The 115,343-nt window shown below is 42.4% G+C and carries 116 protein-coding genes and 5 pseudogenes (2 of these 121 only partly in view); 33 read left to right on the top strand and 88 right to left on the bottom strand.

Annotated features, from left to right (window positions below; translation table 11 throughout):
* Positions 1-10 (bottom strand): annotated as a pseudogene (locus AC0YOD_RS08650) (hypothetical protein); its annotated part reaches 308 nt to the left of the window's first position; the annotation flags it as partial.
* A gap of 139 nt (positions 11-149) precedes the next feature.
* On the opposite strand from AC0YOD_RS08650, the gene AC0YOD_RS08645 reads away from it, so the two are divergent.
* Positions 150-389: a hypothetical protein gene (locus AC0YOD_RS08645; protein WP_475798863.1), complete on the top strand. Its 240-nt coding sequence runs from the start codon at positions 150-152 to the stop codon at positions 387-389.
* Between the two features lie 82 nt (positions 390-471).
* On the opposite strand, the pseudogene AC0YOD_RS08640 reads toward AC0YOD_RS08645, so the two are convergent.
* The 3 genes and pseudogenes from AC0YOD_RS08640 to AC0YOD_RS08630 form a co-directional block, all read right to left on the bottom strand.
* Positions 472-1,074: pseudogene (locus AC0YOD_RS08640) on the bottom strand (group II intron maturase-specific domain-containing protein); the annotation flags it as partial.
* A 425-nt stretch (positions 1,075-1,499) separates the two neighbouring features.
* Complete coding sequence (locus tag AC0YOD_RS08635) at positions 1,500-1,703, bottom strand: helix-turn-helix domain-containing protein (RefSeq protein ID WP_113035934.1); 204 nt, start codon at positions 1,701-1,703, stop codon at positions 1,500-1,502.
* The gene (locus AC0YOD_RS08630; RefSeq protein WP_475798862.1) at positions 1,700-2,173 is read right to left on the bottom strand and encodes a DUF2975 domain-containing protein; all 474 of its coding nucleotides are present in this window, start codon (positions 2,171-2,173) and stop codon (positions 1,700-1,702) included. Before AC0YOD_RS08630 ends, AC0YOD_RS08635 begins: the two co-directional genes overlap by 4 nt.
* 376 nt (positions 2,174-2,549) lie before the next feature.
* On the opposite strand from AC0YOD_RS08630, the gene AC0YOD_RS08625 reads away from it, so the two are divergent.
* Positions 2,550-3,029 carry a DUF421 domain-containing protein gene (locus tag AC0YOD_RS08625; protein WP_475799329.1) on the top strand — a complete coding sequence of 160 codons (480 nt, stop codon included), beginning with the start codon at positions 2,550-2,552 and terminating at the stop codon, positions 3,027-3,029.
* On the opposite strand, the gene AC0YOD_RS08620 is transcribed toward AC0YOD_RS08625, so the two are convergent.
* From AC0YOD_RS08620 to AC0YOD_RS08585, 8 genes and pseudogenes are all read right to left on the bottom strand, one after another.
* On the bottom strand, positions 3,022-3,504 hold the full coding sequence (locus AC0YOD_RS08620; RefSeq protein WP_475798861.1) for a ferritin-like domain-containing protein: 483 nt from the start codon (positions 3,502-3,504) through the stop codon (positions 3,022-3,024). The two genes, AC0YOD_RS08625 and AC0YOD_RS08620, sit on opposite strands and share 8 nt — an antisense overlap.
* Before the next feature lie 44 nt (positions 3,505-3,548).
* A complete protein-coding gene (locus AC0YOD_RS08615) occupies positions 3,549-3,755 on the bottom strand; it encodes a hypothetical protein (RefSeq protein ID WP_475798860.1) in 207 nt (68 codons plus the stop codon).
* Between the two features lie 54 nt (positions 3,756-3,809).
* Positions 3,810-4,196, bottom strand: a pseudogene (locus AC0YOD_RS08610) (manganese catalase family protein); the annotation flags it as partial.
* Positions 4,197-4,808: 612 nt separating this feature from the next.
* Positions 4,809-5,066 carry a hypothetical protein gene (locus AC0YOD_RS08605; RefSeq protein ID WP_475798859.1) on the bottom strand — a complete coding sequence of 86 codons (258 nt, stop codon included), beginning with the start codon at positions 5,064-5,066 and terminating at the stop codon, positions 4,809-4,811.
* Position 5,067: 1 nt separating this feature from the next.
* The gene (locus AC0YOD_RS08600; protein ID WP_475798858.1) at positions 5,068-7,677 is read right to left on the bottom strand and encodes an FtsX-like permease family protein; all 2,610 of its coding nucleotides are present in this window, start codon (positions 7,675-7,677) and stop codon (positions 5,068-5,070) included.
* A complete protein-coding gene (locus AC0YOD_RS08595; protein WP_475798857.1) occupies positions 7,674-8,357 on the bottom strand; it encodes an ABC transporter ATP-binding protein in 684 nt (227 codons plus the stop codon). The genes AC0YOD_RS08600 and AC0YOD_RS08595 overlap by 4 nt, the downstream gene beginning before the upstream one ends.
* Positions 8,358-8,449: 92 nt before the next feature.
* Positions 8,450-9,451 carry a sensor histidine kinase gene (locus AC0YOD_RS08590; protein WP_475798856.1) on the bottom strand — a complete coding sequence of 334 codons (1,002 nt, stop codon included), beginning with the start codon at positions 9,449-9,451 and terminating at the stop codon, positions 8,450-8,452.
* A gap of 1 nt (position 9,452) precedes the next feature.
* Positions 9,453-10,136, bottom strand: a complete 684-nt coding sequence (locus tag AC0YOD_RS08585; RefSeq protein WP_475798855.1) for a response regulator transcription factor — start codon at positions 10,134-10,136, stop codon at positions 9,453-9,455.
* Between the two features lie 374 nt (positions 10,137-10,510).
* On the opposite strand from AC0YOD_RS08585, the pseudogene AC0YOD_RS08580 reads away from it, so the two are divergent.
* A pseudogene (locus AC0YOD_RS08580) lies at positions 10,511-10,634 on the top strand (transposase); the annotation flags it as partial.
* Positions 10,635-10,890: 256 nt separating this feature from the next.
* On the opposite strand, the gene AC0YOD_RS08575 reads toward AC0YOD_RS08580, so the two are convergent.
* The 5 genes and pseudogenes from AC0YOD_RS08575 to AC0YOD_RS08555 form a co-directional block, all read right to left on the bottom strand.
* Positions 10,891-11,391 (bottom strand): hypothetical protein, encoded by a 501-nt coding sequence (locus AC0YOD_RS08575; RefSeq protein ID WP_475798854.1) that lies wholly within the window; start codon positions 11,389-11,391, stop codon positions 10,891-10,893.
* Positions 11,392-11,484: 93 nt separating this feature from the next.
* Positions 11,485-11,529, bottom strand: a pseudogene (locus AC0YOD_RS08570) (hypothetical protein); the annotation flags it as partial.
* A 584-nt stretch (positions 11,530-12,113) separates the two neighbouring features.
* Positions 12,114-12,683 carry a manganese catalase family protein gene (locus AC0YOD_RS08565; RefSeq protein WP_475798853.1) on the bottom strand — a complete coding sequence of 190 codons (570 nt, stop codon included), beginning with the start codon at positions 12,681-12,683 and terminating at the stop codon, positions 12,114-12,116.
* A gap of 58 nt (positions 12,684-12,741) precedes the next feature.
* A complete protein-coding gene (locus AC0YOD_RS08560; RefSeq protein WP_475798852.1) occupies positions 12,742-13,005 on the bottom strand; it encodes a spore coat protein CotJB in 264 nt (87 codons plus the stop codon).
* A complete protein-coding gene (locus AC0YOD_RS08555; RefSeq protein WP_475798851.1) occupies positions 13,005-13,232 on the bottom strand; it encodes a spore coat associated protein CotJA in 228 nt (75 codons plus the stop codon). Before AC0YOD_RS08555 ends, AC0YOD_RS08560 begins: the two co-directional genes overlap by 1 nt.
* A 426-nt stretch (positions 13,233-13,658) precedes the next feature.
* On the opposite strand from AC0YOD_RS08555, the gene AC0YOD_RS08550 reads away from it, so the two are divergent.
* Entirely contained in the window at positions 13,659-13,796 is a 138-nt protein-coding gene (locus tag AC0YOD_RS08550) for a hypothetical protein (RefSeq protein ID WP_475798850.1), read from the top strand.
* Positions 13,797-13,996: 200 nt separating this feature from the next.
* Here AC0YOD_RS08550 and AC0YOD_RS08545 read toward each other — a convergent pair whose 3' ends face one another.
* The 6 genes from AC0YOD_RS08545 to AC0YOD_RS08520 form a co-directional block, all read right to left on the bottom strand.
* Positions 13,997-14,446: a DUF1569 domain-containing protein gene (locus AC0YOD_RS08545; protein ID WP_475798849.1), complete on the bottom strand. Its 450-nt coding sequence runs from the start codon at positions 14,444-14,446 to the stop codon at positions 13,997-13,999.
* A gap of 554 nt (positions 14,447-15,000) precedes the next feature.
* Complete coding sequence (locus AC0YOD_RS08540; protein ID WP_475798848.1) at positions 15,001-16,200, bottom strand: serine hydrolase domain-containing protein; 1,200 nt, start codon at positions 16,198-16,200, stop codon at positions 15,001-15,003.
* A 54-nt stretch (positions 16,201-16,254) separates the two neighbouring features.
* A complete protein-coding gene (locus AC0YOD_RS08535; RefSeq protein ID WP_475798847.1) occupies positions 16,255-16,824 on the bottom strand; it encodes a TetR/AcrR family transcriptional regulator in 570 nt (189 codons plus the stop codon).
* 399 nt (positions 16,825-17,223) lie between these two features.
* A complete protein-coding gene (locus AC0YOD_RS08530; protein WP_475799357.1) occupies positions 17,224-17,508 on the bottom strand; it encodes a hypothetical protein in 285 nt (94 codons plus the stop codon).
* 345 nt (positions 17,509-17,853) lie between these two features.
* Positions 17,854-19,344, bottom strand: a complete 1,491-nt coding sequence (araA, locus tag AC0YOD_RS08525; RefSeq protein ID WP_475798846.1) for an L-arabinose isomerase — start codon at positions 19,342-19,344, stop codon at positions 17,854-17,856.
* Between the two features lie 654 nt (positions 19,345-19,998).
* Positions 19,999-20,193 carry a hypothetical protein gene (locus AC0YOD_RS08520; RefSeq protein ID WP_475798845.1) on the bottom strand — a complete coding sequence of 65 codons (195 nt, stop codon included), beginning with the start codon at positions 20,191-20,193 and terminating at the stop codon, positions 19,999-20,001.
* A 187-nt stretch (positions 20,194-20,380) separates the two neighbouring features.
* On the opposite strand from AC0YOD_RS08520, the gene AC0YOD_RS08515 reads away from it, so the two are divergent.
* From AC0YOD_RS08515 to AC0YOD_RS08505, 3 genes are read left to right on the top strand one after another with little or no spacing between them, the layout of a single operon-like run.
* Positions 20,381-21,247, top strand: a complete 867-nt coding sequence (locus AC0YOD_RS08515; protein WP_475799328.1) for a class I SAM-dependent methyltransferase — start codon at positions 20,381-20,383, stop codon at positions 21,245-21,247.
* Positions 21,247-21,957 (top strand): RluA family pseudouridine synthase, encoded by a 711-nt coding sequence (locus tag AC0YOD_RS08510; RefSeq protein ID WP_475798844.1) that lies wholly within the window; start codon positions 21,247-21,249, stop codon positions 21,955-21,957. The genes AC0YOD_RS08515 and AC0YOD_RS08510 overlap by 1 nt, the downstream gene beginning before the upstream one ends.
* A gap of 29 nt (positions 21,958-21,986) precedes the next feature.
* Positions 21,987-23,246, top strand: a complete 1,260-nt coding sequence (locus AC0YOD_RS08505; protein WP_475798843.1) for a CapA family protein — start codon at positions 21,987-21,989, stop codon at positions 23,244-23,246.
* A 33-nt stretch (positions 23,247-23,279) separates the two neighbouring features.
* Here AC0YOD_RS08505 and AC0YOD_RS08500 read toward each other — a convergent pair whose 3' ends face one another.
* On the bottom strand, positions 23,280-23,684 hold the full coding sequence (locus AC0YOD_RS08500) for a MarR family winged helix-turn-helix transcriptional regulator (protein ID WP_475798842.1): 405 nt from the start codon (positions 23,682-23,684) through the stop codon (positions 23,280-23,282).
* Positions 23,685-23,888: 204 nt separating this feature from the next.
* Between AC0YOD_RS08500 and AC0YOD_RS08495 the strand changes: the two genes are divergently transcribed.
* A complete protein-coding gene (locus AC0YOD_RS08495) occupies positions 23,889-24,056 on the top strand; it encodes a hypothetical protein (RefSeq protein WP_475798841.1) in 168 nt (55 codons plus the stop codon).
* On the opposite strand, the gene gyrA is transcribed toward AC0YOD_RS08495, so the two are convergent.
* The 14 genes from gyrA to leuC all read right to left on the bottom strand — a co-directional run bounded on the left by gyrA (position 24,037) and on the right by leuC (position 46,354).
* A complete protein-coding gene (gene gyrA / locus AC0YOD_RS08490; RefSeq protein WP_475798840.1) occupies positions 24,037-26,499 on the bottom strand; it encodes a DNA gyrase subunit A in 2,463 nt (820 codons plus the stop codon). The two genes, AC0YOD_RS08495 and gyrA, sit on opposite strands and share 20 nt — an antisense overlap.
* A gap of 12 nt (positions 26,500-26,511) precedes the next feature.
* The gene (gene parE / locus AC0YOD_RS08485; RefSeq protein WP_475798839.1) at positions 26,512-28,482 is read right to left on the bottom strand and encodes a DNA topoisomerase IV subunit B; all 1,971 of its coding nucleotides are present in this window, start codon (positions 28,480-28,482) and stop codon (positions 26,512-26,514) included.
* A gap of 660 nt (positions 28,483-29,142) precedes the next feature.
* The gene (locus AC0YOD_RS08480) at positions 29,143-29,418 is read right to left on the bottom strand and encodes a YqkE family protein (protein WP_475798838.1); all 276 of its coding nucleotides are present in this window, start codon (positions 29,416-29,418) and stop codon (positions 29,143-29,145) included.
* A gap of 60 nt (positions 29,419-29,478) precedes the next feature.
* Complete coding sequence (gene purT / locus AC0YOD_RS08475; RefSeq protein ID WP_475799327.1) at positions 29,479-30,660, bottom strand: formate-dependent phosphoribosylglycinamide formyltransferase; 1,182 nt, start codon at positions 30,658-30,660, stop codon at positions 29,479-29,481.
* A 132-nt stretch (positions 30,661-30,792) separates the two neighbouring features.
* Entirely contained in the window at positions 30,793-32,616 is a 1,824-nt protein-coding gene (locus AC0YOD_RS08470) for an ABC transporter ATP-binding protein (protein ID WP_475798837.1), read from the bottom strand.
* Entirely contained in the window at positions 32,616-34,403 is a 1,788-nt protein-coding gene (locus AC0YOD_RS08465; RefSeq protein WP_475798836.1) for an ABC transporter ATP-binding protein, read from the bottom strand. Before AC0YOD_RS08465 ends, AC0YOD_RS08470 begins: the two co-directional genes overlap by 1 nt.
* Positions 34,404-34,698: 295 nt before the next feature.
* Positions 34,699-38,475: a dynamin family protein gene (locus AC0YOD_RS08460; protein WP_475798835.1), complete on the bottom strand. Its 3,777-nt coding sequence runs from the start codon at positions 38,473-38,475 to the stop codon at positions 34,699-34,701.
* An 11-nt stretch (positions 38,476-38,486) separates the two neighbouring features.
* Positions 38,487-38,759 carry an NAD/NADP transhydrogenase alpha subunit gene (locus AC0YOD_RS08455; protein ID WP_475798834.1) on the bottom strand — a complete coding sequence of 91 codons (273 nt, stop codon included), beginning with the start codon at positions 38,757-38,759 and terminating at the stop codon, positions 38,487-38,489.
* 5 nt (positions 38,760-38,764) lie between these two features.
* Entirely contained in the window at positions 38,765-39,460 is a 696-nt protein-coding gene (nth, locus tag AC0YOD_RS08450; RefSeq protein ID WP_475798833.1) for an endonuclease III, read from the bottom strand.
* 161 nt (positions 39,461-39,621) lie between these two features.
* Positions 39,622-42,171, bottom strand: a complete 2,550-nt coding sequence (locus AC0YOD_RS08445) for an S-layer homology domain-containing protein (RefSeq protein ID WP_475798832.1) — start codon at positions 42,169-42,171, stop codon at positions 39,622-39,624.
* A gap of 16 nt (positions 42,172-42,187) precedes the next feature.
* A complete protein-coding gene (locus AC0YOD_RS08440; protein WP_475798831.1) occupies positions 42,188-42,736 on the bottom strand; it encodes a GerMN domain-containing protein in 549 nt (182 codons plus the stop codon).
* Between the two features lie 19 nt (positions 42,737-42,755).
* The gene (locus tag AC0YOD_RS08435; RefSeq protein WP_475798830.1) at positions 42,756-44,153 is read right to left on the bottom strand and encodes an N-acetylmuramoyl-L-alanine amidase; all 1,398 of its coding nucleotides are present in this window, start codon (positions 44,151-44,153) and stop codon (positions 42,756-42,758) included.
* Between the two features lie 157 nt (positions 44,154-44,310).
* A complete protein-coding gene (gene leuD, locus AC0YOD_RS08430; protein ID WP_475798829.1) occupies positions 44,311-44,910 on the bottom strand; it encodes a 3-isopropylmalate dehydratase small subunit in 600 nt (199 codons plus the stop codon).
* 28 nt (positions 44,911-44,938) lie between these two features.
* A complete protein-coding gene (gene leuC / locus AC0YOD_RS08425) occupies positions 44,939-46,354 on the bottom strand; it encodes a 3-isopropylmalate dehydratase large subunit (protein ID WP_475798828.1) in 1,416 nt (471 codons plus the stop codon).
* A gap of 162 nt (positions 46,355-46,516) precedes the next feature.
* Here leuC and AC0YOD_RS08420 point away from each other — a divergent pair, with 162 nt between their 5' ends.
* A complete protein-coding gene (locus AC0YOD_RS08420) occupies positions 46,517-47,410 on the top strand; it encodes a LysR family transcriptional regulator (RefSeq protein WP_475798827.1) in 894 nt (297 codons plus the stop codon).
* On the opposite strand, the gene AC0YOD_RS08415 is transcribed toward AC0YOD_RS08420, so the two are convergent.
* Complete coding sequence (locus AC0YOD_RS08415) at positions 47,411-48,214, bottom strand: carbon-nitrogen family hydrolase (protein WP_475798826.1); 804 nt, start codon at positions 48,212-48,214, stop codon at positions 47,411-47,413. It lies immediately after the preceding gene.
* Positions 48,215-48,335: 121 nt separating this feature from the next.
* On the opposite strand from AC0YOD_RS08415, the gene AC0YOD_RS08410 reads away from it, so the two are divergent.
* The 8 genes from AC0YOD_RS08410 to mtnB all read left to right on the top strand — a co-directional run bounded on the left by AC0YOD_RS08410 (position 48,336) and on the right by mtnB (position 56,271).
* Complete coding sequence (locus tag AC0YOD_RS08410) at positions 48,336-48,797, top strand: hypothetical protein (RefSeq protein WP_475798825.1); 462 nt, start codon at positions 48,336-48,338, stop codon at positions 48,795-48,797.
* Positions 48,798-48,880: 83 nt separating this feature from the next.
* The gene (locus tag AC0YOD_RS08405; protein WP_475798824.1) at positions 48,881-50,071 is read left to right on the top strand and encodes an aminotransferase class I/II-fold pyridoxal phosphate-dependent enzyme; all 1,191 of its coding nucleotides are present in this window, start codon (positions 48,881-48,883) and stop codon (positions 50,069-50,071) included.
* Between the two features lie 338 nt (positions 50,072-50,409).
* Complete coding sequence (proB, locus tag AC0YOD_RS08400; protein ID WP_475798823.1) at positions 50,410-51,516, top strand: glutamate 5-kinase; 1,107 nt, start codon at positions 50,410-50,412, stop codon at positions 51,514-51,516.
* Between the two features lie 16 nt (positions 51,517-51,532).
* On the top strand, positions 51,533-52,789 hold the full coding sequence (locus AC0YOD_RS08395; RefSeq protein ID WP_475798822.1) for a glutamate-5-semialdehyde dehydrogenase: 1,257 nt from the start codon (positions 51,533-51,535) through the stop codon (positions 52,787-52,789).
* Positions 52,790-52,842: 53 nt separating this feature from the next.
* A complete protein-coding gene (gene proC, locus AC0YOD_RS08390; RefSeq protein WP_475798821.1) occupies positions 52,843-53,712 on the top strand; it encodes a pyrroline-5-carboxylate reductase in 870 nt (289 codons plus the stop codon).
* Positions 53,709-54,938, top strand: a complete 1,230-nt coding sequence (locus AC0YOD_RS08385; protein ID WP_475798820.1) for a 2,3-diketo-5-methylthiopentyl-1-phosphate enolase — start codon at positions 53,709-53,711, stop codon at positions 54,936-54,938. Before proC ends, AC0YOD_RS08385 begins: the two co-directional genes overlap by 4 nt.
* Positions 54,938-55,621, top strand: coding sequence for a 2-hydroxy-3-keto-5-methylthiopentenyl-1-phosphate phosphatase (locus AC0YOD_RS08380; RefSeq protein ID WP_475798819.1), 684 nt, complete (start codon positions 54,938-54,940; stop codon positions 55,619-55,621). The genes AC0YOD_RS08385 and AC0YOD_RS08380 overlap by 1 nt, the downstream gene beginning before the upstream one ends.
* The gene (gene mtnB / locus AC0YOD_RS08375; protein ID WP_475798818.1) at positions 55,618-56,271 is read left to right on the top strand and encodes a methylthioribulose 1-phosphate dehydratase; all 654 of its coding nucleotides are present in this window, start codon (positions 55,618-55,620) and stop codon (positions 56,269-56,271) included. The genes AC0YOD_RS08380 and mtnB overlap by 4 nt, the downstream gene beginning before the upstream one ends.
* Positions 56,272-56,350: 79 nt before the next feature.
* Here the strand turns inward: mtnB and AC0YOD_RS08370 are convergent, their stop codons facing one another.
* From AC0YOD_RS08370 to AC0YOD_RS08260, 23 genes are all read right to left on the bottom strand, one after another.
* Positions 56,351-56,572, bottom strand: a complete 222-nt coding sequence (locus AC0YOD_RS08370; protein WP_475798817.1) for a DUF7336 domain-containing protein — start codon at positions 56,570-56,572, stop codon at positions 56,351-56,353.
* Positions 56,573-56,721: 149 nt separating this feature from the next.
* Complete coding sequence (locus AC0YOD_RS08365; protein ID WP_475798816.1) at positions 56,722-57,504, bottom strand: alpha/beta fold hydrolase; 783 nt, start codon at positions 57,502-57,504, stop codon at positions 56,722-56,724.
* A gap of 166 nt (positions 57,505-57,670) precedes the next feature.
* Positions 57,671-58,351, bottom strand: coding sequence for a DnaD domain protein (locus AC0YOD_RS08360; protein WP_475798815.1), 681 nt, complete (start codon positions 58,349-58,351; stop codon positions 57,671-57,673).
* A gap of 25 nt (positions 58,352-58,376) precedes the next feature.
* Complete coding sequence (locus AC0YOD_RS08355) at positions 58,377-59,588, bottom strand: acetate kinase (RefSeq protein WP_475798814.1); 1,212 nt, start codon at positions 59,586-59,588, stop codon at positions 58,377-58,379.
* Positions 59,588-60,460 carry a 3-hydroxyacyl-CoA dehydrogenase family protein gene (locus tag AC0YOD_RS08350; protein WP_475798813.1) on the bottom strand — a complete coding sequence of 291 codons (873 nt, stop codon included), beginning with the start codon at positions 60,458-60,460 and terminating at the stop codon, positions 59,588-59,590. Before AC0YOD_RS08350 ends, AC0YOD_RS08355 begins: the two co-directional genes overlap by 1 nt.
* A gap of 140 nt (positions 60,461-60,600) precedes the next feature.
* Positions 60,601-62,094 (bottom strand): AAA family ATPase, encoded by a 1,494-nt coding sequence (locus AC0YOD_RS08345; protein WP_475798812.1) that lies wholly within the window; start codon positions 62,092-62,094, stop codon positions 60,601-60,603.
* Between the two features lies 1 nt (position 62,095).
* On the bottom strand, positions 62,096-62,626 hold the full coding sequence (locus tag AC0YOD_RS08340) for a hypothetical protein (protein WP_475798811.1): 531 nt from the start codon (positions 62,624-62,626) through the stop codon (positions 62,096-62,098).
* A gap of 121 nt (positions 62,627-62,747) precedes the next feature.
* Positions 62,748-63,278, bottom strand: a complete 531-nt coding sequence (locus tag AC0YOD_RS08335; protein ID WP_475798810.1) for a cell wall elongation regulator TseB-like domain-containing protein — start codon at positions 63,276-63,278, stop codon at positions 62,748-62,750.
* The gene (locus AC0YOD_RS08330) at positions 63,278-64,579 is read right to left on the bottom strand and encodes an amidohydrolase (protein WP_475798809.1); all 1,302 of its coding nucleotides are present in this window, start codon (positions 64,577-64,579) and stop codon (positions 63,278-63,280) included. Before AC0YOD_RS08330 ends, AC0YOD_RS08335 begins: the two co-directional genes overlap by 1 nt.
* Complete coding sequence (locus AC0YOD_RS08325) at positions 64,560-65,216, bottom strand: redox-sensing transcriptional repressor Rex (RefSeq protein ID WP_475798808.1); 657 nt, start codon at positions 65,214-65,216, stop codon at positions 64,560-64,562. Before AC0YOD_RS08325 ends, AC0YOD_RS08330 begins: the two co-directional genes overlap by 20 nt.
* On the bottom strand, positions 65,213-68,143 hold the full coding sequence (dinG, locus tag AC0YOD_RS08320; RefSeq protein WP_475798807.1) for an ATP-dependent DNA helicase DinG: 2,931 nt from the start codon (positions 68,141-68,143) through the stop codon (positions 65,213-65,215). Before dinG ends, AC0YOD_RS08325 begins: the two co-directional genes overlap by 4 nt.
* Positions 68,144-68,159: 16 nt before the next feature.
* Complete coding sequence (locus AC0YOD_RS08315; RefSeq protein WP_475798806.1) at positions 68,160-68,876, bottom strand: hypothetical protein; 717 nt, start codon at positions 68,874-68,876, stop codon at positions 68,160-68,162.
* A gap of 119 nt (positions 68,877-68,995) precedes the next feature.
* Entirely contained in the window at positions 68,996-69,379 is a 384-nt protein-coding gene (gene panD, locus AC0YOD_RS08310) for an aspartate 1-decarboxylase (RefSeq protein ID WP_475798805.1), read from the bottom strand.
* Positions 69,306-70,256 carry a pantoate--beta-alanine ligase gene (gene panC, locus AC0YOD_RS08305; protein ID WP_475798804.1) on the bottom strand — a complete coding sequence of 317 codons (951 nt, stop codon included), beginning with the start codon at positions 70,254-70,256 and terminating at the stop codon, positions 69,306-69,308. Before panC ends, panD begins: the two co-directional genes overlap by 74 nt.
* Positions 70,253-71,164 carry a 3-methyl-2-oxobutanoate hydroxymethyltransferase gene (panB, locus tag AC0YOD_RS08300; protein WP_475798803.1) on the bottom strand — a complete coding sequence of 304 codons (912 nt, stop codon included), beginning with the start codon at positions 71,162-71,164 and terminating at the stop codon, positions 70,253-70,255. The genes panC and panB overlap by 4 nt, the downstream gene beginning before the upstream one ends.
* A gap of 255 nt (positions 71,165-71,419) precedes the next feature.
* Positions 71,420-72,394 carry a biotin--[acetyl-CoA-carboxylase] ligase gene (locus tag AC0YOD_RS08295; protein WP_475798802.1) on the bottom strand — a complete coding sequence of 325 codons (975 nt, stop codon included), beginning with the start codon at positions 72,392-72,394 and terminating at the stop codon, positions 71,420-71,422.
* Positions 72,384-73,694 (bottom strand): CCA tRNA nucleotidyltransferase, encoded by a 1,311-nt coding sequence (locus AC0YOD_RS08290; RefSeq protein WP_475798801.1) that lies wholly within the window; start codon positions 73,692-73,694, stop codon positions 72,384-72,386. Before AC0YOD_RS08290 ends, AC0YOD_RS08295 begins: the two co-directional genes overlap by 11 nt.
* A 33-nt stretch (positions 73,695-73,727) precedes the next feature.
* Complete coding sequence (gene bshA / locus AC0YOD_RS08285; protein ID WP_475798800.1) at positions 73,728-74,894, bottom strand: N-acetyl-alpha-D-glucosaminyl L-malate synthase BshA; 1,167 nt, start codon at positions 74,892-74,894, stop codon at positions 73,728-73,730.
* Between the two features lie 71 nt (positions 74,895-74,965).
* The gene (bshB1, locus tag AC0YOD_RS08280) at positions 74,966-75,664 is read right to left on the bottom strand and encodes a bacillithiol biosynthesis deacetylase BshB1 (protein WP_475798799.1); all 699 of its coding nucleotides are present in this window, start codon (positions 75,662-75,664) and stop codon (positions 74,966-74,968) included.
* Positions 75,661-76,083 (bottom strand): methylglyoxal synthase, encoded by a 423-nt coding sequence (locus tag AC0YOD_RS08275; RefSeq protein WP_475798798.1) that lies wholly within the window; start codon positions 76,081-76,083, stop codon positions 75,661-75,663. Before AC0YOD_RS08275 ends, bshB1 begins: the two co-directional genes overlap by 4 nt.
* Positions 76,084-76,113: 30 nt before the next feature.
* The gene (gene dapB / locus AC0YOD_RS08270; RefSeq protein ID WP_475798797.1) at positions 76,114-76,920 is read right to left on the bottom strand and encodes a 4-hydroxy-tetrahydrodipicolinate reductase; all 807 of its coding nucleotides are present in this window, start codon (positions 76,918-76,920) and stop codon (positions 76,114-76,116) included.
* A 5-nt stretch (positions 76,921-76,925) separates the two neighbouring features.
* Positions 76,926-77,453, bottom strand: a complete 528-nt coding sequence (locus AC0YOD_RS08265) for a tetratricopeptide repeat protein (RefSeq protein ID WP_475798796.1) — start codon at positions 77,451-77,453, stop codon at positions 76,926-76,928.
* 72 nt (positions 77,454-77,525) lie between these two features.
* The gene (locus tag AC0YOD_RS08260) at positions 77,526-77,861 is read right to left on the bottom strand and encodes a nucleotide pyrophosphohydrolase (RefSeq protein ID WP_475798795.1); all 336 of its coding nucleotides are present in this window, start codon (positions 77,859-77,861) and stop codon (positions 77,526-77,528) included.
* Positions 77,862-78,037: 176 nt separating this feature from the next.
* Between AC0YOD_RS08260 and AC0YOD_RS08255 the strand changes: the two genes are divergently transcribed.
* Complete coding sequence (locus tag AC0YOD_RS08255) at positions 78,038-78,901, top strand: YitT family protein (RefSeq protein WP_475798794.1); 864 nt, start codon at positions 78,038-78,040, stop codon at positions 78,899-78,901.
* Positions 78,902-78,908: 7 nt separating this feature from the next.
* Here the strand turns inward: AC0YOD_RS08255 and AC0YOD_RS08250 are convergent, their stop codons facing one another.
* From AC0YOD_RS08250 to AC0YOD_RS08185, 14 genes are all read right to left on the bottom strand, one after another.
* Complete coding sequence (locus tag AC0YOD_RS08250) at positions 78,909-79,778, bottom strand: sporulation protein YpjB (RefSeq protein WP_475798793.1); 870 nt, start codon at positions 79,776-79,778, stop codon at positions 78,909-78,911.
* Positions 79,779-79,820: 42 nt separating this feature from the next.
* Positions 79,821-80,453 carry a DUF1405 domain-containing protein gene (locus AC0YOD_RS08245; protein ID WP_475798792.1) on the bottom strand — a complete coding sequence of 211 codons (633 nt, stop codon included), beginning with the start codon at positions 80,451-80,453 and terminating at the stop codon, positions 79,821-79,823.
* Between the two features lie 105 nt (positions 80,454-80,558).
* On the bottom strand, positions 80,559-81,431 hold the full coding sequence (locus tag AC0YOD_RS08240) for a c-type cytochrome (protein WP_475798791.1): 873 nt from the start codon (positions 81,429-81,431) through the stop codon (positions 80,559-80,561).
* Between the two features lie 18 nt (positions 81,432-81,449).
* Positions 81,450-82,121: a menaquinol-cytochrome c reductase cytochrome b subunit gene (qcrB, locus tag AC0YOD_RS08235; RefSeq protein ID WP_102710838.1), complete on the bottom strand. Its 672-nt coding sequence runs from the start codon at positions 82,119-82,121 to the stop codon at positions 81,450-81,452.
* 16 nt (positions 82,122-82,137) lie between these two features.
* Complete coding sequence (locus tag AC0YOD_RS08230; RefSeq protein ID WP_475798790.1) at positions 82,138-82,671, bottom strand: Rieske (2Fe-2S) protein; 534 nt, start codon at positions 82,669-82,671, stop codon at positions 82,138-82,140.
* Between the two features lie 240 nt (positions 82,672-82,911).
* Positions 82,912-83,334: a DUF2487 family protein gene (locus AC0YOD_RS08225; RefSeq protein WP_475798789.1), complete on the bottom strand. Its 423-nt coding sequence runs from the start codon at positions 83,332-83,334 to the stop codon at positions 82,912-82,914.
* A gap of 173 nt (positions 83,335-83,507) precedes the next feature.
* Positions 83,508-83,690, bottom strand: a complete 183-nt coding sequence (locus AC0YOD_RS08220) for an IDEAL domain-containing protein (protein ID WP_475798788.1) — start codon at positions 83,688-83,690, stop codon at positions 83,508-83,510.
* Positions 83,691-83,712: 22 nt separating this feature from the next.
* A complete protein-coding gene (locus AC0YOD_RS08215) occupies positions 83,713-84,195 on the bottom strand; it encodes a gamma carbonic anhydrase family protein (protein WP_475798787.1) in 483 nt (160 codons plus the stop codon).
* A 125-nt stretch (positions 84,196-84,320) separates the two neighbouring features.
* On the bottom strand, positions 84,321-85,496 hold the full coding sequence (locus AC0YOD_RS08210; RefSeq protein ID WP_475798786.1) for a hypothetical protein: 1,176 nt from the start codon (positions 85,494-85,496) through the stop codon (positions 84,321-84,323).
* A gap of 194 nt (positions 85,497-85,690) precedes the next feature.
* On the bottom strand, positions 85,691-86,269 hold the full coding sequence (locus AC0YOD_RS08205) for a histidine phosphatase family protein (protein WP_475798785.1): 579 nt from the start codon (positions 86,267-86,269) through the stop codon (positions 85,691-85,693).
* A gap of 73 nt (positions 86,270-86,342) precedes the next feature.
* A complete protein-coding gene (locus AC0YOD_RS08200; protein ID WP_475798784.1) occupies positions 86,343-86,948 on the bottom strand; it encodes an anti-sigma factor family protein in 606 nt (201 codons plus the stop codon).
* A complete protein-coding gene (locus AC0YOD_RS08195) occupies positions 86,945-87,541 on the bottom strand; it encodes an RNA polymerase sigma factor (protein ID WP_475798783.1) in 597 nt (198 codons plus the stop codon). Before AC0YOD_RS08195 ends, AC0YOD_RS08200 begins: the two co-directional genes overlap by 4 nt.
* 281 nt (positions 87,542-87,822) lie before the next feature.
* Positions 87,823-89,115 carry a UDP-glucose dehydrogenase family protein gene (locus AC0YOD_RS08190; RefSeq protein ID WP_475798782.1) on the bottom strand — a complete coding sequence of 431 codons (1,293 nt, stop codon included), beginning with the start codon at positions 89,113-89,115 and terminating at the stop codon, positions 87,823-87,825.
* Positions 89,112-90,107 carry a sugar phosphate nucleotidyltransferase gene (locus tag AC0YOD_RS08185; RefSeq protein ID WP_475798781.1) on the bottom strand — a complete coding sequence of 332 codons (996 nt, stop codon included), beginning with the start codon at positions 90,105-90,107 and terminating at the stop codon, positions 89,112-89,114. Before AC0YOD_RS08185 ends, AC0YOD_RS08190 begins: the two co-directional genes overlap by 4 nt.
* Before the next feature lie 197 nt (positions 90,108-90,304).
* Between AC0YOD_RS08185 and AC0YOD_RS08180 the strand changes: the two genes are divergently transcribed.
* Genes AC0YOD_RS08180 through AC0YOD_RS08170 form a run of 3 tightly spaced genes read left to right on the top strand, consistent with a single transcriptional unit; the run spans position 90,305 to position 92,770 of the window.
* On the top strand, positions 90,305-91,294 hold the full coding sequence (locus tag AC0YOD_RS08180) for a glycosyltransferase family 4 protein (RefSeq protein WP_475798780.1): 990 nt from the start codon (positions 90,305-90,307) through the stop codon (positions 91,292-91,294).
* 24 nt (positions 91,295-91,318) lie between these two features.
* A complete protein-coding gene (locus tag AC0YOD_RS08175) occupies positions 91,319-92,008 on the top strand; it encodes a glycosyltransferase family A protein (RefSeq protein WP_475798779.1) in 690 nt (229 codons plus the stop codon).
* Positions 92,009-92,014: 6 nt separating this feature from the next.
* Entirely contained in the window at positions 92,015-92,770 is a 756-nt protein-coding gene (locus AC0YOD_RS08170) for a glycosyltransferase family 2 protein (RefSeq protein ID WP_475798778.1), read from the top strand.
* 97 nt (positions 92,771-92,867) lie between these two features.
* Here the strand turns inward: AC0YOD_RS08170 and AC0YOD_RS08165 are convergent, their stop codons facing one another.
* A complete protein-coding gene (locus AC0YOD_RS08165; protein ID WP_475798777.1) occupies positions 92,868-94,547 on the bottom strand; it encodes a ribonuclease J in 1,680 nt (559 codons plus the stop codon).
* Positions 94,548-94,894: 347 nt separating this feature from the next.
* On the opposite strand from AC0YOD_RS08165, the gene AC0YOD_RS08160 reads away from it, so the two are divergent.
* From AC0YOD_RS08160 to AC0YOD_RS08135, 6 genes are all read left to right on the top strand, one after another.
* On the top strand, positions 94,895-95,827 hold the full coding sequence (locus AC0YOD_RS08160) for a sugar-binding transcriptional regulator (RefSeq protein WP_475798776.1): 933 nt from the start codon (positions 94,895-94,897) through the stop codon (positions 95,825-95,827).
* A gap of 187 nt (positions 95,828-96,014) precedes the next feature.
* Complete coding sequence (deoC, locus tag AC0YOD_RS08155; RefSeq protein ID WP_475798775.1) at positions 96,015-96,683, top strand: deoxyribose-phosphate aldolase; 669 nt, start codon at positions 96,015-96,017, stop codon at positions 96,681-96,683.
* Positions 96,684-96,850: 167 nt separating this feature from the next.
* Complete coding sequence (locus AC0YOD_RS08150; protein WP_475798774.1) at positions 96,851-98,032, top strand: NupC/NupG family nucleoside CNT transporter; 1,182 nt, start codon at positions 96,851-96,853, stop codon at positions 98,030-98,032.
* An 18-nt stretch (positions 98,033-98,050) separates the two neighbouring features.
* Positions 98,051-99,241 (top strand): phosphopentomutase, encoded by a 1,191-nt coding sequence (deoB, locus tag AC0YOD_RS08145; RefSeq protein ID WP_475798773.1) that lies wholly within the window; start codon positions 98,051-98,053, stop codon positions 99,239-99,241.
* A 20-nt stretch (positions 99,242-99,261) separates the two neighbouring features.
* On the top strand, positions 99,262-99,969 hold the full coding sequence (gene deoD, locus AC0YOD_RS08140; protein WP_475798772.1) for a purine-nucleoside phosphorylase: 708 nt from the start codon (positions 99,262-99,264) through the stop codon (positions 99,967-99,969).
* 42 nt (positions 99,970-100,011) lie between these two features.
* Positions 100,012-101,313: a pyrimidine-nucleoside phosphorylase gene (locus tag AC0YOD_RS08135; RefSeq protein ID WP_475798771.1), complete on the top strand. Its 1,302-nt coding sequence runs from the start codon at positions 100,012-100,014 to the stop codon at positions 101,311-101,313.
* Positions 101,314-101,531: 218 nt separating this feature from the next.
* Here AC0YOD_RS08135 and AC0YOD_RS08130 read toward each other — a convergent pair whose 3' ends face one another.
* The 3 genes from AC0YOD_RS08130 to AC0YOD_RS08120 all read right to left on the bottom strand — a co-directional run bounded on the left by AC0YOD_RS08130 (position 101,532) and on the right by AC0YOD_RS08120 (position 103,137).
* Entirely contained in the window at positions 101,532-102,380 is an 849-nt protein-coding gene (locus AC0YOD_RS08130) for a DUF72 domain-containing protein (RefSeq protein ID WP_475798770.1), read from the bottom strand.
* A gap of 74 nt (positions 102,381-102,454) precedes the next feature.
* Complete coding sequence (locus AC0YOD_RS08125) at positions 102,455-102,889, bottom strand: hypothetical protein (RefSeq protein ID WP_475798769.1); 435 nt, start codon at positions 102,887-102,889, stop codon at positions 102,455-102,457.
* Positions 102,832-103,137, bottom strand: coding sequence for a hypothetical protein (locus AC0YOD_RS08120; protein ID WP_475798768.1), 306 nt, complete (start codon positions 103,135-103,137; stop codon positions 102,832-102,834). Before AC0YOD_RS08120 ends, AC0YOD_RS08125 begins: the two co-directional genes overlap by 58 nt.
* Before the next feature lie 398 nt (positions 103,138-103,535).
* On the opposite strand from AC0YOD_RS08120, the gene AC0YOD_RS08115 reads away from it, so the two are divergent.
* The 3 genes from AC0YOD_RS08115 (at position 103,536) to AC0YOD_RS08105 (ending at position 105,166) form a co-directional block, all read left to right on the top strand.
* A complete protein-coding gene (locus tag AC0YOD_RS08115) occupies positions 103,536-103,673 on the top strand; it encodes an oxidoreductase (protein WP_475798767.1) in 138 nt (45 codons plus the stop codon).
* Positions 103,674-103,792: 119 nt separating this feature from the next.
* Complete coding sequence (locus AC0YOD_RS08110; RefSeq protein ID WP_475798766.1) at positions 103,793-103,933, top strand: AtaL-like protein; 141 nt, start codon at positions 103,793-103,795, stop codon at positions 103,931-103,933.
* A gap of 378 nt (positions 103,934-104,311) precedes the next feature.
* Entirely contained in the window at positions 104,312-105,166 is an 855-nt protein-coding gene (locus AC0YOD_RS08105) for a manganese catalase family protein (protein WP_475798765.1), read from the top strand.
* A gap of 404 nt (positions 105,167-105,570) precedes the next feature.
* Here AC0YOD_RS08105 and AC0YOD_RS08100 read toward each other — a convergent pair whose 3' ends face one another.
* Both AC0YOD_RS08100 and AC0YOD_RS08095 read right to left on the bottom strand, forming a co-directional pair.
* Complete coding sequence (locus AC0YOD_RS08100; RefSeq protein ID WP_475798764.1) at positions 105,571-106,986, bottom strand: FAD-dependent oxidoreductase; 1,416 nt, start codon at positions 106,984-106,986, stop codon at positions 105,571-105,573.
* A 186-nt stretch (positions 106,987-107,172) separates the two neighbouring features.
* Positions 107,173-107,619 (bottom strand): MarR family winged helix-turn-helix transcriptional regulator, encoded by a 447-nt coding sequence (locus AC0YOD_RS08095; protein WP_475798763.1) that lies wholly within the window; start codon positions 107,617-107,619, stop codon positions 107,173-107,175.
* Between the two features lie 186 nt (positions 107,620-107,805).
* Between AC0YOD_RS08095 and AC0YOD_RS08090 the strand changes: the two genes are divergently transcribed.
* Genes AC0YOD_RS08090 through arsC form a run of 3 tightly spaced genes read left to right on the top strand, consistent with a single transcriptional unit; the run spans position 107,806 to position 109,910 of the window.
* Complete coding sequence (locus tag AC0YOD_RS08090) at positions 107,806-108,120, top strand: ArsR/SmtB family transcription factor (protein ID WP_475799326.1); 315 nt, start codon at positions 107,806-107,808, stop codon at positions 108,118-108,120.
* A gap of 49 nt (positions 108,121-108,169) precedes the next feature.
* Positions 108,170-109,462 (top strand): arsenic transporter, encoded by a 1,293-nt coding sequence (locus AC0YOD_RS08085; RefSeq protein WP_475798762.1) that lies wholly within the window; start codon positions 108,170-108,172, stop codon positions 109,460-109,462.
* Positions 109,463-109,487: 25 nt separating this feature from the next.
* Complete coding sequence (gene arsC, locus AC0YOD_RS08080) at positions 109,488-109,910, top strand: arsenate reductase (thioredoxin) (RefSeq protein ID WP_475798761.1); 423 nt, start codon at positions 109,488-109,490, stop codon at positions 109,908-109,910.
* On the opposite strand, the gene AC0YOD_RS08075 is transcribed toward arsC, so the two are convergent.
* The 6 genes from AC0YOD_RS08075 to AC0YOD_RS08050 form a co-directional block, all read right to left on the bottom strand.
* Positions 109,870-110,466, bottom strand: a complete 597-nt coding sequence (locus AC0YOD_RS08075) for a hypothetical protein (RefSeq protein ID WP_475798760.1) — start codon at positions 110,464-110,466, stop codon at positions 109,870-109,872. The two genes, arsC and AC0YOD_RS08075, sit on opposite strands and share 41 nt — an antisense overlap.
* Positions 110,467-110,923: 457 nt before the next feature.
* Complete coding sequence (locus AC0YOD_RS08070) at positions 110,924-111,802, bottom strand: haloalkane dehalogenase (protein ID WP_475798759.1); 879 nt, start codon at positions 111,800-111,802, stop codon at positions 110,924-110,926.
* A gap of 119 nt (positions 111,803-111,921) precedes the next feature.
* A complete protein-coding gene (locus AC0YOD_RS08065) occupies positions 111,922-112,509 on the bottom strand; it encodes a TetR/AcrR family transcriptional regulator (protein WP_475798758.1) in 588 nt (195 codons plus the stop codon).
* A 668-nt stretch (positions 112,510-113,177) separates the two neighbouring features.
* Complete coding sequence (locus tag AC0YOD_RS08060) at positions 113,178-114,062, bottom strand: carbohydrate ABC transporter permease (RefSeq protein WP_475798757.1); 885 nt, start codon at positions 114,060-114,062, stop codon at positions 113,178-113,180.
* 18 nt (positions 114,063-114,080) lie between these two features.
* Positions 114,081-114,977, bottom strand: a complete 897-nt coding sequence (locus AC0YOD_RS08055) for a carbohydrate ABC transporter permease (protein WP_475798756.1) — start codon at positions 114,975-114,977, stop codon at positions 114,081-114,083.
* A gap of 84 nt (positions 114,978-115,061) precedes the next feature.
* Positions 115,062-115,343, bottom strand: partial view of an ABC transporter substrate-binding protein gene (locus tag AC0YOD_RS08050; protein WP_475798755.1) — the final stretch only. Its footprint extends 1,155 nt past the window's final position; 282 of the gene's 1,437 nt are visible here — the last part of the coding sequence; its start codon lies off the right edge, out of view — the gene reads right to left on this strand; its stop codon occupies positions 115,062-115,064.

Raw genomic sequence — 115,343 nt, 5'->3', positions numbered from 1 at the left:
CGTAGTTCATCAATTGTCAGTGCTTTGGCGCTTCTATTCTGGGCATTAACCCGCCGCCTAAAATGACTAAGTTCGAAATTAACGAATCTAGATGCAAGTAAGAACGTACAGAATGAATATTAGATTTAACAAAGCAGGAGGGAAAACCTATGAATTTGTCCCCAAATCTACGAACGGTATTGCTAGCGTTAACACCGGAATGGCTGTCACCCTTGCAAATCTCCGATAGGCTTCCTAAAGAGTGGGGAGAATTATCCCGTGTTAATCAGTCGCTTAAAGATTTAGTGAAGTTAGGTTTGGTTCAGGTTAATCCTGTTGTATTTGGTTTATATCGATTAACCTCGGACGGCGCTGTCATTAAGGAGCTGAAATTGGCTGAGAAGGAATGACGAATCGAGTAGGAGGAGGCGGTTAGCCTCCGTCCTCTCACACCACCGTACATGCGGGTCCGCATACGGCGGTTCCAAAAGGTTAACAAATCTCCAAATAACGTGAAAGCATACTCTTGAGCCTTTTCGCTTCCCAATAGGAAGTCGGAAGGGCATTGTTTGTGTTTCGGGACATTTCCCATGCGCCTCTTCTGGAATTGGCCATCACAAAGCACACCCATTCTCGTACGCCAAGTGCTCGAAGCTCATAGACTCGAGGTCGCACCCGTTTCCACTGTTTCCATAGACACATGCGCAGCCTGCGCTTAATCCACTGGTCGAATTTCTCACAGTGAACCTTCGCTGAGGCGAGTCGAAAATAGCCAAGCCATCCCATGAGATAGCGGTTCAATTGCCCGATTCGGGTTACCATGGATTCGGAGCGCGTTCGGTCCGGCAACTCCCGCACTCGCTCTTTGAAACGCGAGATGGTCTGCGGGGCGAGGCGCACCGTTGCTTTCTTGTCCCTTAAGAAACTAAACCCTAGGAGCTTCCGGTTCCATGGACGGTCTACCGCGCTTTTCTCCCGATTCACTTTCAGTTTCAGCTTTCCTTCTACAAAGCGCGTTACCGACTCCATCACACGTTCTCCGGCTCGTCTTCTCGCTACGAAGATGTTGCAATCATCCACATAGCGGACAAATCGACATAATGACGGGATACTCTCTTATTTTGTTGCGCATAACTGCCCGTTAGCGTAATGCAGAAAAGGAGCAACTGCCGTAGCAAACTGCTCCATGTTTGTTCAACTAACGTTCCCCGTTAGCTTAATCATTCATTGTGTTATCAATCTACTTAGTTCTTGCTTAGCAACTTCTTCAACCCAAGCAACATGTTTGGACAATCATTAATTCTGTATATTGTATATTCTGGATAACCATCAAGGGGTGTAATATGCTCAAAACAATGGTCATGAGCAAGCATTATTATTGATGAGTTATTCTTATGGTATAGTGTCATATTGCCGTTAGCCTCAAAGGGGAAGGCTATGTAGTCGTTAGGATTGATATAGCTTTCGAACTCTTCATCATTACTTACATCTGCGACGTACGGCGGTTTTTTTTATTTTATTCAATCCTGCCGATACTCGAGAATATCTCCAGGCTGGCAATCGAGTGCTTTGCAGATCGCTTCGAGTGTTGAGATTCGAATGGCTTTCGCTTTTCCGTTTTTAAGTATCGACAGGTTCGCCATTGTAATGCCGACTTTCTCCGATAGCTCAGTAACGCTCATTTTCCGCTTTGCAAGCATGACGTCAATGTTAACCACTATCATACGGTCAACTCCTGTTCTTCTTTGAGCTTGATCGCGTTTTTGAGCAGTTTCTCAAGAACTGCGGCAAATACTGCGATTACAACTGGCGCACAGGTTATAAATAGCCCGATGACCATGACGCCTGGTGCGTCTGCGCCGTCAGCTACAAAGTAGAAAAGCGGGAGATTACATGCAAACATAAGTGATACGACAACCGCCGCTCGCTTTATTTTCTTAAGCGCTGAAACAGAGGTTTGCGAAAAAGCGGTATTTGTATCGATGTACCTGAGAAGCTTAAATGCCTGAAGTAGCGTAAATGAATACGCAATAGACGCCACATACGCAGCCAAAGCGGAAAGATAAACTTTAATATCCGGGAAATCCGGCATCATACTATGCGCCATCGCTGGGAGTCCATAAAAACACATCACTAATGCAGGAATTGCCATAACAACCAGAACAACTTTTAAAAAGAGCGTCTCTTTTTTCATCTATTTCACCTCATTTTTGATTTTATCACTTAATTTATCGTTTTACAATAAAAATGTATTGATTCCTTTGTTTGAGTCCAACAAGTTATTTATAAAGAAGAAGCCATACGGCTTATTTGTTCCTCCTTCAAATTTGATCCGAGATACGAACATATTTATGAACCCACTAATTTGAAGTTATTCGCGAAAATGATTAAACTATCCTGTGCCCGTTACTTTAATAAAACAAGGAGCAGCTGCCGCAACAGCCTTGAGCCGAGTTAGCACGTTCCGTTCATATTAGGAGCTATGGCAGCCAACTTTGCAAGCCCTGTCCGTTTTTACAATTACTTCTTATGTATTATACAAGCCTTTTTTGAAATTCAGAAACTTTAAGATGTGGACAGAGGGAACACCCATCATTTTCATAGAAGGAGGGTTCATTCTCGAAGATAACTTAAAAAAAAATAATATGACATTAGATTCTTTAAACCAACCGCTTCGCCAGAAAGAAGTTTTTAATATAGAAGAAGTGGAGTACGCCCTCCTAGAGATTAACGGAAAACTATCTATTCAAAAGAAAAAGGAACTGCAAGCCGTGACATTAAAAGACCTGCAGTTGACTGCAGGTAATGCCGCACAGTTCCCAATTGAGCTTGTAATAGACGGACACCTTCTGCATGGCAATTTAAACTCCAACAATATTACCGAATCATGGCTGCAGTCCCAACTGAAGGTACGCGGCAAAAAGTTAGAGGACGTATTCTATGTCGTTAAAGGCAGCAACGGCCATCTATATGCGGATGGGAATATAAGGATAAAATTCAGCATCCAATTGATGTTGAATAGTATTGACATTCGGTCGATAGTTACCTAAGATTCAATGTAATCAGATAATTGTATTTAGCAGCATGCTTAAGCTCATCCAAAATGATACCGTACACTGTGTCCTTATAGATGCTAGCAGGCAAACCAAACCAGATGTTGCGGTATCGTTCCACCGCACCCAACTCACCCATCAATGCGCGCTGTAGACCTTCTACATAGGATTGCACCCTCTCATATTGCTCACTACTGATGCCTGAAATATCCTGTCCAGTAATAGCTCGGTACATCTCTCTGAACATTTTATTGTGGCCGCGCTCATCGTTTCGGATGCTTTCAATAATAGTCACCTGCTCTTGTGAGGGAGCCAAATTAATCAATTCATCGTAGAACAATTCATCGTTACGCTCCCCTTGTACCGCTTCCTTAATCATTTGCACTGCTTTCGGAAACTCTGTGTTCCAGATAGGTACAAAATTGACCCGCATATTGTATGAATTTCCCCAGCAAGAAGGTACTTGATACAAGTTTATCTCCTCCGGACATATAGTATATAGAAAGTATATGCGCGTCAGCCCATTTCGGTTCCCATCTTTAGGTATAGTGGATGCCGTTCCTCACAATCCCTGTCGTCTTTCTCTTGCGGAGTAATGCGGCTAGCTATTACCAACATATAAGCAACACTTTCGATTGGTATGTACCGGGTTGAAAAAGCCGTTGCTTCCGCTAAAAGACTAAAGGTTAAATAACCGCTTGGTCCGAATGTCACGTTCGGCATTAGCTAGAGTAAGAAAAAAGGTCAGTTACAGCTTCCCTACTGAGAAGTTTATATCTAATAATAAATCTTCTCATCCCGCTTTTCCTTAAGTATCTCCACCGCTTCCCGGAACCTCAACGAATGAACGATCTCCCGCTCCCGCAGGTACTTCAAGCTATCCTGCAAATCCACATCATCCGTCAGGTCAATAAGCCACTGATACGTTGCTCTCGCCTTCTCTTCCGCTGCAATATCCTCATAGAGATCTGCGATTGGATCGCCTTTTGCTTGAATATAGGCTGCCGTCCAGGGTACTCCCCCAGCTTTCTCATAGAATAAAGCACTGTCGTGCGCCACATAATGTGCGCCTAACCCTGCTGCTTTCAGCTGATCTGGCGTTGCGTCTTTTGTGAGTTTATAGACCATCGTTGCTATCATTTCGAGGTGTGCAAATTCTTTGGTACATTGACGTTATCAGTGATGATTTTCCTAGACACAGCAAGGCTTTTCGATTTTGAATATATCGGTATTAATGCCTTTTGACTATGAAGCGGCAACTCGATAACTAAAATCGCGTCACACGCTGCCGATACAACATATCAATTCAAATCTTTAAAAGCCGTTCAAAGATGCTTACCTCTACAGCAATAACATTCCTGAAAACAATCAACCATTATACTCCGGATGTCTTCCACCGCAGTGCTTGCTCATCGTTATGTACTATTGAACTAACTTCCCCGTTAGTTGAATGATTCATCGCACAATGGTTCACTTGCACTTAATCAATTTTGTTTTAGTCCATTCAATAGTTGTCCTCTTTCAGAAACATCACGAATACTCCTTCCCATCAACTCGGTTTCTCCATCCGTCAAAACCATCTTTCATCATATGAATGTCTCTCTCCTAAGTGAATATATTATGCCCAGCAGGATGACAAACTGTCACTTTATCATGATGATGTTCATTCTTAGAAAATGAAGAAGCTATCGGATTTTGAATCCTTATTAGATAAACACAGAAGAGTCTATCCCGCAGCATTATGCTGACGTCGGATAGACTCTTCTTCATACTTATTTAAAGCGAGCCTTTCGTTAATAACGAATGCTTCATAAAGACACGCTTTACCTTTTGCTTCTGATGAACATGAAGTTCGTCAAAAAACTCATCATCTTTTAAAAGGTCAATTAAAGCCTTAGTAGCGGCTTGCATAGCTAGAGCTTCATCTTCGAGCAAATAATAAGCGACTTGATAACCGTAAGCTTCGTATTGCTTCAATACGTCTGCCTTCCGTCTCACTTCTTGTTGCTTAGTCACTCCTATATCAACCGCCATGCTAGATGCTCTCCTGCTTTAAAGCATCTATAATATTCTCTTTTTTCACTTTGGAGCTGGAGTATAGCATAGCTGAAGTCACAATAACAAAGACAGCAACAATGACATAAATAATACTTATCCATGGAAGTACGAACTGATAGCTAAAGCTGTTCATCAATGACTTGTGAATGAGATACATCACGACTACACTGATGGGGAGTCCGTAGAGTAATGACTTTATACCATAAAAAATACTTTCGTAATTCATCATTTTATTAAAACCTTTTGGTGTCATACCTACAGATTTCAGCATGGCAAATTCCCGTTTTCGCAGTGATATACTCGTCGAGATCGTATTAAATATATTCGCAACCGATATCGCCGTAATGAGCAGGATAAAACCATAAGTGAATACAGACATTAATAAAATCATCTGTTCTTCCTGCTGTCTACCTTGAAACACATTATAAACATACGTTTCGTTCTCTTTCATCTCCTCTATTTCATGCTGCGTCGCCATTGGATCTGCACTTTTCAGGTAAAGTGTTGAATAGCTATGAGCATTATTCATATCCTTAATCAGTTGATCCATGACTTGCTCAGATACAATGATATTTATATCTCCTAATCCCCGTGAACTAACCCCCATTGGAAACTGGTTAGTTAATTGAGCGATTTTCACTTTTTTAAGATTCGTCTCTAATCCTACTTCCCCTTCTACAACGAACAAATCTAAGCGATCACCAAGCTTTTTATGAACCACCTTAGTTTCAACAAACTTCCCGGCCACTTCATCCTCATAAGGGATTGTATCAATTACAATGGCTGCCAAATTTTTCGGATCAGCATCAATAAGCTGTTTGTAATCTGCTCCTACCTGCTCGGCATAAGCTTGAAGGTTTTGTTGATCTAATGCATGGAATGAAATATTGTAGGGATATTTCCCATTCTTTAAGGGAGTGGGGTCTACTTTTACCTGTTCTTGCAACTCTTTAGCGATTTCTGCCTCAGGAATCCATGAGTTCACTGATATTTGTTTCAAGACACTATATTCCGTTATATCATCCAGAGAAGTTATCGCGTTTAATACTCGATCACTTATTTCCCCACTCCCTGTTGATACTTGAATATCAAAATTCACACCACTCTGTGACAGCTCAAGCGATTTCTTTAAATTATCAGTGAAATAAGAAACGGCTAAGAAGAGAACGATGCTAATGACGAGTGAGAATACAGTTGCTTGGTACCTTCGTTTATTTCTTTTTAAATTTTTCAAGCCAATTTCTGCTTCGATGCCGAATAGCTTACGAATGAACTTTGATGTCTTCACTGCCTTACCCGTAAGCTTAATATCTATGGACTGCCTAATGGCATCAATAGCAGAGATCTTAGATGCACGCATTGCCGGGATATAAGTGGATATGAGAATCGTCACAATGGAAACCGCACAGGCAATCAGAATGGAATAGGGGGTAACGACTAAGGATAGCTTTTCAGTTACTCCCATCGCTCCTTTGATAGTGGAGTTAATGAACCAGAACGTTATACCAATCCCGATAAGACCACAAACGATTCCAATCGGGATACTAATCGCACCAATAATAGCTCCCTCAAAAAAAACAGAGTTTCTCTTCTGTCTTTTCGTAGCCCCGACACTCGATAGCATGCCTAAATGGCGAGACCGCTCTGAGACCGAGATAGCAAAAGCATTATATATTAATGAGACTGATCCAACGATAATAACTCCCATAATAATGGCGCATAATGAAAATAGAGTTGCTTGAAATCCATCATTGTTCGTTACACCGTAGTAACGTAGTAAGTTATTGTTATAACTAATGGACTCTATATCTATATTATTATCCTTCGCCAAACTTTCCGCATGCGTGTACAAGGACTTTTTCACATTTTTTAGTATTACAGATGCATTTACGGTTTCGTTTGCTCCAATCAGGCTTTCATCCACATAGGTTAAGACCGTATAGCCGGGCGCCCATGTTGACTCCCATGTGGGACGCTTTATGAAGCCTACAACTGAATAACTTGCAGTTATTTTATTTTCTAATGTTTCATCTGTTGATTCATTGTCCTTACGTAATCCAGTATTCTGATCAAGTAGTTGCTCTTCACCCAAACTATTTTTGTAAATCCGTTGACCGACTTCAAGTGTTAATCGATCACCTATCTTATATTCTACTTTAGCATTTGAGGCAATTTCCTCTGACAAAACGACCTCATCCTCGGCTTGCGGAAAACGTCCCTCACGGAGTTCAATCGGAAACTGTTCAAAACCTTGATCATTATACTCCTTGATAAATAAATAAGGCTTGTTTGCATTTTGTGCCCCTACTAATGGAGCGTATCCGAGATCTCTTGTGATAACAACACTCTTTGTTTTATCATCGTTTTGGATCGCTTTTAGCTGATCTTTATTTACAGCTTTATAAAGAACATGCCATTCTCCATCGTCGGCAATCGCCTGCTTTTTCATTAAGTCCAAAAAAGATACGCCAAGCGTTGCTACAGCTGCTACCATTGCGACTGAAATGATGACGCCAATCATGGTAACGAGCGTACGTCTCTTATTTTGCTTCAAATGTCTGATCGTTAGTTTATTTACAATGTTCATGGACGAACCACCTCATCCTTGGCGATCCTCCCATCTTCAATCACAATTACTCGATCTGCTTGCAGAGCAATTCGCTCGTCATGAGTAATGACAATTAGCGTCTGATTGAAGGTTTTATTGAACATTTTTAGTAAATCGATAATTTCACCGCTATTTTTACTGTCTAAATTACCCGTTGGCTCATCCGCCAGCATAATAGCTGGATTGCTAATAAGCGCTCTACCGATTGATACCCTTTGCTGTTGACCGCCGGAAAGCTGGTTGGGCAGATGGCCTAAGCGGCTTTGTAGATTTAACCTCTTCACGATATCATCAAATTGCTTTTTATCTACCTTATGTTCATCAAGCAGCATCGGCAGCGTAATATTTTCTTCGACGGTTAGAACAGGAATAAGGTTATAAAATTGATAGATAAGACCGATTTGTCTACGTCTAAAGATCGCCAGCTGTGTTTCATTCAATTTATAAATATCCGTATTTTCAATGAGCACCTTACCGCTCGTTGGTCTGTCCACCCCGCCTAACATATGAAGGAGCGTTGATTTCCCCGAGCCTGACGGACCAATAATGGCGACAAACTCACCTTTTTTCACTGAAAATGAAACATCATCAAGCGCCTTTACTGCCGTTTCGCCTTTGCCGTATATTTTAGACAGATGATCTATTTTTAATATTTCCACTTTAAAACCTCCATTAATTAGCTGTTGGTTTTAGTATATCTGTCTAAAATGACTATCAAGTGACTCATAAATGACAGTTTAGTCACTTAACCTTATACAATTTGTTTATAAAACTTAATTCGGAACTGTGTTCCGCTCACTGGAAAGCTTTGAACCTCTATATGTCCGTTTTGGCTAGTTATAATACTGTGAGCCATCGCAAGACCAATTCCGATACTACCTTCACTGGCATTTTTCCCTTTATAGAAACGTTTAAATATATAAGGAAGATCTGCTTTCGGAATTCCCTTGCCATTATCAGCAATGATCATTTCCGTATACAGCGCATTTTCTAAAAAAGAAATGGCAATCATTCCGCCTTCCTGCGTGTGCTCTACACCATTTTTAAAAATATTGATCAAGGCTTCAGCTGTCCAATTTAAATCACCTACAAAAGAAACGGATTCTTCACCCGTTATCGACACCGTTAGCTGCTTAACTTCTATCGGGATTTGAACAGACTCTAATGCTTTATGGATAAGCTTTCCTACCGCTATCTGATCTTTTTTGAAGGGTACTGTACCTGCATCAATTTTTGAAAGCTTTAATAAAGAAGATACAAGCCATTCAATCCGTTCAAGCTGAATCCGAATATTCCGTGTGAATTCTGATCTTTTAACTACCGGCAGATCAGCGTCGCTTAATAAATCTGCCATCATCATCATGGAGGTAAGCGGGGTTTTGAGCTGATGAGAAATATCCGAAATAGCATCGGTAAGCTTGAGTTTATCTTGTTGAAGGATAGAGCTATGTTCGGACAATCTGAGAGTCACCTTATAAATATCGTTTTTTAAAATACTAAGCTCACCTTCTTGATTATCACGAACATCCAGCTCATAATCTCCTCCGCTAATTTGCCGTAAGTATCCTGAAAGCCTTTCGATCTCACGATATCTCCAGTTCGTATGTAATAAGCTGCATCCAATTAGGAGTACAGAAGTAATGAAAATGAGTACCGCAGCAGCAAGTGAAATAAAAGCAGCGGTAGCTATTGCCGCTAGACTGATTAAGCACATCATTATGCATTGGATTTTGATCTCTCTATTACGCAGCATGCTAATCACCAACCTTATAACCTAAGCCGCGTACTGTTTTAATAATCTTCGGATTTTGCGGATTATCCTCTAGCTTTTCCCGTAGCCTTTTGATGTAAACCGTTAATGTATTATCATTCACAAAATCGCCCGCAACATCCCAAATCCTCTCAAGCAGCTGATTTCTTGAGAGAACCTGTCCGATATGGTTAGCGAAAATAAGCAATAAGCGATACTCTAAAGCAGTCACTGGAATTTCATCGTTTAACTTGTAAACCTTACCTTCGAGCGTATTAATTCGGACATTTTCGATTTCAATTATAGCTTTCGTTTGTGACTGCTTCTGATATCTGCGCAGCACCGATTTGATCCGCGAGAGAAGTTCACGAATACGAAAGGGCTTCGTGATGTAATCATCCGCGCCCATATCTAGCCCCATTACAACATTGACCTCATCATCAATTGCGGTTAAGAAAATAACCGGTATATCACTGCGGTCCTTCACTATTTTGCATAAGTCATAACCACTACCATCAGGCAGCGATAAATCAAACAAGCATAAAGCGAATTGTTCAAGCTCGTCTGCTAATACCTTTTTTGCTGATGCAGCATCATAACAAATTACGGTAGTGAATTGATCCTGCTGCAATGAATATTCAAGACCGGATGCGATCGTTTTATCATCTTCCACGAGCAATATTTTCATATGATGATCATCCTACCTTAATTTTACTTTGAGAAAACGAATGAAGACATTAATTGTATCATATTTGATACACTGCCCTATTGCTAGATTATCTTGCAAACAGAAAAAAAGATCGTGCTCCTGACTGATGTAGAAACGCGACCCATTTGGTTGTATTATTTAGATTTATCAAGAGCTTTCATTAGACTAATCCCAATTTTTTCAGTTTCGTCTGACAATGTCAAAGTAATTTGAAAATCATTCCCAACAAAGCCATGGCCTTGATGAAGTGTCGATTTCAAATTAATGACTTTTTATTGTCTTCCAATTCTGCAGATACAAGTAGATGTTCTTTTATGAACTTAGAATAAGTACTGTAACCGAGCAGAGAGTGTATCTATCAGTCGTTTCCCGGTATTGGGCATAAAATTGCGGCAACAATTATCTGAAATTGGAGAAGTCGACCGATTTGATCAACCTAAAAAGCTATTCACCTTTGCAGGCATTGACCCGAGTGTCTTGACATTCGTCATGCGGCGCTTAGTGAATTAACGAATTATAAACGACAAAATATTAACTTTGGACATATTGAGCGGATTGCAGAGGCTTTAAAAATTGAGGACATTCGCAAGATTATTGAATTAAAAGATATTGAAGACGAATAAAGACCGCCTCTATTGAGATCGGTCTTATTCGTTTGAATTATACTTTTATTTGGGTATTGAGAGTAAAGTCTTAATTCGACCCACCCTCCCTTCTAAGACTGCTATTAAGATTATCCCGTTCTAGATTCGGGGAACTCTGTATAAAAATGTATTGATTCAAATAAATAATACCACTTCAGAACTGGTTTGTTGTAACCTGGAAGGTTCTTATTCGGCCGATAATCTTGTAGATCATACCCTGCTGCTTGCAAGAAACCCGAAACAAAGGAATTTGAATTGTAACCATCCCCTTTCTTTCTAGGAAGCAGATCATAATCAATTGGATCATTCGCAGTGTTTTCTTTGAACATGGACAGAAGTTCTAAGAATTTTGTTATTTTATTATCATCCGTTTCCTCCAAAAATACCATTTCTGTTTTAATGTCAAGCCTTAAATCCTGCTTTCTATTTGAATCAGCTACTAGTTTGCCATCTACAGAACCTGCTCCGATGGTCATATATTGCATGCCACTTTCCTCATCAAAATTACTTTTAAACAGCGGAGAATCCCAATACTCACTTTCTGCATCTATAAATATGATTATACTTGTATGATTAAAAGTCGTTTTCATTACTTTATGTGCTCCTACATATACCTCAACCTTATGTCCACTTGGATCAATATAAATCAATGGATTGTTATGCGCATACGTATACAAATTCAAACTCAGCGGATTCGTAATTTCCCCTTCATACGTATCCTCATTTATAAACCGTCTGTCTGATGGTGGATCATAAAATCTTGCACAGAGAAACGAAGCCCTGTAATACTATCTTTTTACCAATTAAGGAGTTAAGTCTATTTCCATCATAGCCAAAATGGATTGCAACGACATTTTTCTGTGTAATTTATTTAATGGAGCCTTTCTTCTTGTATTGATACTTAGCTTAATAATAAGTTGTATCCGGATTAGTATGAAGATCATTCAATGATGCAACTATATCCAATCTATTTTGACTATCATAATGCCAGTTTGTTTTATAACAAAATAGGTCTTTCAAAAAGGAAAGATTGCCTGTTACGTCATAGATAAACGTGATGGTTTTACCATTTTGTTAGACCTTAGTGGTAAGCAAACCATTCGATTTGTTATAAAAGTAATTGGTCATACCAGTATTTTCGATTATTTGAAACGGTTGGCCTGCTTTCTTATTGTTAAAAGTGATATTTTCTTTTACAACGTTCAAACTACAAAAAAACTGATGCCGGTAGAATACCGACGCCAGTTTTTTTTAGTGTCCTTGATGTGGGGTCATCACCATTAAGAACTCCTTGATGATAGCGAACTCACCTCTAATAAAAAATCTTCTCATCCCGCTTTTCCTTAAGTATCTCCACCGCTTCCCGGAACCTCAACGAATGAACGATCTCCCTCTCCCGCAGGTACTTCAAACTATCCTGCAAATCCACATCATCCGTCAGGTCAATAAGCCACTGATACGTTGCTCTCGCCTTCTCTTCCGCTGCAATATCCTCGTAGAGATCTGCGATTGGATCGCCTTTTGCTTGAATGTAGGCTGCCGTCCAGGGTACTCCTCCAGCGTTCTCATAGAATAAAGCACTGTCGTGCGCCACATAATGTGCGCCTAACCCCGCTGCTTTCAGCTGATCTGGCGTTGCGTCTTTTGTGAGTTTATAGACCATCGTTGCAATCATTTCGAGGTGTGCAAATTCCTCCGTGCCAATATCGGTTAGCAACCCGACTACTTTATCCGGAATTGTATATCTTTGATTTAAGTATCGCAAAGCCGCAGCCAGTTCTCCATCCGCCCCGCCATATTGCTCCATAAGAAATTTTGCCATTAAAGGATCGCATTTGCTGACTCGAACGGGATATTGGAGTTTTTTCTCATAAACCCACATGAACTGAACCTCCTATTCAATGACATTCGCCAATTCTTCATGACTGATTTGTTAGTTCCTACACCTGCCATGGCCAAGGCGCTTCATACCATTGCCAAGGCGCTTTTGAATAGCTGTGTCCAAAGTTCATAAGAGGTCCATATTGCGATTCATAATGGTGTGCAATTCGTTGACGAAGCTCAGCAAAATGATTGTACTGTTGAATGGCATTGGCATCCGAAGGATCCGTGTCCAAATACAAATTCAATTCTACCAATACGAAATCGACTGCTTGTAACTCATGCAGCAGCTTGTAATAAGCATCATCCAGCTCTTTTTGCATTATGATTCACCTTCTTCTGGTCTGGCATTTTGAGGAGGATACGGTGAGAATAATGCTGGCCAAAGCGTACCGTATCGTAAAGCTTCAAATGGATTGAACTGCGGTAAATTAGGAGGTTGAAATGAAATAAATAGTTGAGGTCCCACATTATAGCTTTTAACTCTTATAGGCGGACATGGATCATGTGGACCGATGAAAGGTTTATAAAAGCGCGTCTGATCATTCACCATCAAAGTCTCCCTTCGCTTTATTCTCCCATTCAATGTATGATAAGCTGCTTGGCCAAAATGTCTACCAAATATATTACTGACTTTGTCAACATAAATGCTCCAGTTCTTTGGCTCACTTTAGTGGACTGTGTTAATATCAAGAGGATTTTGTAAAAGCAATATCGAACATGATATTTGTGTGCACGAATTGCAAGGTACCCTCCTCCAACATCCCTTATAGTAAACCTTGAAAGGAGATTCTGTATGGATTGGCTGGACCGCATGAATAGCGCAATAGAATATGTAGAAACACATTTAACTGAAGAAATTGATTACAATCAAGTAGCTAGAATCGCTTGTTGCTCTTCTAGGTGAAATTTCTTTATATTATAACTCGATAGATTTAAATCAGTTCAGGAAATTTTCGGTTCCTATATCGCGGGGTTGATTATTGTTGTTACGGGCGGTAACACAGTAGACACAAAGACTGCTATAGGGAAATTCACGGTTACAGTATTAAGCAACGTGGATGAATTTGATAACGGTGTAATCGCGCAAAGCAATAAGAAGGGATTGACATAGCGAAGCAGGAAGGGAAGTATACTGGAAGCGTCAAACGTTTTCATGATAGACATGATAGGCAAGGCAATGAAAATCGGTCGCGGACTTCGACTCTTCCCTTAATTGTTTATTCCTGACCAAAAGAAAAACCACCTGTAATTAGGCTTAGAGATACTTTCTTCAACTAATGATGCACCTCGCTTCATTTTGTTTATCAATGTTTAAACTTCAAACTGTTTAAAATGATGGTCAAGGTGCTTGTATATCCCTATACCCCATTGCTCAGAAGTAAGTTTCCCAAAAAAAGGATGCGGATGAGTTGTGCACTTCTCTGGTCCATTATTTTGGAATGTAATAATTTTTTGTTTAAGCTTTTCTTTTTCTGTGTCAAAGTCTCTCTTATCTGCAATCAAAATGGTTGGAATAGTAGACATATTATGGGGAATTGTCTTGTGATTGTACATGATTTGTTTTGCAAACCTCCCTACTATTATTCCTAACCAACTCCTTGGTGGGAAAGAATTTCCCATTGCAATGTCTTGGAAAGATGAACAATGCGCTAGCATTTGAGCAACATCCATTTTTCCCCATTGCGGTTGTGAATTTGGACTCAAGTTGTCCATTCGCTTTAAAACTTCTGATGTATCTATTTGATTAAAAATATTTTTCACTTGTATATATCCTCTTTAATTATAATGGGTCAACTTTCTTTCAAAAAAGAAATCGATCGTTTCTCGACCAACGATATTGACGATGTATAGCTCTTAATACACATTCTAAAAAGATTAATTCAAAAAATGAAATGTTCGAGGGCGAAAAAATTAAAATTCACTATAACCTTTCCAACCCTCTTCCACTGAACTAAGATACAGTCTACTCTGCTGTGTCTTTCCTTTCAAGTCTTTCTGTGCACTCCACATGCGTCGAGTCCATTGACCTAGGAACCTACTGTCATTTTTAACATTACTGCTTCTACATTCAGCTCAACTCTCTGCTGTACCAGCATGCGCGATACGCATCACCGTAACAAGCGAAATAGAATACATTTATCTTTGCTATAACGATATAATCGTGGGCTAAGGACTTTTAGCAAGCTACTCAAGCTTAACAAGCCGACTTGGCTGATCGAAAATCGTATTAGTGCTTTGTCACTCTGGGAAAAGATTAATCAAAAAAATTCAAGCGATTAACATATCACTTAAGTGTTTGTAGTATCTTTATAAGATTACTTAGTTAAGCACTGATAAAAGGCCCTTCTAACTTCATTTTCTCTCGGATTACCATCCATATACCCACCAATTTTGTTCATGACATAAGCATAGCCAACAGCACGATCTGGATCTGCAAAACAAAATGAACCTCCTGCACCTGGGTGGCCGAACGCATGGGGACTACTGCCGAACGCTCGTCCTGGGATAGGTTTCCAAAACCCTAGTGAATAGCCTACCTCACATCTATTAACATGATCATACCAGCCATTTGAAGGTGGTATTGCAGGTTTCATAATTTCATTCATCGTGGTCTCAGACAATTTTAACACTTTACCCCCAGTTGCGAACTCGCTGTATATCTTAGCCATACTTCTTGCATCCCCGACTCCATTACCTGAAGGAAACTCAATGGAAAGCATATCTCTTCTATTAAAATTTTTGTGAGCAACTAGCTTATTGGTATCCACCATACTTCTTGAGGTAAGCGATTTGGGATTTAAGAAACCCATAAGCAAAGGTCTGGGTATCTCATGTAAGTGAAACAGGATCTGAAGAGGACTATTCATTCCCTGTACAGTAGCAAGTCGACTTTGTCGAATATAATCAGGGAGGCCAATATAAAACTCTGCATGTAAAGGCTTCGCCACTTCTTCATGGAAAAATTTGCTCAGAGTTCTTCCTTTAGGATCCACTCTTCTAATTATTTCACCCATAAACCAACCCATAGTCCAAGTATGGTATCCCTGCGTACTTCCTGGCTTCCACTCGGGCTTTAACTCTGCAAGCTGCGAAGCAATGTTGGAGGTGTCTAAATTTTCAATTTTGTGTATATGTAAATGATCAAGTGCACACAACCCTGCTTGATGAGATAACAGTTGTCTTATTGTAATATCTTCTTTTCCATTTCTTCCAAACTCAGACCAATAACTCGATACTTTTGCATCATAGTCAATCCATCCATTGGAATGGGCAACGGCAACGGCAAGGGAAGAAAAACCTTTTGTGCTCGAGAACACAGGCACCATTGTATCTTTTTCCCAAGGTGTATTTATATGAACTTGGGCTGAACCTCCCCATAAATCAACTACTTTTCTACCGTTATAATAAATAGCACAGGCTGCCCCAATTTCCTTCTTATCAAAGTTATGTTCAAAAGCATCTTTTACTCGTTCAAATCCCTCTTCTACATACCCTTTAATATTCTTTTGTGTCATTAGAAAACCCTCCAAAAAGAAACAATAGTTCTCTTTTGATATAAAAATAAAAGCTTACAAGAAGCTTCTAAAAACAAATAAAAAATATTGCGTCAATCCGCTCTTAATAGCTTTCTTATCTGAATGATTACGTAGTACGTCAAGCATTCCAGATAAGAGACCTACAGTAAGTGTTCTTACAAGGGTTCTAGCATCCAGCATAGTCGGAATATCAAAATCTGGTAGATGCTCCTGTAAGTTAAGGGAGATCATTTCGATCAATTCCTCGTAAGTATTTTGATATTTTGTTCCATTTGAAGCATCGATAAGTAAGAGAATTTCTTCTCGGTAGTCGCTCATCATATTTACGAACAATTGGAGCAATTTGTGCGTATCTTTGGGAAACTGATCACTTTCTATTTCATGCTCTGTAATAAAAAAATATAATTGTACTTTGGCATTAGAGACCAATTGATCGAACAATTCGTCTTTACTTTGAAAATATTTATACATATTTCCAATTGTAGTACCCGCATTTGTAGCAATTCTCCGAGTAGAGGATAGCTGAAATCCATGCTCCATAAATTCGTGTTTAGCTGCATTTAGTAATGCCTCTCTTATTTGAGGCTTCTGAACTTGTACCATATAACCACTCCATAAGAAAACACATGTTTTCTTTTATTTTATTACAAATACATGCAATAGTCAACTAGCTTCAACCTTAAATGATGAAGACCTTTTTCGCGTTCTCCCATTTAGTTTAATAACAGACTAGGTGTACACAATCATAAAAACCAATGCATTAGGGCAAAACTCTCACATCTCATTCTCATCTATTCTTTCAAAACCATCAATATTAAGCACTCCACATGTGTGGAGTAGATAAATAAGTAGTTTGATGGGATACCATACTAAGTCATTTACTCAACCACGGAAGAGTCACTAGCAAAGTTAACCAGCCTTCCACAATGTTCAGCACCTGAGGGCAATTAAGATTAATCACATCCACTTCCTGAAAAATGAACAACTAAGCGAACTAAGGAACTATACCTGAATTCCGTCTCCCATTAACCTTTTGGGAAAGCTATAGAGATGCATTGCACTGAGTTCATCAAAATCTATACCCTCTTTGACCATCAAATGATTGTCGGATACGGTTGTGATCATTCGTGCTTGTTCGCTTTCCTTCAGCCGATCGAGGAGCAGCGTTGGCAGAAGTAATGGAGCAAGATGATTGACTGCCAAGTTATCACGATGCCTTCTACAGTCATTTGCCGGGTTTCGAACAAGGCTCCAGCATTGTTGATTAGAATGTCCAATCGTGGACACTTGGCCAGAATGTCGGCAACAGCATTCGCTTTCTCCTGATTTCGTGCGACGATTCCAAGATTTGCACCACGACCCACAAGTTCCTTGACGGCAGAAAATTCAATGCCGCGGGTTGCCCCTGTTATAAAGACAATTCAAAGAAAGATTAGAATATTTTTTCTTCGTTGCCAACAAAATTTGTACCCTAATACCCCAACCCTAATCAAACATGGCCGTTCACTTGAACAAAGTATGTTAAGCTGCTTGATCATTCATATAAAATAATAAGAGCTGCATATAAAAAAAAGAGGCTGCCTCAAAAGGTAATGAACCCATTTTGAGACAGCCTCTTTATTATTATGAAAATTAACGAATACGATAGCTAAGATCATTCCAACGAAGCTCGTTGCGAAGACCGCGAATCGTTGTGTTTTTGTCAATTACGACCGTTTCAATGCCAACAAGATCAGCCCAGTCAACTAGCTGTTCAGTTGTAACAACATATGAGAATACAGTGTGGTGAGCGCCGCCGGCATAAATCCAGCCTTCAGCAGCATCACGCAATGATGGTTGTGGTTTCCACAAGACGCGAGCTACTGGAAGATTAGGCATAGCATGCGTTGGTTTTACCGCATCTACTTCACTAACAATAAGGCGGAAACGATTGCCAAGATCAATAAGTGAAGCATTTACAGCTGTACCAGAGCGACCGTCAAATACGATCCGTGCTGGATCTGCTTTACCGCCAATGCCTAGTGGATGTACTTCAATTTTTGGACGGGAATCTGCTATCGTCGGACACACTTCTAGCATATGCGCGCCGAGTACAAGCTCGTTGCCCTCTTCAAGATGATACGTATAATCCTCCATAAAGGAAGTACCTTTGTTGTTCGCAATAATTTTCATAAGGCGTGTAAACGCAGATGTTTTCCAATCGCCCTCCCCACCAAAGCCATAACCTTGCTCCATTAAACGTTGAACGGCAAGGCCAGGGAGCTGTTTCATACCATGCAAGTCTTCAAATGTAGTTGTAAAAGCAGAGAATCCACCCTCTTGCAAGAATGCTTTCAAACCTAATTCAATGCGAGCTTGTTCACCAATTGAAGCCCACGATGCTGCATTGCCGCGGGTTTCAGATGAAATGTCATAAAGCTCGCCATATTCTTCTAGCAACTGCTTCACTTCTTGCTCCGATACATCATTCATGCGGGCAACCAAATCGCCGATTCCATAACCATTAATGGACCAACCAAACTTGATTTGCGCTTCTACCTTGTCGCCTTCTGTAACGGATACTTGACGCATGTTATCTCCAAAACGAGCAACCTTCAAATGACGGCCTTCGTTAAAAGCAACAGCTGATCCCATCCAGCTAGCAATACGGGAGCGCGTTTCTGCATTTTCCCAGTGACCTGTAACCACTTTGCGCTCAAGACCTAATCTTGAGAAAATATGTCCAAACTCACGATCTCCATGCGCCGATTGGTTCGTATTCATGAAGTCCATGTCAATCTCACCCCATGGAATATCACGATTGAATTGTGTATGAAGGTGAAGCAATGGCTTACGCAGCTCGGACAACCCGTGAATCCACATTTTTGCTGGAGAGAATGTATGCATCCAAGTAATAATACCCGCACATTCCTCATCTGCTTTCGCTTCTAAGCAAAGCTTGAAAATATCTTCAGGAGTTGTTACTACAGGTTTAAATACGATTTCAAAAGGAATCACAGAATCGTCATTCAGTCCACCCGTAATGATTCGTGAATGCTGCGCAACTTCTTCTAGTGTTTCTGGACCGTATAAATGCTGACTTCCGGTAACAAACCAAAATTGATAAGGTCTAACTTGTAGCATTATTGTTCCTCCTTAAGTTTTGCGGATGCAAAATAGCTTCGTAAGCATCAGCTTGGTTTGGCGAATGCAAAACATCCTCATAAGCATCCACTTCGTTTTGCGAATACAATCAGTAATGCAAGCATTCGATCAAAGTTTCACAAAGTAAAATCACTATTATTTCACAATTCCAACTTGTACGGACAATAGCGCTAGTTATCACTGGTATGACGGTGCACTTGTACATACAACTAGATATACGCTTATCATACTCCGAAATGTTTAGGTTTTCAATATGAATTCTCAATAAAATATGAATTCAATCATTTTTTTATCCTGCTAGACACAACAAAAATACGGAAATAAGTATGGAACCATTTAGTCAATATTTAAACTTAGACACAGACACACTCATCGTCATTGATTTATCAATTAATATAAAAAAATAACAGGAAAACCTCCACATAACTTACTCTCCTATGCGAATCGAGCACATTCAATAAGATTAGCAGGAGCTAATCTTGTTGAATCTTACCTTAAGCATAGATATCAGTCCGTTTTAGCGGTAGGAATTCCTGTTACTTCAAAAATAATAGCACTTACAAGTAAAATAGATCGACATCATGTTTAACTTCCAACACTAGATACCACCAATAACAACTAACAACTAACCACTTACAAATTATCAAATTGCTCCAATCGATATGTATAGCCGCAAAAGGTGCAGCGGAACAGTACGCTTTTGTCCCCTACCTTAAACGTAAGCCGATCATCGTCTTCTACTTCTATGAATTCCCGTCCCTGCTCATCCCGATCTCCTGTAGCAAACAGCTTGGTCTTATTTCCACATTCACATTCAAAACTCATCATAATTAATACTCCTCTATTCTAATATAGTGTTAAAGTCATCCGCTTCTTGAATCCGATTAAAAGGTCTTGCGCAAAGGGATTCCATGCCTTTTTGCCGGATTCATTGCTTCATCGTGTCAGCTTCGATATAATTATCGATGACATCATTATATTACAAAAACAAAGTCAAGGAAGGGTTACGAAAAACATGTACATTGCAGATAAATGGGTTGACTATGAGGTTATAGATACGGGAGATGGAGATAAGTTAGAGCGCTGGGGAAATTATACACTTCGCCGTCCAGATCCACAAATTATTTGGCCAATTAAAAATGAAACAGGACTATGGAAAAAAGCAGACGGTCACTACCACCGCAGCTCAGCAGGCGGCGGTCAATGGTCGATGAACTCTACTCTACCAGAGCGCTGGACGATTTCATACGGCGAGCTTAATTTCCATATTAAACCTACAAATTTCAAGCATACCGGTCTATTCCCTGAGCAAGCCGTTAACTGGAGCTGGATGATGGACAAGATCCGATCAGCTGGACGTCCGATCCGCGTGCTCAATCTATTTGCATATTCCGGAGGCGCTACCGTTGCAGCTGCAGCAGCAGGTGCAGAGGTCTGTCACGTAGACGCAGCGAAAGGCATGGTTCAATGGGCTAAAGACAACGCACAGCTATCCGGTCTTGAATCTGCGCCGATTCGATACATTACGGATGATGTGTTCAAATTCGTTCAACGCGAGCAACGCCGCGGTAAGCAATATGATGCAATCATTATGGACCCTCCTTCTTATGGACGCGGACCTAATGGTGAAACATGGAAGCTTGAAGAAAACCTATTTCCGTTTCTTCAATCCTGTACATCTATATTGTCTGATAATCCTTTGTTCCTTCTGATCAACTCCTATACAACTGGTCTTTCACCTTCTGTACTTCACAATCTTTTGCATATGACCATGAATGAAAAGTACGGTGGAGAAATCAACTGCGGTGAAATTGGCTTGCCTATTACAAAATCAGGTCTAAATTTACCATGCGGAATTTTGGGCCGTTGGGAGTCCAAGTAATGTCTATTCCTATTTTATTTGAGGACAATCATGTTCTGGCGGTTGTAAAGCCGCCTGGCATTCTCTCACAAGAGGATGAAACGGGCGACCCTGATATGCTTACCTTATTGAAGCAGGATATCAAAGAAAGGTATAACAAGCCGGGGAATGTTTTTCTCGGACTTGTTCATCGTTTAGACCGTATGGTTGGCGGCGTTATGGTTTTTGCAAAAACCTCAAAGGGTGCCTCCAGACTTTCTGAATCGGTTCGGAATCGTGAGTTCGGAAAGACCTATGTATGTGTTGTTCAAGGGACGCCTGCTAAGCAAGAGGCCCGTTTGACGCATTATATTCGCAAAGATAGCAAGCAAAATCAGGTTACTGTATATAACAAACCAAATTCAGATGCAAAAGAAGCGATATTAGAATATGAGATCGCTGCTGTATCTGGTCGTTTTACTCTTATATCTATAAAGCTTCATACTGGAAGACCTCATCAAATTAGAGCTCAAATGGCTCATATCGGATGTCCGCTAGTAGGAGATCTCAAATACGGAGCAAAACCAACTTCCGGCATAGACAGCATTGCTTTATGGTCAACTTCCGTATCTACTCCTCATCCCGTTTCAAAGGAACGAATGAGCTTCCATTCCATTCCTAGCGGATCAGACGCATGGAATTGGTGGACAGAGGAGCAATTGGAATCTGCCTCTAGAAGATTAAGCAACTAGCCATTGCCATGAAGGAAGGAAGAACATAAATGCGCCGTAAACGGCATCGAAAGACCAATACCGCGTTATTATTATTAAGCATCATCGGTTTGGTAATTATTTTCCTTATGCCCTCCACTCACGTGAGGGCTCCTTCCTCGTCTGAAACGACTTCAGCTGTCATCACACCTGCCCCAGAAGAGCAAGAGACAATCACGCCAACCCAGTCACCAGTTCCTACCGCTACAGAGCCCACTCCACCGCCCAAACCACAATTCTCTGATGCAGTATGGATGGCTGCTGGTGATGTTATGATGCATACGCCTCAGCTTCCGGGCGCATTTGACAAGAAGACGAATCGCTATAACTTTGACCCCTTTTTTGCTGAGGTCAAGCCGATTTTAGAGGAAGGCGATTGGGTCATTGCTAATCTAGAAACCCCAATTGCCGGTGTTGAGTTTGGTTATACGGGCTACCCGATGTTTAATGCCCCAGTAGAATTAGGTGAAGCTCTAAAGAATGCGGGCTTTAACATGATAACGAATGCCAATAATCATTCTCTCGACAAAAGTGAAAAAGGGATTCTGAACACATTAAAAAACTTAAAGTCGCTTGATTTTCAAGTAACGGGAACAGCTTCCTCACAGGAAGAAGCAGAGAGCTTGACTCTGTCAGAGAAAAATGGCATTGTGATGGGCTTAGCCGCTTATACATATGGAACAAACGGTATTCCCATACCGGAGGGGAAATCCTATCTCGTCTCGCTCATCGATGAAGACAAAATAAAGGCAGATATTAGACGCCTTAAAGAAGCAGGAGCCGATTTCGTAACGATATCTCTCCACTTTGGCACCGAATATCAAGTAACACCGAATGATGAACAAAAACGTCTAGCAAGATCTCTTGTTGCAGCTGGTGCAGATATTATAGCAGGATCGCATCCTCATGTTATACAGCCTTATGAAGTCATCGAAACAACAGATGAGAATGGTCATGCCAAAAAAGGACTTATTATTTATTCTATGGGAAATTTTATATCCAATCAGCGAGGCGAGACGAAGGATTACGGGGTTATATATAAGGTTAACGTTCGGAAAAACATGACAGACGGAACAATTGATTTAACCGAAATACAACCCATACCAACTTGGGTGCATCGTTATAAGCCAGATAAAGCTTATCGATACCGCATATTGCCGATTGAAGAAACGATAACAGCTTCAACCGATACATTATTAACAAAAGCCGACTACGATACGCTTCAGAAAAATGACGTGTTGCTGCGCAATCGGCTCAATTCTATGAAATAATTTTCATAATATTGCTTGTAGTCTCCATTTGCATTATAAATTTGCTACTTTTCCTAATAAGTATACGAGTAGCTGCTGATTATGGGCGGAGATGCGGTCTAGCGATAATTCGATAATTTCCTTACGAATTGCTGTTCCGCGTTCCGTCTCAGCTACGCCCTTCTCCGAAAGATTTACCCACACAATTCTTCGATCATTATCATCCCTTGTACGTACAACCAGTTCATTTCGTTCCATTCTATCCAACAGCGTCGTAATCGCAGCAGGCGTAGTCGATAAGTATTGCAGCAGATCTGACGGTTTCATTGGCTGATGCTGCAAGAGCAGTTCAAGTACGGTCAGTTGTCCTTCTGTAAGAGGAGCTAGTGATTGTTCCAAGTTATTTTTCCATTCTCGTGAAAGCCTTGCCCACAAGCGAGTAAATTCATCAGATATCATGTCCTCACAGCAGCCCCCTGTCAAATTTCACCTATTTCTCTCTTATTATATCAGTATTTATTGTTGAATTAAAGATTAATACAATTAATAATTTGCGCTATTAAACGATACGAAACTGAACATTTTGACAGCATTAGACATACAATGTGGCAAATGCCCAGAACACTGTCTATTTTTGCATGGGAGTAAAGGAGCGGGATCCAGGTGGACGAAAGAAAAGCAGCCATCATCAAAAAAATAAAAAGCTACGGCATCATAAAAAACCCACAATGGCTAGACAGCCCGGATGAGCTGGTGCCTATGTGGGTCATGTTTGAAACGATTTTAGAAGTGATTGAGCGGTTTGACCCGCCTAATCGACCTTTTGATTAGTTGTGGTACTTAGCGCTGTAAGCGTTCTTGTAATGATATCATTCTTCTCAATCGGGAATAATAGTTTTCCAATGGCTTTCCGCTCTTCGATAGGAGCTTTCTCGGATTGCGCTGCGAGTTTTGCACCTGAAGAAGTGACAGCGACAATTTCCTGAGCTTCTTTGCAATAATAAGCAGCAACAAGCGCTGAACCGTTTGGACGAACACGCTTGCCCTCCTTGAATTCGAAGGTTTGAACGCCTTTTCCGCCTCTTCCCTGTATGGGATAATCCAACAGAAGAGATCGTTTTGCATAACCGATATCTGAGATGACGAGCAATTCGCCTTCATCCTCTGCTACCCATTCTGCTGCGATAAGCTCGTCCCCATCTTTAAGCTGTATCCCTCTTACCCCAGTAGCTACTCTACCCATCGGATTGACTTCCGTTTCTACAAAGCGAATACTCATCCCTTGCTTTGTAACGAGTAAAATTTGCTTATCGCTTTCACTGAGAACGACTCGAATGATTTCATCACCCTCGCTTACCTTGCACGCAGCAACAGCTGTAGACCTTGTTGTAGCGTACTCCTTCATCTCCGTACGCTTTACTTGACCCCGCTTCGTTACGAACACAAGTGATGCTGTAGAAGCCGCTATATCCTTAATCGGTATAATACTGACTATGGAATCGTCCTTTGGTATGGGCACGACGTTAACGATAGCTGTTCCTGTATCCTTCCACTTGAACTCTGGAATTTGATGGACAGGCAATAGGTAATATTGACCTTTCTTTGTAAACAGAAGCAGATTGTCTATCGTATTAACCTCTAGAAGCTCTCTGATAAAGTCGCCACCCTTGACGCCGGCACTTTCCAGCTCACCGCCTGATCTTGTAAATGACATCATGCTTGTCCGCTTCACATAACCGTCTTGGCTCAGTGTGACAAGAACATCCTCAGATGTAACCATAACCTCTAGATTAACCTTGAGCTCCTCAATTTCCACACGCAGATCAGAACGGCGGTCTATGCCGTATTTCGTCCGAATTTCCAGCAACTCGTCTTTAATAACGCCGATTAGCTTCTTATCGCTATCCAAGATCGATTTCAAGTAAGCAATCTTCTTCTGAGCTTCCTTCAGCTCTTTCTCAAGCGTATTAATTTCCAAGTTCGTTAAGCGGTATAATTGCAAGGTTAAAATGGCATCCGCTTGACGTTCCGTAAAGCCGTAAGCTGCAATTAGATTATCTTGCGCATTAGCGCGATTTTTGGATGCTTTAATAGTCGCAATCACTTCATCTAAAATATTAAGCGCCTTTACAAGCCCTTCCACCACATGTGCGCGGTCTTCAGCCTTTTCCAGCTCATATTTCGTACGGAATGTGACAACTTCCTTTTGATGATCGATATATGCGGATAATATTTGCTTCAAACCTAGCTGCATAGGCGCTTTGTTCACGATCGCGACCATATTGAAGTTGTAGGCTACCTGCAAATCGGTTTTCTTGAATAGATAAGCCAAGATTCCTTGTGCGTCAGCATCCTTCTTGAATTCAATGACGATTCGCAGACCGTTGCGTCCGCTCTCATCACGAACCTCAGCAATGCCTTCTACTTTTTTCTCTAGACGGATATTTTCCATCGCGGTTACAAGTCTAGACTTAACAACCTGGTACGGAATTTCCGTAATAACGAGCTGTTGTTTTCCGCCGCGCATATCCTCTATTGCTGTTTTGCCGCGCAAATAAATTCTGCCTCTACCCGTGGCATAAGCGTCCCTAATACCCTCTTCGCCCATTATAATGCCGCCTGTTGGGAAATCCGGTCCCTTTACGAATGTCATAAGCTCTTCAAGTGTCAACTCAGGACGCCCCATAAGGGCGATACAGGCGTCAATAACTTCTCTAAGGTTATGAGGCGGTATTTCCGTAGCAAAGCCAGCAGAGATGCCGCTGGTCCCGTTTACGAGCAAATTGGGATATCTCGACGGCAACACCACCGGCTCTTTCGTCGTATTATCAAAATTATCTTTGAATTGAACAGTCCGTTTCTCAATATCCCGAAGTAATTCCATAGCGATTGGCGATAAACGAGCTTCTGTATAACGCATCGCTGCAGCAGGGTCGTCATCCTGTGAGCCCCAGTTGCCATGTCCATCAACTAGCGGATGTCCCATTTTCCAAGGCTGAGCCATGCGCACCATACCTTCATAAATGGAAGAATCTCCGTGCGGATGGTAATTACCCATTACATCCCCGACCGTTTTAGCGGACTTGCGATACTGCTTGTCCGGTGTATTTCCTGAATCATACATCGCATACAGAATACGACGCTGCACCGGCTTCAAGCCGTCGCGAACGTCCGGAATCGCACGGTCCTGAATGATATACTTTGAATAGCGTCCGAATCGGTCTCCAACAACCTCTTCAAGAAACGCCGGCAAAAACTGTTCCAGCATACTCATCTGTCAGCCCCCCTATTCCTCATATTCCATAAAGTCGACATTCTCTACAATCCAACGTTTACGCGGATCGACCTTATCACCCATAAGCGTTGAAACTCTTCGCTCAGCTTTTGCCGCATCCTCGATTTGCACCTGAAGCAGTGTGCGCTTCTCAGGATCCATTGTCGTTTCCCATAGCTGATCTGGATTCATCTCACCCAGTCCTTTATAACGCTGCAGCTCGTAATTTTTACCGTATTCCTTCAAATAATTTTGGAGCTGTTCATCCGTCCATGCATAGCGAATAGTCTCCAGCTTACCTGATTTACGAGTGATTTTGTACAATGGCGGTTGTGCAATAAATACGCGACCTGAATCAATCAGCGGCTTCATATAACGATAAAAGAAAGTAAGCAGCAGCACTTGAATATGTGCTCCGTCAGTATCCGCATCCGTCATAATTATAATTTTATTATAGTTGCATTCTTCAGCAGCGAATTCCGAGCCTACGCCCGCTCCAATTGCGGAAATAATCGCTTTATACTCATCATTTTTCAAAATATCAATCAACTTGGCCTTCTCAGGATTCATCGGCTTGCCCTTTAGCGGCAGCAATGCTTGATATTTCGAATCACGACCCTGCTTAGCAGAACCGCCTGCAGAATCGCCTTCCACGATAAATAACTCCGTACGTGTGTAGTCCTTCGACTGCGCTGGGGTTAGCTTGCCGTTAAGATTAGAGCTTTCGCTCTTCTTCTTGCCACTGCGAATTTCCTCACGGGCTTTGCGCGCTGCTTCACGGGCTTTTGATGCTTGCAGCGACTTTTTGAGAAGCATTTGTGCGACCTGCGGGTTTTCCTCAAGAAAGACCTGCATTTTATCAGAAACAATGGCATCAACAGCACTGCGCGCAGAAGAACTACCCAGTTGGTCCTTCGTCTGGCCGACGAACTCCACCTCGGACATTTTAATGTTAATAACGACCATCATACCTTCACGCAAATCATTGCCTTCCAGGTTCTTGTCTTTCTCCTTAAGCAATGCAGCTTTGCGAGCGTAATCATTCATGACTCGTGTATATGCCGTTTTGAAGCCAGTCTCATGTGTACCGCCGCCGCGAGTAGGGATCGAGTTTACGAATGACGCAATCGTCTCTGTATAACCGTCATTGTATTGGAGGGCAATCTCAACCTCGATATCATCCCGCTCACCTGCAAAATGAATAACTTCATGAAGAACTGTCTTCTCTTCGTTCAGAAATTGAACGAACTGACGAGCTCCGCCTTCATAATGAAATTCATCATGCTTCCCGTTCCGCTCATCTTTAATCGTTACACGAAGTCCAGAGTTCAAAAAAGCTATTTCCTGCAGGCGCTCTGCGAGCGTGTCATAGCTGAGATTCGTTCCATTTTGAAACACACGGCCATCGGGTTTAAATGTAACTTTCGTACCTGTCCGATTCGTAGTCCCAATAATTTCAAGGCCGCGAACAGGCTCACCAACATGCTCTTTGCCTGCGTCGTCTACCCAGTATTCAAAGCGCTGTCTATGAATTTTGCCATCACGGTAAATATCAACCTCAAGCCATTCAGAAAGCGCATTGGTCACTGACGCACCTACGCCGTGCAAGCCTCCTGATTTCTTATATCCGCTTCCGCCGAACTTACCGCCCGCATGCAAAATGGTAAATACAACCTGAGGTGTCGGTATGCCTGTCTTATGCATCCCTGTTGGAATGCCCCGTCCATTATCATGAACCGTTACAGCACCATTCTTATGCAATGTAATTTCAATCGCCGAGCAAAATTTTGCTAAATGCTCATCTACTGCATTATCAACAATTTCCCAAACGAGATGATGCAGTCCTGAGCTGCTTGTACTGCCTATGTACATGCCCGGTCTTTTACGAACTGCAGTCAAGCCTTCAAGCACCTGTATATCATCGGCTTCATAGTTCCGGTTTTCGGCCGCTGTATTTGCGAAGAGATCTGTTTGCTCCGTCATGAGCGTCCCCCAATCTGTAATCACGTTTCCGTATCTTCAAGCTATTTTAATTCAAGTAGTCCTGTTTCGTAAAGGTATCTTAGCAAACAACTGTTCCATTTTGAACGATAAACGCAAGTTGAGCAAGAGAAAACCGCAGTTATTTCATGCCTTCCTGAGAAAATCCACTCCAATCGTCACAGCCTAACGCTCAGCGTAAGTAAAAATTAAAATAAGTGCAAGTAAAAAGAACAAAATGACAAAAAATCTTTTTTATTCCACATTATAACCGTTTATCTCTGTAAAATTAACACATGAATCCCCGATTCCGCTTCTTGCTGACATTCATATTCTAAAAAGTTGTTGTTAGGATGTTTTGCAGTTTAGAGGGATTTATGTATACTGTCATAAAATTAACAAAAGAAAGAGGATGCCTTGGATCGCACCCTCTTTCGCCACAGCTCGTATTTTCTCGGCATGTTGCGTTCAACTGCATTTCCATTTCCTCTTCATTATCCTCTTCTTCTCAAAAATAAACAAATTCCATTTTAATTCTTTGTATTTATTTTCAACACCCTCACTTGACGATGCCTCTATTTATACCCTTTTGAGGATAAAAAAAGCACCCGAAGGTGCTTAGATCCATTACATATGCTATAAGCTCATTTATGAAAAATCCAGTTATTTATGCTTGGACCAATTCGGATCACTGTTATCCAGCAAATAAGAGAAATCATTTTCAAGACGCTTCTGTTCCGCTTTTTTCTTTTCTTCGGCTTCCAAGCGCTGTTTTTCCTTCACATCTGCTTCGGCTTGCTTCAGCTTATCCGATTGTTCCTTTAGCTTTCCAACAATATCGCTTCCCAATAAATCCTTTAATGTAAGACCATTGTCCTCATCCTTTTTTGGAGCAGCCTTAAACGGTGCAGACGCTGGTTTCTTTTGTTTCTTACCCATGGTATCTAACCTACTTTCTAACAAAAAATAATACTCATTTATCGCATCACGGCATTTAACTTACGATTTATAGTCAACATAGAGCGCTTCTGCTGCAATGCGAGCTGTATCACGTGCTTGCTCAACATCTGCTGCAGAGCTGAGTGCAACTGCCATACGACGCCCTTTCTTCGTCTCTGGTTTACCAAAGATGCGCAGCTGCGTATTAGGAACCGACATTGCTTCCTCAATTCCGCCGATACGGAAATCCGTTGCATCACGATCTGCTTTCAAAGTATGAGAAGCCCCTGGTGTAAGCAAGCGAATCGTCGGTATAGGGAATCCAAGAATCGCACGAACATGAAGCGCAAACTCAGATAGATCTTGCGTAACGAGTGTTACCATCCCTGTATCATGTGGACGCGGAGATACTTCACTGAACAAGACGCCATCTCTCGTTAGAAACAGCTCAACCCCGTAAATGCCAAAACCGCCAAGCTCATTCGTTATTTTGAGCGCAATGGCTTCCGCTTGAGCAATTTGCTCCTCAGACATCTCATGGGGCTGCCAGGATTCTATATAGTCTCCGTCCTTCTGTACATGTCCGATAGGCGCACAGTAGCTTGTCCCTGAAACAGACCGTACAGTAAGCAGCGTAATTTCAGACTCAAATGTAATAAAGCCCTCTACGATAATACGTTGCTTCTTTGCGCGGCCGCCCTCCATTGCATAATTCCAGCATGCTTCCAGCTCGGATTCAGAGCGGCATACACTTTGTCCTTTGCCAGATGAGCTCATAATCGGTTTAATCACGCAAGGAAAGCCTAGCACCGCTGCTGCAGCCTTCAGCTCCTCCAAAGTATCAGCAAAGCGGTAAGGAGCCGTTGGCAAACCTAAAGTCTCAGCTGCTAAGCGGCGAATGCCTTCACGATCCATCGTGAGCCATGCAGCTCGAGCCGTTGGTATCACATGATGTCCTTCCTTCTCTAGCTGGAGCAGTGTTTCCGTTGCAATGGCTTCTATTTCAGGAACGATGTAGTCTGGTTTTTCCAGCTCAATAATACGGCGAAGCTCTGCACCATCAAGCATATCTATCGTATAACTGCGATGTGCGACCGCCATCGCCGGTGCATTTTCATAACGATCGACAGCTATTGTCTCAACACCTAATCGCTGAGCCTCCAACACAACCTCTTTTCCAAGTTCGCCAGAGCCAAGCAAAAGTAATTTACGAGCATTTGTTGTTAATGGTGATCCATACATAAAGAAAAAGAACCTCCTGGAAGCAAATCGAATCGTTATCCACAGCCACAGCTGTTTTGGACAAGCTCTTCGGTTCGTTTTTTCTTCCATTGTGGAGGTTCCCAAGGCAAAAATCAACCCTTATTCTATTCCTTAAAGAAAACGGTACTGCGCTTCAATTAAGCCATTGTATACACCGCGATGTGCAATTAATGATTGATGATTCCCTTGCTCAACGATTTGACCATGATCAAGCACAATGATTTCATCCGCGTGACGGATCGTCGATAAGCGGTGGGCAATCATGAACGAAGTGCGGCCTGCTAGCAATATTTTGAGCGCCTCTTGAATCTTAAGCTCCGTTTCTGTATCAATACTCGCTGTTGCTTCATCCAAAATAAGAATTTGTGGATCAGCGAGCAAAGCGCGGGCGAATGAGAGCAGCTGACGTTGTCCCATGGACAACACATTGCCGCGTTCCTCAACCTGCGTGTCATAGCCGTCTGGCAAGCCCATAATAAAATCATGCGCATTTACAGCCTGTGCAGCCTTGACGATCTCCGAATCCGTCGCATTCAATCTGCCATATCGAATATTATCGCGAATCGTGCCTCCGAAAATAAACGTATCCTGCAGCACGATACCCACCTGCGAACGCAAGCTTTCTATCGTTATGTCTCGAATATCAATGCCATCAATAAGAACGCGTCCTCCAACTGGATCATAAAACCTGCAAAGAAGATTAATAATTGTACTTTTACCAGAGCCAGTATGACCGACAAGAGCGATGGATTGACCAGCTTTTACATCAATCGTCACATTTTTAAGAGCGGGTCTGCCCTTCTCATACTCAAATACGATGTTTTCAAATTTCACATCACCTTTTATTTTCGGCAATGCCTTAGCTTTTGCAGCTTCACCGACCGTTGGCTCCTCATCGATAAATTCGAAAATACGCTCAGATGAGGCCATTGCAATAAGAAGTTGTGAATACATTTGACCCAAACGGTTGATCGGATCCCAGAAGTTGCCTATGTAGTTGGCATAACCAACGAGCAAGCCCACTGAGATAGCTCCTACTTGAATCAAATGTGATCCATACCAGAATAGAATACAAGTACCAACAGCTGCTGTGATCTCAATAACCGGACCTAATGTTTGGTTAAGCGCTGACGCCCTGTTCCAAGAGTGCAAGTTGCCGCTATTCATATGATCGAAGAAGCCCATGTTATCTTTTTCCTGCACGAATGATTGTGTTACCTTCATCCCTTGAATACTTTCATTCAAATGTGAGTTGATCCGAGACTGCTTGATTCTCACGTCCTGCCATGCGAAGCGAATCCGTTTGCGCAAGGTAGTCGATACCAGGAACATAAGAGGAACCGTAACCATAACTGCTAGACCGAGCTTAAAGTTCCATGTCAGCAAAATAATTACGATACCGACAAGCTGGACACAGTCCATCAATAGATTGACAACACCATTGGTGAACAGATCCTGCAACGCGTTTACGTCATTCGTAACCCGAACAAGAACGGAGCCAGCTGGTCTTTTGTCATAGAAACGAAAGCTTAGCTTCTGAATATGCTGGAACAAATGATTTCTCAAATCATAAATAACCTTTTGTCCAATAATACTTGTATGTTTGATTCGGTACGTATTTGATCCCCACTGGATAACATACAGAAGGAGCATTAGCGAGCCAATCAAAATCAGCTTTGGTATGCTAGTAGCTCCATCTTTCGGGGCAATTGCCTCATCAATCGCTAGAATGACAAGTGCAGGAACACCAAGCCTCGTTAAGGTACCCAAAATCATCATGAAGATAATAGGCCGAAGTTCCTTTGAATAAGGCTTCATGTACATAAACAGCCGGCGCAATTGCCCCCAGTTAAACGGCTTTTCGATCAGCTCGTCATCCTGGTAAATAAAGCGTTCATTTTTGTTGCTGGCTTTGGCTTTCGTGCTTGTGCTCATTATGACGTACTCCCTTTCCGAGTTTGCGCTTGCATCACCGGATCGGCAGCATCAAGCGGATAGTCACCATATTGAATGTTATACGTGTCGCGATAAGGTCCTTGCTGCTTGATGAGCTCTCCATGTGTTCCACGCTGAACGATGCGTCCCTCATCTAGAACGACAATTTCATCTGCATGTCTTAATGAAGAAATACGATGTGCAATAATAAATGTCGTGCGTCCAGCCATGAGCTCCTTAAAGCCTGCTTGAATTTCATGCTCTGTTTCCATATCAACCGCGCTTGTCGCATCATCAAGGATGAGAATACGCGGATTTTTAATCAATGCTCTTGCAATAGCAATCCGCTGCTTCTGACCGCCTGAGAGACCCATGCCTCTCTCGCCGACGATCGTATCATAGCCAAGCGGGAGCTCCATAATAAAATCGTGGGCCTTCGCTAGTTTTGCCGCATGCTCGATCTTCTCGGTTGTCACATCCCGAATACCGTAAGCAATATTGTCACGGATGGAGGCAGAGAACAAGAACGTTTCTTGAAATACAGGAGCGATCAAGCGCCGAAGACTTGCGACATCAAGATTGGCGATATCCATGCCGTCTAGCGTTATCTTTCCTTTTTTCACATTATAGGCTCTCATCAGCAATTGAATGATCGTAGATTTCCCTGAACCCGTTGCACCCAGAAAACCAATGACTGAGCCCGCTGGCGCATTAATATTGATATCAGTCAAAGCTGCCGATTTGTCCGGATAATTGAAGGTAACATTTTCAAAGCGAACATGACCCTTCACCATCTCACTGTTTACCTCAACAGCATTTGCAATGTTTTTCACATGCACATGCTCATCCAGCAATCCAATTACGCGTTCACCAGATGCTTTGAACTGCGTGTAGTTATTGATTTGGAACCCTAAGTTCCACATTGGACCGATAATAAACCAGATTAAGCTGAAAAATGCTACGAATTCACCTAGTTTAAGTGAGCCATTAATAACCAATATCCCGCCTGTGACAAGCAGAATGACAGCGCTTAAGTTCGCGACAAGCTCCATGACCGGAAAATACTTTGCCCATATCTTAGCTGCGCCCACTTGATTCACTTGATAAGCTTCGCTGCGTATGGAAAACTTCGATACTTCATGCGACTCACGCGCAAACGACTTAACCGTACGAACGCCTGTAATATTTTCTTGTACCGCTGTCGTTAAATTACTCATCGCTTGACGCATTTCGCGAAATGCCGGATGAATATGGCGTTCAAAGCGCATCGCCGTATAACCAAGTACAGGAATCGTCACAAGTGTCATTAACGTCAGCTGCCAATGAATCGAGAACATCATAATTCCGCCAAAAACAATCATAAGCACCATATTTAGAATTTGCGCAAATCCAAAGCCTACAAAGTTGCGAATAGCTTCTAGATCTGCCGTCAACCGCGACATCAAATCGCCTGTCTTCGCTTTGTCATAATACTGGAAGGACAAGGTCTGAAGCTTATCGTAAAGCGCATTACGCATCCGATAGGCAACTTTATTGCCAAGACGTCCTCCAAAAAATCCATGTAAAAACTGCATGCAAGCTTTGAAAACGACTACTCCGAGCACAGTAAGAGCAAGCTTTGGCACCAAATCATACTTTTCCGGCATAATGACATCATCAATTAAGTACCGAAGTAGATTTGGATAAATGAGTCCGAGCGCAGTAGTGCACAACAGACAAAATATGGACGAGAACATAAATCCTCTCTCTGCCCAATAAAAGGCTTTCAATTGCCTTAACACGTCCAACTAAATCCATCTCCCCATATCTATTTTATAAGTATGAGTGAATATTATCAGCATCGGGAAGGGGGAGCAAACGGTAGAAATATGCATATATGTTAGTGAAACCGCTTAAAGTGCCGATATCCAAAGGGGAACCGCAAAATCCTCTCAATTGGTCCCAAATCATGACAAATATGTGCCAATTGCTCCCTTTTTGCATAGAAACACACAAAAATAAAAAATGCTTTTGCAAGGCGACAAGTCACCTGCAAAAGCATTCAGCTATAAATGAGATCAAACAAACGGTATTCACGTACAATTAGAGATTAATGAACCGATTATAAAGCAGCTTCAATTCCTCAATATTTGCGTTGCCCATCAATGAGCTTTGTTTACCATCTGCATAGGCTAACATATCCCCTTGCAGATGATTTCCAGCTTGTTTCGCCGCTGATTGCCAAATTTGATCATACAGATCCGTCCATAGAACAGTCTGCTCACCCATCCAGCTATTCAACGATGGGGCTAGAAGCGTCTCAAGCTCCTTGCGAAGCACAGTCTTTCCATCTCCTTCAAAGAACTGACGCGGAGATTTAAAACGGCTCCATAGCAGCTTAGATTCAACATTATTCGCTTCCCATGCTTTTGGTTCTTCCGGAGTCGGCAAAGCACTCGTTGCATATGGAACAGCGCTATACGATGTTATAGAAGCCTCAAGCTTCGTTACCGTGCTGTCATATTGCTTCTTCAACAAGGAATGAACGCCTCTTTCCATCCGAAGCGAGGTAGCCAGCATTTCTTGGGACAATTCTAACTGGACAAGCCTTTGAAGCTCGAGCCAGGAGGTCCAAATCGCTTTGCGCAAGTCACGTCCATCGTCTTGAAGCGAAGCTGGATTGAAGGCTAAGTTATAAAACTCGCCAAACCGATATTGAATCCGCTGCACAACATAATACAGAAGTTCACTGAGCTCCTGCTTAAGCTGCTCCGGCATCGCACCAGTCTGTAGAGCCTCAATCTCCATTTCTGCTTCTCTAACGGCGTGCTGAAGAGCCGTCAACTCTGCTTCTCTAGCAGAAGCATCTCCTTCCGCACTCTTCACCCAGCCAGCAATAGTTGCAGCTGCCCGCTGCATATCTTGCTCTGCTGCGTCAATGGCTAAATGACCAAGATCATTTGCTATGAATGAAAGGAATGATTGCTGGAAGACTTCAATTCCTGATTGTTCCAGCATATCGGCATTATCTTCAAGCTTACCCTCAAGCGCAAGCAAGCTGGATACCGGGAACAAGCGTGGATTGCGGATCGCGTGCTGAAGCAAGTTAGATTCCACATGCTTCAATACACCGTTCAGTTCTTCTTCATCGGCAGCTAGATCAGATGCGTTAACGAGGAAGAACATTTTATCAAGCTCAAACTGATCCTTCACACGTCCAAGCTGCATCAAAAACTGGCGATCAGCTTGAGAGAAGGCATGGTTGTAATACGTAACGAACAGAACGGCGTCCGCATTTTTAATATAATTAAAGGCAACACCTGTATGTCTGGCATTCACGGAATCAGCGCCTGGTGTATCAACAAGAACGATACCTTGAGCCGTCAAAGCACAATCGTAATGGAGCTCGATTTCATTGACGAAGCAGGATTTGGATTCCTCTGCTACGTAACGCTCATACTCCCTTTGATCGACTGAAAGCTGCTGGCCAAGCAGCGCTTCATGCTCTGCCCAGCCTGCGCGGGCTGCGCGCAGGAAGCTGTAGTGTGCGCGGCCGCCAGCTACAATGGAATCCGGAGATAAGCGGTCAATCGCCCGCATTAGGGCAGCCGCGTCCGGAAGCTTGTCGGACGAGGCATCTTCGCCGAGCAGCGCTAAGGAATAGCGCACGTCGTCTTCGATTGCCGCGCTTGACTTCATGACGATGCGCGCTGTTCCATGCTCGTGCTCGGCCGTTGGCGGCACGAGGCGGTTGATCGCTGCGGTCGTCGGATTTGGCGAGACCGGAAGCACCGGTTCGCCGATCAGCGCGTTCGCAAGCGATGATTTGCCGGCGCTGAAGGCGCCGAACAACGCGATCGTAAATCGGCTGTCCTGCAGCCGATTTGCTTTGTCGCGCATCGCATGCGCCGCTTGCGCCAGTGCCGCGTGCGGCTCTAGCAGCTCTGCTGCGCTAGCTAAGCGCGACGCTGCACGATGCTGCTGTGCCAGTGCGGCACCACCGCCAAGGGAAGCGCTTCTCGCAGCTGTGCGTCTTGATGAACCGTCTGCCTTCGATTCTGTTGCCGCTCCACGGGAACCAGCGCTTACGCCTGATCCTCCCGCACTATCTCCAGCGTTTGCACCTGCATTTGCATTTGCACCCGCACTGCTGCTTGCCCCAGTCTTCACCGTTTCGCGCGCAACTGCTGCTGCCACTGCTCCAGCTGCTTTCCCAGCTTCCACTGCAGACTTACCACGCACCCCTGCTTCGCTAGGTGCCGGCAATGCCGGCCTTGCCGGCGCCTGCGGCAACGCAGCCGCTAGCCGCGCCTCATGCTTAGCAGCCGCTTCATCCAACGCTGCAAGCGCACCAAGAGCATCAGCCTGCGTGCTAAGCGCCGCAAGCTTCTCTCTTGCTTCAGCGGCTTCTGCTTCGCCTGTCGCCGCTGCATGCTCCGCCAGCTCATCGATTAGCTGAAGCGCTCGCTGGCGATACACACCTTTTACATCCGCGGCTAGGTCGCGACTATAGGTCATCGTATATTCATTGCCGATGACTGCACCAGACTTCACGCGCTCCACGAGCCATTCCGACTCTGGGAGCCACGACAGCTCGCCTGCAAGCTCGCTCTCAAGCCGCTCGCTGTCAAAACCAATGCGCTCTGCTTCGGCGCGCAGCAATTGCTTAACATGCCATTCGATCGACGCGCTAATTAAGCTGTTCAATTCCTCACGGAATGCCCCCAGCCGTCTTTCCTGCTCTGCGGCTGTCTTTGCCGCTGCAAATAGCAGCCCCGTCTTAAATCCGGGCTTACGGCTCTCTAAGAAGGTTTGCGCCAAATCACGCAGACCCGCAGGCGTTATATTCGCATTATCGAGAAGCATTTGCAGCTCTTTGCGAAGATTTGCACGATAGACTTCTTTTTTCCCTGATATTTTAGTGATAAGCGCATGTAAGCTCTCCATCTCACTGCTAACCCCAGCAGCGCCTTCTTCTCCGCCAGCTCTCTCTAACAGAAGTTCACGCTCAGCCTCCTCTTGCTGCTCACGCCATTTGACATGAGCACCAGTCAAGTGACGCAGGGAAGCATCTACGCTGTACGCACAGAGCGGCTCACGAAGATCTTTGAGTTGATCTAGCAGCTGGAGCAGCTGCTCCCACTCCTGATGCGGGTGTTCTGGCTCCCGTGAAGACAAATAGACGATTCCTGCTGGCTCCAAGTGCCAAGCATGAAACGCATCCTCCACACTTTTACGATAGCTTGCAAAAGAAAGCTCGCGCTCACGATGCTTATCAATTTGATTAACAATAAAATATAAGGGCTTTCCCCAATCCTTAAGCTGCTTTGCAAACGCAAAATTAATTTCGGATTGCACGTGATTATAATCCATCACATAAAAGACCACATCAGCAAGATGCAATGCTGATTCTGTAGCCATTCTATGCGCATCATCGGTTGAATCAATTCCCGGCGTATCCAGCACAACCGTATGGTTGCCTAGAACCTCACTCGGATAAATGATAGATACAGATGTGAATTGTTCCCCATCTACGCAATAACGATCCAATTCATCAATAGGTACCTCTGCCTTAGCTTGAACCCCATTACGAATCGTCTCGACAGCTGCATAAGCCCGATTTCCGCCTCTTATCGAAACGACATTGGCGCTTGTAGGTATCGGACTTGATGGAAGCAGCTTCGCACCGCATAACCGATTGATTAGCGTGGATTTACCCGCCGAAAAATGTCCACAAAAAGCAACAGTAAGCCGACCTTCGGTCAGCTTACTGTCAAGTTCTTGTGCTTGCTTTGCATGTAATGTATCACCAGCAGATGCCATAACGCTCTCTGCTTGAAATATAGCTTCCGCTATGCGTTGCACAGTCACTTCTGTCATCTCGATGCTCCTTAAACGGCTTCCTCTTCATCGGACGGCATGCAGATTTCAAATACATTGCCGTGCTGAAGAATCATAATGTTACGCTGCTTATCTCTCATGACTACAACTTCTGGTTTAATACGCATACGCTCGATATATTGATCCGGCACATCGCCAGAGCCGCTGACTGTGATTCCTTCAACGACCATGTCCTCATGCTCCTGCGGCGGAGATTGAAGCACCTGCTCATAAATATCGGAGAAAAGCTCAAAATTGTTCGTGTAAACGGAAATACAGTTCATTGTCATCATCCTTCACTGGCTATTTTAGGTTTCATGGTCTTATTTTTTGTTTTAAATCCTGGCTTCATACGTTGTTTTCCTTCTTTGCACAAATCTAGCAGCGGACAAATCGGACACTGCGGGCTTTGTGCTTTGCAGTGATAGCGACCGAAGAAGATTAGTCTGTGATGGGTTAAGGTCCATTCCTCGCGAGGAACGAGCTTCATCAGTTTCTTTTCTACCTCAAGTACAGTATCATCTGGCTTCGCGAATCCTAATCGCTTCGATACACGATCGACATGCGTATCTACCGCAATCGCCGGTACACCAAACGCATTAGACATAACGACATTGGCTGTCTTTCGTCCAACACCCGGCAACTCCGTCAGACCTTCATGACTTGCCGGAACGTCCCCATCATATTTATCAATGACGATGCGGCAAAGCTTTTGTATATTGGAAGCTTTACTGCGAAACAAACCGATGCGGCGAATATCCTGCTCCAGCTCCTCAAGCGGAACGTCCAAGTAATCCTCAGGGCGCTTATACTTTTGAAATAAAGAAGCTGTAACCTTATTTACCGTTTCATCTGTACATTGCGCCGACAGCAGCACAGCTATCGTAAGCTCAAACGGGTTGCTGTGATTCAGCTCGCAGTGCGCATCTGGAAACATGTCCGCAATTATATCCAGTACATGACGCATTTTCTGTTTCGCAATCATCGTCCTCTCCCCTAATCAAACACTATCGTTCAAAGTGTAGCGAAATTTGTCACGGTTAGCAACCGAAATCAAGCATATTCTATAAAAAAACTGCCCAAATGGGCAGTTTTTTCACAAAATATAAATATCTAGAGCCATTTTGCTTCAAATTGGTTCTAATTTTATGGCTTTACGATCGCGACAGCATTGTTACGGAAGCTGTAAATCGTAATAGCATCACCTGATTTAAAAGCAGTTACGGCAATCGTATTTCCATTTTGAGTATATTTTGTTGTGCTGGTTACATTAAAATAATTCCGATTATCTGAATCTGTTACTTTCTCTGTCCAAACTTGGTTAACTTTAGAATCATAATAGGAGAAAACCCGATTTTCTCCCAAAGCTGCGGTAACTTGCGTTTTGGAATCATTTGTTTTAACAATCTCAACGTAATCTCCTACAGCTAGTAGGCTAGTCGAGGTTCCTTGCGTTTCACCCTTAATGATTAGGAAACCTTTATCTTCATTAATAACAGCTGCTTGTCCAGATAAATCTGTTATGGAGATACTGTTTTGTGAGATGGACTGCACTCTGCCATAGGTAGCGCTTATACTTCTTATCGTTTGCGCTGTTGTACCTAAATAACTGACATTGACGATAGATCCTGGTGAAATTTGTTCTATGTTGAGCTTGGCACCTGCATCATTGATTAATTCGGCATTTAAGACATACAAATCAAAAGCCGCAGTCGTTGCATTTTTCACTCGTAATTTTTTATTCATCGTATCGACAGAAACCACTTCGTATTGAATGCTGCGATTTGTTTTAATCGTTGATACGCGATCTTGGCCATTATTCAATTCCAGTGTCAACATTTCACCAACCTTTAAGTCGCTGTACGTAGAGTTAGCTTGACCTGCAATCTCAACATAAGCACTCGTATAAGGCAATGAAACTTCTGCACCGCCATCAATCTTAACGGTTATCAAATTTCCTGTGGAATTTAATGAAACTAAAGTACCCACATATTTCGTTAAAAATTGTAGGGAAACGATCGTGTTTCCAGTATAGGAAATAACGATTTTACGGTTCTGAGTTAACAGATTGTATGAAGATGCAAGCGTCATCGCAGCTCCATTGTATTCAATTTTAGTGCGATCAGTAAAATACAAGGCTTGTGCATTCACGCCGTTAGCATCCACGATTGTTAACAATTTTTTATCATATACATAGCTGGCAATTTGTGCGCCTGCTAGTATCTTCACGTTACGGTTCGTAACCTTGATTTTTGTCACCTTATCATCTGAATTCAAGGTCAGCTCCACTTGATCCGCTTCTTTAATCAGATCAACCGTCGTTGCATTAACCATGCCGTTAATTTCAACAATGACATTGCTAGCCATAAATTTTGAAACGAGTGTAGTGCCTTCTTTAATCGTAATCAGCTCACCGTCAGTACCATAGAATATACCCGACGCTGCAGTTGGATTCGCTTGGGAAGCAGCAACAATTTTCAAAGTGATTGGCGTATCTCTGAACGTATCTTGGATAATTGTAATTTGACTGTCTCTTTTGATCGAGCTCAATGAAATGGCTTTGCCTTCATTGTCCACAACAGAAACAGCATCGGTATAATAGATTTCAACTGGTTTATTATCCATCCAAATATATAATTTTTTCTCAGCAGCAATGACGCGATCCAGTGTGCCTGTTAACGTTTTCGCATGAACTTCGTCTCCCTGCACCTCAACATACAAGGCTTTACCGTCCTTTGCAATAACCGTCACATCACCATATTCAAGCAACTGCTGCTTCGTAATTGGCGTTTCAGAATCAAAGCGGTAATACAAGGTATCTGCGCCAAGTGAGTAGGTTGTTTCTTTTTTGTCGCTAAAGATTGTCATTGAATTATCCGTTATTTTTGTTACGATACCGTTCGTTTGTCCTTCATAAGCAACGGGATAAAGCTTTTGAGCTCGACTGAACATCGTTGCAATGCTTGCTCTTGTTACATTAGCTTTAGGGTCAAACTTTACTGTTGTTACTCCTTTTACAAGCTCTAACTTGGATGCTAGATTAACGTAGCCCAAGTATTTAGCAGTAATCTGAGCGGAATCTGAGAAAGTTGAGGCTGTATTTTGCAAACGAACCGCTTCACTGTCCTGACCAATCGCTCGAACCATGAGCTTCGTTACCCATTCCCGAGAGGCAGGCTTAGTTCCCCATGCTGTTTTTGAATCTTTCTTTGCATTCGCATACTCATCTGCTTGATCAAGCAGACCCTCTTGAAAAGCCATTAAAATATAAGGTTTGAAATAATTACTCACTTTAAAGGATGGATCAAAACCAATTTCACTAGTGCTGTCTACTTTATTAGCTAAACCAGCGAAACGCAGTGCCATAATAACAGCTTCTTCTTGGGAAACGCTTTTATTGGGACTAAATATAAAAGTATTGCCTGCTGCTGTATACCCTTGAATGATCTGTTGAAGAGCTAGCTTAGCAATATGCTTCTCAGCCCAATGTCCAGCAGTAATGTCTGTAAAAGGTGTCGTTAACGCTGCAGCCGCACCCACTTGTGACGGCATGACAAAGCTGCTTCCCGCTACTAGCGAAAAAGTCAGTGCGCCAACTATAATTTTTTTGCTTGCAAAGTTAAATGTCATCGTTGATTTCCCCTTAAATTTTTTAATGACCTCAGAAGCAGCAAAAATAACTGCCTCTGAAGCCATTCTCAAATTTCTCTTATTATTCTCTAACCATCGGGTGCTCTAGCTCTACATGCCCCATTAAGGTATCAATGGCTTGACCATCTGCTAATAAATCAATGCTATTTACAAAATCAAACTGAAATAATGTTTTTTTGAGCGTTTCAAGGACAAGCATTTCTCCAGGAGCACCAAGACGAGCTTCATCTGGCAAATGAATATCCAGTGTAACTTTATCATCTTTAAGCTCGACAGATTTCACTTCAATCGGTTTCCAAATTGAACTCGTGTTTTCCCCACCGTCTTGCTGTAATGCAGAAACAGCTGCTTTCACCAAATCTGCATTGGTTTCATAAGTCAGCTTGACTGGGTACTCTACTGTTTCAAGCCCCTCAGAATCGGTTAAATAAATAATAGTCTCGCGTTCATTTGGAACAGCAGTCGGTTCGGGTGAAGGAGAAACGGTTGCTGTAGGCTCTGTTATGTTGCTTCCCGTTTGATTGCCAGACTTGCCTTGCACGCCACAGCCCGTAATCGCTACTGATAAAACGAGAACAGCAAGCAGCCCCTGTGCTTTGAATTTTTTCATTACACTGAACACCTGCTTTCTATTTAACTTTTAAGAATTCATACATTCCTGCTACTAATTCTGATGCAATTCTATTTTGTGACGCATCATCATAAAGCATTTTTGCGTCAGACGTATTGGAGAGGAAACCAGCTTCAACCAGAACTGCTGGCATGGTCGTATCTTTAATGACCTTGAACGCCTCTTTTTTCACTCCGCGATCTCTGATTTTCGTAGCCGCTACTAAATGCGTATTAATAATTTTAGCTAACGCCAAGCTATTGTCATGGTAGTAATACGTTTCTGAACCAGTAGCTGTTGGCGTTGTTGCTTTATTGGCATGTATGGATATAAAGAGATCAGCTTTCAATGAATTCGCTAATTGCGGCCGCTCTGCGAGTGACGGATAAGTATCGCCCGTTCTCGTCATCACAACCCTTACCTTTCCATCCTTTTCAAGAAGCGCCTGCATTTTTAAAGCAACGCTAAGCGTGAATTCCTTTTCCCAACGTTTTAAAATACTTTCCGCGCCAGGATCTGAACCACCATGTCCCGCGTCAATGACAATGAGTTTCTTAGTGGAGCCTACTGGAGGCGTAGTTGGATTCGGATCAACGGGTTTAACAGCTTCACTTGATACAAAATCAAAGCGAATCTGACCTGCATTCTCTGTCATTGCATAGTCTGTCTTGTCAGGGACAAGAAAGACCAAGCGTGCGATGTCAGGTGACTTAGAGAACTGTGAAAAACGATAGCCTTGCAAATAAGTGCTGTCCGTTACAGAAACCTCTACCTGTCCATTTACAAATAATGGCGTAAGATTAGAAGAATAGACTGCTCCTGGAAGATCAAATACAATCCGTTTTGGATTGTCCAGATAAAGCGGTTTGTTTGCTTTAACTGTGCCATTATAGCTAATTGTCACGCTGTTGGCTCCATCAAACGACACGTCTGTGATTTCAGCCGTAGAAGTTGGAGCTTCTGGATCAACCGGAACCTCAGGTACAGTAGGCTTCTCGTACATATGTACTTCTTTTTCAGCATTTTTCCACTCAACCAAAAGGCCGAATTGCTCACCTATAAAGCGAAGCGGAACGAGCGTCTTACCTTTTACAATCGTTGCTGACGTATCCATCTGAACTAACTGACCATTCACAATTGCCGTTTTGTCATTCAACTTGAGCTTAATGACATTATTACCATTGATGACCGTCGCTGTTTTTGTTATGTTGTCCCAGTTTATTTGATAGCCCAATCCTTCTGATACCGTCCGCACCGGTACTACCGTTGAATTATTAATGATTTGCGGAGTGACATCAGTCTTTAACAACTGGCCATTCAAAAACAACTTAGGGACGACCTCTGCAGCTTGTCCTGCAGCGGCGAACATCGTGAAAAAAACCGACATAAACAACATAATGGATACTAATTTCTTCATTTCCCACCTCGATGACTGATATTGCCCGCATCGAATGCGTTCATTCGACTTTTACAGACGACAATATAGACGCAGCTTGTCAGAAAAAGTTGCGTTAAAAGTAAAAAAAGAACAATTCGCCGTTTGAGGTCGAATTGTTCTTTTTTATTTCCTTCGATTAGACAAGCTCAGCGGCGCGTTTTTGCTCATAAGCCGTAATTTTGTCTTCATGCTGAAGAGTCAAACCAATGTCATCTAGACCTTGCAGCAAGAACTGGCGACGGTGCTCATCAAGTTCAAAAGCAATCGTAAGTCCATGCTCATCTGACAATTGTTTGTTTTCCAAATCAACATTCAATTTGTAGCCATCGAATTTAGCAGTGCGTTGGAAGATTTCCTCTACTTGCTCTTCGCTAAGTTTAATCGGAAGAATACCGTTTTTGAAGCAGTTATTGTAGAAAATGTCCGCATAGGACGGTGCAATGATAACTTTAAAGCCGTAATCAAGAATCGCCCAAGGCGCGTGCTCACGTGAAGATCCGCAGCCGAAGTTGGCACGGGATACGAGTACCGAAGCACCCTCATAACGAGGCTTGTTTGGTTCGAATTCCGCATTTACTCCGCCATCTTCGTGAAAACGCCATTCAAAGAATAGAAATTGGCCAAAGCCGCTGCGCTCAATGCGCTTCAAAAATTGTTTAGGTATAATTGCATCAGTGTCGACATTGACCCGGTCGACCGGGGCAACGATGCCTGTAAGTTGTTTAAACGGTTCCATATCGGATATACCCCTCTCTCACGTTCAATTAGTTGAGCACTTCGGATTTAATTTCCCAGTCGCGAACATCAGTAAAGTGACCTTTCACTGCTGCAGCTACTGCCATTGCCGGTGATACAAGATGCGTACGTCCGCCGCGGCCTTGACGGCCTTCAAAGTTACGGTTAGATGTGGATGCGCAGCGCTCGCCTGGTTTCAATACGTCTGGGTTCATTGCCAGACACATGGAGCAGCCTGCATCACGCCATTCAAAACCTGCTTCAGTGAAGATTTTGTCCAAGCCCTCTTTCTCAGCTTGAATTTTGACACGGCCTGAACCTGGAACGACGATAGCCGTTACACGATCGCTTACTTTGTAGCCTCTTGCAATTTCAGCCGCAGCGCGCAAATCTTCGATACGTCCGTTTGTACAAGATCCGATAAATACATAATCGATTTCGATTTCATTCATCGGAGTGCCTGGTTTAAGATCCATATATTCAAGTGCAGCTTCAGCTGCTTTACGCTCATTTTCAGTAGGAAGATCAGCAGGGAATGGAACCTTCGCTGTAATGTTCGTACCCATACCAGGGCTAGTTCCCCAAGTTACTTGCGGGATAAGAGCATCTACATCAAAGTGTACAACTGTATCGTACTCAGCGCCTTCGTCAGTTGTAAGCTGTTTCCAAGCCTCAACTGCTGCATCAAAGTTAGCCGGTGCATATTGACGACCGCGAAGATAATTAAAAGTTGTTTCATCTGGAGCGATCAGTCCTGCTCTAGCACCGGCTTCGATTGACATGTTACAAACCGTCATACGCTCTTCCATCGTTAGGCTTGTAATAGCCTCGCCAGTGAATTCGATAACATAACCAGTTGCAAAGTCAGTACCGTATTGAGCGATAACACCAAGAATCAAATCTTTTGCTGTTACGCCTGGTTTACGTTTGCCTGTGAAGCGAACCTCAAGCGTTTTTGCTTTCGATTGCTGCAAACATTGTGTTGCCATAACGTGCTCAACTTCACTTGTTCCGATACCGAACGCCAAAGCGCCAAATGCACCGTGAGTTGAAGTATGGCTGTCACCGCAAACGATCGTTTTACCTGGATGTGTAAGTCCAAGCTCAGGACCCATTACGTGAACAACACCTTGATCAAGACTATCAAGATCATACAAGGTTACGCCGAAATCTTTACAGTTTTGAGTCAGTGTATCAATTTGTTGCTTGGAGATAGGATCAGTAATGTTGAAACGATCCTTCGTTGGTACGTTATGATCCATCGTTGCGAACGTTAGGTCCGGACGACGAACTTTACGGCCAGATAGGCGCAGGCCTTCGAATGCTTGCGGTGATGTTACTTCGTGCACGAGCTGCAAATCAATATAAATAACGCTCGGTTTTCCATCTTCTTGATGAATGACGTGATTGTCCCAGATCTTTTCAAACATTGTTTTTTTCGTCATTATATTCACCCCATCGTTTCATTAAATCTTCTGCTTTTCTTAACTAAAACTACTATATCATTTCTTTCTTCATTGATCCAAGATATAATATCTATAAAGTTTATAGATAATAACTATAACGAATCATGCTTGTTCATTTCATTTAATAGGGAGCTCATTGACATGGAACTAAGACAGCTCAATTACGTTATTCAGATCGCTTTGGAGAAAAACTTCTCTCGTGCAGCCGAGAAGCTCCATATCGCGCAGCCTTCGCTTAGTCAGCAGTTGTCTAAGCTAGAGCAAGAGCTTGGTGTTCTGCTTTTCCGACGTACAACCAATTCCGTTGAACTTACGCAAGCCGGACAGGTGTTTATTGATAAATCACAATCCATTTTAGATGCTGTTGAGCAATTAAAACAAGAAATGGACGATATGGCTCAAATGCGCCGCGGCCGGCTAGTAGTCGGAACTCTACCTATTACCGGATCACATATATTGCCGCTCGTGCTTCCTGTATTTGGTGACTTGTTCCCACAAATCGAAATCGTGCTCGTTGAGGATACGACAGCAAAGCTTGAGCAGCTCACTGCGAGCGGCGGTACAGATTTAAGCTTGCTTTCCCTTCCCCTTATAGACAACTCGCTGTCTTGGGAGCCTTTTATGGAAGAAGAAATCTGCCTAGCCGTTCCCCCGCAGCATCCGCTTGCTGCTCGAGAAGGATCGATTGAAATTCCTGAGCTGCGGGATGAGCCCTTTATTGTGCTTAAACGCGGACAAGGTTTTCGTCAGATTACCGTAGACTTATGTGAACAGAAAGGTTTTTCACCGCAAATTGTATTCGAAAGCAGTAATATAGAAACGGTTCAATCCTTAGTGGCCGCTGGTATGGGAATCGCCTTCGTACCGAAAATGCTGACTCGCGCCAAAGGATCTGAATTCGCTCCAGCCTATTTGCAGCTTTCTACGAAGCCGACAAGGACGCTAGTAATCGCAAGCCGCAAGGGCAGATACCTCTCCAAAGCGGCTGTTGCTTTTATCCAAACCTTGAACCAAACGATGAATAACTTTCGTTAACTAATTTTCATATAGTGTTGGTCTGCGATCTTCAAATACTGGGATTTTGGCACGAACCGCATCTACGAGTGATAAGTCGATATCTGCGAACAGAATCGTTTCTTCTTCACCAGCCTCTGCAATAATTTCTCCCCAAGGATCAAGAACGAGGGAATGACCGAAGAAATGTGAATCGCCGCTCGTTCCCATCCGATTGCATGCGATGACAAACATTTGATTTTCAATGGCACGCGCAGTAAGAAGTGTGCGCCAATGATGAAGGCGCGGATGCGGCCATTCTGCTGGAACAAACAGCAGTTTGGCACCTTCCAGCGCCAGCTTTCGAGCTAGCTCAGGGAATCGAATGTCATAGCAAATCATCATTCCCGCCTGAGCGCCTTCAATTTCCAGCTTACCAAGCTTGTCCCCTGCTACTAAGTATTTTTCCTCTTCCATCAATCGAAATAAATGTATTTTCGAATAGTCGGCCACCCTATTTCCATCACGATCGAATGCATAGATCGTATTACGCACATCACTTTCTTTCAACTCAGCAATCGATCCGCCTATAATATGAACCCCATGCTTTTTACTGAATGCAGAAAGAAAGGCTATTGTACGCTCCCCATTGGGATCTGCTAATGTTTGAATTTCTGATAAGGCATAACCTGTATTCCACATTTCAGGAAACATGATCACATCGGGCTTTACAACACCGCTAACCGCTTCATCCAGCATGGAGCTTAACTTCGCGAAATTCACTTCTGGATTTCCAGCTTCTATATTCATTTGCAGCAATGCAAGTCGTAATTTATTGATCATCATACTGCGTTCCTCCCCAATTAGCTTTTTTTCCTAATGATACCGTCTCATGGTTCAGTGTCAAGATGGGAACTGTAATGGAGAAGCCTTTCCCACTTTACGATGAAAAAGGAGAATGTCCGTTATGCTTCCCAAAAGATTAACCGCGATGTTTATTGCTTTCTTTACCTTATTTGTATTTTCACAAGCTGCAGCCGCTCATCCTGCTGGAACAGAGCCTGCATCCGAAACGACATTGAAGCCTGTTCAGGTTTTTGATGTCGCAGCCGGGAAAATAATTAAAACCATTCCTAATGATGCAGCCATACAAGCCCAAGCGATCACTTGGTTAGGCTCTATAACTGGACTAGCCCCCCAAGTTTCCAATGACGAGAGCTGCAGCTATGTTTACCGCGTTCCGCTGCAGAAAACAGTAACAGTTAAATCAAAGGATATCTCAGTAACTTCTGACGATGTCTTCCTGTTCAGCTGCAAGGATAAACCACCGATGCTGCTCATGTTTGATGATAAGCGCAGACCTTTTCTGTTTCTCTTCAAAGCGGATATTCAACCCTTTATAAAGCTTGTTGGTATACCTGCTTCTTAACAGGCACTCTTCTCATCCACTCACATTCATGCTACATTAATGCTACTGTATAGATAGCGATTTTGTCATGTGGAGTGTGAAGTATGAATACGCAAATCAGTCAACACCCTATTCAACCTGCGGATCGGATGAATATCCTGCCGACGCAATTTTTTGCCAAGCTGGTTGCCAAAGCTAATGCGCAAACAGCCAAAGGACATGATGTAATCAATTTGGGACAAGGCAATCCGGACCAGCCGACCCCTCCCCATATTGTTGCTCAGCTGCAGGAAGCTGCTGCTAATCCCTTGTACCACAAGTATCCGCCCTTTCACGGCTACCCTTTTCTTAAGGAAGCTGTAGCAAAGCGCTACAAGGAAGATTATGATGTTGATCTTGATCCGACCACTGAAGTTGCGATACTATTTGGCGGAAAAACAGGATTAGTTGAAATAAGTCAATGCTTACTTAACCCAGGGGATGTTTGCCTAGTACCTGATCCCGGCTATCCTGACTACTGGTCCGGCGTAGCACTGGCAGGAGCAGAAATGTCTTTTATGCCTTTGACCGAAGAAAACAGCTATTTACCTAATTATGAAGCTATTAGTCCTGAATTGCTGCAAAGGGCAAAGCTCATGTTTATGAACTACCCTAATAACCCAACCGGAGCGGTAGCAAATGCTGAGTTTTATGCTCAAACCGTTGAATTTGCAAGGGAACACGGAATTGTTGTAGCAAGTGATTTTGCTTATGGAGCTATAGGCTTTGATGGAAATCAACCTATCAGTTTCTTGCAGACACCTGGCGCGAAAGAAGTCGGTGTTGAATTCTATACATTATCCAAAACCTATAATATGGCTGGTTGGCGAGTGGGCTTTGCCATTGGCAATGCTGAAATCGTCAGACTTATTAACCTGATCCAGGATCATTATTACTGCAGCTTATTTGGCGGCATACAGGAAGCTGCTGCACTCGCACTGACGGGTCCTCAGCAATGTGTTGCAGATTTAAAAGCCATGTATGAAAGCAGACGAAATGCTTTATTTTCCGCATTAGATCGTATCGGCTGGAAAGCTGCTAAGCCTGGAGGCTCTTTCTTCTGCTGGCTGCCCGTACCTTCCGGTCATACTTCTGAATCATTCGCTGATTTATTGTTGCAGGAAGCTCATGTGGTTGTAGCACCAGGAGTAGGCTTCGGCACACACGGCGAGGGCTATGTGCGACTTGGTTTACTAACAGATGAAGCACGTCTTCAAGAGGCTGTTGAACGGATTGGAAAGCTTAATTTATTTTAGTTGAAATCCAGCCGTTTGCCTTGCTTTACAGAGGTTTAGGATCATGATATGCTTAGAAGAATTGAACATGAAACGTGATGACGGGACTAGTAAGCATGCAGGGTCGCGATCAGAGAGTAAATTCCATGGGCTGTAAGAATTTACCGAAGGCCGCTTGCTGAACCTACCTCCGAGCGGCCGGCTATGAACCGGACAGCGCCTTCTGTTATAGGCTTAAGCTGGATGATCTTCTTTGCGTTGATCATCAACAAAGGTGGTACCGCGGAAGCAGAGACTTTCGTCCTTTATGGACGGGAGTCTTTTTGTTGTCACGAAACAAGCATAGGATGGGATTAATGATGTCTGAACGTGTAGTCATAAAAATTGGCAGCAGCTCTCTTACGTCTGAAGAAGGTGGATTAAACCGCGAGCGTATTCAGTATTTCGCAGCTGAGCTTGCTTCCCTGCATCAAAAAGGTGATGGTGTTATGCTCGTCACATCTGGAGCAGTTGCCGCTGGTTTTCGTCAAATTGGGTATACAGCAAAACCAAAGCTCGTACACGAGAAGCAAGCAGCCGCTGCTGTTGGTCAAGCGCTGCTTATGCAAGCCTATGAAGAAGCTTTCAATAAATATGGCATTGTTGCTGCTCAAATCTTACTCACGCGAGCTGATTTTTCGAACCGACGCCGCATTCAAAATGCTTTAATGACCATTGAAGAACTGCTCAGGCTTCGAATCATCCCGATTATTAATGAAAATGATACGGTAGCTACTGACGAGCTCGTGCCAAAATTCGGCGACAACGATAATCTTTCCGCACTTGTTGCAGCAATGACCAAAGCAGCTAAGCTGATTATCATTACGGACATGGATGGTTTGTACACCGAAGACCCTCGTAAAAATCCGCATGCTGTTAAAATCGATCGTGTAAACTTGATTTCGGAAGAAATTATGAAGCTTGCCGGAGGCGCTGGTTCTTCTGTCGGTACAGGCGGAATGCGCTCTAAAATTGAGGCTGCACGAATTGCCATGCGAGGCGGCGTTCATGCTTTTATCGGAAAAGTGCAGCAAGAAGGTGATCTTAACCTTGCTGTTGCAGGCAATGGCAAGGGCACCTACTTTGATACGGAGCGTGACAGCTTACCGATGAAGAAGCAGTGGTTAGGCTTCCACTCCATGCCGCAAGGTCGTATTACGGTCGATGACGGCGCAGTGACTGCCTTGTTGGAAGGCGGCAAGAGCCTCCTACCTGCTGGGGTTACGGACACGCAAGGCGATTTCAATCCTGGCGATGTCGTAGAGGTCATTAACAAGCTCGGTGTAATACTAGGCAGAGGAGTCGTTAATTATGCAGCATGGCAAGTGCAAGCAGTGGCAGGATTAACGACTCAGGAAGTCATGCGCCGTGTTGACGTTTCTCATATTGAGGTCATTCATCGTGACGAATGGATTTCATTAAAATAATAAGGAGGATTACGACATGACTATTATTAGTGAAGTGAGACAAAAAGCAACTTTAGCAAAACAGGCATCGACGATTATGAATACGTTGACTTCAGATCAAAAAAATACAGCTCTTATACATATGGCAAATGCCTTGCTGGATCAACAGGCTGCCATCATAGCTGCAAATAACTTGGATATTGAACGAGGACGCGAGCAAGGAACTAGCCCTTCTCTGCTGGATCGACTCGCTCTAAACAGCGACCGTGTTGCTGCAATTGCTGAGGGCTTGCGCCAAATCGTTGATCTGCCAGATCCAGTTGGAGAACTGCTCGAACAATTCAACCGTCCTAACGGCCTTAAGGTAGAAAAGGTAAGAGTACCACTTGGCGTTATAGGAATGATATATGAAGCCCGTCCTAATGTTACAGTAGATGCAGCAGGACTTTGCTTGAAGACAGGCAACAGTGTCGTCCTTCGCGGCGGTTCTGCAGCGCTTGAATCCAATCGCAAAATCGTTGAGATTTTAAAGACTGCACTTCAACAAACCGATATGCCAGCTGAAGCTATTCAGCTAATTGAAGATTCTGATCGCGCATCTGTTAATGAGATGCTGAAGCTGAACGGCTTGCTTGATGTAGTCATCCCGCGCGGAGGGGCTTCACTTATTCGCAATGTCGTTGAGAATGCGACTGTCCCAGTTATTGAAACAGGCGCAGGCATTTGCCATACCTTTGTTGATGCAAGTGCAGATTACGATATGGCGGCAGACATTGCTTTTAACGCAAAGGTTCAACGTCCCTCTGTATGTAATTCCATGGAAACTCTTCTTCTTCATGAAGCATTTGCAGAGAAATATTTTGATAAGCTAGCTGATCGATTTATCAAAGCAAACGTAGAGCTACGGGGTTGTGAACGCACTCTCGCTTTACTTCCAACCGCAAAGCCTGCTACCGATGAGGATTATAGCACAGAGTACAATGATTACATTATGAATATTCGCATCGTTTCAAATCTTGAAGAAGCACTCGATCACATTCGCCGCTTCAGCACGAAGCATTCTGAATGTATTGTAACCGAAGATAAGCAAAATGCTGATCGTTTTATTCAAGACGTTGATGCTGCTGCGGTTTATCATAATGCTTCCACTCGCTTCACTGACGGCTTTGAATTCGGATTTGGCGCTGAGATCGGCATCAGCACGCAAAAGCTTCATGCTCGCGGACCAATGGGTCTCCCAGCACTAACATCTATGAAATATCGTATCTACGGGAATGGACAAATAAGGGGTTAAGCTTACCCCTCATTTCTACGACAATCAATCCTATAAAATGGAGGAATACAACAATGTCCCTAGTAACGCAAAACGGTATCCAATCCCTTCAACTTTGCTTCTACGGTGCTGGCTCAATGGCCGAGGCAGTTGCAAAAGGATTAATTAATGAGAAACTGGTCGATGCCAGCCGCATATCTATGCTAAATCGTCAAAACGAGGAACGTCTTAACGAGCTGCATAAAGCTTATGGCGTTCAAACCGTAATTCAAGGCACTAGCAAAGAAGAATATTTACGTCATTCCGACATCATCTTCCTAGCTATGAAACCCAAAGATGCAGCTGAAGCTATTGCTGCCATCAAGCCTTTTATCCATTCCAATCAACTCATTATTTCATTCATCGCCGGCTTGTCAATCAACGCGATTGAACAGCTGCTGGGTGGCTCGTTTCCAATCGTACGATCAATGCCAAATACTTCATCAACCATTGGTCTTGGGGTAACCGGCATAAGCTATTCCGAGAATGTAACCTCACAGCAAAAGCTGCTTACAGAAGCGATTTTCAAATCCGTAGGTATTAACGCAGTCGTCGATGAGTCTCTTCAGCAGGCGATAACTGGAGTTTCCGGCAGCGGTCCTGCTTACGTATATTATTTCATGGAATCTATGATCGAAGCAGCCAAGGGGCTTGGATTAGCATCTGATGAAGCAAAAGAGCTTGTCGTTCAAACTGTTCTTGGCGCTGCAGAAATGGTACGAGCAACAGGTGAAGAGCCTGCGGAGCTTAGACGAAAGGTCACCTCGCCAAACGGAACAACTCAAGCAGCAATTGAAATGATGCAACAAAATGGTTTCTCTGAAACAATCATTAAAGCGGTCAATCGGTCAGCCGAGCGTGCTGGTGAGCTGGGTGCTGCTATTGAAAGGAGCATAAACGAATGATCGGCATGTGTATTGCAACTTACCGTTCCTATGATGATAATGCTGATTTCAACAAAAAGGCACTCTCAATCGCCGTTGGTTTAACGGTAGGCAGCTGGACAGAGCTTCCTGAAGCCCAGAAGGCTGATATGGAGAAGCATCTAGGTAAAGTATTATCAATCCAAGTTCATGAGCCGGAAAATGCTGCTCCAGGCGAACGTTATGCCGATATTCAAATTGCTTACCCGGATATTAACTTCAGCCGTGATCTGCCGGCTTTGCTCGTTACCGTATTCGGCAAGCTCTCCATGGATGGCAAGATCAAGCTACTTGATCTTGATGTATCAGAGACATTCGCTTCCGCATTCCCTGGTCCAAAATTCGGGCTAAACGGCGTTCGCGATCTCTTAGGTGTACATGATCGTCCATTGCTCATGAGTATTTTCAAATCCGTAGTTGGTTACGATCTTGCTAATCTGCAGGATCAGTTCTACAAGCAAGCTTTGGGCGGTGTAGATCTAATCAAGGATGACGAAATTTTGTTTGAAAATCCGCTTACACCGCTGGAGAAGCGTGTGGAGGCATGTATGGATGCAGCACGCCGCGCTGAAGCAGAAACAGGTCAAAAGCTGCTTTACGCTGTTAATTTAACGGGGCCAACATCTCAGCTTGCTGCTAATGCTCGAAAAGCAATTAATGCCGGCGCTAATGCATTGTTGTTCAATGTGCTTGCTTATGGCTATGATGTTTTACATGAACTAAGCAGCGACAAATCCATAAATGTTCCGATAGCAGCACATCCAGCTATGGCTGGAGCGATGTATCCATCGCCTCATTATGGCATCTCAGCATCCCTTCTTTTGGGCAAGCTCATGCGTCTTGCTGGAGCTGATCTTGTGCTTTTCCCATCGCCATACGGTTCTGTTGTTATGCCAAAAGAAGAAAATTTAGCAGTTAAAGATGCTTTACTTGCTCCGCTGCATGGTTTGCGGACTAGCTTCCCAGTCCCTTCAGCCGGTATTCATCCAGGTCTAGTTCCGCTAATTTTGAAGGACTTCGGCACAGACGTTGTTGTAAACGCAGGCGGGGGCATACATGGTCATCCCATGGGTACTGCAGCAGGCGGACAAGCATTCCGCCAGGCTATTGCAGCTACGTTGAGCGGTGTTTCACTGCGAGATGCAGCCGCACAAGCGGGTAATGAACCGCTGCAAGCTGCGATTAACGCATGGGGGATCAAAGAATAATGACAGACAACCATACAGCTAAGAAACGCATCGTGTTTTGTGATTTTGACGGAACGATTACGGTGAATGACAATATTATTGCGATTATCAAACATTTTAATCCAGATGGCTGGGAGAAAATTGCAGAAAGAACGATTTCGCAAGAAATCACAATTAAGGATGGAGTTACACAATTATTCCGTCTCCTCCCTGCATCTCTTCATAAGGAAATTGTTGAATTCGGAATTTCAAATGCTCGTATCCGTGATGGATTTTCCGACTTTCTTGCTTATTGCAAAGAAGAGGAAATTCAGCTGTTAGTAACGAGCGGCGGCATTGATTTTTTTGTTCATCCTATCTTGAAAGCATTTGATATTCCTGCTGAACAAATCTATTGCAACAGCAGTGATTTTAGCGGTGAACGCGTTGAAATTTTATGGCCGAATCCATGCGATGAGCATTGTACGAATGATTGCGGCATGTGTAAGACAACGATCATGCGTTGTTTCCCTGCTGATGAATACGAACGCATCATTATTGGTGACAGCGTCACTGATTTTGAAGGCGCCAAGCTTGCGGATGTCGTATTCTCCCGTTCTCACTTAACGGTAAAATGCAAGGAGCTTGGGCTCCCGCATCATGAATATGAAACCTTCCATGATATCATTAACTATATGAATGCCGAAAGGACGACTTCAAAATGAGTTTTCAACAAATCGCACTAGAGGACAAACAACGCGCGTTAGCGGAACTGCGTGACGTAAAAGAATTATTTGCATCACGCGGCTGGTTCCCTGGCACAAGCGGCAACTTATCTGTAAGAGTTGGTGACTATAAGGCTGATGAATTCCATTTTGCGGTTACAGCCAGCGGCAAGGACAAAACCGTTCATACACCAGAGGATTATTTGTTCGTCGATCAAGAAGGCAAACCATGTGAGACAACTCGTCTTAAACCGTCTGCTGAAACGCTGATTCACTGTGAAATATACAAGCTAACTGGCGCTGGAGCCATCTTCCATATTCATTCTGTCTATAACAGTGTCATTTCTGAATACTTCTGGGATCGCAGATCAGTGCCCGTTGAGGGCGTTGAGTTGATCAAGGGCTTTAACATTTGGGACGAAGAAGCACAAATCGAAATTCCTATCGTCTCAAACTTTGCTCATATCCCTTCTATCGTGCCTGAGATTACAGATCGCATCATTCCAAACATCCCAGGTATTTTGCTTCGCAAGCACGGTATTTACGCTTGGGGCGCTAACGCATTTGAAGCGAAACGCCATCTTGAAGCATTCGAATTTATTTTCGAATACGTATACAAGCTTGAGCTTCTAAAAAGCGGCAAGCATTAATTCCTACTCATTACTTAACAAAAAAAGAGCAATCCAAAACGGTAGTCCGTTTGGGATTGCTCTTTTTCACTCTTATTCCCTATATAAATCCTTCCTTCCAATGTTCTTGATCAAGCGTATATTCATCTAAATAAAAGCAATCGATTGGATGTTCTTTGAATCCGGGCAGCCGCTTAAGTTTTTCAATTATCTGCTCTGCCTTTTGACGTGATGAGAAAATTCCAATTATTTTGGTTTCTTCGATAATCTCGCCCTGATGCTTCCAATTATAGCTATGTTGCAACAAAAATGCTGATCGCATCGTATTCATCCTCCAAAAGCTCTTCACACTTCACACTTAATCCCTTTAAAGTGTTCTTTTTTATAATTGTATACATGCTTTTTCATGTCAACAAGCATCCTATCTCTACCTTGCCTGTATTCGAATGACTTTATCCACTGCGGAAAAAATTATCCTATAAATTGTACCAATAATTGATTGAATCGGTCACGTTCTTCCCAGAATGCACCATGGCCGCTAAATTGAAAAGGTACAAGCTGTGAATTTTTGATTAGCTTATTTGTTTCCTGACCTCTTGCAAAAGGAACGATCTTATCGTGGATGCCATGTACTATTAAAGTAGGAACGAAAATCTTCGGCAAATCATTATATACATTCTCATCTCTAAGCATTTTTATTATGGCAGCTGTCGACCATCCTGCTGCCTCTATACACATTTGAAAAAACCAATCTGAGAATCGTTCGGTAATATACTGGAAGAAAAAAAGATCCGTAATCCCTTGCAGCATTTTAGGCCGATCATTCGCATTTTCAGCAAGGAGACCTGCAGCCGTTTCTTTAGTCATCCCAATTGGAGATGCAGCATCTATGAGAATGAGCTTAGAAACGCCGTATTCATCATATCTAGCCATATATCGAATGGCAATCGCTCCCCCAGTTGAGTGAGCCGCTATCGCGAAGTTCTCTAATTTCAGCGCATCAACTACCGCACGAACATCATCTGCCAATCTGTCATAATTGTAGCCGTCGAATGGTTTATCAGAATTCCCGAAGCCCCTCCAATCCATGCCAATGCATCGAAATCCCATAGCTGGGAGCACATCAAACTGATATTCAAACTGCTTATGACTTAATGGCCATCCATGAATAAATAGAATGGTTTTATTTCCCTCTGGATTTATATCCTCAATAAATACATTAACACCCGGCTCAACCGTAACAAAGTATCCCATACCGTTTCATCCTCTCCTATACGCATCACTTAGGTATATGAAGAGAATAAGCATATCTTTCCCAATCACAGAATCGTTGAAATATTTTTAACATATGGCTCTATAAATTGTTCGCGTTTTTAAAAGTTAATTTACAGAAGACAACAAAAAAGCTAAGCCTATCGGCTTAGCTTCTTCCTCCTCGGAACTTTTGCGAATGAGCTCGGGCTTCATCTGCATTCGTTACACGATTGCGGCTCCATTCAATCAATATTCGGTCAATGTACCTCAGACTTAGCTTGCCTGCGAACACCGCTTCTTTGAGTGCAAACCGTATGATCTCATCCGTATAGCGGTCTTCATCAAGCCAGCCAGAGATTGTCTCACATTCCATAGGCGATAACAACCGTCCAAGCTCCTGCTCGAACACACTAAACAGGTCTGATGTAGAAGCAGCATGAGGCTTCTGCGGCTGTCTTTCAGCCTTCTTCAGCTCGCGCTTTTGCTCGGCTGTTAATTGTGCTGCCTTCAGCAGCCAGCCGCTCCAATTATAACGTTCTGACTGCATGCCCGTTCCGCTGTCCACATACTCATCAATTGTCAGGAAATCATCCTTCATTAATCGACCGAGTGTTTGTCCTACGACTCGAACGGAAAGTCCCATCCGATCAGCAAGCTCCTCTGGTGTCGGAAAATCATTCAAATCCGCTTCCATATATACCATGATCTGCAGCAGCAGCATCGCTTCCGTATCCGACAAATCAAGCTGGCGGTATGTGCGCAGCAGCATAGCCGACACATGCACACCGCCTTCCTGCAGCGCAGCTGCCATCCCGTGCGAATACGCCTTCCAAATCTCGTTGTTCAATGCCTGCTGCCTCCTATATTAATCGTTATTGCACTTCAGCATGCTTTGCTAGCCTATACGTATCTCTTGCGATTAGAAGCTCTTCATTCGTTGGAACGACAAGCACTTTAATGCGGGAAGCATCCGTAGATATGACCCGCGCTTCCTTGCTCCGCTCCGCATTTCGAGTCTCATCCAGCTCGATGCCAAGGAATGAGATGCCTTCGCATACCGCCTTGCGGAAAATGACCGAATTCTCGCCTACGCCAGCTGTGAACACAAGTGTATCCAATCCGTTCATTGCCGCAGCATAAGCACCAATGTACTTTCTCATGCGATACGTATACATGTCAAATGCTAGCTTAGCGTTCTTGTCTCCATCACTCATCGCTTCTGTTACCTCGCGCATATCACTGCTGAGTCCTGATACAGCCAACATGCCGCTATGTTTGTTAAGCATAGAATTAACTTCATTCAAAGTCAATTCTTCTTTGTTCATAACATAAGGTACGATAGCTGGATCCAAATCACCGCTTCTCGTCCCCATCATGAGACCCTCAAGCGGTGTCATTCCCATACTCGTATCCAGTGATTTGGCATCTTTAATAGCTGCCAGACTCGCTCCGTTTCCGATATGACAAGTGATCATTTTAAGCGATTCGAGCGGTTTTCTCAAAAATTCTGCAGCTTGCTGACTTACATAAGAATGAGATGTTCCATGAAAACCGTATCTGCGTACTTTATGACGGCGATATAAGACCGTTGGAATCGGATACAAATAAGATGTATTAGGCATTGTTTGGTGAAAAGCAGTGTCAAACACAACAACTTGCGGCACATGCGGCAAATTCGCTTCGACGGCTGTAATCCCCATCATATGAGCGGGATTATGCAAGGGAGCTAGGTCAAATAGTCTCCGAATTTCATCTTTTACATCTTTTGTTACAAGAACCGAGCTGCTGAACACCTCGCCGCCATGTACCACTCGATGCCCGACGGCATCGATCTCTTCCATTTTTCCCAATGCTCCAAATTCTGGATGAATCAACATGTCACAAACACGTTTAACGGCTGTCACATGATCTAAAATGTCACTTACTTCTCGAACTTCAGTATTATTTACAGGCTTGTGAGTAATAATGGATGCATCCATTCCTATTCTTTCCACGTAACCGCTTGCAAGCACCGACTCATTCAACATATTATAGAGTTGGTATTTTAAAGAAGAACTTCCCGCATTAATGACAAGTACTTTCATTAGACTCGATCTCCATCCTTATCGTATTTAAAGAAGCCGATGCCCGTTTTCACACCAAGATGTCCCGCTCGCACCATTTTTTTGAGGACGATAGATGGACGGTACTTCAGCTCTCCATATTCACGGAACATGCGCTCTAACGCAGCAAGTACGGAATCTAGGCCGAAGCGGTCGCACATTTCAAATGGACCATGCTGGAATGAATAACCGATTCGCATTGCGTTATCGATATCTTCTGCAGATGCAACGCCTTCTTCAAGAACATGCAGCGCTTCATTAATAAACAAGCAAATGAGGCGTGAAGTTACGAAGCCAGGGGATTCAAAAACCATTACCCCTTTCTTTTGTATCGTATCTTCAACGAAATTTTTCGTGCTTATAAAGGTATCCTCTGATGTTTTCAGGCCGCGGACAATTTCAACAAGATCAATCTTGAATACTGGATATATGAAATGCATCCCAATCACTCGTTCGGGACGCTGCGTAACACTTGCCAGCTCAGTCAAACTTAGTGTGGATGTGTTGCTTGCCAAAATAACTTCTGGTCCGCAAATACGATCAATCATTTCGAAAACAGTCTTTTTACTCTCCAAATCCTCCGTAATGGATTCAATAACAAGCTCACAATCTGCAAGCTTCTCATAGCTAAGAGTAGGCTCAATTCTCGTCAGAACAAGCTTCTTCTCCGCTTTCGTAAGCGCCCATTTCTCGATCTGCTTGTCCAGACTGGTTTCAATCATATCAATAGCGTAATCAAGCCGCTCCTGGGAACACTCGATCATAATAACCTCTAAACCTTTTGAAGCCAGCATCTCGGCGATACCCTGCCCCATTGTTCCTGCTCCAACTACTCCAACTGTTTTTATATTCAATGCTGATGTCTCCTTTGGTGTGGTGTTAACCCCTTATAACCTATTGAGAAATAATAACTAGAGAAGCCTTTCATTTCTATTATAACTAATTTCAAAAAAAATAGAAGACAGACCCAAGGTCCGCCTTCTAATTGTAATATTTACGCTGCTGTATACTTCGTTAATAATTTTCTAAACTGATCGCCGCTTAGCGTCTCTTCAACCAATAAAGTCTCCAGAGATTCCGTGAAAACCATACGCTTTTGCTCTAACATCGCTTTAGTTTGAACCATGAGCTCATCGAGAATTGTTCGGTTTATTTGCGCCCACGCTTCCTTTGTCATCATGGAGGAGTCAATAATTCCGAGCTCAGTTAACCCAGATTCTACCAGCGTTTTGACAATATTTATGGATTGTTCAAAATCTCCTCGGGAGCCCGTGCTTCTGCCGCCATAAAACATTTCCTCTGCAGCAGCTCCGCCCAATGCGATCATAATTTGCTCATCCAAAAAAGACTTTGTATATAAATATTGATCCGCTTGCGGATTATGACGAACATAACCGAGCGCTTTACCGCGCGGAGACAAGGCAACCATCGATACGCTTCCAGGACGCACAAGCTCGGCCATAATGGCATGTCCAAGCTCATGAAGCGCCACCCGCTCTCGTTCTTCCTTCGTGGATTCCCGATCCGTCTTTTCACCCATCATAACCTTATCAATAGCCATCGTCATATGCCGCTCGGTAACCGCATCACTCTCATCACGAAGCGCATAAATAGCTGCTTCATTCATTACACTCTCCAACTGCGCACCTGAGAAGCCGAAAGATTCCGTTGCAATACGATCCAAATTGACATCCTTCGCAATTGGCTTATTGGTTGCGTGTATGTTCAAAATATGCAATCTGCCTTTCTTATCAGGCAAATCAACCTCTATTTGACGATCAAAACGTCCTGGACGCAGAAGTGCGCCATCCAGCATTTCTTTGCGATTTGTCGCGGCTATCAATAAAATACGCGGTGATTCATTTCCGTGAATGCCATCCATTTCTGTTAATAGCTGATTAAGCGTTTGATCATATTCTCGTTGTTGACCGCCATCACGCTTTCCACCAATCACATCAATCTCATCTATGAAAATAACAGCACTGCTTTTTCCAGCCTTTGTCGCTTTCGTACGTGCTTCTTTAAACAACTCACGAACACGGCCTGCACCTACACCAACATACATTTCAACAAATTCACTGCCTGAAGCTGCTAAATAAATAGAATCTGTATATTGGGCAGCAGCCTTAGCCAGTAATGTCTTGCCTGTGCCTGGAGGACCTGACAGCAAAATTCCTTTAAGCGGACGAATGCCCAGCTTAGCAATTCGCTCTTGGTGCACTAGAAAATCCAATGCCTCTACAAGCTCCTGTTTTGCTCGGTCCTGCCCTCCGATTTGTTCAAAGGTAAAGGATACCGATTTGCCATTAGAACGCCTTTGCTGCCTTGGCAGAGCGGTTAGCTTCCCTCTGCTTCGTGCTGCATAGAGAAGTGTACCGACTAATGCAGCGATGAGAATAACTGGTGTCACATTTTTTCCAATATAAATTAAAAAAGCCAAAAGAACAGGAATGGTTCCAATCGCAATTTCCGGCAAGTATTTGCGCATATTACCATGCCTCCAATTTTCCTGGTGTCCGCGGCAATACTACATATTTAACTGCTTCTTTATTTTTAATCGTTATATATACATTCGTATCATCCATCTCGGTTGAGATGCTTACTTCTTTGTGTAGTTTGGCAACATCATTCATTGCTGAAGGTATATCGGAATAAGCTTTGGTTTCCATTGCCTCTGCAACTTTAAATAAAGATGCATACCATAAGTCATCCAACTGCTTGCTTGTTTCTGACTTAATATCGAGCTTTAATTTTCGATCTGCAAATACACTTTTGTCGCTCGCCTTAATCGCTTCATAAATCTCCCTCACATTTGCATCAGGAGCCAATACAACTTCAATCGCGACCTCATTGCCGTTTATCACGGGCTTTGTCGAGGAGACGACACCATCTATTTGATTAAAAGCCTGCTTCAAAGGAGCAGCAATAGCCACTTGATTATATATTGTCCATCCGCCAAACAGCACAATAGCACTAATGCTAGCAACTACTATAATAGGAATTACACGTAATTTCTTCATTAGTCAGATGCCTCCCACAGATATATATGTTATTTGTGTAAATTAGTATATCACATTTGCTATACCGTAGTATATCACACATATCTGCGAGATTTCTTGTGTAAAAATAGGAAACGGAGCCTTACGGCTCCGTTTTGGCTGGCAGTCGATAGCTATTAACCAAGCTGCCACTGTCAAAAGTATAAAAATCATAATAATAAAGCTCCGGATTATTACCGATACTATAAAAAACTTCCCATACCCGCTGACCGTCCAGCAGGCCTGGCTGAATTCTTTTGATGGATGCATCTCCTTTGGAGGAGTTGAATGCTTCCTTTATTTCTTGTTTGGATTTTCCGTCAGATGCCAGAATCGTTTCGGGCTCTTTATCTTCCGTTATCCATACAAAAACTTTATTGTCTTCTTGATCATTGCCTTCTACGATCCAGCTTTTCTTATCCCAGATATGTGTGTAGATCGTCTCTACACTTTTTAAATTTGCTGCTTCAACTGCCTTAGCTTCCGCATCATTTGTTGAAGCCCAAGTCGTTTTTTGAATCTCACGATAGTAAAAGCTGAACGAAGTAATCAATACCAAGATGCAAGCAGTAATGACAAAAATCCATCTCTGCAACGTCATGATTGGCCGACGTCTCTTCGTAGAGTTACGCATTAAGCTTTGAGCAAGCGATCGAAGCTTGCTTGCGCCTCGTAACGAATTTTCTCTTCATCAAGCAGGGTACATGCCCCATTCTTCACTACTTGGCGCCCATCAACCCATACATGCTGAACATCCCGGCCAGAACCAGAATATACGAGATGAGATACGATATCCGTTTGTGGGTAGAAATGCGGTTGATCAATGTTAATCGCAATAAAATCTGCTTTTTTGCCTTCTTTTAGGCTGCCAAGCTCATCTTGCTGCCAAATGGCTTTGGCTCCATATACGGTTCCCATTTTCAAAGCTTCCATAGCAGGGATAACAGTAGGGTCACCAGAAATTCCTTTGTGCAGGAGAGCCGCATAATTGATTTCTTGGAATAGATCCAAATTATTATTGCTAGCTGCGCTATCTGTACCAAGTGCAACATTAATGCCAGCGCGAAGCATATCTGGAACGCGCGCAACACCGCTCGCAAGCTTTAGATTGCTCACTGGGTTATGAGAGACGTTAACGCCTTTTGCAGCAAGAAGTTCAATTTCACCATCTGTCAAATGAACAGCGTGAGCAACTAATGATGGACGCGAGAAGAAGCCAAGACGATCCAAGTGCTCAACAGGACGAACACCATAGTCGCGAACATTCTGCTCCACTTCGGCAATCGTTTCTGACATATGTGTGTGAAGCGGAAGATTATAATCATGTGCAGCCTGAACAAAGCGTTCAATGTATTCAGGAGGACAAGTATAAGGCGCATGTGGTGAAATCATCGTCGTAATACGTCCATCCGCTTTTCCGTTCCAGTCACGAGCAAAAGCAATGGCTTCCGTAAGCTTTGCCTCTTGAATATCCGCTGGACATAGACCGATTACACCGCGAGTCAAAACACCTCTAATGCCGCCTTGCTCTACCATTTGCGCCACTTGATCCATACGATCATACATATCTACAAAAGCAGTCGTACCCGAACGAAGCATTTCCACGATCGCAAGAGCACTTCCAGCACGCGTATCCTGATCGACATATTTGCCTTCCATTGGCCACATTTTTTGCTCTAGCCAAACTTGAAGGTTTTGGTCGTCAGAATAACCGCGAAGCAAGCTCATCGCTGCATGGCCGTGTGTATTAATAAGCCCTGGCATGAATGCCAGCTTGCTGCCATCCATTTTTTGAACGCCTTCTGATAGCTGCGCTGGTGCGTCAACGCCAAGATAAGTAATTCGGTCATCTGTTACGACCATATGTCCTCTGAAAGATGGATTTGCTTCATCCATCGTAATAAACAAACCATTTTCAATCCAAATCTGACTCATCCTGCGTTTCTCCTTCTCTCACTAAATAATAGGCCAAACTTAGCAGCTCTTTGGTGAAATCAGCATTGTGAATTCTAATCTCATCCGGCACTCTCAGAATGGCAGGCGCAAAGTTCAAAATACCTTCTATTCCCGCTTCAACAAACTGATTAGCCACATTTTGCGCCTCGAATGCCGGCACTGTAATGATACCAATTCTAATTTTTTGCTCAGCCACTGTACTTGCGAGCTCGCTCATTGGCAGAACGTTTAAGTTATTAATGCTTGATCCGATTTTACTCGGGTGCACATCAAATACTGCCGTAATCTGCATATTATCCTTGGAGTATTTATTATAGTTGCAGAGAGCATGCCCTAGATTACCTGCACCAACCAGCGCAACCTTGATCGTCTGATCCACCTTCAAAATCTGACGGATTTTCTCAATCAAGTAGATAACATCATAACCAATTCCCTTACGCCCAAACTCGCCAAAATAAGCTAAGTCCTTGCGAATTTGAGCAGGATTCAAATCAAGTTTAACACCTAACTCTTGTGAAGATACCGTTTGAACTTCACGTGCATGCATCTCGTTCAATACCTGCAGATAGATAGGGAGCCGCCTAACGACAGCTTCCGAAATTTTCGTTTGCTTCATCGCTTCTCCTCTTTCTCCTCAGAACTTGGTGCACTCGATGAACCCTCATCAATGAGAGCATCAACTTGCTTTACATTTGTTTCAGACAACCATTCTCGCATTCTTACAATCATTTGGTCGGTATGCATGGTTTCAATCTTAGGACCAGGCAGAGAGTACAGAAAATGCTTGCCATAAAAAGTATCGATGACTCTAGTGTCATAAATGATGACGATTCCTTTGTCCTGTGTGGTTCGAACCAGCCTTCCAAAGCCTTGCTTGAAGCGGATAACGGCTTGTGGAATAGATAGCTTCATAAATGGATTCTGCTTTTGTCGCTGAAGCATTTCTGCCTTTGCCTCAGCTAATGGATGATTGGGCGGTTGGAAGGGCAAGCGTACAATGGCTAGACAAATGAGCGCTTCCCCTGGAATATCTACTCCCTCCCAGAAGCTGCTTGTTCCCAGTAAAACAGATTCTGGCGTCTGCCTAAAGCGTCTAGTCAGCTTTGTGCGATTACCGCTGTCGATCCCTTGGCCAAGAACTTGTATGCCTGAGACACTGAGCATTTCTTTGAGCGGCTCATACACCTGTTTAAGCATCCGATAGGAAGTAAACAATACGAGCATTCTGCCGTTTGTCTCCTTAGCGGCATCACCAAGCGACTTAACGAGCATTTCTAAATAGTCAGCATCTACTCCAGCGCCTTTTAACACAGGGAAATTACGCGGAATGACAACAAGAGCTTGATCCCGATAATTAAAAGGTGAAGGCAATTGAACGGCTTTCAATCTACCCTGTGCCTCATAGCCAGTTAGACCAAGCTGCTCTTCAGCGTATTGGAATGACTTTTGAACAGAAAGAGTAGCCGAAGTGAGAACAATACTTTCTTTTACATCAAAGAAGTATTTCTGCAGCTGTGTGCTTACATCTACAGGTACACCATAGAGTTGAACAGAACGATAACGGTATACGCTGCTGGCTTCAATCCAGAAAACAGAGTCATTCAGATCAAGTTTAATAAAGGTTCTCATTTCATCCTTCACGCGCGAAAGATCACGAATTGCTCCATTTAGATCGGTAATAATAGCTTGCACAGCACCAGAGTCATCCACGCGTTCCTTGATATCGGTAATCATTTTTTCTACCGTTCTGACTACTCGATTAAGCTCTGTATGTACATTACCTTCCACTGTAACGGCATCTTCCCATGTACCTGGAAGCTCATTTTTCTTCAATCGACAGACCGTTTGACCATTATCCGTTGGAGCATCTGATGAGGTCGTGGTGAAGCTGTAGAACATTTCAAACAGCTTATCCCAATGCTCCTTAACTTCATGAAAGATTGGAATAACCGTGTCAATTGTTTCTAGCCAAGATGCTTGGTGTGCATCATCCTCGAACAATAGCTTTTGACGAAGCGCAGGAAGCAAACCTGAACGATTATCTTTAAATAGACGCTGTACGACATGTGTTAATGAGAAATAATTGATTTGCATGCCTAGATGCTTACCCGCAACCTCTTCAACATGATGTGCTTCATCTATTATGAGGTGAGTATAAGCCGGCAGCAATCGATGATCCGCTTGAATATCGGTAAAGAGCATGGAATGGTTCGTAATGGTAACATCAGCAATATTCGCCTCATGCTTCGCTCTATGATAAAAACACCGTTTGAACCATGGACAAGCACGATTTAAACAAGAGTCAGTGTCACTAGCTACAGTAGACCAAAAATCTGCCCCTTTATTGCCAAAATTCAGTTCTTCTTGATCGCCAGTCTCTGTCTCGCCAAGCCATACGACCATTTGTGCAGCAGTAACCGTATCTTCAATTGGAGACACCAAATCCTTTGTATTCACTTTTCCTTCAAATTTACGCAAACACAAATAATTGCCGCGTCCTTTGAAGATCGAAGCGCGGAATGGAAATGGCAATACTTCCTCCAGCAATGGGAGATCTCGTTGTCGCAGCTGTTCCTGTAAGTTTATTGTATGTGTGCTAACAACGACTTTTTTTCCATTACGTACACCGTAATAGAGGGCGGGTATAAGATAGCCAAGTGATTTGCCCGTTCCAGTGCCCGCTTCAATAAGAAGATGCTGATTATTATCCAGCGCGCTGTATACCTCTTGGAACATGGTTACCTGCGCTTCTCGTTCTTCATATTGATCAAACTTTTGCTGGAATCTTTGCTTCACATCGGCCAAATAATTTTCAAATGATACATCTCTTAAAGGTTCGCTGTCACCGCTCTCTTGACGAGGCAGCTGCTCATCGGACCATTCTCTAACCTTCAAAGCAAATTGATTGAAATAATCATACTCATTGGATTCAAATACAGTACGTATTTCCATCTCTTGCTGTGTTTGCTTAATTAACCAGCTAAAATCGCTGTCATCGTCAACAAGCGAGGATAGCCGCTGCAAAGTGAGCAGCGGCAACTTCCGTAGTTTTTTGAGTGAATCGATTAATATTAAAGCGGTAGCCATTGCATCGCTGTCCGCTCGATGATGCTGATCATGCGTAATACCAAATAGCTCTGAAACAGCGCCAAGCTGATACGTATTTATAGTTGGGTATAATACTCTTAATAATTCAATCGTATCTAACTTGCGACCTCCAAAGTTGCGATATCCGCAGCTTCGAAGAGCCTGATTAAGAAAGCCGGAATCGAATCCAACGTTATGCGCGACTAAGACAGCGCCGTCTAACCGGGTAAGAACATCAATCAGTACCTCGTTAAGCGTTGGAGCATCCGCAACTACCGATTCGTCAATTCCTGTTAATTGCGTAATGAACGTCGGTATTGGGATGTTAGGTCGAACAAAGGAGCTGTACGTGTCGATGATTTCAAGCTCATCCGAAACAACTACTAGTCCAACCTGTATGATCTCATCCTCCGTACCATGTCCCGTCGTTTCTAAATCCAATACTGCAAATTTCATTCATTCCCCGATCCTCTCACAAACAGCACAGCTCCGTGCTTCCGAAATATAATGATAATTGCTTTGGCGTTTCTTGACATGATTTCAAATTGTTAACGGGATCTTTAAAGCTTGGACATACTTCATGCGCCTTAATAAACAGCAGTTCCGCTTGCGCTAAATTCGTATGCACCGCTTGAATGCACCCTAGCGCATTATAGCCCATTGCGAGCCATTTAGGAAAGTCCGTCAAGGCAATAAGCAATTGAAAATGTCGCTGAGCCTCGTTCCAATTTTGAAGATGCATGTGAGTCATACCCAGAAACAACCTGGCTAAATTACATTCCGGAGCTTGATCAATCACGATTTGAAATTGATCTGCAGCTTGTGAAAACATAAATAACTTATAATAGCCTTGTCCCTTGGAAATGATTGATGCCAGTTCATCTGGAATTTCCAAATCTGAGATATTGCATGTTGCTGCAGTAACCGGATTAGCGGTTGATGAAGCAGATGGAGCAACTTTGTTATCCAATGGATTCGCCGTATTCGGAGCAACAATAATTTGCTGATCCTTGAAATCAGCAAACTTCTCCTCGAACTGAAGCCATTGCTCAATAAAGGTGTCACTCACTTTCTTAAGCTCATTCATTTGAAGCTCGTACTGTTTTCTTTCTAGATCACCTGCATTGTCGTACTGTTCAATAATCTGATCAAGCATGTCGTTCATCGAAGAAAACATATGCTGAAACATACCGCATCCCGCCTTCGCCAAAGAATTAAGGAGTGTTATGATCATTTTTTGTTTTAACGCTGCTTTTCATACGGGATACCAGCCGTTACATAATGCAGGGATAAGCTATGGTTCATCCTTTACAGAATTGTTGAATGAATTTCTTCATTTAGCATCTGAAGTGGACGATTGTTTTCATTTAGAATAGTTATAACTGGTTTATGATTTCTTGCTTCTTCTTCTGACATAGTTGCGTAAGAAATAATAATAACCTGATCACCCGGTTGAACTTGTCTTGCTGCTGCGCCATTTAGACAAATAACACCTGAACCCCGCTCGCCTTTAATGACATAGGTCTCAAAGCGTGCGCCGTTATTATTATTTACGATTTGAACCTTTTCATTTTCCCAGATATTAGCTTCGTCCATCAAATTTTCATCAATGGTGATACTACCTACATAGTTCAAGTTCGCTTCCGTTACGGTTGCTCTGTGCAGCTTGGATTTCATCATCGTTCTGAACATGTTCATTCACCTCCGTTGAATTCAATAAACCATTATCTATAAGTCTTGTCGTACCAAATTTCACTGCTAAAGCTAAAATCAAAGGTTCGTTTAGTGAAGCAAATGTAGCATCAACTTCAGGCTCCTGAAGACTTGGATAAAATAGCAATTCAGCGTAATCAACAACGCCATTGCTTCCTTCCGTCAACTGCTTCTTCACATTGCTGATTAAATGACCAACAGTCATGTTCGGTTCCTTCATCCACTCTTCTGCCCGCTTCACTGTCTTAGACAAAATGACAGCTTGACTGCGCTGTTCTGCTGTCAAATAGACATTGCGTGAGCTAAGAGCAAGTCCGTCCGGTTCTCTGACGATTGGACAAGCCATAATTTCTATCGGAAAATCAAGATCATTTACCATCTGTTTAATAACAGCAACCTGCTGTGCGTCCTTCATTCCAAAGTATGCTCGATTGGGTTGTACCAAGTGAAACAGCTTACCCACTACAACACCAACGCCATCGAAATGACCAGGACGCGAAGCACCGCAAAGCCTCGTTGTTATTTGATTCACAATAACCGTTGTCAAAGGTTTTGTAGGATACATTTCCTGTACCGATGGCATGAATACAAGATCAATGCCATTATGTTCTGCTATTTCCAAGTCACGCTTCTCGTCTCTTGGATAGTTATCTAAATCCTCATTTGGACCGAATTGTAGCGGATTCACAAAGATACTAAGTACGGTTATTTCATTTTCCGTTCTTGCTTGCCGCATCAAGCTAGCGTGTCCCTCATGTAAAAACCCCATGGTTGGAACGAAGCCAACCATTTTTCCATTTTCACGAAGCTGGGCTAGTTGCTGTTTAAGCTCATGCTTAGTCCGACAAATAATCATGAAAGGTTGACCCCTTTCTTAGCTGCTTTATCCGCTTTCGCATCCTGTTCCTTTTCTCCTGCAGGCTTTCCACCATAAAGGCTTCCAATGACCCCAGGATTAGCTGAGAAAACATGCTTCTCTTCCGGGAAAGCGCCTGTCTTCACATCGGCAACGTAGGCATGAATAGCATCACGAATGGTCGTACCGATGTCTGCATAGGTTTTGACAAACTTCTTCTCAAAATAAGGAGAGGAGTATTGCAAAATATCATGATAAACCAAAACTTGACCATCACATCCGCGTCCAGCACCAATACCGATGACTGGAATGGACAACTGCTCACTGATTAGGGTTGCCAGTGACTCTGTCACCAGCTCTATAACGATACTGAAGGCGCCTGCTTCCTCTATTGCTTTCGCATCTTGGATAAGCCGTTCCGCTTCCTCGTCCAGCTTACCTTGTACCTTATAACCGCCAAGCTGGTGAACCGATTGTGGAGTAAGGCCAATATGCCCCATTACTGGTATGCCTGCCTTAACAAGCGCTGCAACGTCGGGGGCCATATCTGCACCGCCCTCTAGCTTAACCGCCTGTGCCCCGCCCTCCTGCATGATCCGAGCTGCATTACGCAGCGTAGACTCGCGCCCAATGCCATAAGTCATGAATGGCATATCAGCGACGATGAAGGTTTGCTGAGCTCCTCTAGCTACCGCTCGTGTATGATAAACAATATCTTCGATTGTAACTGGAATAGTCGTATCGTAACCAAGCACGACATTTCCTAGCGAATCTCCAACAAGTATGACATCAATTCCAGCTTCTTCAGCAAGCTTTGCCGAAGGGTAGTCATAAGCTGTCAATACGGAAATCGCATTGCGTTCTTGCTTCATCTTTTTCATATTCGTAATTGTCAGACGTTTCCTCATCAGCTTCATCCCCCGTTTAATGTTAGGATAAACACAAAAAAACCTTTTAGCCGTTGCTAAAAAGGTGCCTAAACTGAAAAGGAAACGATTGCTTGTTGTGCTTCCTTCTGTCTCGGTCCCTTCGGCTCAGAGCAGAGTGTGCATTCCCAAATATTTGTATAAGCTTTTCTCACCATCAGTGCAGCTTCACGTGAATACCGCCTGATAGAACTAGTTTAACAAATTTTTTGAATTCCGTAAATGAAATCTGAATGACTAGAGCGGTTCGCCCATTTCTGCTGAAAATACTGATTTCTCTGTGCCGTCCTCTTGTTTAATTCGAATTGCTCCGCTTTCATCAAGTCCAATCGGCACACCGACTATATCGCCTTGTGGCGTAATGAGTCGAACTTTTTTGCCGAGTGAAACCGACAATGCCTCCCAGAGGATAATAATGGAACTGAATCCCTGCTCCTGATAAAGGTTATACAGCTGTTCCCACTCTTTGAGAAACTCGGCTATAACCGCGACACGATCCCATTTTTGCCCGCTTGCAATTGCAAGTGAGGTAGCTTTTTCCAATAACTCTACCGCGTAATCTTCGGTCTCCAAATTTACACTAATGCCAATTCCAGCAATGACATAACGCAATCGTTCTTCCTCAGCTGCCGATTCCAGAAGTATGCCGCTAATTTTCTTGCCATCAATTAATAAATCATTAGGCCACTTGATTCCGATTGGCAAAGCAGTCAACTTTTTCAAGCTTCTGCAAAGCGCTACAGCGGTCAATAACGTTAGCTGCGGAGCAAAATGAATCGGTACCGTCGGACGCAGTACCATGCTCATCCAAATCCCTTTGCCTCGCGGCGACACCCAAAGACGCCCCATACGTCCTCTTCCGCTAACTTGCTGCTCCGCAATAAATAACGTTCCCTCAGCAGCTCCTTTTTCTGCAGCTGCCCTCGCTAAATTTTGTGTCGATTCGACGGAGTCAAATAAATGAATGCTCTCTCCGAATGTACGGGATTTTAAATGCTGCTTCAGCTCATCTATTGAGAGCTTGTCCGGTACACTGAGCAAGCGATAGCCGAGCCGCCTTGAAGCTTCAAAGCGATAACCCGCTTCTTCAAGCTTGCGAATTTTTTTCCAAATCGCGGTTCTGCTCACGCCCAGCTCATTGCTCATGCTCTCACCGGAAACATATTGACCCGGGCTGGCTTCAAGCAATCGCAGCAATGGTTCATTTTCCATTTGTTTGTACCTCACTATCCCAAATTGATGCTTGCTTCAGCAATGCTGTTCGTTCATTATCGAGCTCACCGCATGCTGCCATTTGCAATAAATGATTCAAGCATTGGCTGACCCAGGAGCCTCCTTGCCGCTTCAAATGACTCGTCAAATCGCTGCCGCTTATTTGAAGCCTCTTTAATGTCGATACCTTCACATTGCTCAACCAATCCTCCAATTGCGCTAGAGACTCGTTCTGAGCGTTCTGAGGGTGGTTTCCAATGGCATGCATAACCATCAGCCATTCCTTTGCTGATTCTTCTCCATATTGAATAATTAACGAGATCCAATTCCTATGGAGGGATTGATTATCTTGTTTATCAACCTGTTCTAGAAGGGGGCTAATTACATGATGTATGGCTGAAACTTGAGTAATGGTTTTCATACGATTTTTCGAGAAACGGAGTGCCGCCAATATTTGTTTGACAGCATCATTCGATAGATTGAGACCTATACCTATTGCAGCCCACCGAAGATCCAAACTATGCAGCTCGTCCAATTTGGTAAAACGCTGCACCACAGCAGATGTCCGCTGGATGCCCATTAGATACGGCTCAACTTCCTTAGGGAACGGCTCCTTCAAATAAAATAATAGTCCGCTTGCACCAATAAAGTGCAGCGCTCTTTGCGGAGAATCTCCCGCCAGCATTTTATCCAGCTCATTCTGTACGCGTTCCATCGCGATAAATTTCAATAATTCACGATGACGAATCAATGCTTTCCACGTTGCAAGCGCTGGCCTTAGCTTGTATAACGCAATAAAACGGACAGCTCTCAGCATGCGCAGTGCATCCTCCTGAAAGCGTGAATCAGCATCTCCAACACAACGAAGGGTGCATTTCTCTAAATCGAGAAGACCGCCAAAGGGGTCAAGCAGCTCGCCATCCTCAGCTAGCGCCATTGCATTCATCGTAAAATCTCTTCGCAGCAAATCGCCTTCCAGCTCCGTAATATAAAGCACGCTGTCTGGTTTGCGATGATTCTCATAAACCGATTCTTCCCTAAAGGTGGTCACTTCATAGGCAATGCGATCCTGAACAACCGTAATTGTCCCATGCTGCAGCCCAGTAGGTATGCAATGCTGAAACAAATCCAGCACCTGCTCGGGACGAGCTGAGGTAGCCATATCGACATCCTTAATAGGTAAATGAAGGACTAGGTCTCGTACAGCGCCCCCCACAAAGAAGGCTTCGAAATGATGCTCTCGAAGCCTTCTAATGATAGGCAGTGCCTTGATAATGGGTTCCGATAAAGTGAGCTTCATTTCAGGCACCTTCTCCCGCAGCCTATTTCTTGCTTAATTATCACTGCAAACGGCTACTGGCAAATCTGCTTCAATACCAAGCACCCGATAATAGATTTGTTCATACTCTGTTGTGATTACATCATTACAGAATTCATTTCTAGCTCTAAATAAGCAAGCCTCTTTAAACTGAGCATGCAGCTTACTATTCGTAAGAAGCTTCTCGGCATATTCAGACATTTTCTCTACATCGCCAATCGACGCTAAATAGCCGGTTTCCCCATGTGTGATAAGCTCAGGAATTCCCCCTGCATTCGATCCAACCGTAGGTACGCCGCAAGCCATCGCTTCAAGCGCCACCAATCCGAAGCTTTCCTTCTCAGATGGGAGAAGCAATAAATCAGCCAATGAAATGACCTGTGCTACATCATCTTGCTTCCCTAAGAACAGAACGCGATCCTCCAGACCAAGCTGACGAATCCTGCACTGAATTTTGGAAAGCTCTGGTCCTTCTCCAACTAAAAGAAGCTTGGATGAAACCTTCTCTGACACCTTTGCAAATATTTCAACCACGTCGCCAACTCGCTTAACGGGACGGAAGTTGGATATATGCATCAATATCTTCTCGTGCGGCTCTGCGTAATCCGCACGCAATGTAGAGATATCCCGCGGATAGTAAACCCGTTTATCTACAAAGTTATAAGTTAAATCAATAGGAGTCGTAATATCGAGCAGTTGTCTTGTCTCATTAATCAGATCATTCGAAACGGCTGTCACAGCATCGCTCTGATGAATAGCCAATCGAATTAGATCCTTCAAAGATTCGTCCTGTGCCAGTACTGTTATATCTGTACCATGCAGTGTTGTGACAGTCTTAAGTCCGTCCCCATTCATCTGTTTCGCAATATACGCACACACAGCATGTGGAACCGCATAGTGAACATGAAGCAAGTCAAGCTGTTGCATCTTCGCTACCTGCGCCATTTTGCTTGCTAATGCTAAATCATAAGGGGGGTAGCGGAATACATAATAATCATTTACTTCGACTTCATGATAAAAAATATTTTTATGAAATTGTCCTAATCGGAAAGGAATGCTATGTGTTATAAAATGAATTTCATGCCCGCGTTCAGCAAGCAGTTTACCTAGCTCGGTAGCAACGACACCCGATCCACCCAAGGTAGGATAACAAGTTATCCCGATCTTTAATTTTCTCGCCACTCTGGTCGCACCTCCTGTGTTCGTCACGTTATTCTAATGTATTCAACAAGAGTGGGCAGCTGTACGGTTCTTTAAAATAATTGTACGGCATGCGGTCGCTTGATCGCAAAGCCTTCAGCATACGCAAACCCGCTTGCTTGTCCAAGCAGCGCATCACGCGCTTCCACCCGCTCTACATAACCGCTAGTAAGCGGTGTAGCAACGCGATCAGCGTCTCCAGCAGTGGCGGTAAATTGAGAGCTATAAGCCATCAATGCATCACGTTTTGTCTGCTGATAGTCGCTGATATCCACGATCAGCGATACTTGATCCACATCATTTATATAATAATAGATGAGCTGTTCTACCTGCACAGGGGGCAGCTCCGGCATATATCTTCTTAATTTCGCATTAAAAACCGCTTCCTCAATAAGTCGACTGCTCGCCACATGATCGGGATGACGATCCACCCAATACGGAGCGAAAACCACTCGAGGTCTAAACTTTCGAATTTCCGCAACAATAAGTTCCAACTGATCCTTTGAAGGCGTTAATCCGCGATCAGGAAGTCCAAGATTAGAGCGAGCGGTTAATCCGAGCACTTTCGAAGCTTGAGCAGCCTCCTGCTTCCGCAGTTCAACCGTGCCGTTAGAAGACATTTCTGCTTCGGTAAGGTCACAGACACCAACACGAAGACCTGCTTGTACATGCTTGGCAATTGTACCGCCCATTCCGATTTCAGCATCATCTGCATGTGCGCCAAAAACAAGAATATCGAGTGCCTCGATCATTCTGCGATACCCGGCTTGTATTTATGTACAAGCTCGCGCCATGCAAAATCGCCGCGCTCCAATGCTTTAACAAGCAGCTCAGCTGTAGCAACATTCGTTGCAACAGGAATACCTTGCACATCGCACAAGCGAAGCAAAGCGATGATGTCCGGCTCATGAGGCTGCGCCATCAATGGATCACGCAAAAATATGATAAGGTCCATTTCATTTTGTGCCACTAAAGCACCGATCTGTTGATCCCCGCCTAGCGGACCAGACATGAAACGATGAATAGACAATTCCGTTTGCTCCATAATACGTGTACCTGTAGTGCCCGTCGAATAAAGCTTATGCGGAACAAAAACTTTCTCATAAGCAATAACAAAATTAACGATCTCTTCTTTTTTTCGATCATGTGCGATAAAAGCTATATTTAACATCTTGTTCCCCTCTTTCGCTGTCGAATCAAATTAATCCATAATATGTTCAAAGCCGTAAATCAAACCGCTGTATGTCATTACCTTCTTGACTGCTACATTAACCCCTGGCATATAACCAGCGCGATCATAAGAATCATGACGAATTTTCAACGTTTGTCCATAGCCGCCAAAAACGACCTCTTGCTGTGCAAAAACACCTGGCAATCTCACGCTATGTATACGAAATCCATTATAGTAGCCGCCGCGAGCGCCTTCAATAACTTCTTCTTCTTTTGGATTGCCTTGTCTAAGCTCTTGGCGAACTTGAGAGATAAGCTCCGCTGTTTTGATCGATGTTCCTGAAGGAGCATCCAGCTTCTGGTCGCCATGATATTCAATAATTTCAACATGCGGCAAATATTTCGAAGCCTCTGCCGCAAACTTCATCATGAGAATCGCCCCGATGGAGAAGTTAGGCGCAATCAGGCCGCCTATTCCTTTCTCCTGACAAAGCTCGTCCAGCTCCTCGATTTGCTCCGGTGTAAACCCAGTTGTACCAATTATTGGACGAACTCCAAATTCGATTGAAGTCTTTGTGTTGCTATATGCAGCTTGCGGTACCGTAAAGTCAACCAACACATCCGCTTTAGACGCGCTTAGCGCCTCCTCCAGCGTTGCGCTGACAAGGATGCCTGTATCTGGTTTCCCTGCAAGCTGTCCCGCATCAATAGGACCAGCTGAAGGAGCGACGGCAGCTACCAATTGAAGCGTATCGTCCTCCAGCACCATTTTCACAACCTCACGGCCCATTCTACCACTTGCTCCGATAACCGCAACTCTAATTTTTTGTGTCGTCATGCTTATCACCTGTTCCCTTTTCTTTTACGTGCATTTATACGTTTACGCAGCATACGGCGCTTCCGATTGACATCCGCGAAGAGTCTTCGTGCCGCTGCATGGCCCGGGTCAAGCCGTATAGCTTCCCGCGCGTTTGCTGCAGCCTCATCTAATCGATCAAGTGATGCATATACTACGCCTAGTGTATAGAAAGCTTGAAAGCTTAACGGATCAAGAACCGTTGCTTGACTAAGAAGCAGTGCGGCATCCGTTAGCATAGGCGGGTCTAATAATAACAAAAGATCAGCTTCCGCTAGCAGCAATCTTGCTTCAACCGTCTGTAAATGATACCGATATTCACCGTGCTCAGGATCTAGCCGATAGGCTTCCTCAGCATGCAGCTTCGCTTTTGTCCATTTGCCGCTTCGTGCGCAAGACACTGAACAAATATGATGATAGGATGCATTGTCCGGCTCAGCTGCAATGGCTTGCTCGAACCAATAAATCGCTTGCTCAAAATCGCTGTTTAAGATGAATTCGTAAGCCTTTTTCATACAGCTCTTCCCATCCATCTGCCCATCCTCCTTGTACACAGGTTGATGGTACAGCATATGTAGGGTGCTTGTTTACTGTTCGGTCATTTTCTTCGTCCAACGATTTGCATCTCGTGTATTAAATTTATGCATAACTTTATTATGTGCTTCTGTTAAATCAATATTGAGGGAATTCGCAAAGCAAGATAGTATGAACAAAATATCTCCGAGCTCCATTTCAACAGAATTTTCCTCTTCATCCGCTTTCTTTGGCTTCTCGCCATAGAAGTGATTGACTTCACGCGCAAGCTCGCCTACTTCTTCTGACATTCTCGCCATAAGGGCAAGCGGACTAAAGTAGCCTTCTTTGAATTGTGAGATGTATTCATCAACTTCTCGTTGAATATCCGCTAATGATTTTTGCGTCATGTTATTGTTCCTTTCTGTCGAAAGCTATACATTCCTATGTTAACGTAAACGGCTAATTAAAATCAATGTTTTTCGAATGAGTGAAATTAGCCATACTATACATGAAATAATACCGTTTGAAGTCAAAAAAAACGCCTTGCTGCTCACACTCCTCATAAAATAAAAGAGGTGCTCCTATGAACCGCTCGCTCAAAGCATTACGCAGCATTGTCCCCATACTGATCGGCACCGCAATATATGCCTTCGGACTGCATTATTTTGTGCTTCCCAATCAGCTCATGGAGGGCGGCGTTACCGGTATTGCCGTCTTGCTTAACTATGCCGCAGGCTGGCCGTTGAGCATCTCAACCCTCGTGCTGAATATTCCATTGTTTTTTCTTGGTTGGAGAGTGCTTGGGTCCGGACAAATTCTTTATACATTGATTGGCATCTTATCCTTGTCAGCATTTCTAGCTCTTATGGAGCAATTCATTAGCCATGGCTGGCTCGTACCTTTTCAAAGCTCGCATGATTACATGCTTGCAGCATTATATGCTGGTGTGTCCTTAGGGACAGGTCTTGGCATAGTCTTTCGCTTCGGCGGCACAACAGGCGGCGTCGATATTATCGCCCGCATTGTGACACGTTTCAAAGGAATTAGCATGGGACAGACCATATTAACCTTAGATGTAGTCATCATTGGCATTTCATTGCTGTACATTTCCATTGAAAAGGTTCTCTATACACTAGTAACCGTATTTGTTGCTTCGAAAATCATTGATTTTATTCAAGACGGGGCTTATGCAGCCAAAGCCTTTTCTATTATTACTGATCATGGGGCGGCAATCTCCAAACAAATTACAATTGAGCTTGAACGTGGAGTTACGCTGATTCCAGCAAAGGGGGCATTCTCCGGACAACAAAAAGAGGTCGTATATTGCGTCGTTCAGAGACAAGAAATTCGTCGTCTCAAAACCATTGTACGCAAAATCGACCCGCGTGCTTTTATCGTTATTAATGAAGTGCAAGATGTGTTAGGCGAAGGCTTTAAAGAAGAGTAGCTTCTTATTAGGAAAGCGGCTTTACTCCGAAAGGATTAGTCTTATACTTTCGCCAGCCTGAGTAAGTTAAAATCAATGAAATAATCGCACCTAGGAATAACGCCCAGCTTAATGGATTAGCCGTAGCTGCTGGCGCTGCAACTGGCATAGCCTCAACTCGCTGGCTTGCATCGTACAAGCGAATGATCGAATCCTCAATGGCTTTCAAGGAATGATTAACGATCGATTTATTCTTTAAACTGAGCGTATTAGATTCCAGGAGGCGATTCGTATACAGAATTCGTCCATTCAACTCAGCGCTATGAGCGCTGCCGTACAAGAGTTGAATTACGGGTTCAATGCGCTCCGCATGTTCTTGTAATTTGAACATCATCGCGCGTGCAGCAACCGGCGCATCTTCGGTTTGACGTTTCCAGGCTTTCTCAGTAAGCGCTAAATCCTCTAACATAATGCTTTCATATTGCAGCCATAAGGCATGCTCAGGACGTACAAGCGCATCTGTCGCTAGCTTTATTCGAGCAGCCTCCATCACCCAAGCTGAGCCAGCTCGTCCATTCACAAGCGTTAGTTCAATGCCTTTTAGGTCCTCTTTTATAGCTAACCAGCCATCACGCTTGCCGGAAGAGTACTTTAGTTCGCCGTCTACGATACGCTCCAGCTGTTGGACTAGCAGATAGCCAACTTGGCGATTATTTGTAATTGCAGCCTCGTACAAGGAATTCGACACTTCATCCAAGTGAGTAAGCTGCTCCTGAAAATGCGACGATACTAAAAATGAATTTTCGCTAGGAATAGCGGTACTCCCCCAAACAGCGCCCGCCGTGCCAATCGACATAAGAATGCAAATGACGAGCGGAACAATAAAACGCAATCTCATGGACATCCCCCCATAGATCACTCTATGAGAAGTTGTCCAAGGTTATGCCTTCTTTCTAAAACGCCATACCAGATACGCAACCACAAAGCTGAATATCGACAAGCTGTAGGTAAAAGCTCGAACAGCTGGCAAATCATCATAAAGCTCTCTAGCTAAATAAGGGAAAATATCGTACGTATAATCCACGGTATCATTTAGGAGCAGCCAGCCAGTTGCAACTACCAAAGCCACTCTCCCTGCTTTCATGAAACGGAAATAAAGCAGCGCCTCGAAAGCCATCCCTAAATGAGAAGCCATAAGCATAAAATGCTGCCATTCGAGCTCAGAGCCCTGCCAAGCGCCTGCAAGAATCATCGCAACTGCCCAAATGCCGTATTTAACCGAGCATACAACAGCTAATCCTTCAATAATAGTACGGACTATGTTTGTAAACAGACTAGGTTTATGTATGGGAAATAATAAATATAGCAGGGCTATCGTGAAAAACAAGCTGGCGGTCGGGGAATCAGGTACAAAAACAATTTGCCATAATGGCTGGGTATCCATCGTGTCGATTATTTGACTCTCATACCATATGTATCCATAAATCGTACCTAGAAAATTTACAAGGAAAAGGATCCACAAAAATGAACGATTCAATAAAAAAGCGCGGCTAAAAAAAGTAGCTAGCATCATGAACCACCTTTCCTTCCATATCTTAAATAATAAATCTCTTCTACGAAGATTCAAAAAAAACCTGACCGCATAATACGATCAGGTTTCTCTTCAGACAATGATTGATTACTCGGTCACTGCTTTTTGTTTGGACAGCCAAGTTGTCAGCTGATCAATTTCTTCGGAAGACAACGAGTCTTTAAAAGAAGGCATTGCTCCGTTATTACGACCATTCGTAACAACCTCTACAAGCTGTTCTTTTGTCAATCTGTCACCAACACCGTGAAGGCTAGGAGCATTTCCTTGGCCTTTCAATTCTGCAGCATGACAGCCAATACATTGTTGTTGAGCAATCGCCATTGCAGGATCATTTGCATCCACTAGAGCGGTTTCCTCTTTAGGTTTTGTGTAGTTAGGACGCTCTTTACCTGCTTCCGCAGCTTCGCGCGCCTTCTCTTCACGTTCGATATGCTCTGGCACTTGTCCATTGATCTCCAACTGATGCTGGTAGTGATCCCAAGAAACAACTGTCAAGTATACACATGCGATTAGTGTTAGTCCCATCAATGAAGAAGCGATTGGACGACGGTAGAAGCGACGCTCTTTGCCTGTATCCAAAAATGGAGCAAGCATCAATGCGCCGAACATAATAGCTGGAATACCAACCGTACCGAGCAAAATATAATCTTGCGATACATATGGATATTTCAAAAATTGATACAAGAACAAGAAGTACCAGTCCGGCATCGGTATAAAAGCCGAGTTCGTTGGATCTGCTGGATAGCCTAGTGGTGCTGGCTCAGCAATAACCCAAACTAGAAAACCGACCAATACAACACAGCCGACCATCCATTCCTTAAGCAGGAAGTTTGGAATAAAGGCTTCCGATTTCCCTGGGAAAGACGTATAGTCCGGAGGAATGTTCGGATGGTTGCTTTTCTTTACACGCGAGTCGCCTACATAGACAACCTTCTCATTCGAATTATGACCATGCGCCATAAGTAAGCCTCCCTTCGCTTAAAGTGGTCCCGAAATACCTTGTTTCCGAATCATGATAAAGTGCGCCGCCAACATCGCGATCAAAGCGCCAGGTAAGAAGAATACATGGATCGCAAAGAAGCGAGTAAGTGTTTGAGCGCCTACGATATCGCCGCCATATAGGAATGAAGCGAGATATGGTCCGATTACCGGTACGGATTCAGCAATTTGGACACCAACTTTTGTCGCGTAGTAAGCTTTGTTGTCCCAAGGCAGCAGATAACCTGTGAAACCTAGACCCAACATGATAAAGAAAATAAGCATTCCGACAACCCAGTTCATTTCCCGCGGTGCTTTGTAAGAACCGGTAAAAAATACTCGTAGGGTATGTAGGAACATCATTACGATTACCAAGCTTGCCCCAAAATGGTGCATGCCTCGAACGATTTGTCCGAATGCGACTTGGTGCTGCAAGTAGTCAACGCTTGCATAAGCATTAATAATATCCGGAACATAGTACATCGTTAAGAACATACCGGATAAAATTTGGATGACCGTAATGAAAAACGTCAAGCCGCCGAAACAGTACACGAATGCAGAGAAATGATGAGCCGGGTTAACGTGCTCTGGCACCTCATGGTCAGCCACATCTCTCCATAGCGGCGTAATGTCAAGACGTTCGTCGATCCAGTTGTATACACTTTTAAACATCTGCAGTACGCCCTCCTTAACTCGTGCTTGTATTCGGCATTACCGGACCCAAGTAAACGAATCCATTTTCTAGCTTCACTTCGTATTCATCCAATGGCTTAGGGGCAACTGTTATGTTTTTCCCCTCTTTCGTGTAACGCGCGTCATGACAAGGACAGTCATATTCATTTTTACCTTTAGTGTTCCATCCGATTGTACAGCCCAAATGCTTACAAACCGGTGAAAGTGCAAAAATTTTGCCGTTTGCGTCTTTAGAGATCCAAGCTGAAAGCTCAGGATCACTTACGTACCAACCATCGATTTGATGAACCTTAAATTTGAAATCTTGAGGCTCGTTCGTAATTTTGCTCTCTTCAACAACTTTTACGTAAGTGCCTTCGCCCTTTTTAACTAAGAGCGGATGCGCTGCAAAACGAACCATTGGCAATACCGCGCCACCCATCATAAATGCAGTTGTGCCGCCGAGCGTATATGACAAAAATTGACGCCGGGACATTTCTTTGCGCTGAACCGGTTGATGCGCGGTCTCGTGTTGTTCATGGTTACTCATCTTCTGTTCTAACCCCCTTTGCCAACCATATCTCGCGTCTTGCCACACGGCAAAAACACATGACGAACTAGGACATAACTTATAATAGCCTAGGTGCTAAGGAGCGTCAAGAATATGGCTGGTAATTTGCGCCTTATCAAATTCTCGTTCATAAATTTGTTATTATTTTGTCACATTTAACCTTGTCTGGCATTTGTTTTCCCCAATTTTTGAATATATTATACGAGAAATGCAATATGTTTATGATGCTTGTCCACTCCATAATGCACGAATGGCATCCGATACCTCGGTTTTACTCGGAATTTTGCCATTCTCATCATTTGTGAACAGTAAATCAGCATCTGGACAGTCTAGCTTTAACGCCTTGCTCGTTGTCACAATTATTACATAACGGAAGCCCGTTTTCTTCAATGAAGCACACCAGTCATTGAGCATCTCCATAAAACCTTCCCTGTTGGAAATATAATGCCAAGCAGGATATGTAACGACTCTTCCTTTGAATGGAATTTCAATCAAATCCATTATGTCTCGTAAATTTTCTAAGCTTTCTGTAGCTTCATATGGCTTCTCAGTTCCTGTCATTCCGGTAATAGGAAGCATGCACGTATCCAAATACGGACTTAATTCCTCCCATTGCTCCTCTTTTATCTCGCTAAATTTCATCTTCCATCTCTCACTCCTTATCATGTAGACCAGCTGCTTATCCTCTATGTTAACGCCAAATCATCCGCTTGCCAATTGTTACATGCACAAAAAAGCTCTCCATGCGAAAGCGAAGCTTCAACAGCCTGCTCACACAAGAAAGCTTTGACATTCATTTTGCATCAACAAAGATATTAACTTCTTAATGCATTCAACTGCTTTGCTAGACGATAAAACGTATCCTCATCACCTGCGGCTAATGCTTTGTCGATTGCGCTGTAGATTTGCTGGGTTTGGAATTTGAGAACCGCTTCATCTAACACGAACTCAGCTGCCAAACCTAGCATTGCTTCGTAAGTCACTTTCATATTGTCCATAGGATACACCTCCAAACCGGCGTTAAGAGATCCTATATTCTAATCCTTTGGTCACGTAGCTTTCCATCGTCCTTTTCATTCGCTGAAGATCCTTCTCTGTTAATTCTCTTACGACTTTAGCGGGTGACCCCATAGATAGAGTATAGGGTGGTATTTTTTTATTCTCTGTAACAATCGAACCGGCTCCTATTAAAGCATATTCACCAATGTCTGCGCCGTTAAGTACGATTGCCCCCATTCCAATTAATGTGCCTTTGCCTATCGTACAACCGTGGATAATGGCCGCATGCCCAATAGACACCTCATCTTCCAAAATCAATGGTTGATCCGTATTGACATGTCCAACTACACCATCTTGAATGTTACAGCTACGTCCAATTTTTATGGGTGCAAGATCTCCACGGAGCACTGCATTGAACCAAACCGTGCTATGCTCTGATAGAGTTACGTCTCCTATTAATTTCGCACCTTCAGCTATATATGTATCTTGATGGATAACAGGCATTATGCCCTTATATGGTAGTAACAATTTCATCCGCTCCCTCTATTGTCTCAAAATATAAAAAACGATAAGCTGCCTACTTATATTTTATCTTATATTTTGGTGATGACCAAGGGTGAACGACACTGTTACATCATGGAGATTGGTTTATGATCTTCAAGATTTGAACCTGTTACAATGACCCTGCCCGCTTTAGTCATTTTTACAACTGCTCCATAGACAGGATGCTCACCTAAACGCAGCAAGCCCAAATGAACCATCATCGACATGATCCGCTGCTCTAATATCGTATTGCCATCGTCGTAATAGAATGGCTTAATAAAAGGCACAAGAACGTTTCTTAACGAATCCACTGTCACCCATTCCACAGCCAGCGAATTAATCCAATGCACCAGCGATAAAATATTGGTTATGGGCCCTTTGTACAGCTTCAGCCAGTAACGATACAGCTGCTCTGCTTCTCCCGCCGGCCTTGCGGCTATGCGCTCTACCCCGGCTGATGTAACCATGAGCTGATTTAGATTTTCACTTAAATACTTGGAGAAGTAGCAATAATCGTATATAAACGAGAAACGATTAGGATACTGATTGAAATGTCTTCCATATCCGAAGCGCCATGCTCCTTTTGCTGGAAGCTCCTCCGATACGCCAAAGCTGCTTAGTATTTGCAGCGTAAATCTTTTGTACATAGATCCATCTGCGGTCAGTTGAACCTCATTGTGATACATGTAATGAAGCATGCCAGCTATATCATCATGTACCAACATTTGCTCATCCCGATATATAGGCGGTTCATCAGTATACTGAAGCTCAGCTGCAAATCTTCTCGCAAGCGAATCTCGGAAACGTGACTTTAAATCATTAGGAACTTGGAACAAGTATCTGCTGGGGCCACTGTATCCATTAAACAACCAACCCTGATGCTTGAATTTTGCAATCATTTCTCTAGGGCTAAGCGGCTTATCCAGCAATTCGGTCTTTTTTTTGCTTCTTTTATTTTTTTTCGGCGGTTCAGGCTCTGCTGCTATTGTTTCTTCTCCGAATCGACTTTGCTGGACGCGGGCAATTAAATCTTCTAGGCTGTATGAGTTCCTAGCTTCAAACAACAAAGAGTTTAAAAAACGAAGATCCTCAAGCTTCATGCTGCTAATTTGCGCTTCAAAGACATCTTTTCGGCTTACAGTAGAGAGAATGGATTGAATTAAATCGTTCTTGGAGTGCCCATTGCACTCACATCGGTAAACGTCTGCAATTCTGCTAAGCTGCTGAATATCTGCATAACTTAACATATCCGATAAATTCATAACTCTCTCCTTTCTGTCGAGCCCAGCCTTTGGAAGCTTGGTGCTCATAAGTAAGCGATTATGCGATGGTTTAGCGTAAGTTATTCTCATTATGGGAAAAAATCTATCGTTTTATAACATCAAATGAAAAGGAGTTTAAATAAAAAAAGAGACCTTCCGCTGTGCAAATGGGAAAGGTCTCTAGTAAAACGACGTTATTTGGTTAAATGTATCGTGCAGTTATAAAGCTGTGGATGCCATTTATCCTCTTTCAGCTCTAGAATAGAGTAGGATAAATTGCTTAAATATTGATCCTCTAGGTCCTCACAGAGCTCTGCAAGCAATTGAGCGAGGAAGCTGCCATGGGAGACGACGAGCAAATTGCGTTTCGGATACTCCTGTTTCCATGAGAGCAAGGCTCTCATGCCCCGCGCTCTCACTTCCGTATCACTCTCTACACCTGCCGCCACATTGCGCCAGTCCTTGCCCCAACGCTCGTATCGCTCCTCTTCCTTCGTTCCTTCCACCTCGCCAAAATAGCGTTCACGCAGCCGTTCATCGCCATCAAGAAGAGGTATATGAAGCTTCTCGGCAATAATTTGAGCTGTAGAATAGGCACGCTTAAGATCACTGGATACAACAGCATCCCAAATAGGCTGTTCCTTGTTTAAACGTTCAGCAAGTGCCAATGCTTGCTCTACACCTTCAGCATTTAGCGGGATATCCGTCTGACCCTGGATTTTGCCCTGCATATTCCAATCGGTCTTTCCATGTCGTACAAATCCAATTAACAAAACAACCCGCTTCCTTCCTCTTCTTAAATAGGAAAAGCTCCCGCAGGAGCTTTATGATTCGTTATTTTAACTTCTAATGCCTCGTACGAGCAAGCCAGTTTAATATAAGTAAGGTCATAATAATGCCAAGCAGTGATAATGCAACATAATACTGAGGAAATGAAGGAACGACATTCAAAACGAATGGATCACTAATACTCGCAACTGGGACTTCAGCATAAAAGCCTGCGGTAATAACCAGTCCATCGCCAGCTACATTTGCTGTATCCATCAAGCCGGTAAGCTCAGCAATCTCTGCTTTAGTAACATTATCCCCATGATCAAAGACGAATACAAAGAAAGCACAGGCAAACATGGCCATGCAAGCTGCAACGATAAGCGCAATATTTCGGCGAAAGGATTTAGAAAAATGATAACTTTTGTGCGTAACAGGCATCAACCATGATTGTTCTGCGTAAATACGCTCCATTACCATGCGGTTTACATGCTCTGTAGGACCTATGTTGGCTTCCTCTTGGGACAGAAAACGAATCAATTCTTCGCTCTCCTCCCACATATTGAACTGTTCCGCACAATCATTACATTCTAACAAATGTCGGTCTATTGCTTTCCTGACCTCATCCTGCTCTGATAAATCCCAATACTCGCCAAATCTGTCTTGCGCATCGTTGCAATTCATCTCGTGTTCATCCCTTCGAATTCTTCCATCAGCGGCGATTGACCGAAATAAGGCTCTAGCTGCGTTTTTACGCTTGCTCTTGCTCGGAATAGCAGTGATTTTACAGAACTGACCGTTTGTCCTAATATATTAGCAATCTCTTGATAGTCTAGTTGGTCATATTCTCGAAGAATAAGTGCCGAGCGTTGTTTCTCTGGCAAGTTATTAATAGCTTCGCGAACCATTGCCATCCGTTCTTTACGCAATAAATGCTGTTCCGGCACCCCATCCGATGCAGCAACAGGCTCTATTCCCGTTTCTTCTAGTGAAAAATGCGTCGTTTTTTGCTTTCGAAGCTCACTAAGCACAGTATTTCGCGCAATGGTATATAGCCAGGTCGAGAAAGAAGCGTCAACTTCGCGAAATGAATGAAGGCTGCGATAAGCTTTATAAAATGTCTCTGAGCATAAATCCTCTGCCATAAGCTCTAGTTTGGCACTCTTTAGCATGTGATAAATAAAAGCTAATATTTTTCGTTGATAGCGCCGCATAAGCTCGGAGTAGAGCTCGACATTGCCATCCTTAACCTCACGTATTAGTTGGGAATCAGTCATGACAGGCGAACCTCCTCCACCTGCGGATTATTCCCGGACGGTCCTGTACATTGTACCGACACGAGAACGAAAAGTTGCGGTCTTTATCATAAAAAATTTCAATTAACACGGTATTCATATAATTCGTCTTGCAAGGCCAAATTCCTGCTTCATTCGACATAAGGATAAAATACTATAAACTTACAAATACATATGTAAACAAAATAAAAAAACCACCTTTTCAGGTGGGTTGCTCATTGTATAACACTTTTATAAGACTATTTCTTTCTATTAGTATAGCATTATTCGTAGCCGATTCCTTTGTAAAAATATCCAAAACTTCTCATCTCACTAGCATTTAGTACATTTCTACCGTCGAATAAATTTGCTTCCTTCATAGAACTTTTTAGTTCTTTCCAATCTATTTGTCGGAAAATATCCCATTCCGTGCACAGAAATAGAGCATCCGCATCTAGTATCGCTTCCTCCGCTCCTTGGCAGACCGTAACTGATTCATACTTGGGTTGCGTAGGAAGCGATGCTACTGGGTCGTAAACATAAACATTCGCTTGTTCTAAGAGCATGCTATCGATTATCCGAATGGCTGCAGCTTCCCGTATATCATCCGTATCCGGTTTGAACGCCAGACCTAATATAGCGATTTTTTTATTATTAAAGGTTTTCAGTCGCTCCCTAGCCTTATTCAGAAGCCATAAATATTGCGTCTCATTCACTTCGACGACTTTCTCCAATATATTTAGTTCAATACTATTTTGTTTTGCTGTCAGAATTAAAGCTGCAACGTCTTTCGGAAAACATGAGCCTCCGTAACCTATTCCAGCTTGAAGAAAGCTGCTGCCAATTCTTGGATCAAGTCCCATGCCATATGCTACTTCCTTCACATTTACGCCCAATACATCACATAGTCTGGCCAATTCATTCATATAAGAAATTTTTGTAGCCAAAAATGCGTTCGACGCATACTTAATGAATTCTGCTGTTTTTGGGGTCGTAATCACAAAAGGACAGGTAAGTGATTGATACAATTCTCGAAGAATCTCCGTTGCCTTCGTACTGTTTGAACCAATGATGACACGGTCTGGATGGAGTGCGTCTGACAGTGCTTTTCCTTCTCTCAAAAACTCAGGATTCGATGCCACATCGAACGGAATAGCACTAGATTGTGCAGCATTGATCCAATCTGTGACTTTCTCTTGTGTCCCAACTGGAACAGTACTCTTCGTCACTACTAATTTATACTTGCTCATTGTTTGCCCAATCGTTTGAGCAACCTCTCTCACATATCGCAGATCAGCGCTCCCATCCTGGCCCGGAGGTGTTCCAACACAAATAAAAATGACATCATTCTCACCAATAGCTTTATTTTTATCCGTAGTGAAGCTCATTTTTTTGGATTGTACATGTTTTCGCAGCATATCCTCTAAACCAGGCTCGTAAAAATAAAGCAGTCCCTGCTGAAGCTGTTTTATTTTCTCGGGATCTGTATCGAGTCCTGTCACATTCCACCCCAGCTCTGCAAAAACGATAGCCGTTGTAGTTCCTACATAACCTGTCCCTATTACTAATATATTCATGACCTTCTACCTTCTCCGCTTGAATTTAAGCCCGCCAATACGGAATTAAATCCAATAACCGTATCCTTTAAAGCATATGAAATATTTTTCAAGTGAACGCCATTTAAAACGATGCTGTTCTGAATACTGCAACCTTCAATCTTTACATCTGCACTAATCGATACATAGGGACCGATCACACAATTTTTCAGAACACATCCGCTGTCAATAGATACCGGTTGAATAATAGTACAATTCTCTAATCTGGTACTCTCATGTATTCTCTCTTCATCTTCCAGTAAATCCAACCCGTTGCGATTAGCTTCCAACCATCTGCTCAATGTACCGACATCCATGTTTGCTTTCTCCGTTACGTGGTAAGTTACCGGAAAGCTATTTTCAATAAGCCACTGAATAGCATCAGTAATCTCAAGTTCTCCCCTAGCAGACGGCTTAATGAGCTTAATCGCTTTAAAAATCGATCCTTTGAACGCATAAGCACCTAATACAGCAAGATTGGATTCAGGATGATTCGGCTTCTCTACCAATTTCACAATTCGACCTTCCAATACTTTCGCAATGCCGTAATCGCGAGGATTTACAACCTCAGCCAGCATGATAGAACAATGACTGTTCCTCTCTTCTATATCTTTTTTCAGCTCTGTCAAGGACTCCGTAATTAGATTGTCACCCAGCAATAGTATAAAGCTGTCTTCTCCTACAAAATCTTGACCCTTTCTCACAGCATCTGAAAGACCCCTCGCTTCATGTTGATAAATATAAGTAATGACAACGCCGAAGAATTCACCATTACCGAACTTTTCACTTATCTTTGCTTCCTGCGACGGATGAATGACAATCCCAATATCAACAATTCCCTCTTGGAGCAATTTTTCAATACAAGACTGCAAGATTGGAATGTTCGCAATGGGAATTAAAGTTTTGGGATGATTGATAGTAATAGGGTACAAACGAGTTCCTTTCCCCGCACAGAGAATAAGTCCTTTCAACATATATCACTCCTAATAAAGACAATTTCTATTAATCTATGAAGAGCTATTATTATTTGTGAGGGCTAACCCTCTTACGGACAAAATTTAAGAGAATCAATACCTGCGCCTATCTAATGAAACCGCCGTGACGTTAAGAAAAAGAGGTTCATATCCTAACAAGAAATGCCCATAGATGTGAACCCAAAGGAGTTGTAACCTTGAAGATTGCACAAATATCGACTAATACGATACCCGTCCCTCCAAAAGACTATGGCGGTACTCAGCGCGATGTTTATTACCTAACCGAGGAATTAATGCGACGAGGTCATGAGGTTTTTTTATTTGCCAAAAGAGGATCTCGTTCCCGCGCTACAAAAACTTTTGTATACCCGAGTAACAATCCTAAAAAACAATTAGCATTCATTAAAAAAAATCTTCCTTCCAATATTGATATCATTCATGACCATTACGGGATCGTTGCCAAAGCAAATCCGCCGATTCCAACAATTAGAAGTTCTCATTCAAAAGGAGTTACCGGCGTTCAGATTCCGGTATATGTAAGCAAAACGATTTTGAGGAAATACGGTAAAAACAGAGGTTATTACTTGCATAACGGCATTAGGGTGAATGATTATATTTTCAAGAAAAAGAAAAGTGATTATCTACTATTCCTTGGCAGGGTAATACCACAAAAAGGTGTTCACTTAGCGATTAAAGTTGCAAAGCAAACGGGTAAAAAGCTAATTATTGCTGGCCCCGTTCCTGATAGACACTATTTTAATACGAAAATTAAGCCTCAATTAAATAAACAAATCCGATATATAGGCTCTGTTGGCGGGAAGAAAAAACTAAATCTTCTAGCCAATGCTAACTGCGTACTATTTACTTCCACTTGGGATGAGCCATTCGGTCTCGTTCTTATAGAAGCAATGGCTAGCGGCACTCCAGTTCTTGGTTTCAAAAAAGGTGCTGTACCAGAGGTTTTAAAAGGAATGCCTCAATTTTTATGCAATAACACGAGCGAGATGAGCAATAAAGTTAAAACGCGTAGAAAATTCCCCACTGCAAGCAAATGCCGTCATTATGTTAGAACAAAGTTTTCTGACCGCATCATGACAGAAAGATTCCTGAAATTATATAAAAAAATAATCAATGAAAAAAAATATAAACGAATTAAGAATTCTGTTTGGAACAAGCTGAAATATTAATATTAAACTTGGGGGTTATGACCTTTGTTAACCATAATCGCATGTACGATGAGATCCTCACATATGAATCAGGTATTCAGCAACTTTAACCGTCAGTCTCATAAGAATAAACAGATGATTATCATTTTGAATAAAGACGATATGGATATAAAGCAGTGGAAGAAAAGAGCGAGTAAGTATCCTAAAAATAAAATAAGGGTATATCAACTCCCACAGAGGTATAAGCTCGGAAAGTGTTTGAACTATGCCATTTCTAAAGCAAAAGAAGGAATTATCACTAAATTTGATGATGATGACTACTATGGCCGTAATTATTTAAAAGAGTCAGTCCTAGCTCTGAAGAAAAATAAAGGATCTATCATCGGCAAAGCTACAGCCTTCTTGTATTTCGAAGAGAAGAATTCGCTTATGGTGTTTAGAGCTGGATCTGAAAACAAGAGAACGAGGTCTGTTAAAGGCGGTACGCTTCTTTTCAAAAAAACGTTATGGAAAAAAGTGAGATTTCCAGAAAACAGGTTCGTGGGCACCGATTCTGAATGGATAAGAAGATGCAGGATTAGAGGCTATAAAGTGTTCTCCGTTTCCAAAAAAAATTATGTCTGTGTTAGAAGAAGAGATATTAGCTCGCACACACAAAAAAAGAGCACAAAAAGATATATGTCATTTTGCAAGCTAGTAGCTCGCACTCGAAAATATATTCCTTATGTAACCTGAGGGGGATTGAGGATCATTGTTGAAAACAAGAAGAATGGCGTAACCATCATCACTTCGACTATTCGTCCAGCATTGATCAATCAAATATTTAATAACTTTAATCGTCAGAAGTGGGCAGCCAAGGAGCTTATTATCATCATCAATAAGAATGACATATCCATGAAGAGATATAACAAAAAAGCTAGACAAAATCGGAAAATAAAAATATATCGCATGGATGAATCCAAAAATCTGGGAGCTTGTCTGAATTTTGGCGTATCTAAAGCTAAATATAATTACATTGCTAAGTTTGATGACGATGATTATTACTCGTCCCACTACATCCCCGAGACTATGCGGCTCTTTACCTATTCAGATGCAGATTTGATCGGCAAGCGCTCTTGTTTTTTTTATTTTCCGCATCGAAAAACGTTATTGCTCAGAGAACCTTTAGTAGGGAACAACAAACGTTGTGTCCGAATTGCGGGCGCAACCATTATGTTTCGAAAACGTGTTTTTCATAGGGTTCGTTTTCCGACAAAAGTGCGCCAAGGATCCGATGTCCGATTTCTTAAAGGGTGTTTAAGGAATGGGTATAAACTTTTTACGACTTCTCCCTATAATTTCGTCGCATTTCGCAGAGCTAATCGAAATTCGCATACATGGAAAGTATCCGATAAAAAACTACTTTCATCTTATAAGAATGCGAAAATCATTCAAACAACAAACTTCAAAAAGTATATTAATAAGCCTTTAAATCAACTCCCTCCTATTGATTTATAATCTATATAAAATTAAAAACGAGCAGCCACCCCTAAGGGATTGTGCTGCTCGTTCTATTCCTGAAAGCGCAAGCCTCCATGGTGAATATCTCAAATATCTACACTTCAATAATGATGGGTAGGATCATTGGTCTTCTCTTGATTTCCGCATATACATATTTGCCTATAGCTTCCTTAATTTTATGTTTCACAATTGTCCATTTCATGGACTCTCCGTTTTTTTGCAGTTCCCTAATCGTTTGCAGAACTAGGTCATTCATTCTCTCCTTCAAATTGTCAGCTTCTTTCACATAGACAAAGCCGCGGCTTATCAAATCTGGTCCCGATATAATATTGCCTTCTGATTTATTTAACGTAACAACGATGACAAGAATGCCATCCTCGGCAAGATGCTTCCGATCTCGGAGCACGGTATTCCCAACGTCTCCGATTCCTAGCCCATCAACAAGTGTGTTTCCAGCTGAAACCTTTCTACTTTGAATAGCTTCTTGATTTTGGATATCAACAACCTCGCCATTATTAATGATAAAAATATTTTCACTCTTCACCCCGACTGCTTCAGCAAGCAAACGATGCTGAAAGAGCATGCGGTACTCACCGTGTATCGGAATGAAAAATTTGGGTTTCATCAGGGTAAGCATTAGTTTCAGCTCTTCTTGGCTCGCATGACCTGAAACATGCATACCGGTAGCATTGCCGGAGCCATATATAACATTCGCACCCAGTAGATATAAATTGTCCACGATGTTTGATACATTTCTTTCATTTCCTGGTATGGGCGAAGCAGCGAAAACCACTGTATCATCGGGCAAGACTTCTACTTGGCGATAGCTTGAGGTTGATAGGCGTGAGAGTGCGGCCATTGGCTCCCCTTGACTCCCTGTGCACAACACTGCCACTTCGCTTCTTTCCATTTTGCTTGCTTCAGTCGCTTCCACAATCATGCCATCCGGTATTTTCAATTGACCGAGAGCAACAGCAACAGCTGTAACATTGACCATACTGCGACCCAGAAGCAGCAGCTTGCGATTCGTTTCTATAGCAGCGTCAACGACATGCTGCAGCCTGTGCACATTGGATGCGAAGGTTGACACAAAAATCTTATGCTTTGCTTTTTTGAAAGCTTCTGCAATATGTTCACCAACAAGTCTCTCAGAAGGGGTAAAGCCTGGTCGCTCCGCATTCGTACTTTCTGAGAGCAAAGCCAGTACTCCTTTTGAGCCTATGCTCGCCATTTTATGAATGTCTGGGTACTCTTTATTGACTGGAGTTAAATCAAATTTAAAATCTCCTGTATGTACGACAGTTCCTTCCGGTGTATCGAAGACAACTCCAAAGCAATCAGGAATACTGTGATTGGTACGGAAAAAAGTTATTTTAATTTTGCCTAATGTAACAACCGATTCTGAATTGACCTCATGAAGCACCGTATCTCTGGAAAGGTTATTTTCTTGTAATTTCCCTTTAATTAACCCTAAAGTAAACGGTGATCCGTAAATCGGCATATTAAATTGCTTTAAAATATAAGGAATTCCTCCAATATGATCTTCATGTCCATGTGTAATAATTAATGCGCGAACCTTGTCCTTATTCTCTATGAGATAAGTGATATCAGGTACTATGAGATCAATACCTAACAGACTTTCATCGGGAAACTTGGAACCACAATCGATAACGACAATATCGTCCTCATAGCGAATGACGTACATATTTTTACCGATTTCATGAACCCCACCCAAAGCCAGTATAGAAAGAGTCTTATCGTTAGCAGTTGTCATGGCTTGCCTCCACTCATTCAATATAAGAATCATTCCATAATTTGTCCCTTATGTAGGGTGAATATTCTTACATGCCTTGTTCAATATTCAGGCGAATTTTCATAATAAATGAGTTCATAAGTTATGATCTTGATCATTCCACACATTTCTATTATATGTAAATTAAATATTTGAAAATATATGTGAATAAAGATGATTATTTTTTCTTATCCTGCCACATATAAAGGCTATTACGATTATTATCGAGATTCATATCCTAAAAATTACAGCGAAGGATTACAGTTTTCCTGTAAAAAAGCTATAATGGAATTGAATGCGATCTCAATAAAAAAAGTAGGTTGATATATATGGATACTCAAAAGCAAAATTTAAGTATTGAAGCTGCAAAGCTTTATTATCAATTCGATTATAGCCAGCTTGAGATTGCTGCTAAATTAGGTGTGTCTAGACCCACCGTTTCCAGGCTGCTCCAGCATGCAAAAGAAAAAGGATATGTAAGAATTGAAATCATCGATCCGCATGACTTAGATTTATTAGCAAATGAATTGAAGCTGAAATATCAATTGGATGCTGTATTGCTCAGTTACTCCCCTCTTAATGATCAGGAAGAAATAAAAAAAACAATCGGAAAAAAAGCAGCCGAATATATTCACGAAACGGTGAAGGATGGAGATATCATCGGTGTTACTTGGGGCACAACCATGCATTCTGTTGCTCTTCAATTAAAGCCCAAATCTATAAAAGGCGTACAAGTTGTTCAATTAAAGGGCGGCATCAGCCATTCCCGTGTGAATACGTATGCAGCAGAAATTGTGAACTTATTTGCAGAGGCTTTTCATACCGCTGCTCGTTACCTGCCGTTGCCGGTAATCTTTGATAACGTTCAAGTCAAAGAAATGGTTGAAGACGACCGACACATTGGAAGTATAATTGAATTAGGCAAACAAGCGAATGTAGCTGTTTTTACTGTCGGAACACTCAAAGAAAACGCCCTGTTGTTTCGGCTTGGATACTTCAGTAAAGAAGAGCAGGATAGTCTTCAGCACACAGGCGTTGGTGATATTTGCTCTCGCTTCTTTGACGCAGAGGGCCATATCTGTAACGAGGAAATTAATAACCGCACAGTAGGTATCGATCTTCCAGAATTGCGAAAAAAGGAAAAAGCAATACTTGTAGCTGGCGGAGAGCGAAAAATTGAAGCCATTGAAGCTGCTTTGAAAGGCAAATATGCTAATATTTTAGTTACCGATCAATTTACTGCAAAAGCACTGTTACAATAATCAAAATGGCATCACGTAGAGGCTATACAAGGGTGAGAGTAAGAATCCCTTTGTATAGCCTCTTTGCTTTTCACTGTCCAATCCTTTTTTGATGAACATAATTTCATGAGTGTGTTTACATATGTTCAAGCGCGTGCTATTATAACCTTGTATTCGAGAAGTCGTATAAAAGGACGGTGAATTGCTTATGATAAATTTGTCAAAAATGATTGACCATACGTTATTGAAAGCAGATGCAACGAAAGCCGAAATTACAAAGCTTACGGAAGAAGCAAAGAAATATGGTTTTGCTTCGGTTTGTATCCAACCCACTTGGGTCTCCTATGCTTCAAAGCAGTTGAGCGAAAGCGATGTTAAAGTTTGTACAGTAATTGGTTTTCCATTAGGTGCCAATACTTCAGAAACCAAAGCTTTTGAAGCTAAACAAGCCATTGCAAATGGCGCAACTGAAGTCGATATGGTCATCAATATCGGGGCGCTGAAAGATGGAGATTTATCTACTGTCGAAAAAGATATCAAAGCAGTTGTTGATGCCTCAACTGGTGGTGCATTAGTTAAAGTCATTATTGAAACTTGTCTTTTAACGAAGGAAGAGAAGATTATTGCTTGTCAGTTGGCTGCTAAAGCCGGTGCTGATTTTGTCAAAACATCAACGGGCTTCTCAACTGGAGGAGCGACTGTAGAGGATATCGCCCTTATGCGCGAAACAGTTGGTGAAACAATGGGTGTAAAGGCTTCTGGAGGAATTCGTAACCTGAACGATATGAAGAGTATGATTGATGCCGGTGCATCTAGAATTGGTGCAAGCTCAGGTGTCAAAATAATGGAAAATGAAGAATCAACCTCTTCCTATTAACTATATCAAATATCAGTTCTGCTCCTTTAAGGAGCAGAACTCCTACAAGAAACAATTAAGTCTAAAACAGAAAAGAAAACAGCAAGTCTATCTTATTTCGCTAGATTTGTAAGCGTTCTATTAAGAATTGATAGTGAAGAAAAGACAACTGGTGAGGAGTACACATGATGAAATTTCTAATAGCTATCCTAGGCATTCTCGTTGTTTTTGGTCTAACTTATATTGGGAGCAGTGATCGACGAAAAATTCGTTATCGGCCGCTGATCATAATGGTTGTACTACAGTTCCTATTGGCTTTTGCTTTATTGAACACTTTTGCTGGGGAATTTCTAATAAAAGGATTCTCCAATGTTTTCGAAAAACTGCTTACTTATGCCGGAGAAGGTGTAAACTTTGTTTTTGGCGGTTTAGCTAATGAAGGACAAGGTCCCTTCTTCCTAAACGTCTTGCTGCCAATCGTATTTATTTCTGTACTAATCGGCATATTGCAGTACACCAAAATTTTGCCGTTTTGTATCAAGTATGTTGGTTTAGTATTAAGCAAGGTTAATGGGATGGGAAAACTGGAATCCTATAACGCAGTCGCTTCTGCTATTCTAGGACAATCCGAGGTGTTCATTTCAGTAAAGAAACAAATTGGACTGCTGCCTGAAAAACGTCTATACACTTTATGCGCATCAGCTATGTCAACGGTATCTATGTCCATTGTCGGCGCATACATGGTCATGATCGAACCTAAGTATGTTGTAACTGCCCTGGTGCTAAATTTGTTTGGCGGTTTCATTATCGTTTCTATTCTTAATCCTTATACTGTTGATAAGGAAGAAGATATACTAACTGTACAAGAAGAAGAAAAACAATCGTTTTTCGAAATGCTTGGCGAATATATAATGGATGGATTCAAAGTAGCAATCATTGTGGCTGCTATGCTAATCGGTTTCGTCGCCCTTATCGCGCTCGTTAACGGTGTTTTTGACGGTATCTTTGGCATTTCATTCCAACAATTACTTGGTTATGTGTTCGCTCCAATCGCATTTCTCATGGGCGTTCCTTGGAAGGAAGCAGTGGATGCCGGAAGCATTATGGCAATTAAGATGGTTTCCAATGAATTCGTGGCGATGCTTGAGCTTGGTAAGCTTACTCAATTATCTTCAAGAACAGTTGGAATCATTTCCGTATTCCTTGTATCCTTTGCTAACTTCTCGTCCATCGGCATTATTGCCGGTGCCGTTAAGGGGCTTCATGAAAAACAAGGAAATGTTGTGGCTCGTTTTGGGTTAAGATTGTTATATGGAGCAACTATGGTCAGCGTTCTATCTGCCATCGTTGCCGGAATATTTTTGAAATAAGAAAGGAGTTCTTTAGAAATGAAATCATCTCCGCAATTCCAAAGAATTCATCTCATTGTTTTAGACTCTGTTGGAATCGGCGAAGCACCTGATGCCGCTCAATTTGATGACTATGATGTCGACACATTAGGTCATATTGCAGAAGCCCGTGGAGGACTGCATATGCCGAATATGGCTAAACTAGGCTTGTCCAACATTAAGGAAATACAAGGTGTGCCTATTGCTGATCAACCCATGGCTTACTACACAAAAATGCAGGAAAAATCAGTCGGGAAAGATACGATGACTGGACATTGGGAAATAATGGGCCTCTATATTGATACACCTTTTCGTGTTTTTGCCGATGGTTTTCCTGATGCCTTAATCCGTCAAATTGAAGAAAAAACCGGTCGTAAAGTAATAGGCAATAAAGCTGCCAGCGGAACAGAAATTTTGGACGAGCTCGGTGAGGAGCATATGAAAACTGGTGCGCTCATCGTTTACACCTCTGCTGATTCTGTTCTTCAGATCGCTGCTCATGAAGACATTGTACCTCTGAAAGAACTGTATGAAATATGTGAATTTTGCCGGGAAATCACACTAGAAGATCCCTATATGCTGGGTCGTATTATCGCTAGACCATTTCTAGGCGAGCCGGGAAGCTTCAAGAGGACTGCTAACCGTCATGACTATGCATTAAAGCCATTTGGTCGTACCGTTATGAATGAATTGCAAGACGAGGGTTATGATGTCATCGCTATTGGTAAGATAGCCGATATATATGATGGAGAAGGCGTGACTAAGACTGTGCGTACCCTATCCAATTCCGATGGTATGGACAAGTTTATTACAACATTCGACGAAGAATTCACCGGACTCAGCTTTATTAATCTAGTCGATTTTGATGCTTTATATGGTCACCGCCGAGATCCGCAAGGATATGGGGATGCATTGGAGGATTATGATTCCCGTCTTCCAGAAGTGTTTGCAAAAATGACCGATCATGATCTGCTCATCATTACTGCTGATCATGGTAATGATCCCACTTATCGTGGAACCGATCATACTCGTGAATATGTACCGTTATTAGCCTATTCTCCACGTTTCACAAAATCTGGTCATGCCCTTGCTCTTCGTGATACATTTGCAGACATAGGCGCAACAGTTGCAGAAAATTTCGGGGTTCAAATGCCTAAGCACGGCAGCAGCTTTTTATCCGATTTAAAATAATTTTTCAAGGGAGAGTTCAAATGAGTATTCATATTGGAGCTAAACAAGGCGAGATTGCAGAAACCATTCTACTGCCGGGAGATCCCCTTCGTGCCAAATTTATTGCCGAAACTTATTTAGAGGATGTCATTTGTTACAACACGGTTCGCGGTATGCTTGGTTATACAGGAACGTATCGCGGTCAACGCGTATCTGTACAGGGTTCGGGTATGGGTATTCCCTCCATTAGTATTTATGTAAATGAATTAATTAAAGACTATGGGGTCAAAAACCTTGTTCGTGTCGGTACTTGCGGTGCCATGCAGGAGGATGTACATGTTCGGGATGTTATCTTAGCACAAGCATCTTGTACAGATTCTAGTGTAAACCGCCACGTCTTTGGCGGTTATGACTTCTCCCCCATCGCTAGCTTCAACCTGTTGAAAGCAGCTTATGATCGTGCTGTTGCTAAAGGCTTAAAGCTTCATGTGGGTAATATATTCAGTTCGGATACTTTCTATCGCGACGACAAATCAATCGTACAAAAATTGATGGATCATGGTGTATTGGGTGTGGAGATGGAAACAACTGCGCTTTACACGCTTGCAGCTAAATATGGAGTTAACGCTTTGACCATCTTGACGGTGAGTGATCACCTCCTGACCGGTGAAGAAACGACAGCGGAAGAGCGCCAGACGACCTTTAACGAAATGATGGAAGTCGCTCTTGATACTGTAACCTCCCTTTGATCTCATACTAAAATAACTTACGCATAAAGAGGAGAGCATCTTATGAGAATGGTTGATTTAATTGAAAAAAAACGTGACGGCGGACAATTAACGACAGAGGAAATCACTTTTATTATCCAAGGCTACACCAACGATGAGATTCCAGATTACCAAGTCAGTGCTTTAGCGATGGCTATCTTTTTCCAGGATATGAATGATAGAGAACGTGCTGACCTGACGATGGCAATCGTAAACTCCGGGGATGTTATTGACTTATCAGCGATTGAGGGTGTGAAGGTGGACAAGCATTCCACAGGTGGTGTTGGTGATACCACAACGTTAGTCTTAGCCCCTCTTGTTGCAGCATTGGATATTCCAGTAGCTAAAATGTCTGGCCGTGGACTCGGTCATACCGGCGGTACAATCGATAAATTGGAAGCCATCGAAGGATTCCATGTAGAGATTAATAAAGATGAATTCGTTAAGTTAGTGAATGAGAGCAAAATTGCTGTAATCGGTCAATCCGGAAACCTTACACCTGCTGACAAGAAGCTTTATGCTCTTCGTGATGTAACGGGAACCGTAAACTCCATTCCACTCATTGCAAGCTCCATTATGAGTAAAAAAATTGCTGCTGGCTCTGACGCGATTGTTTTGGATGTGAAAACAGGTGCCGGTGCATTTATGAAAACCGTTGAAGATGCTAAGGAATTGGCACATGCAATGGTAAGCATAGGAAATAATGTTGGTCGGAAAACAATGGCTGTCATTTCTGATATGAGTCAGCCGCTAGGCTATGCTATTGGAAATGCGTTAGAAGTAAAAGAAGCTATCGATACGCTGCAAGGAAAAGGTCCAAAGGATTTGGAAGAGCTGTGCCTCGCTCTTGGCCGGCAAATGGTTTTCTTGGCGAACAAAGCAAGCTCGCTTGAGGAAGCTGAGGAAATGTTAAAAGAAGTAATCCGTAATGGCAAAGCGTTGCAGAAGTTTAAAGACTTTATTGCCAATCAAGGCGGAGATGCTTCAGTTGTCGATCATCCAGATAAATTGCCGAATGCAGCCTACTTAATTGAAGTGCCTGCCCGCGAAACAGGAGTTGTAGCTGAAATTGTAGCTGATGCAATCGGAACCGCTGCAATGCTGCTCGGCGCAGGTCGTGCGACAAAGGAATCAACTATCGATCTAGCTGTTGGTCTGATGCTCAACAAAAAGGTTGGCGATCCTGTCCAAGAAGGCGACTCGCTCGTAACCATTCATTCAAATCGTGAGAATGTAGACGAGGTTCTTCAAATGATTTATGAAAATATTCGTATTGCAGAGCATGCGGAGCCTCCTGTTCTCATTTATCAAACGGTGACGGAGTAACTCTTCAAATCGGAATAAGTGAATCAAATACGGCAGTAAAGAATGTTGCTTAACCACTGTCATTGGAAGTTTAAAATGAAACAGGCATCTTTTGTACAAGCTTTTTTGTGCGAAAGATGTCTGTTTTTATATTACCTCATATTGAGGGGTTATATATCATTTTCATCCTTCAACACTTCTTTCAGCAGACATAGCACTGTTGAATATCGACTTGAAAATCATTCAAACATGTCGATTTGTTGTGGTGGAAGAGCCTTTATTTTCTGACCTAGTATCTCCATCAACTCAAAAGCATTCGATGCAGCATCACCGCCAGAATTATTATTAAAAATCACACATATCTCCTTGGATTCTTTGCTAAGATTCTCAAGGTTTTGCTTCCATTCAAGCAATTCTTCGCTACTATAACGATAGAGATACCTCACTTCTCTCCAATTCGATTGTCCACTTGAGGTCCATCCCTGAACATTCCTACCGTGGAACCTTACAATAGTTAAGTCTTGATCTGATACCTCTAAGACGGTAGGAACAGATCCAGGGAAGACCTGAGGCTCATCACAAATACTATGAATCCAACCTTCATTTCGCATAAACTGCAAGGTCTTTTCACGCATATCAGGGCTGAACCAGCTTTGATGTCGAAATTCAAGTGCTAAGGGAATATCTTTCATTCGTTTTTTAGTGGAACGCAACATGTCTACATTACTTCGATTACATTCAAACCATGGCGGATATTGAAACAGAACTGCTTTTAATTTTCCCGCTTCAATAACTGGAGCAATCGATTCTCTAAAAGATTGAAACATCGTATCCAATTCTTCATCAGAATAATGCTGGCGTGTATGTCCTGTCAAACCTTGATATGCCTTGATTAGAAAGAAAAAGTCAGCTGCTGTATCCTTTATCCAACGTTCATATAGTTCAGACTTATGTATAGCGTAATAGGAGCTGTCTACTTCAACTACTGAAAAAAAGTTGTTATATTCCTTTAGCTTTTGTTGAGGTCTAATTCCCATGCTGTAGAATAGGTCGTGATCCCCCCACCCTGCAAGTCCAATTGAAATCATAACGTCACCACTTTTTAATAGACTCAAAATTAAATTATATCTTAAACTTAATTATTCCCATAATGCGAATACCACTAACTGGGTTTAAATAGATTTATCAAAGCTTTTCTTGCACATTCCCCTTCTCCCTCAGACCACTTATTCATTTTTCTGAAATCTGTGTTGTCTGTAATCTGGTCTATGCTACCAATCAAACGTTTTTTGGATAACTGTTGAATATCTGTATCCATAATTTGATTTGCAATGAGGCTAGCATTTTTTTCACCGTTCATTACTTTAAAGGGACGATCAAAAAAGGTTGAAACGTCATTAGGAATCTTTTCAGTGAGCCCTAGTCCGTTGTGCATAATTGATAGGTGTTTGTAAGCAATATTCAAAGCAAGCTCGCGTTCTCTCCATGTAACAGCCGTTTGAACAGTCCAAAGATGAGTCATTATTTGATCTGAACATTTCAAACGTTTAAATGCAGTACCAAACCATTTTGGATAAGGTGCATATTGACGCTCCATGAGGAAGCATAAACTTCCCCCTTTGTTATTTCGAGAAGTGACTGCGAAGGAAACGTTAGCCAATCTACTGCTTCTAATCGTTCATCTTTATTTAGAGCCAAGTAACTTTCGATGAACCTCGGCACCGTTGTGATTACGCTCTTCCCTATATCAACGGGGAAGCCATAGAACCGTTCCGGAGCTTGCTCATGCAGAGTTGATTGTATTTTTTCTGAATACCCGCCAACTATTCCTTTAATAAAAGACATTCCCCATTCCTCCAAGTCCATCAATCACAAACATCATATTTAAGCTATCTCACTCAAAGGGATAGTAATATACATACTAGTTAAAATAACTAAACCACACCAAAACAAAACTATTGTCATTAAATGATGAATAACTGTTTGATGAATAAACCCCAAGCACTCTTCCTCGGAAATCTAAATGTAAACAGCCGAATAGACATAAATAATAGCAGACTTTTTGAATTCAAAATTAGAAACCATGTTCTGTACCAATTTGAGGAACTGTGCTCATGCACAAGCAAACAAGGAATTGGTTATTCCCGAATGCCCCTGCCACTTTATCAGGCTGGTTCAGCGGATTCGGAGATGATTTCGAGTAAGCTCTCGTTTGTATCCTTGATATTCCTGAATCGCGCGCATTGAGTAAAGCCGAAGTGAAAGCGACCGTTGACGATTTCAGAAAAACAGGAGCTGCAGCCATTCGTACAGGCGCCGATGGTGTTGAGATTCACGGCGCTAACGGATATCTCGTACTAATTAATAAACTTCCACCCTGATTAATGATCGATTAAGCGGCCTTACCCGCTATATTCAATATGACTAAGGCCGTCCGTTTGCAATGTATGTGGTTGGCAACATTAAAATCTTGTTTCTAAAAAACAATAGGAGTGATACCATGTTTACACTATCTAGAAGCATCCCTGTTAACGGTAGCACCAATAATCATCCCATCTTAAATAGACATCAAGTATGGGTAGGACTTGTCATGAAAGCAGAAGATGCAACTCGTTTTGTATGCGCGATGTGCCCTGATTAGTAACAACGCCAAAGACCGAATGAGCCATTTAGATGACTGCGTACGGCCTTTGGCATAAAGTCATTTCTTATGTTTTACGTATTTTTGTAAATGATCTCGAGGAATATGCATTGCCAATATAAGCAATCAGGAATCCACGGAATCATTCAACTTTCTATAAGGATATTTAAAATCCACACTTCAACCCTCAATTCACACACTACTTGTGTTAAGGCTCTTCGTATCACCTTCAAAATGACCCTTTTATTTATCAATTCCCTTCATTGAAATTGATATGACATCCACACTCCTTTTCATAATCTGCATAATGAGACTTTAACTGTGAGATTATAATCAACGTGTTCAGGTCGTTTAGAATCTATTAAGAGGTGAGTATTTATGTACTATTACAAGGAAGAATTAATCAACGTAATTAAGCCAGATAAACCAGATCCAGCAGCTGCAAAAGTTCTTCAAGAAACGCTAGGCGGTCAATTTGGTGAAATGCGAACCATGATGCAATACTTTTTCCAAAGCTCTAATTTCAGGGGAAAAGATAAACAATTTCGCGATCTATTGAGAGGAGTATTTTTAGAAGAAATCGCTCATGTCGAGCTTGTACAAAACACGATCAATCAACTACTTAACGAATCCGGTCTAAATACTCCAGGAGATGCTGGTGTTGATAAAGCTCCGATTGACGAGGCGATTAAACACGCAAACCCCCACCACTTTATTATGGGAGCTAAAAGTTCTTTACCTGTAGATGCGGGAGGAAATCCATGGAATGGATCTTGGGTTTATAGTCATGGCAATCTTGTTGCAGACATGTTGAACAATGTCGTACTCGAGTCTACTGGTGTTCTGCAGAAAACACGAATTTATGAGATGAGCTCAAATCAAACATTCAGAGAAACGTTAGGATTTCTTATTGTCCGTGACAATGCGCATCAGAACGCTTTTGCCAAAGCACTTGAAACACTAGGCGTTGATTGGGGTAAAGTGTTCCCGGTACCTAACTACGACATCAACAAATATCCCGAGTGCAGAAAGTTCGTAGACATGGGCTATCACAACATGCAATTTAATTTCCGTTTAGACGAAACATTGATTTCTAACATTTTCCATGGCGAAAGCCCAAGCAGGAATAGTGGTACACTTTCTGTAACACCTCCTCCTCAGGGTTTTCCAGTTCCTGAGCTTCCTGATATGCCGAATGAGCATAGCCCTGGAATTGCAGATCTGTTTAGTTAATAAACTTTAAAATCCAATAAAAAAAGCACAACTCTAGAGTCGTGCTTTTTTTATTGAATTTAGAACTAAATCCTTTAATTTATCAAAGTATTTTATTATCATGGCTTAAACCTGATTACAACAAATATCATATTTTCTTATGAAGAAATGGATCTCTCAAATTGTATTTCGTCTCATTCCGTTCATTTAGAAAATTTCGGAGCCTCTCAATATTCTCCAACCCAACAATTTGAATACTACCTGTTTCATTGACAATGGAGATCATTTTCCTCCCATTTCTATTTAAAAACTCAATTTGGTCATTCGTTATTTCCCTTATCGTCATAGAAACTCTCTCCTTTATGGATAATCAAAATTAGGCTCTCCTGTGCCTGCAAGTTTTTTTCATTTTTTTCATGGTTATATTATTTACAACATGAAGAACTTACAGTTGGTATAGTTGAAAATGAGTTTTCATCTTTCTTCGATGGCGAATTATTAATACTACATACTCCTGTTTCAGGTAAATCAAGCTCAACTTTCAAAGCAGCTTCATAATCACCCGAAAGATAAGCTACAACTGATCTTACTTGTTCATAACCGGTAGCCATCAAGAATGTTGGAGCCCGACCGTAACTCTTCATTCCAACAATGTAGAAGTCTTTTTCTGAATGTCGCAGCTCCCTTTCTCCGTGAGGTCGAACCGTACCACAACTATGGACATTCGGGTCGATAAGGGGTGCAAGTGTCTCTATACTTTCTGTGGCTTGATCAATGCTTAATCGTAGTTCTCGCAAGAAAGAAAAATCTGGCCGACTACCTGTATTTACAATAATTTCATCAATTCCATGTAAATCCATACTTTTCTCTTTATTTTTACCGCTAATAGTCAATCTCCCATCTGAACAGCTTAGCTTTTGAATTTTAAATGGAGTAACCACTTCTAATTGTTTAGAATTAACCAATTGGTGAATGCGGCTTCCTAACTCGCCCCTAGCTTCAAGTTGATCATTTGCTTCTCCACCATATGCGTCCTCTACTCTGTTCTTCCTCAAAATCCACACAATCTTCATATTTGGATCAGTCTCTTTTAGCTGTGCAAGATCTAATAATGTATTTATAGCAGAATGACCACCACCAACTACAGCTATGCTTTTCCCTATAAATCTTTCCTTGTCGATCCCTTGAATATTTGGGATACCATAAAATATATTCTTATTTAGTGACTGTTCTTCATTGGTCCATAAACCATTTGCATATAAGGGATTCGAGTGTCCCCACGTTCCAGAAGCATCTATTACTGCTTTTGCTTCATAACTTTGCATAATACCATCTACCTCTGCGTATATCACAAACGGATGAATCTCTCTAAGTTCTGATTTCATTTTATCTGTATCTTTTCTGCTTATGCCCTGCACTTTGGATTTCAGGATTAGTTGAGATCTTATCTCCGGAAGATCAGCTAATGGCAGCAAGTATTTCTCTAACAATTCTAACCCAGTAGGCAGTTCATCAGGTGAAGGAGCGCTCCATCCATGTTTGGACAACAATCTTGCAGCTGCTTTATCTACATTGTATTGCCACGGTGAAAACAAGCGGACATGTCCCCAATTAGATATATTGTGCCCTACTTGTGGACCCGATTCTAAAAGGATGAAATTCTCTCCGCGCTCCGCTAAATTCGCTGCTGCGGCTAAACCTATCGGGCCAGCCCCAATGATTGCTACAGGTAATTTATTCAATTTCTTTTTTGGTTGTTGTATTGCAATATTTGTAACATCTTTTTTAATGAAAGGTGATGCACAACAAGATTCGGTCTGTTTAAGTTCAATGTTTTTCATAGCGATTTTCCCTCCGATTTAATTCTTTTTATTATTTCATAATGATCTAAACTTAGTTTTACAGTATTAATAAACCAGTTATGGTGGCAGCTTATTACATCGTATATTTCACTCATAAGATCTCCTTAATGAACAATATTATTTGTATTTTGCAAGTATTAGTTTAAAAGATATGGAGTAATCTCATTACCCCATAGGTGTGCAGCACATTTTTGATTTTTGCATGCTTGTATTTAGTAATTGTAGCGATCGGATGACGGTATCCTTCTCAAACTCATTCATGAATGAAAAGACGTCATCTAAATAATCGTTCATCGTTTTATCAATTGAGCCCACTACAAACTTCCCTTCCGTCGTCAGTGACAACAGATACACTCTGCCATCTTCAGGAGAAGCAGTTTTCTTCACTAAGTTAATCTTTATTAATGATTGGATCTGCCTACTAAAGGTCGTAATATCCACACCAAGCGTTTCTGCTACCTTTTGCATGGAAGGCAGGTTCTGGCGACCAATTTCATATAAGATATGACTTTGAATGAGTGATATTTCCAGACCACTGATCTGGCAACAGTTTTTGTTCAAAAGACCAAATTGCCTTGCTAGGATTTGTAGTAGTTCTCGTGGGTTGTTCATTATTCATTCCCCCTGTTTTATTTGTACACTGATTACTTGCAATTTGCAACTTTAAATTTCTTATCCCATTTATATTCGTGACCACTTATATAATCCTTTACTTATATAATCAGTAGATTATAATAAACATTAAAAGGTATGAACCTATTTGAACACAAATCCATGCTTTAAAGGAGTGATCACATGATACAACCGATAGATAATCTTGCCGAGACACTAAAGCTAGTCTCTGACAAGACTCGTCTTACCATTCTTGCACTGCTCAAAGAGAAAGAAATGTGTGTATGTGATATTGTAACGATTCTTGAAACGACACAACCTAATATAAGCCAACATTTGAGAAAACTAAAAGATGGCGGTTTGGTTAGCGAGACAAGACGCGCACAGTGGATTTATTATTCTTTAAACACCGATGATAAACCTTATCTTCACGGCATCTTAAATACACTCCCATCCATGAAAGAAGAACTCAAGAAACTGAGCCCCGATTGCTGTAATTAAGGACCTTCTACCCGAAGAGTACTTATGAAAAAAGATTTTAGGAGGAACCATGTTAGTAATTGCATCCCTTATTTTCCTTATCACCTTGATCTTCGTCATTTGGCAACCTAAAGGTTTAAATATCGGCTATACGGCTGTTGGTGGAGCTATACTCGCCCTACTCTTTGGTGTTGTCGATTTTAATGATGTTTGGGACGTAACCGGCATTGTCTGGAACGCGACATTAGCTTTTGTCGCGGTTATCCTCATCTCGCTTATCCTGGATGAGATAGGATTCTTCGAATGGTCAGCACTCCATATGGCACGCTTCGCAAAAGGCAACGGATACCTCATGTTCTCCTTAGTCGTATTGCTTGGTGCTGCTGTAGCTGCATTTTTTGCAAATGATGGTGCTGCACTTATTCTCACGCCGATAGTTCTCGCCATGGTCAGAGCATTGAAATTTGATGATCGTATGATCCTACCATTTATTATGGCAAGTGGATTTATATCAGATACAGCTTCTTTACCTCTTGTTGTAAGCAATTTAGTAAATATTGTATCATCTGATTTCTTTGGCATCGGATTTGCCGAGTATGCGAGTCGGATGATTATTCCGAATTTCTTCGCAGTAGGGGCTAGTTTGCTTGTGCTATTCTTACTTTTTAGAAAAAGCATTCCGAAGCATTATGATCTAAGTCAACTCAAGGAACCACGTGCGGCGATAAAAGATATGCGTTTGTTTAGGTTATCATGGGTTGTATTAACTGTTTTATTAGTGGCTTATCTCGCAAGTGAATTCATAAACATTCCTGTATCCACCGTCGCAGGCATAGCAGCAATTGTCTTTATTATCGCGGCTCGTAAAAGCCCTGCTATCCATACTAGCGCTGTCATAAAGGGCGCACCATGGTCAATTGTCGTTTTCTCTATAGGCATGTATGTTGTCGTTTATGGGCTTCGTAATGTTGGTCTTACGGATGAACTAGGGAAAGTATTTCAGTGGGCAGCTGATCAAGGCTTATTTATGGCAACGATTGGTACGGGATTCATCGCAGCCATCCTCTCTTCCATTATGAACAACATGCCTACGGTCATGATCGATGCCTTGGCTATTCAGGGAACGAATACGAATGGTGTATTACGAGAGGCATTGATTTATGCCAATGTGATTGGTTCTGATTTAGGCCCTAAAATCACGCCAATTGGATCTCTAGCAACCTTACTTTGGCTGCATGTCCTTTCCAAAAAAGGTGTAAAAATTACATGGGGCTATTATTTTAAAGTTGGACTCGTACTAACCCTTCCCGTTCTGTTTATTACGCTAGTTGGTCTTTACTTATGGCTTAGCGTCATCCACTAAATGAATTTATAAGGAGAAATGAATAATGGAAAAGAAACTAGTATATTTCTTATGTACAGGTAACTCTTGTCGGAGTCAAATAGCAGATGGTTTTCTTAATGCCCTTGGCAGTGAACATTACGAAGTGAAAAGCGCAGGACTCGAAGCACATGGTCTGAACCCAAGAGCAGTTCAAGTGATGAAAGAAGCTGGAGTAGATATATGCCAAAACTCTTCTAATGTTATCGATCCAGAGATATTAAATCGTGCAACTTATGTCATTACTCTTTGCGGTCATGCCGATGAGCATTGTCCTGTTATATCCAATCCAAATGTGGTGAAATGGCATTGGGGCTTTGACGATCCTGCCAAAGCAACTGGAACGGAAGAGGACATAATGAAGCAATTCCGAAACGTTCGCGATGCGATCAAGGCACGTGTCGAGACTTTTGTGAAAGAGGGACAGTAAAATGAACGATCATTCGTAAGAAAAGAGTTAAGAAAGCAAATCGTGCTTCGTACTGGTATTCAAAAATTTGTCTTTCAAATATGCGATTGGTCATCTGTACTACATTGTCAGAAGCGTCTATTGTGGGGAAGATTGTTTCGTATCCCATACCTTGGGGATCGAAGTTCCATACTACCTCTTCAATTGTCCCCATAACAGCGCCATTATCTTTCATGTAGTCGAACGGTGGGTGGAAAAAGACCAAATATTCAGATTCCGGAATTTCTCTGCACGCCATACCTGCCGGAACCAGTCCTTTATACTCCAGTGAAACGGTGATTCCATACAAGTACCCTTTCTGGCCGTTCTGGTAAAACCATCCTGCAGTTTGACCAAGTTGTCCAGGGAGTGCATGGTTAGACATACTCTCCAACGTACCGCTAATCTCATCACAAGAGTGCCCGTTATCCCAGAAGTCCCCATAATTTGTTACGGAAATGTCCCAGATCCCGATAAACTTGTGCGCCGGAATGACCTCAACTTTGATCTCCGCCGGTTGCGAATGTACCTTACTCATCTTATCCCGCTCCTTAATCAAATAACGATAAGGCGAGAATACCTCCTGACGAATAGCCAACGGAATAGGTCGAGGAGTTTTTCGGTAAGCTGCGGGGGGGAGCTGAAATGCTTTGTTTGATCATATCACCGGCGATTTTTTCATACTTGATTCGAGTTGTACAATAAAAACTCCTGAAACCAAGGAGTGTTTGCTTATGCCTCCTTACTAATTCAGTCCAATTATTAGGGTTGTTTTTTTCTTGTATCTATCCAAAACATTCTAGGACCTAATTAGCTATCGGTATATACTCATGACAATCCATTTTGACAAAAATACCTACCAATAAAACAAAAAAACCGCGATTTACGCGGTAATAAATCAGCTCATATTCTTGTCATCCGACACCAAGTCGCTGACCCAATAATACCATTCATTAGCATGAGAAAACTAATGAGCAATTGAAGGCTCTTATCTACTATGTTAAATTCGCTAACCAGGCAGTAAGTGCCTCGCCAATTTCATGAGGTGAATCTTCTTGGGGATAATGAAGTCCACGGACGGTAATCTCCGTTTGCATTGGCCAGGTACGGCAGAACTCAATATGAGATGTCGGCATAGTACCTGGATCACAGTTGACGAAGAGTTTCGGAACCAAGCTCTGTGCCAACCACTTCCCGTACGTGGTAACAATGTCCGTTACATCAGCCGGATCTCCATCAAACGGAAGTTGTCGCGGCCAGGTTAATGTCGGGCGGCGGCTTTCTCCAGGCAGTGAGAATGGCCGACGATACTCAGTCATTTCTTCCTCCGTCAACTTTCGTAAAATGCCGATTGGAAGATTAGTCTCAATGAAAGAGTTGTTTTCTAAAACCATCTGTTCACCTTCCTCGGATCGTAATGCCTTGAAAATTTTCCGTCCCCGATCCGGGAGTTCACTCCAACTACGTGGTTTTATGATTCCCTCCATATAGGCGATTCCTTTAACGGCTTCCGGATGACGATACGCCCAATCAAATCCAAGGGCCGACCCCCAATCATGCACCACAAAAGTAACGCGTTTGCGAACACCAAGTTGATCCAAAAGGGCATCGAGATAACGACGATTTTCTACAAAGGTGTAAGAGTCGGAGCCACTATCGGAAATTTTCTCGGAATCGCCCATACCTATGAGGTCAGGAGCAATGCAACGACCGAAATCTTGAGCAAAAGGAAGAATTTCACGCCAGAGATAGGAGGAAGTAGGGTTGCCATGTAAGAAGACAATCGGATCGCCACTACCTTCGTCTATATAGCTCATCTCTAGACCAAGCACTTGTTGACGCTTTTTTTCGTAGGGAAAAGATCGTTTAACCATTGAACATCTCACCTTTCCTTTAATAGATTTTATTATCTCACTTACTGAATGCAAGCACTTACTTTCATTCTTATTCTAAAAAAAGCCCCCTTCGGAGCTGCTCTTAGCGAAACCAATAATTAAGGACTAAGTGCCTTGGCAAATAGACGTACGCTTTCTTCAATAAATTCATCAAGCGTATCTTCCGATACTGCTTCTTTGGCATTTAGTCTACTGATGAAAGCCCCATAATTCATCCACATAAATGATAATGCTTGGATTTCAGGATTTGAGGAGACCACTTTGCCTTCTAATGACATTGTAATTAGATAATCAGCAAGCAAACTTTTCAAGTGCTTTGGGTTGCGAGAAGCCTCTTGTAGAACAGAGTCAGGTAGAGTACTGCTTCCTTTAAGCGCAATTGAAATTAGTTTTCTGTTTCGGTTCATTATGTTATGATACGTTCGACTCACTATGAACAGATCCTCATACAAATTTCCTGTAAGACCCTCGTTAAAAAGCTTAGTCATCTCATTGCCATAGTGGAATTGGCTGAAGGCTGCCTCAAGAAGTTTTTCTTTCGTTCCAAAATGCCGAAATAAAGTGACTTCGTTCACTCCTGCAGCTAGCGCGATTTCTTTGGTCGTTGTGCCGTCATATCCCATTTCTGCCATGAGGTTGATAGTTGCCAGCAATATTTTTTCGCTAGTAGTGGGATTTACACTCAAGAATTCACCCCCTCAATGCAAGTACTTACTTACATTTCATTGTAGATTACATGTAAGTAAATGTCAATACTAATCCGCTATTCCCAGGAGAACAACCGTAGTACCTTTATTCTCAATCCGACTATTTACTACCAGATGATACCACCTTCGGCTTTTCATATACTAAAATATCGAATCCTCCCCTGGCATTTGGGTATTTAGTTGTAAAGTACATCACCTCCGTCTTTGAATCTGATTTTTTCACAATCACTCTTTAACCTACCAAGAAATAAACACACATCTGCCTACTGACGGTTGTGCAATTCATAATCGTTTTTGCGCTGATCGTAAACGCCTAAGATTTAGAGTTAAAGGTTCATTTTCTTAAACTCCTTCGGTGTCATACCCGTCGAACTTTTAAACAATTTACTGAAATGTACATTTGTTGTCAATAAAAGAGCTCTTATCGAAGGGTATAGCTTTCCATCAAAATCCGATTTAGCACTGCTAAAGCTCTGAATGTTTTGGCTTAACATAAACATAATTTGAATGCAAAAGGCATGGATCTCACCAACACTTTGCCTACTTGAGAGGTCAATCGCATCAATCGTCGAATGTATCACCGAAATAAGGTTTGTGTTTTAGCTCTGAAACTAACTCTATTGGTTGAACTCATCATATCCAAGCGGCTAACCTTTGACAGAACCGCCTGTTACCTGCATAAAAGACTTATTAGCCAGAACATAGACGACTAGAATCGGCAAAATTGATAGGCACGCACCCGCCATAATGAGATGGGTTTGGGTTGCTGCCGTAGTACCATATCGCAAATCCGCTAAACCAACCGTCAACGTTTGTAATTTAGGGTTCGTCATCGTAAAAACAAGCGGGAGAATGTACTCATTCCAAGCGTTACGGAAAGCGAACAATGCAGCTACGCCTAAGCCCGGCTTCAATAAAGGAAGAATAATTCGCCAGTACACTGAAAAGAAATTACATCCATCAATGTAAGCGGCCTCATCCAAATCCCGAGGAATTCCTTTGAAGAACCCAATGAGAATAAAGAAGGTCGTCGCATGGGCACTAATTAGTATAAATATGATCCCCCATAACGAGGAATTCAGATTTAATTTTACCATAAGTTCAAATTGAGGGCGGATCACAACGGCGCCAATTGATATGAACATAGTCGCGGCTTGAAGTGCAACATAGAAGCTTTTACCGAAAAAATTTCTACGATCCACAGCATAGGCTGCCATAGAAGCAAGAAACAATGTGCCAATTGTTGTGAACGTACTAATAAAAATACTATTCCAAGTGAATTTAGCAAAGTCTGCTTGCTTCCAAGCATCCAAGTAATTAGAAAAATGCCAAACGCTTGGAAGAATAGTCGCACCCGCTGTTAGCTCTGCATTCGTTTTGAAGGAGCCAAATATCGTAACCAGTACTGGAAATACGGTGAATATCGCAATTATCGTTAGAAATGCCCAAACGATTAGTCCGGAAAATAAACGTTTCACACTCCTGCCAACTTTAGTTTTTGGAGCGATATTAGTTGCTGATGCAGTATTCATTACGGCTAACCTCCTAAGCTAGAAAATACGGTTTAAACGTTTCGATATCCAGAAATAACCGAGTGTAATTAATCCAACAATTACGGCAGACATAAAGCCTACAGCACTGCCGTAGCCGATCTGTTGAATCATTGTGGAACTGGACGAAATCGGAAAGAACATCCGATATACATAAAGATACATCACTTCTGTTCGTCCAATCGGACCTCCCTCCGTTAAGACCATAATACTTTCGTAACCCTTTAATGATATGGTGATTGCCAGCATAATAATCATTTGCAGCACTGGCCCTAGCATAGGAATCGTAATAAAGAAAAACTTTTGTCTAGCGTTCGCCCCATCTAATGAAGCACTCTCATATACGTCGTCTGAAATGTTTTGCAAACCAGCTAGAAATAGCAGCATGTAGTTTCCAATAGCACCCCATATCGCAACGATAATAGATGTGATCATGGCCATATCTGGACCCAACCAGTCGATCCCTTTGGAAACAATGTGATATTTCATTAGAAACTGGTTTATTACCCCGTTATAAGAGTTGAAGATGTTAAAAAAGACGATGGAGATTACCGCAGTACTCAGCACTGTTGGCATAAAATAAATCGCTCTTAAAAAAATTTTACCTTTAAGTCCTTTATTTAATATTACCGCTAAAATTAATGATAACGGAATCGTGATTATAATTTTACCCGTAGCATAGATAGCCGTATTTACAACAGAGTTCCAATAGTTTTCATCCCTCATTAAAGCAGCAAAGTTACCAAAACCGATAAATACTTCTTCCCCATATCCTGGATAGCTATAAAACATATATCTAATAGCCCACAGAATCGGATAAATACCTAGCACTACGGTGAATATAAGGCTGGGAATAATAAATGAGTAGGATTCTCCTAATTTGCGTAGGCTCGTCATGTTCAATTTCATCTCCTTAAATAACAAGGATAGGGCAAACGAGATGCTCCTATCCTTCTTTGCAGGATTCATATAATAGAAGTATTATTTAGTTAACATACCTTGCATGCTTTTCGCATCAAAGTCCGGCATCGCTTCCGTCGTCACGTCTCCGCTTGCTCTAGCTTTATCAAGCGCCGTATTATATCGCGTATTTACATCTTCGATCATCTTATCTAAGTCGCCGCCGCTGATCGTGTATTTAATGAATAGGTTTGGAAAGTCTGTTCCTTCCACCGTAACTTTCGGAGAAATTGGCCAAATGCCATCATATTGTGTCGGAAGGAATCCTTCGATTCCAGGAACTTCTGGTTTTTTGGACTTCGC

This window comes from Paenibacillus sp. J31P13 (assembly GCF_056269295.1).
This window is presented reverse-complemented; position numbering and strand designations above follow the sequence as displayed.

Coding starts and splice junctions, on each gene's coding strand:
- AC0YOD_RS08645 (WP_475798863.1), top strand. CDS start 150: ATGAATTTGTCCCCAAATCTACGAACGGTATTGCTAGCGTTAACACCG.
- AC0YOD_RS08635 (WP_113035934.1), bottom strand. CDS start 1,703: ATGATAGTGGTTAACATTGACGTCATGCTTGCAAAGCGGAAAATGAGC.
- AC0YOD_RS08630 (WP_475798862.1), bottom strand. CDS start 2,173: ATGAAAAAAGAGACGCTCTTTTTAAAAGTTGTTCTGGTTGTTATGGCA.
- AC0YOD_RS08625 (WP_475799329.1), top strand. CDS start 2,550: ATGTGGACAGAGGGAACACCCATCATTTTCATAGAAGGAGGGTTCATT.
- AC0YOD_RS08615 (WP_475798860.1), bottom strand. CDS start 3,755: ATGCCGAACGTGACATTCGGACCAAGCGGTTATTTAACCTTTAGTCTT.
- AC0YOD_RS08605 (WP_475798859.1), bottom strand. CDS start 5,066: ATGGCGGTTGATATAGGAGTGACTAAGCAACAAGAAGTGAGACGGAAG.
- AC0YOD_RS08600 (WP_475798858.1), bottom strand. CDS start 7,677: ATGAACATTGTAAATAAACTAACGATCAGACATTTGAAGCAAAATAAG.
- AC0YOD_RS08590 (WP_475798856.1), bottom strand. CDS start 9,451: ATGCTGCGTAATAGAGAGATCAAAATCCAATGCATAATGATGTGCTTA.
- AC0YOD_RS08585 (WP_475798855.1), bottom strand. CDS start 10,136: ATGAAAATATTGCTCGTGGAAGATGATAAAACGATCGCATCCGGTCTT.
- AC0YOD_RS08575 (WP_475798854.1), bottom strand. CDS start 11,391: ATGAAAACGACTTTTAATCATACAAGTATAATCATATTTATAGATGCA.
- AC0YOD_RS08565 (WP_475798853.1), bottom strand. CDS start 12,683: ATGTGGGTTTATGAGAAAAAACTCCAATATCCCGTTCGAGTCAGCAAA.
- AC0YOD_RS08560 (WP_475798852.1), bottom strand. CDS start 13,005: ATGCAAAAAGAGCTGGATGATGCTTATTACAAGCTGCTGCATGAGTTA.
- AC0YOD_RS08540 (WP_475798848.1), bottom strand. CDS start 16,200: ATGACACAAAAGAATATTAAAGGGTATGTAGAAGAGGGATTTGAACGA.
- AC0YOD_RS08535 (WP_475798847.1), bottom strand. CDS start 16,824: ATGGTACAAGTTCAGAAGCCTCAAATAAGAGAGGCATTACTAAATGCA.
- araA (WP_475798846.1), bottom strand. CDS start 19,344: ATGCTACAAGTTAGACCTTATCAATTTTGGTTTGTTACCGGAAGTCAG.
- AC0YOD_RS08520 (WP_475798845.1), bottom strand. CDS start 20,193: ATGATGAGTTTTGAATGTGAATGTGGAAATAAGACCAAGCTGTTTGCT.
- AC0YOD_RS08515 (WP_475799328.1), top strand. CDS start 20,381: ATGTACATTGCAGATAAATGGGTTGACTATGAGGTTATAGATACGGGA.
- AC0YOD_RS08510 (WP_475798844.1), top strand. CDS start 21,247: ATGTCTATTCCTATTTTATTTGAGGACAATCATGTTCTGGCGGTTGTA.
- AC0YOD_RS08505 (WP_475798843.1), top strand. CDS start 21,987: ATGCGCCGTAAACGGCATCGAAAGACCAATACCGCGTTATTATTATTA.
- AC0YOD_RS08500 (WP_475798842.1), bottom strand. CDS start 23,684: ATGATATCTGATGAATTTACTCGCTTGTGGGCAAGGCTTTCACGAGAA.
- gyrA (WP_475798840.1), bottom strand. CDS start 26,499: ATGAGTATGCTGGAACAGTTTTTGCCGGCGTTTCTTGAAGAGGTTGTT.
- parE (WP_475798839.1), bottom strand. CDS start 28,482: ATGACGGAGCAAACAGATCTCTTCGCAAATACAGCGGCCGAAAACCGG.
- AC0YOD_RS08480 (WP_475798838.1), bottom strand. CDS start 29,418: ATGGGTAAGAAACAAAAGAAACCAGCGTCTGCACCGTTTAAGGCTGCT.
- purT (WP_475799327.1), bottom strand. CDS start 30,660: ATGTATGGATCACCATTAACAACAAATGCTCGTAAATTACTTTTGCTT.
- AC0YOD_RS08470 (WP_475798837.1), bottom strand. CDS start 32,616: ATGAGCACAAGCACGAAAGCCAAAGCCAGCAACAAAAATGAACGCTTT.
- AC0YOD_RS08460 (WP_475798835.1), bottom strand. CDS start 38,475: ATGACAGAAGTGACTGTGCAACGCATAGCGGAAGCTATATTTCAAGCA.
- AC0YOD_RS08455 (WP_475798834.1), bottom strand. CDS start 38,759: ATGAACTGTATTTCCGTTTACACGAACAATTTTGAGCTTTTCTCCGAT.
- nth (WP_475798833.1), bottom strand. CDS start 39,460: ATGATTGCGAAACAGAAAATGCGTCATGTACTGGATATAATTGCGGAC.
- AC0YOD_RS08445 (WP_475798832.1), bottom strand. CDS start 42,171: ATGGCTTCAGAGGCAGTTATTTTTGCTGCTTCTGAGGTCATTAAAAAA.
- AC0YOD_RS08440 (WP_475798831.1), bottom strand. CDS start 42,736: ATGAAAAAATTCAAAGCACAGGGGCTGCTTGCTGTTCTCGTTTTATCA.
- AC0YOD_RS08435 (WP_475798830.1), bottom strand. CDS start 44,153: ATGAAGAAATTAGTATCCATTATGTTGTTTATGTCGGTTTTTTTCACG.
- leuD (WP_475798829.1), bottom strand. CDS start 44,910: ATGGAACCGTTTAAACAACTTACAGGCATCGTTGCCCCGGTCGACCGG.
- leuC (WP_475798828.1), bottom strand. CDS start 46,354: ATGACGAAAAAAACAATGTTTGAAAAGATCTGGGACAATCACGTCATT.
- AC0YOD_RS08420 (WP_475798827.1), top strand. CDS start 46,517: ATGGAACTAAGACAGCTCAATTACGTTATTCAGATCGCTTTGGAGAAA.
- AC0YOD_RS08415 (WP_475798826.1), bottom strand. CDS start 48,214: ATGATGATCAATAAATTACGACTTGCATTGCTGCAAATGAATATAGAA.
- AC0YOD_RS08410 (WP_475798825.1), top strand. CDS start 48,336: ATGCTTCCCAAAAGATTAACCGCGATGTTTATTGCTTTCTTTACCTTA.
- AC0YOD_RS08405 (WP_475798824.1), top strand. CDS start 48,881: ATGAATACGCAAATCAGTCAACACCCTATTCAACCTGCGGATCGGATG.
- proB (WP_475798823.1), top strand. CDS start 50,410: ATGTCTGAACGTGTAGTCATAAAAATTGGCAGCAGCTCTCTTACGTCT.
- AC0YOD_RS08395 (WP_475798822.1), top strand. CDS start 51,533: ATGACTATTATTAGTGAAGTGAGACAAAAAGCAACTTTAGCAAAACAG.
- proC (WP_475798821.1), top strand. CDS start 52,843: ATGTCCCTAGTAACGCAAAACGGTATCCAATCCCTTCAACTTTGCTTC.
- AC0YOD_RS08385 (WP_475798820.1), top strand. CDS start 53,709: ATGATCGGCATGTGTATTGCAACTTACCGTTCCTATGATGATAATGCT.
- AC0YOD_RS08380 (WP_475798819.1), top strand. CDS start 54,938: ATGACAGACAACCATACAGCTAAGAAACGCATCGTGTTTTGTGATTTT.
- mtnB (WP_475798818.1), top strand. CDS start 55,618: ATGAGTTTTCAACAAATCGCACTAGAGGACAAACAACGCGCGTTAGCG.
- AC0YOD_RS08370 (WP_475798817.1), bottom strand. CDS start 56,572: ATGCGATCAGCATTTTTGTTGCAACATAGCTATAATTGGAAGCATCAG.
- AC0YOD_RS08365 (WP_475798816.1), bottom strand. CDS start 57,504: ATGGGATACTTTGTTACGGTTGAGCCGGGTGTTAATGTATTTATTGAG.
- AC0YOD_RS08355 (WP_475798814.1), bottom strand. CDS start 59,588: ATGAAAGTACTTGTCATTAATGCGGGAAGTTCTTCTTTAAAATACCAA.
- AC0YOD_RS08345 (WP_475798812.1), bottom strand. CDS start 62,094: ATGCGCAAATACTTGCCGGAAATTGCGATTGGAACCATTCCTGTTCTT.
- AC0YOD_RS08340 (WP_475798811.1), bottom strand. CDS start 62,626: ATGAAGAAATTACGTGTAATTCCTATTATAGTAGTTGCTAGCATTAGT.
- AC0YOD_RS08335 (WP_475798810.1), bottom strand. CDS start 63,278: ATGCGTAACTCTACGAAGAGACGTCGGCCAATCATGACGTTGCAGAGA.
- AC0YOD_RS08330 (WP_475798809.1), bottom strand. CDS start 64,579: ATGAGTCAGATTTGGATTGAAAATGGTTTGTTTATTACGATGGATGAA.
- AC0YOD_RS08325 (WP_475798808.1), bottom strand. CDS start 65,216: ATGAAGCAAACGAAAATTTCGGAAGCTGTCGTTAGGCGGCTCCCTATC.
- dinG (WP_475798807.1), bottom strand. CDS start 68,143: ATGAAATTTGCAGTATTGGATTTAGAAACGACGGGACATGGTACGGAG.
- AC0YOD_RS08315 (WP_475798806.1), bottom strand. CDS start 68,876: ATGTTTCAGCATATGTTTTCTTCGATGAACGACATGCTTGATCAGATT.
- panD (WP_475798805.1), bottom strand. CDS start 69,379: ATGTTCAGAACGATGATGAAATCCAAGCTGCACAGAGCAACCGTAACG.
- panC (WP_475798804.1), bottom strand. CDS start 70,256: ATGATTATTTGTCGGACTAAGCATGAGCTTAAACAGCAACTAGCCCAG.
- panB (WP_475798803.1), bottom strand. CDS start 71,164: ATGAGGAAACGTCTGACAATTACGAATATGAAAAAGATGAAGCAAGAA.
- AC0YOD_RS08295 (WP_475798802.1), bottom strand. CDS start 72,394: ATGGAAAATGAACCATTGCTGCGATTGCTTGAAGCCAGCCCGGGTCAA.
- AC0YOD_RS08290 (WP_475798801.1), bottom strand. CDS start 73,694: ATGAAGCTCACTTTATCGGAACCCATTATCAAGGCACTGCCTATCATT.
- bshB1 (WP_475798799.1), bottom strand. CDS start 75,664: ATGATCGAGGCACTCGATATTCTTGTTTTTGGCGCACATGCAGATGAT.
- AC0YOD_RS08275 (WP_475798798.1), bottom strand. CDS start 76,083: ATGTTAAATATAGCTTTTATCGCACATGATCGAAAAAAAGAAGAGATC.
- dapB (WP_475798797.1), bottom strand. CDS start 76,920: ATGACGACACAAAAAATTAGAGTTGCGGTTATCGGAGCAAGTGGTAGA.
- AC0YOD_RS08265 (WP_475798796.1), bottom strand. CDS start 77,453: ATGAAAAAGGCTTACGAATTCATCTTAAACAGCGATTTTGAGCAAGCG.
- AC0YOD_RS08260 (WP_475798795.1), bottom strand. CDS start 77,861: ATGACGCAAAAATCATTAGCGGATATTCAACGAGAAGTTGATGAATAC.
- AC0YOD_RS08255 (WP_475798794.1), top strand. CDS start 78,038: ATGAACCGCTCGCTCAAAGCATTACGCAGCATTGTCCCCATACTGATC.
- AC0YOD_RS08250 (WP_475798793.1), bottom strand. CDS start 79,778: ATGAGATTGCGTTTTATTGTTCCGCTCGTCATTTGCATTCTTATGTCG.
- AC0YOD_RS08245 (WP_475798792.1), bottom strand. CDS start 80,453: ATGATGCTAGCTACTTTTTTTAGCCGCGCTTTTTTATTGAATCGTTCA.
- AC0YOD_RS08240 (WP_475798791.1), bottom strand. CDS start 81,431: ATGGCGCATGGTCATAATTCGAATGAGAAGGTTGTCTATGTAGGCGAC.
- qcrB (WP_102710838.1), bottom strand. CDS start 82,121: ATGTTTAAAAGTGTATACAACTGGATCGACGAACGTCTTGACATTACG.
- AC0YOD_RS08230 (WP_475798790.1), bottom strand. CDS start 82,671: ATGAGTAACCATGAACAACACGAGACCGCGCATCAACCGGTTCAGCGC.
- AC0YOD_RS08225 (WP_475798789.1), bottom strand. CDS start 83,334: ATGAAATTTAGCGAGATAAAAGAGGAGCAATGGGAGGAATTAAGTCCG.
- AC0YOD_RS08220 (WP_475798788.1), bottom strand. CDS start 83,690: ATGGACAATATGAAAGTGACTTACGAAGCAATGCTAGGTTTGGCAGCT.
- AC0YOD_RS08215 (WP_475798787.1), bottom strand. CDS start 84,195: ATGCCTGTTATCCATCAAGATACATATATAGCTGAAGGTGCGAAATTA.
- AC0YOD_RS08210 (WP_475798786.1), bottom strand. CDS start 85,496: ATGAATTTATCGGATATGTTAAGTTATGCAGATATTCAGCAGCTTAGC.
- AC0YOD_RS08200 (WP_475798784.1), bottom strand. CDS start 86,948: ATGAATTGCAACGATGCGCAAGACAGATTTGGCGAGTATTGGGATTTA.
- AC0YOD_RS08195 (WP_475798783.1), bottom strand. CDS start 87,541: ATGACTGATTCCCAACTAATACGTGAGGTTAAGGATGGCAATGTCGAG.
- AC0YOD_RS08190 (WP_475798782.1), bottom strand. CDS start 89,115: ATGAATATATTAGTAATAGGGACAGGTTATGTAGGAACTACAACGGCT.
- AC0YOD_RS08185 (WP_475798781.1), bottom strand. CDS start 90,107: ATGTTGAAAGGACTTATTCTCTGTGCGGGGAAAGGAACTCGTTTGTAC.
- AC0YOD_RS08165 (WP_475798777.1), bottom strand. CDS start 94,547: ATGACAACTGCTAACGATAAGACTCTTTCTATACTGGCTTTGGGTGGG.
- AC0YOD_RS08160 (WP_475798776.1), top strand. CDS start 94,895: ATGGATACTCAAAAGCAAAATTTAAGTATTGAAGCTGCAAAGCTTTAT.
- deoC (WP_475798775.1), top strand. CDS start 96,015: ATGATAAATTTGTCAAAAATGATTGACCATACGTTATTGAAAGCAGAT.
- AC0YOD_RS08150 (WP_475798774.1), top strand. CDS start 96,851: ATGAAATTTCTAATAGCTATCCTAGGCATTCTCGTTGTTTTTGGTCTA.
- deoB (WP_475798773.1), top strand. CDS start 98,051: ATGAAATCATCTCCGCAATTCCAAAGAATTCATCTCATTGTTTTAGAC.
- deoD (WP_475798772.1), top strand. CDS start 99,262: ATGAGTATTCATATTGGAGCTAAACAAGGCGAGATTGCAGAAACCATT.
- AC0YOD_RS08135 (WP_475798771.1), top strand. CDS start 100,012: ATGAGAATGGTTGATTTAATTGAAAAAAAACGTGACGGCGGACAATTA.
- AC0YOD_RS08130 (WP_475798770.1), bottom strand. CDS start 102,380: ATGATTTCAATTGGACTTGCAGGGTGGGGGGATCACGACCTATTCTAC.
- AC0YOD_RS08125 (WP_475798769.1), bottom strand. CDS start 102,889: ATGGAGCGTCAATATGCACCTTATCCAAAATGGTTTGGTACTGCATTT.
- AC0YOD_RS08120 (WP_475798768.1), bottom strand. CDS start 103,137: ATGTCTTTTATTAAAGGAATAGTTGGCGGGTATTCAGAAAAAATACAA.
- AC0YOD_RS08110 (WP_475798766.1), top strand. CDS start 103,793: ATGTTTACACTATCTAGAAGCATCCCTGTTAACGGTAGCACCAATAAT.
- AC0YOD_RS08105 (WP_475798765.1), top strand. CDS start 104,312: ATGTACTATTACAAGGAAGAATTAATCAACGTAATTAAGCCAGATAAA.
- AC0YOD_RS08100 (WP_475798764.1), bottom strand. CDS start 106,986: ATGAAAAACATTGAACTTAAACAGACCGAATCTTGTTGTGCATCACCT.
- AC0YOD_RS08095 (WP_475798763.1), bottom strand. CDS start 107,619: ATGAACAACCCACGAGAACTACTACAAATCCTAGCAAGGCAATTTGGT.
- AC0YOD_RS08085 (WP_475798762.1), top strand. CDS start 108,170: ATGTTAGTAATTGCATCCCTTATTTTCCTTATCACCTTGATCTTCGTC.
- arsC (WP_475798761.1), top strand. CDS start 109,488: ATGGAAAAGAAACTAGTATATTTCTTATGTACAGGTAACTCTTGTCGG.
- AC0YOD_RS08075 (WP_475798760.1), bottom strand. CDS start 110,466: ATGAGTAAGGTACATTCGCAACCGGCGGAGATCAAAGTTGAGGTCATT.
- AC0YOD_RS08070 (WP_475798759.1), bottom strand. CDS start 111,802: ATGGTTAAACGATCTTTTCCCTACGAAAAAAAGCGTCAACAAGTGCTT.
- AC0YOD_RS08060 (WP_475798757.1), bottom strand. CDS start 114,062: ATGAATACTGCATCAGCAACTAATATCGCTCCAAAAACTAAAGTTGGC.
- AC0YOD_RS08055 (WP_475798756.1), bottom strand. CDS start 114,977: ATGACGAGCCTACGCAAATTAGGAGAATCCTACTCATTTATTATTCCC.